Origin of the sequence: Acidovorax sp. GW101-3H11 (assembly GCF_001633105.1) — a bacterium.
Classification (GTDB): domain Bacteria; phylum Pseudomonadota; class Gammaproteobacteria; order Burkholderiales; family Burkholderiaceae_C; genus Acidovorax.
Map to the genome: position 1 here is coordinate 56,793 of NZ_LUKZ01000025.1, position 101,818 is coordinate 158,610.

Annotated in this window: 96 protein-coding genes and 1 pseudogene (1 of these 97 running past the window's edge); 44 read left to right on the forward strand and 53 right to left on the reverse strand. The window is 66.0% G+C overall.

The window, feature by feature from the left end; translation table 11 throughout:
* Positions 1-608: the 5' portion of a zf-TFIIB domain-containing protein gene (locus tag A1D30_RS18385; RefSeq protein WP_063462172.1), read on the reverse strand. It extends 136 nt beyond the left edge of the window; 608 of the gene's 744 nt are visible here — the first part of the coding sequence; it begins with the start codon at positions 606-608; the stop codon falls past the left edge of the window.
* A 151-nt stretch (positions 609-759) separates the two neighbouring features.
* On the opposite strand from A1D30_RS18385, the gene A1D30_RS18390 reads away from it, so the two are divergent.
* From A1D30_RS18390 to A1D30_RS18400, 3 genes are all read left to right on the forward strand, one after another.
* Positions 760-2,046, forward strand: coding sequence for a solute carrier family 23 protein (locus tag A1D30_RS18390; RefSeq protein WP_063462173.1), 1,287 nt, complete (start codon positions 760-762; stop codon positions 2,044-2,046).
* Between the two features lie 117 nt (positions 2,047-2,163).
* Positions 2,164-3,705, forward strand: a complete 1,542-nt coding sequence (locus tag A1D30_RS18395) for an acetyl-CoA hydrolase/transferase family protein (RefSeq protein ID WP_063462174.1) — start codon at positions 2,164-2,166, stop codon at positions 3,703-3,705.
* 152 nt (positions 3,706-3,857) lie between these two features.
* Positions 3,858-5,009: an ABC transporter substrate-binding protein gene (locus A1D30_RS18400; protein WP_063462175.1), complete on the forward strand. Its 1,152-nt coding sequence runs from the start codon at positions 3,858-3,860 to the stop codon at positions 5,007-5,009.
* Positions 5,010-5,051: 42 nt separating this feature from the next.
* Here the strand turns inward: A1D30_RS18400 and A1D30_RS18405 are convergent, their stop codons facing one another.
* Complete coding sequence (locus tag A1D30_RS18405) at positions 5,052-6,206, reverse strand: ABC transporter substrate-binding protein (protein WP_063462176.1); 1,155 nt, start codon at positions 6,204-6,206, stop codon at positions 5,052-5,054.
* A gap of 175 nt (positions 6,207-6,381) precedes the next feature.
* Between A1D30_RS18405 and A1D30_RS18410 the strand changes: the two genes are divergently transcribed.
* Positions 6,382-6,804, forward strand: a complete 423-nt coding sequence (locus A1D30_RS18410; RefSeq protein ID WP_063462177.1) for a hotdog fold thioesterase — start codon at positions 6,382-6,384, stop codon at positions 6,802-6,804.
* 197 nt (positions 6,805-7,001) lie between these two features.
* Here the strand turns inward: A1D30_RS18410 and A1D30_RS18415 are convergent, their stop codons facing one another.
* Positions 7,002-7,571, reverse strand: a complete 570-nt coding sequence (locus A1D30_RS18415; protein WP_063462178.1) for a cob(I)yrinic acid a,c-diamide adenosyltransferase — start codon at positions 7,569-7,571, stop codon at positions 7,002-7,004.
* Between the two features lie 242 nt (positions 7,572-7,813).
* Between A1D30_RS18415 and A1D30_RS18420 the strand changes: the two genes are divergently transcribed.
* Positions 7,814-8,143 (forward strand): EF-hand domain-containing protein, encoded by a 330-nt coding sequence (locus A1D30_RS18420; protein ID WP_063462179.1) that lies wholly within the window; start codon positions 7,814-7,816, stop codon positions 8,141-8,143.
* Positions 8,144-8,283: 140 nt separating this feature from the next.
* Here the strand turns inward: A1D30_RS18420 and A1D30_RS18425 are convergent, their stop codons facing one another.
* The 10 genes from A1D30_RS18425 to A1D30_RS18470 form a co-directional block, all read right to left on the reverse strand.
* A complete protein-coding gene (locus A1D30_RS18425) occupies positions 8,284-9,078 on the reverse strand; it encodes an amino acid ABC transporter ATP-binding protein (protein WP_063462180.1) in 795 nt (264 codons plus the stop codon).
* Positions 9,062-9,715 carry an amino acid ABC transporter permease gene (locus A1D30_RS18430; protein ID WP_063462181.1) on the reverse strand — a complete coding sequence of 218 codons (654 nt, stop codon included), beginning with the start codon at positions 9,713-9,715 and terminating at the stop codon, positions 9,062-9,064. The genes A1D30_RS18425 and A1D30_RS18430 overlap by 17 nt, the downstream gene beginning before the upstream one ends.
* Positions 9,716-9,721: 6 nt before the next feature.
* Positions 9,722-10,396 (reverse strand): amino acid ABC transporter permease, encoded by a 675-nt coding sequence (locus tag A1D30_RS18435; RefSeq protein WP_063462182.1) that lies wholly within the window; start codon positions 10,394-10,396, stop codon positions 9,722-9,724.
* A 160-nt stretch (positions 10,397-10,556) separates the two neighbouring features.
* Complete coding sequence (locus A1D30_RS18440; RefSeq protein WP_063462183.1) at positions 10,557-11,378, reverse strand: transporter substrate-binding domain-containing protein; 822 nt, start codon at positions 11,376-11,378, stop codon at positions 10,557-10,559.
* A complete protein-coding gene (locus A1D30_RS18445) occupies positions 11,375-12,169 on the reverse strand; it encodes a GntR family transcriptional regulator (protein WP_063462184.1) in 795 nt (264 codons plus the stop codon). Before A1D30_RS18445 ends, A1D30_RS18440 begins: the two co-directional genes overlap by 4 nt.
* A 216-nt stretch (positions 12,170-12,385) precedes the next feature.
* The gene (locus A1D30_RS18450; protein WP_242421937.1) at positions 12,386-12,799 is read right to left on the reverse strand and encodes a DUF2752 domain-containing protein; all 414 of its coding nucleotides are present in this window, start codon (positions 12,797-12,799) and stop codon (positions 12,386-12,388) included.
* Positions 12,800-12,821: 22 nt separating this feature from the next.
* A complete protein-coding gene (locus A1D30_RS18455; protein WP_063462186.1) occupies positions 12,822-13,394 on the reverse strand; it encodes a hypothetical protein in 573 nt (190 codons plus the stop codon).
* Between the two features lie 99 nt (positions 13,395-13,493).
* The gene (locus tag A1D30_RS18460; protein ID WP_063462187.1) at positions 13,494-15,023 is read right to left on the reverse strand and encodes a carboxylesterase family protein; all 1,530 of its coding nucleotides are present in this window, start codon (positions 15,021-15,023) and stop codon (positions 13,494-13,496) included.
* Complete coding sequence (locus A1D30_RS18465) at positions 15,020-16,018, reverse strand: tripartite tricarboxylate transporter substrate binding protein (protein WP_063462188.1); 999 nt, start codon at positions 16,016-16,018, stop codon at positions 15,020-15,022. Before A1D30_RS18465 ends, A1D30_RS18460 begins: the two co-directional genes overlap by 4 nt.
* 96 nt (positions 16,019-16,114) lie before the next feature.
* Positions 16,115-16,789 carry a TetR family transcriptional regulator gene (locus A1D30_RS18470; protein WP_063462189.1) on the reverse strand — a complete coding sequence of 225 codons (675 nt, stop codon included), beginning with the start codon at positions 16,787-16,789 and terminating at the stop codon, positions 16,115-16,117.
* A 170-nt stretch (positions 16,790-16,959) separates the two neighbouring features.
* Between A1D30_RS18470 and A1D30_RS18475 the strand changes: the two genes are divergently transcribed.
* The 5 genes from A1D30_RS18475 (at position 16,960) to A1D30_RS18495 (ending at position 21,533) form a co-directional block, all read left to right on the forward strand.
* The gene (locus A1D30_RS18475; RefSeq protein ID WP_063462190.1) at positions 16,960-18,384 is read left to right on the forward strand and encodes an FAD-linked oxidase C-terminal domain-containing protein; all 1,425 of its coding nucleotides are present in this window, start codon (positions 16,960-16,962) and stop codon (positions 18,382-18,384) included.
* Between the two features lie 148 nt (positions 18,385-18,532).
* Entirely contained in the window at positions 18,533-19,387 is an 855-nt protein-coding gene (locus tag A1D30_RS18480; protein WP_063462191.1) for a hypothetical protein, read from the forward strand.
* Positions 19,388-19,507: 120 nt separating this feature from the next.
* The gene (locus tag A1D30_RS18485; RefSeq protein WP_063462192.1) at positions 19,508-19,876 is read left to right on the forward strand and encodes a DUF1801 domain-containing protein; all 369 of its coding nucleotides are present in this window, start codon (positions 19,508-19,510) and stop codon (positions 19,874-19,876) included.
* Positions 19,877-20,017: 141 nt separating this feature from the next.
* Positions 20,018-20,767 carry a hypothetical protein gene (locus tag A1D30_RS18490; RefSeq protein WP_063462193.1) on the forward strand — a complete coding sequence of 250 codons (750 nt, stop codon included), beginning with the start codon at positions 20,018-20,020 and terminating at the stop codon, positions 20,765-20,767.
* A 25-nt stretch (positions 20,768-20,792) separates the two neighbouring features.
* The gene (locus tag A1D30_RS18495; protein WP_063462194.1) at positions 20,793-21,533 is read left to right on the forward strand and encodes a metallophosphoesterase family protein; all 741 of its coding nucleotides are present in this window, start codon (positions 20,793-20,795) and stop codon (positions 21,531-21,533) included.
* Between the two features lie 29 nt (positions 21,534-21,562).
* On the opposite strand, the gene A1D30_RS18500 is transcribed toward A1D30_RS18495, so the two are convergent.
* Both A1D30_RS18500 and A1D30_RS18505 read right to left on the reverse strand, forming a co-directional pair.
* On the reverse strand, positions 21,563-21,907 hold the full coding sequence (locus A1D30_RS18500) for an antibiotic biosynthesis monooxygenase (RefSeq protein ID WP_063462195.1): 345 nt from the start codon (positions 21,905-21,907) through the stop codon (positions 21,563-21,565).
* Entirely contained in the window at positions 21,904-22,248 is a 345-nt protein-coding gene (locus tag A1D30_RS18505) for an NIPSNAP family protein (RefSeq protein ID WP_063462196.1), read from the reverse strand. Before A1D30_RS18505 ends, A1D30_RS18500 begins: the two co-directional genes overlap by 4 nt.
* Positions 22,249-22,327: 79 nt before the next feature.
* Between A1D30_RS18505 and A1D30_RS18510 the strand changes: the two genes are divergently transcribed.
* Both A1D30_RS18510 and A1D30_RS18515 read left to right on the forward strand, forming a co-directional pair.
* Positions 22,328-23,074, forward strand: a complete 747-nt coding sequence (locus A1D30_RS18510) for a helix-turn-helix domain-containing protein (RefSeq protein ID WP_063462197.1) — start codon at positions 22,328-22,330, stop codon at positions 23,072-23,074.
* Entirely contained in the window at positions 23,071-23,394 is a 324-nt protein-coding gene (locus tag A1D30_RS18515) for a YnfA family protein (protein ID WP_063462198.1), read from the forward strand. Before A1D30_RS18510 ends, A1D30_RS18515 begins: the two co-directional genes overlap by 4 nt.
* 155 nt (positions 23,395-23,549) lie before the next feature.
* Here A1D30_RS18515 and A1D30_RS18520 read toward each other — a convergent pair whose 3' ends face one another.
* A complete protein-coding gene (locus A1D30_RS18520; RefSeq protein WP_063462199.1) occupies positions 23,550-25,136 on the reverse strand; it encodes an ABC transporter substrate-binding protein in 1,587 nt (528 codons plus the stop codon).
* 169 nt (positions 25,137-25,305) lie between these two features.
* Positions 25,306-25,836: a BON domain-containing protein gene (locus A1D30_RS18525; protein WP_063462200.1), complete on the reverse strand. Its 531-nt coding sequence runs from the start codon at positions 25,834-25,836 to the stop codon at positions 25,306-25,308.
* A gap of 175 nt (positions 25,837-26,011) precedes the next feature.
* Here A1D30_RS18525 and A1D30_RS18530 point away from each other — a divergent pair, with 175 nt between their 5' ends.
* The 5 genes from A1D30_RS18530 (at position 26,012) to A1D30_RS18550 (ending at position 34,863) form a co-directional block, all read left to right on the forward strand.
* Positions 26,012-27,076: a ligase-associated DNA damage response exonuclease gene (locus tag A1D30_RS18530; RefSeq protein WP_063462201.1), complete on the forward strand. Its 1,065-nt coding sequence runs from the start codon at positions 26,012-26,014 to the stop codon at positions 27,074-27,076.
* Complete coding sequence (locus A1D30_RS18535) at positions 27,073-28,884, forward strand: ATP-dependent DNA ligase (protein WP_063462202.1); 1,812 nt, start codon at positions 27,073-27,075, stop codon at positions 28,882-28,884. The genes A1D30_RS18530 and A1D30_RS18535 overlap by 4 nt, the downstream gene beginning before the upstream one ends.
* Positions 28,881-31,673, forward strand: coding sequence for a ligase-associated DNA damage response DEXH box helicase (locus A1D30_RS18540; protein WP_063462203.1), 2,793 nt, complete (start codon positions 28,881-28,883; stop codon positions 31,671-31,673). The genes A1D30_RS18535 and A1D30_RS18540 overlap by 4 nt, the downstream gene beginning before the upstream one ends.
* A 5-nt stretch (positions 31,674-31,678) precedes the next feature.
* The gene (pdeM, locus tag A1D30_RS18545; RefSeq protein WP_063462204.1) at positions 31,679-32,386 is read left to right on the forward strand and encodes a ligase-associated DNA damage response endonuclease PdeM; all 708 of its coding nucleotides are present in this window, start codon (positions 31,679-31,681) and stop codon (positions 32,384-32,386) included.
* 242 nt (positions 32,387-32,628) lie between these two features.
* Positions 32,629-34,863: an NADP-dependent isocitrate dehydrogenase gene (locus tag A1D30_RS18550; protein ID WP_063462205.1), complete on the forward strand. Its 2,235-nt coding sequence runs from the start codon at positions 32,629-32,631 to the stop codon at positions 34,861-34,863.
* 255 nt (positions 34,864-35,118) lie between these two features.
* Here the strand turns inward: A1D30_RS18550 and A1D30_RS18555 are convergent, their stop codons facing one another.
* Positions 35,119-36,438 (reverse strand): hypothetical protein, encoded by a 1,320-nt coding sequence (locus A1D30_RS18555; protein ID WP_242421945.1) that lies wholly within the window; start codon positions 36,436-36,438, stop codon positions 35,119-35,121.
* A 243-nt stretch (positions 36,439-36,681) separates the two neighbouring features.
* Here A1D30_RS18555 and A1D30_RS18560 point away from each other — a divergent pair, with 243 nt between their 5' ends.
* A complete protein-coding gene (locus A1D30_RS18560) occupies positions 36,682-37,641 on the forward strand; it encodes a LysR family transcriptional regulator (RefSeq protein ID WP_063462206.1) in 960 nt (319 codons plus the stop codon).
* Positions 37,642-37,724: 83 nt separating this feature from the next.
* On the opposite strand, the gene ggt is transcribed toward A1D30_RS18560, so the two are convergent.
* Positions 37,725-39,602 carry a gamma-glutamyltransferase gene (gene ggt / locus A1D30_RS18565; protein ID WP_063462207.1) on the reverse strand — a complete coding sequence of 626 codons (1,878 nt, stop codon included), beginning with the start codon at positions 39,600-39,602 and terminating at the stop codon, positions 37,725-37,727.
* A gap of 229 nt (positions 39,603-39,831) precedes the next feature.
* Here ggt and A1D30_RS18570 point away from each other — a divergent pair, with 229 nt between their 5' ends.
* Positions 39,832-40,293, forward strand: coding sequence for an Lrp/AsnC family transcriptional regulator (locus A1D30_RS18570; RefSeq protein ID WP_063462278.1), 462 nt, complete (start codon positions 39,832-39,834; stop codon positions 40,291-40,293).
* A 35-nt stretch (positions 40,294-40,328) separates the two neighbouring features.
* Here A1D30_RS18570 and A1D30_RS18575 read toward each other — a convergent pair whose 3' ends face one another.
* From A1D30_RS18575 to A1D30_RS18585, 3 genes are all read right to left on the reverse strand, one after another.
* A complete protein-coding gene (locus tag A1D30_RS18575) occupies positions 40,329-40,841 on the reverse strand; it encodes a DUF1993 domain-containing protein (RefSeq protein WP_063462208.1) in 513 nt (170 codons plus the stop codon).
* Positions 40,842-40,939: 98 nt separating this feature from the next.
* On the reverse strand, positions 40,940-41,179 hold the full coding sequence (locus tag A1D30_RS18580) for a hypothetical protein (RefSeq protein ID WP_063462209.1): 240 nt from the start codon (positions 41,177-41,179) through the stop codon (positions 40,940-40,942).
* 62 nt (positions 41,180-41,241) lie between these two features.
* The gene (locus tag A1D30_RS18585; RefSeq protein ID WP_063462210.1) at positions 41,242-42,513 is read right to left on the reverse strand and encodes an MFS transporter; all 1,272 of its coding nucleotides are present in this window, start codon (positions 42,511-42,513) and stop codon (positions 41,242-41,244) included.
* Between the two features lie 97 nt (positions 42,514-42,610).
* Here A1D30_RS18585 and A1D30_RS18590 point away from each other — a divergent pair, with 97 nt between their 5' ends.
* Positions 42,611-43,549, forward strand: coding sequence for a helix-turn-helix transcriptional regulator (locus A1D30_RS18590; RefSeq protein WP_242421938.1), 939 nt, complete (start codon positions 42,611-42,613; stop codon positions 43,547-43,549).
* A 471-nt stretch (positions 43,550-44,020) separates the two neighbouring features.
* On the opposite strand, the gene A1D30_RS18600 is transcribed toward A1D30_RS18590, so the two are convergent.
* A complete protein-coding gene (locus A1D30_RS18600) occupies positions 44,021-46,528 on the reverse strand; it encodes a DUF2779 domain-containing protein (RefSeq protein WP_063462212.1) in 2,508 nt (835 codons plus the stop codon).
* 73 nt (positions 46,529-46,601) lie between these two features.
* On the reverse strand, positions 46,602-47,558 hold the full coding sequence (locus A1D30_RS24915; protein WP_082836526.1) for a WYL domain-containing protein: 957 nt from the start codon (positions 47,556-47,558) through the stop codon (positions 46,602-46,604).
* A gap of 199 nt (positions 47,559-47,757) precedes the next feature.
* Between A1D30_RS24915 and A1D30_RS18615 the strand changes: the two genes are divergently transcribed.
* Both A1D30_RS18615 and A1D30_RS18620 read left to right on the forward strand, forming a co-directional pair.
* Complete coding sequence (locus A1D30_RS18615) at positions 47,758-49,320, forward strand: hypothetical protein (RefSeq protein WP_063462215.1); 1,563 nt, start codon at positions 47,758-47,760, stop codon at positions 49,318-49,320.
* A 158-nt stretch (positions 49,321-49,478) separates the two neighbouring features.
* Positions 49,479-50,114, forward strand: a complete 636-nt coding sequence (locus A1D30_RS18620) for a flavin reductase family protein (RefSeq protein WP_063462216.1) — start codon at positions 49,479-49,481, stop codon at positions 50,112-50,114.
* Here the strand turns inward: A1D30_RS18620 and A1D30_RS18625 are convergent.
* From A1D30_RS18625 to mnmG, 16 genes are all read right to left on the reverse strand, one after another.
* Entirely contained in the window at positions 50,092-51,171 is a 1,080-nt protein-coding gene (locus A1D30_RS18625) for an alpha/beta hydrolase (RefSeq protein ID WP_082836527.1), read from the reverse strand. The two genes, A1D30_RS18620 and A1D30_RS18625, sit on opposite strands and share 23 nt — an antisense overlap.
* Before the next feature lie 26 nt (positions 51,172-51,197).
* On the reverse strand, positions 51,198-52,160 hold the full coding sequence (locus A1D30_RS18630; RefSeq protein ID WP_063462217.1) for a hypothetical protein: 963 nt from the start codon (positions 52,158-52,160) through the stop codon (positions 51,198-51,200).
* A 266-nt stretch (positions 52,161-52,426) separates the two neighbouring features.
* Positions 52,427-53,044, reverse strand: coding sequence for a penicillin-binding protein activator LpoB (gene lpoB / locus A1D30_RS18635; RefSeq protein WP_063462218.1), 618 nt, complete (start codon positions 53,042-53,044; stop codon positions 52,427-52,429).
* 43 nt (positions 53,045-53,087) lie between these two features.
* Entirely contained in the window at positions 53,088-53,495 is a 408-nt protein-coding gene (locus tag A1D30_RS18640) for a YcfL family protein (RefSeq protein WP_063462219.1), read from the reverse strand.
* 35 nt (positions 53,496-53,530) lie between these two features.
* Positions 53,531-55,069, reverse strand: a complete 1,539-nt coding sequence (locus A1D30_RS18645; protein WP_063462220.1) for a hypothetical protein — start codon at positions 55,067-55,069, stop codon at positions 53,531-53,533.
* Between the two features lie 321 nt (positions 55,070-55,390).
* Positions 55,391-56,137: a hypothetical protein gene (locus A1D30_RS18650; RefSeq protein WP_063462221.1), complete on the reverse strand. Its 747-nt coding sequence runs from the start codon at positions 56,135-56,137 to the stop codon at positions 55,391-55,393.
* A gap of 20 nt (positions 56,138-56,157) precedes the next feature.
* Positions 56,158-57,513 (reverse strand): hypothetical protein, encoded by a 1,356-nt coding sequence (locus tag A1D30_RS18655; protein WP_063462222.1) that lies wholly within the window; start codon positions 57,511-57,513, stop codon positions 56,158-56,160.
* Between the two features lie 355 nt (positions 57,514-57,868).
* Positions 57,869-58,630, reverse strand: a complete 762-nt coding sequence (locus A1D30_RS18660) for a hypothetical protein (RefSeq protein ID WP_063462223.1) — start codon at positions 58,628-58,630, stop codon at positions 57,869-57,871.
* Positions 58,631-58,694: 64 nt separating this feature from the next.
* Complete coding sequence (locus A1D30_RS18665) at positions 58,695-59,612, reverse strand: ParB/RepB/Spo0J family partition protein (protein WP_063462224.1); 918 nt, start codon at positions 59,610-59,612, stop codon at positions 58,695-58,697.
* A 42-nt stretch (positions 59,613-59,654) separates the two neighbouring features.
* Entirely contained in the window at positions 59,655-59,951 is a 297-nt protein-coding gene (locus A1D30_RS18670) for a cupin domain-containing protein (RefSeq protein WP_063462281.1), read from the reverse strand.
* Between the two features lie 25 nt (positions 59,952-59,976).
* Entirely contained in the window at positions 59,977-60,246 is a 270-nt protein-coding gene (locus A1D30_RS18675; protein WP_063462225.1) for a hypothetical protein, read from the reverse strand.
* A complete protein-coding gene (locus tag A1D30_RS18680; protein WP_063462226.1) occupies positions 60,243-60,785 on the reverse strand; it encodes an alpha/beta hydrolase in 543 nt (180 codons plus the stop codon). Before A1D30_RS18680 ends, A1D30_RS18675 begins: the two co-directional genes overlap by 4 nt.
* Positions 60,786-60,819: 34 nt before the next feature.
* On the reverse strand, positions 60,820-61,632 hold the full coding sequence (locus A1D30_RS18685) for an AAA family ATPase (protein WP_063462227.1): 813 nt from the start codon (positions 61,630-61,632) through the stop codon (positions 60,820-60,822).
* A gap of 24 nt (positions 61,633-61,656) precedes the next feature.
* The gene (locus A1D30_RS18690; protein WP_063462228.1) at positions 61,657-62,271 is read right to left on the reverse strand and encodes a LysE family transporter; all 615 of its coding nucleotides are present in this window, start codon (positions 62,269-62,271) and stop codon (positions 61,657-61,659) included.
* Positions 62,272-62,389: 118 nt separating this feature from the next.
* On the reverse strand, positions 62,390-63,073 hold the full coding sequence (gene rsmG / locus A1D30_RS18695; protein ID WP_109790987.1) for a 16S rRNA (guanine(527)-N(7))-methyltransferase RsmG: 684 nt from the start codon (positions 63,071-63,073) through the stop codon (positions 62,390-62,392).
* On the reverse strand, positions 63,070-65,055 hold the full coding sequence (gene mnmG, locus A1D30_RS18700; protein WP_063462230.1) for a tRNA uridine-5-carboxymethylaminomethyl(34) synthesis enzyme MnmG: 1,986 nt from the start codon (positions 65,053-65,055) through the stop codon (positions 63,070-63,072). Before mnmG ends, rsmG begins: the two co-directional genes overlap by 4 nt.
* A 157-nt stretch (positions 65,056-65,212) precedes the next feature.
* On the opposite strand from mnmG, the gene A1D30_RS18705 reads away from it, so the two are divergent.
* Together A1D30_RS18705 and A1D30_RS18710 are read left to right on the forward strand one after the other, a co-directional pair.
* The gene (locus A1D30_RS18705; protein ID WP_242421939.1) at positions 65,213-65,806 is read left to right on the forward strand and encodes a Crp/Fnr family transcriptional regulator; all 594 of its coding nucleotides are present in this window, start codon (positions 65,213-65,215) and stop codon (positions 65,804-65,806) included.
* Positions 65,807-65,860: 54 nt separating this feature from the next.
* Positions 65,861-66,379, forward strand: coding sequence for a DUF1772 domain-containing protein (locus A1D30_RS18710; RefSeq protein ID WP_063462232.1), 519 nt, complete (start codon positions 65,861-65,863; stop codon positions 66,377-66,379).
* Positions 66,380-66,449: 70 nt separating this feature from the next.
* Here A1D30_RS18710 and A1D30_RS18715 read toward each other — a convergent pair whose 3' ends face one another.
* Entirely contained in the window at positions 66,450-67,739 is a 1,290-nt protein-coding gene (locus A1D30_RS18715) for an SGNH/GDSL hydrolase family protein (RefSeq protein WP_082836528.1), read from the reverse strand.
* A gap of 130 nt (positions 67,740-67,869) precedes the next feature.
* Here A1D30_RS18715 and A1D30_RS18720 point away from each other — a divergent pair, with 130 nt between their 5' ends.
* Both A1D30_RS18720 and A1D30_RS18725 read left to right on the forward strand, forming a co-directional pair.
* Entirely contained in the window at positions 67,870-68,487 is a 618-nt protein-coding gene (locus tag A1D30_RS18720; RefSeq protein ID WP_063462233.1) for an NAD(P)H-dependent oxidoreductase, read from the forward strand.
* Between the two features lie 80 nt (positions 68,488-68,567).
* Positions 68,568-68,846: a YkgJ family cysteine cluster protein gene (locus A1D30_RS18725; protein WP_063462234.1), complete on the forward strand. Its 279-nt coding sequence runs from the start codon at positions 68,568-68,570 to the stop codon at positions 68,844-68,846.
* Positions 68,847-68,996: 150 nt separating this feature from the next.
* Here the strand turns inward: A1D30_RS18725 and A1D30_RS18730 are convergent, their stop codons facing one another.
* Complete coding sequence (locus A1D30_RS18730; protein WP_242421940.1) at positions 68,997-69,470, reverse strand: VOC family protein; 474 nt, start codon at positions 69,468-69,470, stop codon at positions 68,997-68,999.
* 33 nt (positions 69,471-69,503) lie between these two features.
* Positions 69,504-69,929 (reverse strand): DUF4087 domain-containing protein, encoded by a 426-nt coding sequence (locus A1D30_RS18735; protein ID WP_109790989.1) that lies wholly within the window; start codon positions 69,927-69,929, stop codon positions 69,504-69,506.
* A 183-nt stretch (positions 69,930-70,112) separates the two neighbouring features.
* Between A1D30_RS18735 and A1D30_RS18740 the strand changes: the two genes are divergently transcribed.
* Complete coding sequence (locus A1D30_RS18740) at positions 70,113-71,024, forward strand: RNA polymerase sigma-70 factor (protein ID WP_063462235.1); 912 nt, start codon at positions 70,113-70,115, stop codon at positions 71,022-71,024.
* Between the two features lie 21 nt (positions 71,025-71,045).
* Here the strand turns inward: A1D30_RS18740 and A1D30_RS18745 are convergent, their stop codons facing one another.
* Together A1D30_RS18745 and A1D30_RS18750 are read right to left on the reverse strand one after the other, a co-directional pair.
* The gene (locus tag A1D30_RS18745) at positions 71,046-71,429 is read right to left on the reverse strand and encodes a PIN domain-containing protein (protein ID WP_063462236.1); all 384 of its coding nucleotides are present in this window, start codon (positions 71,427-71,429) and stop codon (positions 71,046-71,048) included.
* Positions 71,426-71,632, reverse strand: a complete 207-nt coding sequence (locus A1D30_RS18750) for a type II toxin-antitoxin system VapB family antitoxin (protein WP_063462237.1) — start codon at positions 71,630-71,632, stop codon at positions 71,426-71,428. The genes A1D30_RS18745 and A1D30_RS18750 overlap by 4 nt, the downstream gene beginning before the upstream one ends.
* A 191-nt stretch (positions 71,633-71,823) precedes the next feature.
* Here A1D30_RS18750 and A1D30_RS18755 point away from each other — a divergent pair, with 191 nt between their 5' ends.
* Together A1D30_RS18755 and A1D30_RS18760 are read left to right on the forward strand one after the other, a co-directional pair.
* On the forward strand, positions 71,824-72,285 hold the full coding sequence (locus A1D30_RS18755; RefSeq protein WP_063462238.1) for a carboxymuconolactone decarboxylase family protein: 462 nt from the start codon (positions 71,824-71,826) through the stop codon (positions 72,283-72,285).
* Between the two features lie 172 nt (positions 72,286-72,457).
* On the forward strand, positions 72,458-73,231 hold the full coding sequence (locus tag A1D30_RS18760) for a class II aldolase/adducin family protein (protein ID WP_063462239.1): 774 nt from the start codon (positions 72,458-72,460) through the stop codon (positions 73,229-73,231).
* 228 nt (positions 73,232-73,459) lie between these two features.
* Here A1D30_RS18760 and A1D30_RS25605 read toward each other — a convergent pair whose 3' ends face one another.
* Together A1D30_RS25605 and A1D30_RS26090 are read right to left on the reverse strand one after the other, a co-directional pair.
* Positions 73,460-73,867, reverse strand: coding sequence for a hypothetical protein (locus A1D30_RS25605; RefSeq protein ID WP_131798491.1), 408 nt, complete (start codon positions 73,865-73,867; stop codon positions 73,460-73,462).
* Positions 73,864-76,647 carry a hypothetical protein gene (locus A1D30_RS26090; protein WP_199866016.1) on the reverse strand — a complete coding sequence of 928 codons (2,784 nt, stop codon included), beginning with the start codon at positions 76,645-76,647 and terminating at the stop codon, positions 73,864-73,866. Before A1D30_RS26090 ends, A1D30_RS25605 begins: the two co-directional genes overlap by 4 nt.
* 360 nt (positions 76,648-77,007) lie before the next feature.
* On the opposite strand from A1D30_RS26090, the gene gstA reads away from it, so the two are divergent.
* On the forward strand, positions 77,008-77,616 hold the full coding sequence (gstA, locus tag A1D30_RS18770) for a glutathione transferase GstA (RefSeq protein ID WP_063462240.1): 609 nt from the start codon (positions 77,008-77,010) through the stop codon (positions 77,614-77,616).
* 163 nt (positions 77,617-77,779) lie between these two features.
* Here the strand turns inward: gstA and A1D30_RS18775 are convergent, their stop codons facing one another.
* Positions 77,780-79,018: a YbfB/YjiJ family MFS transporter gene (locus A1D30_RS18775; RefSeq protein WP_063462241.1), complete on the reverse strand. Its 1,239-nt coding sequence runs from the start codon at positions 79,016-79,018 to the stop codon at positions 77,780-77,782.
* 323 nt (positions 79,019-79,341) lie between these two features.
* Here A1D30_RS18775 and A1D30_RS18780 point away from each other — a divergent pair, with 323 nt between their 5' ends.
* Positions 79,342-80,445 carry an alkene reductase gene (locus A1D30_RS18780; RefSeq protein WP_063462242.1) on the forward strand — a complete coding sequence of 368 codons (1,104 nt, stop codon included), beginning with the start codon at positions 79,342-79,344 and terminating at the stop codon, positions 80,443-80,445.
* 292 nt (positions 80,446-80,737) lie between these two features.
* Here A1D30_RS18780 and A1D30_RS18785 read toward each other — a convergent pair whose 3' ends face one another.
* The 4 genes and pseudogenes from A1D30_RS18785 to A1D30_RS18795 form a co-directional block, all read right to left on the reverse strand.
* Positions 80,738-81,316, reverse strand: a complete 579-nt coding sequence (locus A1D30_RS18785) for a hemerythrin domain-containing protein (RefSeq protein WP_063462243.1) — start codon at positions 81,314-81,316, stop codon at positions 80,738-80,740.
* A 238-nt stretch (positions 81,317-81,554) separates the two neighbouring features.
* Positions 81,555-82,034, reverse strand: a complete 480-nt coding sequence (locus tag A1D30_RS26500) for a CZB domain-containing protein (protein ID WP_242421946.1) — start codon at positions 82,032-82,034, stop codon at positions 81,555-81,557.
* Positions 82,008-83,573, reverse strand: a pseudogene (locus A1D30_RS18790) (methyl-accepting chemotaxis protein); the annotation flags it as partial. The gene A1D30_RS26500 and the pseudogene A1D30_RS18790, both read right to left, overlap by 27 nt.
* Positions 83,574-83,691: 118 nt before the next feature.
* A complete protein-coding gene (locus A1D30_RS18795; RefSeq protein ID WP_063462244.1) occupies positions 83,692-85,956 on the reverse strand; it encodes a heavy metal translocating P-type ATPase in 2,265 nt (754 codons plus the stop codon).
* Positions 85,957-86,393: 437 nt separating this feature from the next.
* On the opposite strand from A1D30_RS18795, the gene A1D30_RS18800 reads away from it, so the two are divergent.
* The 3 genes from A1D30_RS18800 to A1D30_RS18810 all read left to right on the forward strand — a co-directional run bounded on the left by A1D30_RS18800 (position 86,394) and on the right by A1D30_RS18810 (position 88,969).
* Positions 86,394-86,600: a cation transporter gene (locus A1D30_RS18800; protein ID WP_063462245.1), complete on the forward strand. Its 207-nt coding sequence runs from the start codon at positions 86,394-86,396 to the stop codon at positions 86,598-86,600.
* A 62-nt stretch (positions 86,601-86,662) separates the two neighbouring features.
* Positions 86,663-87,178 (forward strand): Cu(I)-responsive transcriptional regulator, encoded by a 516-nt coding sequence (cueR, locus tag A1D30_RS18805; RefSeq protein WP_242421941.1) that lies wholly within the window; start codon positions 86,663-86,665, stop codon positions 87,176-87,178.
* Positions 87,179-87,313: 135 nt separating this feature from the next.
* Positions 87,314-88,969, forward strand: coding sequence for an ATP-binding protein (locus tag A1D30_RS18810; protein WP_063462246.1), 1,656 nt, complete (start codon positions 87,314-87,316; stop codon positions 88,967-88,969).
* 351 nt (positions 88,970-89,320) lie between these two features.
* Here the strand turns inward: A1D30_RS18810 and A1D30_RS18815 are convergent, their stop codons facing one another.
* The gene (locus A1D30_RS18815) at positions 89,321-90,178 is read right to left on the reverse strand and encodes a TetR/AcrR family transcriptional regulator (protein ID WP_109790990.1); all 858 of its coding nucleotides are present in this window, start codon (positions 90,176-90,178) and stop codon (positions 89,321-89,323) included.
* A 156-nt stretch (positions 90,179-90,334) separates the two neighbouring features.
* Between A1D30_RS18815 and A1D30_RS18820 the strand changes: the two genes are divergently transcribed.
* The 10 genes from A1D30_RS18820 (at position 90,335) to A1D30_RS18865 (ending at position 101,657) form a co-directional block, all read left to right on the forward strand.
* Positions 90,335-91,177, forward strand: coding sequence for an ABC transporter ATP-binding protein (locus tag A1D30_RS18820; RefSeq protein ID WP_063462247.1), 843 nt, complete (start codon positions 90,335-90,337; stop codon positions 91,175-91,177).
* Positions 91,174-92,064, forward strand: a complete 891-nt coding sequence (locus A1D30_RS18825) for a branched-chain amino acid ABC transporter permease (protein ID WP_063462248.1) — start codon at positions 91,174-91,176, stop codon at positions 92,062-92,064. The genes A1D30_RS18820 and A1D30_RS18825 overlap by 4 nt, the downstream gene beginning before the upstream one ends.
* Positions 92,065-92,074: 10 nt before the next feature.
* Complete coding sequence (locus A1D30_RS18830) at positions 92,075-93,112, forward strand: branched-chain amino acid ABC transporter permease (RefSeq protein ID WP_063462249.1); 1,038 nt, start codon at positions 92,075-92,077, stop codon at positions 93,110-93,112.
* Between the two features lie 17 nt (positions 93,113-93,129).
* Complete coding sequence (locus tag A1D30_RS18835) at positions 93,130-94,311, forward strand: ABC transporter substrate-binding protein (RefSeq protein WP_063462250.1); 1,182 nt, start codon at positions 93,130-93,132, stop codon at positions 94,309-94,311.
* Positions 94,312-94,324: 13 nt separating this feature from the next.
* The gene (locus A1D30_RS18840; protein ID WP_063462251.1) at positions 94,325-95,143 is read left to right on the forward strand and encodes an ABC transporter ATP-binding protein; all 819 of its coding nucleotides are present in this window, start codon (positions 94,325-94,327) and stop codon (positions 95,141-95,143) included.
* A complete protein-coding gene (locus A1D30_RS18845; RefSeq protein ID WP_063462252.1) occupies positions 95,140-96,942 on the forward strand; it encodes an AMP-dependent synthetase/ligase in 1,803 nt (600 codons plus the stop codon). The genes A1D30_RS18840 and A1D30_RS18845 overlap by 4 nt, the downstream gene beginning before the upstream one ends.
* A 101-nt stretch (positions 96,943-97,043) precedes the next feature.
* Positions 97,044-97,844: an enoyl-CoA hydratase-related protein gene (locus A1D30_RS18850; protein WP_063462253.1), complete on the forward strand. Its 801-nt coding sequence runs from the start codon at positions 97,044-97,046 to the stop codon at positions 97,842-97,844.
* A 218-nt stretch (positions 97,845-98,062) separates the two neighbouring features.
* Complete coding sequence (locus A1D30_RS18855; RefSeq protein ID WP_063462254.1) at positions 98,063-98,812, forward strand: pirin family protein; 750 nt, start codon at positions 98,063-98,065, stop codon at positions 98,810-98,812.
* A 16-nt stretch (positions 98,813-98,828) separates the two neighbouring features.
* Positions 98,829-99,572: a gamma-glutamylcyclotransferase gene (locus tag A1D30_RS18860; protein ID WP_063462288.1), complete on the forward strand. Its 744-nt coding sequence runs from the start codon at positions 98,829-98,831 to the stop codon at positions 99,570-99,572.
* A 222-nt stretch (positions 99,573-99,794) separates the two neighbouring features.
* Entirely contained in the window at positions 99,795-101,657 is a 1,863-nt protein-coding gene (locus tag A1D30_RS18865; RefSeq protein WP_063462289.1) for a beta-galactosidase, read from the forward strand.
* The last annotated feature ends 161 nt before the right edge of the window (positions 101,658-101,818 follow it).

Sequence of the window (101,818 nt, forward strand, 5' to 3'; positions counted from 1 at the left end):
TCCAGGGCCACCAGGGCGTCGCCGATGTCCACCGAGGGGGTGGCGTGGGTGGTGCGCTCACTGCTGGCCTTGGCGTAGCCCTCCATGGCGCGCACCACGGCGTCGGGGTCGATGAGGGAGAACGCGGCGCGGCAGTAGGGGCAGGCGTGGTCCTTGCGGATGTCCACGGGAGCGCCGCAGCTGGTGCAGTAGATAGCGCCCACGCGTTTGGCCAGGTCGTCGATCTCGGGGCGCGTCATGTGGCGCACAAAGCCTTTTTCGACCATGAAGGACGAGAAGGTGCTGAAGCGGCCATGCAGGCGCCCGCAGCGGTAGATCATGTAGCGGCCGCTGCGCACCACGTCGAAGCCCTTGGCCAGGCTGGTGTTGCAGCGTGGGCAGGCCATGCGCTCTGCCAGGGGCTGGTGCTGGTCGGTGCGGTGTTCGTGCAGCAGGCGGAACAGCTCGACCACCGATTGGGGCGCGAGCTTGAGGTTTTCGTGCCGGTCAAACCACAGGCCCTGGCAGGCAAAACAGATGTCCAGCTCCAGCGTGTGCCCCTGGTTGCTGGTGAACCGGTGGGCCTCCATGGGCTGGCGGCAGGAGGGGCAGGACGGCAGAGAGTGCATGGCGGCGGTGCCTGTAGGCGGCAGAGCGGGGATTGGCCCAAATGCTAACCCGGCGCAAGGCGGGCGGGCGCCGGGCGCATGACGCGCAGGTTCACGGCAACGCCCTGCCCATCCACTAGCATTCGCGCCTCAACAACAAGGAACCAACCAGATGGGATTCATGAACTGGCGCGCAAAAAGCGCCGATGTGCTGCAACAAGGCGGGGTGATTGCGCCCGACGAGCGGCTGCCCTGGCCGCAGACGGCGGTGATGGGGGTGCAGCACGTGATTGCGATGTTTGGGGCCACGGTGCTGGCGCCCATCCTGATGGGCTTTGACCCGAACGTGGCGATTTTGATGAGCGGCGTGGGCACGCTGATCTTCTTCCTGATCACCGGCGGCAAGGTGCCCAGTTACCTGGGGTCGAGCTTTGCGTTCATTGGCGTGGTGATTGCGGCCACAGGCTATGCGGGCCAGGGGCCCAATGCCAACATTGCCGTGGCGCTGGGCGGCATCATCGCGTGTGGTTTGCTCTACACGCTGATTGGCGCGCTGGTGCAGGCGGTGGGCACGGGCTGGATCGAGCGCTTCATGCCGCCCGTGGTCACGGGCTCGGTGGTGGCGGTGATCGGCCTGAACCTGGCGGGCATTCCCATCAAGAACATGGCGGCGAGCAACTTCGACAGCTGGATGCAGGTGGTGACCTTCGTGAGCGTGGGCCTGGTGGCCGTGCTCACGCGCGGCATGGTGCAGCGCCTGCTGATCCTGGTGGGGCTGATCGTGGCGAGCATCATCTACGCGGTGCTCACCAACGGCATGGGCCTGGGCAAGCCGATTGACTTCTCCATCCTGGCCAACGCCGCCTGGGTGGGCATGCCCAACTTCGCGGCGCCGGTGTTCGACGGCAACGCCATGCTGCTGATCGCCCCCGTGGCCATCATTCTCGTGGCCGAGAACCTGGGCCACATCAAGGCCGTGACGGCCATGACCGGCCGCGACCTGGACCGCTACATGGGCCGAGCGTTCATCGGCGACGGCGTGGCCACCATGGTCAGCGGCGGCGTGGGCGGCACGGGCGTGACCACCTATGCCGAGAACATCGGCGTGATGGCGGCGACCAAGATCTACTCCACCGCCGTGTTCTTCCTGGCGGGCGTGTTCGCGCTGGTGCTGGGCTTCAGCCCCAAGTTCGGCGCGCTGATCCAGACCATCCCGCTGCCGGTGATGGGCGGCGTCTCCATCGTGGTGTTCGGCCTGATCGCAGTGGCCGGCGCCAAGATCTGGGTGGACAACAAGGTGGACTTCTCGCAGAACAAGAACCTGATCGTGGCGGCCATCACCCTCATCCTGGGCACGGGCGACTTCACGCTCAAGTTCGGCCAGTTCGCGCTGGGCGGCATCGGCACGGCCACCTTCGGCGCCATCCTGCTGTATGCCTTGCTCAATCGCAAAGGCTGAGCAAACTTGTAAGGGTTAACCCTGAATCTGTAAGTTGCAACCGCTAGGATTTCGGTTTTGACCGGGGCCTGCGCCATGCGGCGAGGCCCCTTTTGTTTTTCTGCGGAGCCTGTTTCCATGTCCCTGGCCGACCGGGTGCTCTACCCCGACTTTCTTTCCCGCACGATGTCCGCCGACGAAGCGGCCGCCCTGATCCCCGCCGGTGCCCATGTGGGCATGAGCGGCTTCACCGGCGCAGGCTATCCCAAGGCCGTGCCCGGTGCGCTGGCGCGCCGCATCGAGAGCCTGAACGCGCAGGGCAAGGGGTTTCGCATCGGCCTGTGGACAGGTGCATCGACTGCACCGGAGCTCGACGGCGCGCTGGCCCAGGTCGACGGCATCGAGATGCGCCTGCCCTACCAGTCCGACCCCACGGTGCGCCGCCAGATCAATGCGGGCCATATGCAGTACGTGGACATCCACCTGTCCCACGTGGCGCAGTTCGTGTGGTTCGGCTTCCTGGGCAAGCTGGACGTGGCCGTGGTCGAGGTGGCGGGCGTGCTGCCGGACGGTCGGCTGATCCCCTCGTCCTCGGTGGGCAACAACAAGACCTGGCTGGACCAGGCCGACAAGGTCATCCTGGAGGTCAATGCCTGGCACAACCCGCAGCTCGAGGGCATGCACGACATCTACTACGGCACCGACCTGCCGCCACACCGCCGCCCCATCCCGATGACGCGGCCCGACGAGCGCATCGGCGAGCCCTACCTGCGCTGCGACCCCGCCAAGGTGATCGCCGTGGTGATGACCGACCAGCCCGACCGCAACAGCGTCTACGCCGCGCCCGACGACACGTCCAACCGCATCGCGGGCCACATCATCGAGTTCCTGCAGCACGAGGTGAAGAAGGGCCGGCTGCCCAAGGACCTGCTGCCGCTGCAGTCGGGCGTGGGCAACATCGCCAACGCGGTGCTCGCGGGGCTGAACAACGGCCCGTTCGAGAACCTCACGGCCTACACCGAGGTGCTGCAGGACGGCATGCTGGACATGCTGCGCTCGGGCACGCTGGCGAGCGCATCGGCCACGGCGCTGTCGCTGAGCCCGGCGGCCATGCAGGACTTCAACGAGCGCATCGACTACTACAAGCAGCGCATCGTGCTGCGCCCGCAGGAGATCAGCAACCACCCCGAGCTGATCCGCCGCATGGGCCTGATCGCGATGAACGGCATGATCGAGGCCGACATCTACGGCAACGTGAACAGCACGCACATCATGGGCTCGGCCATCATGAACGGCATTGGCGGTTCGGGCGACTTTGCGCGCAATGCCTACCTGTCGATCTTCATGACGCCCTCGCTGGCCAAGAACGGCAGCATCTCGTGCATCGTGCCCATGGCCTCGCATGTGGACCACACCGAGCACGATGTGCAGATCCTCGTCACCGAACAGGGGTTGGCCGACCTGCGTGGGCACTCGCCCTCGCAGCGGGCCGAAATCATCATCGACCGCTGCGCACACCCCGACTTCCGCCCGGCCCTGCATGACTATGTGGCACGCGCCAAGCGTGGCGCCGTGGGCCAGCACACGCCGCACCTGCTGAACGAGGCGCTGTCGTGGCACCAGCGGTATGTGGAGACGGGCAGCATGCGCGCCCCTGCCAACCCCGCCAACCCGGGGTAAAGGTCGCCCCACGGCCCGCAGGCCTTTGACAGCCAAATGGCAGCTTGGGCAGATAAAATCAGGGTTAACCCTAGGTTTCACAACCTCCCCTGTTCAACATCCACCAGCCCCTGCCCCGGGGCTGGTGGCCTTTTTGTCTGCCCATTTTCACCATGCAACGCCGTCAGTTCACCCAATCCCTCGTGGCCGCCAGCGCCGGCCTGCTGCTTGCCCCCTCGTCGCGCGCCGTGGGCGTGCAAGACCCCATGGACGCCAAGAGCGTGACCATTGGCTGCTCGCTGGGAACGACCGGCGCCCTGGCCAGCCTGGGCAAGGAACTCAAGCAGGGGCTGGACGCAGGCTTGGCCCAGGCCAACGCCAAGGGCATCCACGGCCGCGAGATCAAGCTGCTGGCCATGGACGACGGCTACGACGCCGCGCGCTCCGAAGACAACGTGCGCAAGCTGATTGCCGATGCCAATGTGGTGTCGCTGATCTCCTGCATGGGCACGGCCAACAACCAGCGCATCCTGCCGATGGTGGACGAGGCGCAGATCCCCTACGTGGCCCCGCAAAGCGGCGCCACCTCGCTGCGCAAGGCCGAGTACCGCTCGGTGTTCCACGTGCGCGCCAGCTACACCGACGAGGCCCAGCGCCTGGCGCAAAAGCTGGTGTCCATGGGCATCACCGAGCTGGCCGTCGTGTACCAGGACACGGCCTTTGGCCGTGAATTTCTGGCCGATGTGAGCAAGGCCCTGGCCGCAGCGAAGCAGCCTGCGCCCAAGGCCTTCAAGCTCGACGCCCAAGGCGCGCAGGTGGCCGATGTGGTGGGCAAGGCCGTGGCCGCCAAGCCCAATGCGGTGCTGCTGGGCACGGCGGGCGACATCACCGCCACCCTGGTCAACGAGTTCAAGAAGGTCTCGCCCAGCACGCCGCTGGCCGCCACCAGCGTGGCGCTGTCGGGTGACAACCTGCGCCAGCTGGGTGGCAAGGCATCGGGCATTGCGCTGTCGATGGTGCTGCCCGACGCGGCCCGCACGAGCTTTGCCGTGGTGCGCGACTACCAGAAGGCCATGCGCGCACTGGGCTACCAGGAGTTTTCGGCCCGCAGCTTTGAAGGCTACGTGAACGCCCGCGTGCTGGCCGAGGGCCTGGAGCGCGCCGGCCGCGAGCTGACGCGCGCCAAGCTGCGCAACGCCCTCGCAGGCATCCGCAGCAATGACCTGGGCGGCCTGTCCATCGACTACGCAGGCGGCGCACCCTATGTGGGCTCGCGTTTTCTGGACCTGGGCGTGATGGGCGCCAACGGCCGCTTTATCGGCTGACCCTGTGCCATGCCCGCCGCCAGGCGGGCCACGGCTGCAGCATCAGCCCAGGAAACGGCCCGCGCCGTTGAGCACCCCGAGATCGATGAAGCGCGAGCCCACATAGGGCGACTGGCCGCTGTAATCGACCACAAAACCGCCCATGTCCCAGTTGCGGATACCCGCCAGCGCCGTGCGCAGCTTGGCGCGGCTGGGGTCCGAGCCCGCGCGCTCCAGGCCCTCGGCCAGCACGCGCATGTTGACGTAGGCCTCCAGGCTGCCCAGCGTGAAGTCCTGCTGGCCCTTGGTGCGCATGGCGGCCTGGTAGTCGCGCACCAGTTGCGTCTTGGCGCGGTTGGGGTCGGGCATGACCATGGTCACGGCAATGCCACTGCCCGCATCGCCCAGCTGCTTGAGGCCGTCGCTGGTCAGCGTCACGCTCACACCGGCCATCAGCACGCCTGGCACGGTTTTCTTGATGCCACGCACCAGCTCCACCGAGGCCGCGCCCGCCGTGGCCAACAGCACGGCGGCGGGGCGGGCCTCGGCCACCTTGGCCAGCACGTCGGCCAGGTTCTTGCCGTCGGTGGCCAGCGCGGCCTGCACGGTGGGTTGGATGTTCTGCTCGGCCAGCGAGCGCGTGGCGTCTTCCAGCATCTCGCGGCCGTAGCCGTTGTCCAGGTACACCACGCCGATGCCCTTGAGCCCCATGCCCGCCAGGCGCTGCACCAGGCGGCGCACTTCGTCGGTGTAGCTGGCGCGCACATGGAACACGTTGCGCCCGCCCTTGCGCAGCGACGACGCGCCCGTGAGCGGCGCCACGTAAGGGATGCCCGCCTCTTCGATCAGCGGCAGGATGGCCGTGTTGTTGGGTGTGCCCACGCACGACAGCAGCGCAAAGGCGCTGCCCTGGCCGATCATCTGCTTGACGTTGTCGGTGGTGCGCTGGGGCACGTAGCCGTCGTCCACCATGTTGAACTGCAGGGTGCGGCCATGCACGCCGCCGCGGCCGTTGATGTGCGCAAGCGCCGCTTCGGCACCCTGCTTGATGTCCTGCCCAAAACCCGCCAGCGGGCCGCTGAGCGCGGCCGAGCAGCCGATGGTCAGCGTCTTGCCGGTGATGCCGCCCTCTTGCGCCCAGGCGTTGCGCATGAAGACAGGGGCAGCCAATGCGGCTGTGGTGTGGGAGGCAAGGGTGACAAACTGGCGACGCTGCATGATAGGAAACCGACTCCGGGAAAAAGCACAATGCACAACCCGGGCGTGCCGGTGAGACACTCACTGCACGCTGACCCGGCAAGCCGCCGACCCCCGGGGGAACCCGGCATTCTATGGAGCCGAAGCGCCGCGCAGTAGTGTGCCGCCTCTACCCCGCCCCCTTTTTGAGATCACCATGCCCATCTGGAAAAAGCCCATCGATCTGGCCCTGCTGAAGGCCGCCAACCGCAACACCGCCGTAGAGCACCTGGGCATCGAATTTGTCGAGGTGGGTGACGACTTTCTGCGCGCCCGGGTGCCGGTGGACCACCGCACCGTCCAGCCTTTTGGCCTGCTGCACGGCGGCGTCAGCGTGGTGCTGGCCGAGTCCATGGGCTCCACCGGCGCCTACTACACCCTGCCCGAGGGCTACCGCGCCGTGGGCCTGGACATCAACGCCAACCACCTGCGCTCTGCCACCAGCGGCTGGGTGACCGGCACAGCCAAGCCTGTGCACATCGGCCGCACCACGCATGTGTGGCACATCGATCTGCACAACGAAGCGGGCGAGCTGACCTGTGTGTCGCGGCTGACGATGGCGATCCTCGCACCCCGGTAGAGGACTTCCCCCTGAGCGGCTGCGCCGCTTCCCCCTTCTCTCTACGCGCTACGCGCTCCGGGAAGGGGGACACCGCCAGCGCGGCGGGGCGGCCCTTGCGCGGCGGTCCTGGCCTGGGGCGCGCCGGTTTCAAACGGCTGGTGGAAATTTGAGTGAAATTGGCCGCCACCGCGCTACCACCATGCCTTGATAGCTATCTATTCAGTAGCATTCTGCTGCGCCAGGCGCTCGCTTTTCCAGTACACATCGTCGCCGCCGTCCATGCGATTGAGCACGCGGGCGAGCACGAACATCAGGTCGGAGAGGCGGTTGAGGTACTGGCGCGGGGCGTCGTTCAGGGCCTCTTCGTTGCCCAGGGCGACCACGGCGCGTTCGGCGCGGCGGGCCACGGTGCGGCAGATGTGGGTCTGAGATGCGGCGCGGGTGCCTGCGGGCAGGATGAACTCCTGCAGGCGCGGCAGTGCGGCATTGTGGTGTGACAGGGCGTCGTCCAGTGCCAGCACCGCATCGGCCTTGAGCAGTTCAAAGCCCGGAATCGACAGCTCGCCGCCCAGGTTGAACAGCTGGTGCTGCACCTCGACCAGCAGCGTGCGGACGTCATCGGGCATGGGCTCGCACAGCAGCAGGCCGATGTGGGAATTGAGTTCATCCACATCCCCCATGGCGTGGATGCGCAAGCTGTTCTTGGAAACGCGCTGGTTGTTGCCCAGGCCGGTGGTGCCTGCGTCGCCCGTGCGCGTGGCGATCTGTGAAAGTCGGTTGCCCATGGCGGTGCCTTGCTGAAAACGTAGAAAAAGAAGGAGACGTGTGATTCTCCGCCAGCCGCCCCACATGGCTGCGGCGCAACGTCTTGGCACATCCCCGCCACACAACAACACAAAGCGGGCCCGCACCGTTACATGGCGCAGGCAAATGTTGGCCCAGGCAACAGCAGGCAAGAGTGCTGGCGTGCCGGGCACGGCTGCGGTGCAATGAAACCCTGTTCAACTTCGAAGGAGCTTCGCTTCCCATGAAAGCACTGCAACGACGCACTTATTCGTTCGACACCCGCAGCGTGATGCTTTTTGCGGCCCTCTCCCTGGGCGGCATGGGTGCATTGCATGCGCAGACTGCCGCGTCTTCCAGCCAAGCCGCGCCCTATTCCTATGGCCCCGGCACAGGCAACCCATCCAGGGCTGCAACCGACGCCTTCAACCACGCCGACACCGACAAGGACGGCAAGCTGAGCGAAAAAGAAGCGGCCCGACTGCCAGCCATCAGCCAGCGCTTCAAGGAACTCGACACCGACAAGAACGGAACGCTGTCCACGACCGAATTCGAGAAGGGCATGCACTCTTGATCGATCCATGTTCGCCGGGGCCATGACCGCCAAGCCTGCTTCCGGCGAATCTCCATCCACGTACTTCACAGGCCCTTCCCGGGATTCAACTCCCGCGAAGGGCTGGGCACATGCACGGTGCCCATCAAACCCGAAGTCACTCAATCGTGCAGCGACGACAAAAACTGCTGCAGCTCCGGCGTCTGCGGGTTGCCAAACAGCGCGGCCGGCGTGCCCTGCTCGTGCACCCGCCCCTGGTGCATGAAGATCACGCGGTCACCCACCTTGCGGGCAAATGCCATTTCGTGCGTGACCATCATCAGCGTCATGCCTTCTTGCGCCAGCGACTCGACCACACGCAGCACCTCGCCCACCAGCTCGGGGTCCAGCGCCGAGGTGATCTCGTCGCACAGCAACACCTGCGGCTCCATGGCCAGCGCGCGTGCAATAGCCACGCGCTGCTGCTGGCCGCCCGAGAGCTGGTCGGGCATGGCATCAAACTTTTCAGCCAGGCCAACGCGTTCGAGCAGTTTGCGCGCCTGCGTCTCCGCCGTCTTGGCATCACGCGCCTTCACCAGCGTGGGGGCGAGCATGATGTTGCGGCCCACGCTGAGGTGCGGAAACAGGTTGAAGCTCTGGAAGATCATGCCCACCTGCTGGCGCAGCTCGCGCATGGCCGTGGGGCTGTCGTGCAGCAGCTTCTTGCCGTTGACGCTGAGCGCGCCTTCCTGGAATTCCTCCAGGCCATTCACACAGCGCAGCAGCGTGCTCTTGCCCGAGCCGCTTTTGCCGATGATGGCAATCACCTCGCCGCGCTGCACCTTGAGGTCGATGCCCTTGAGCACTTCGTTGCTGCCATAGGACTTGCGCAGGGCGGTGATGTCCACGATGGGCGGCTCGCCCACCACGATGCCGTCGTGCGCGGGGGCCAGGGTGGTATCAGCGGCGGTTGCCATGGAGTTTCCTTTCAAGGGACTGCGCCACCAGGCTCACCGGGAAGCACAAAACAAAATACAGCAGCGCCACGCAGGCGTAGACGAGGAAGGGCTTGTAGGTGGCGTTGGAAATCATGCTGCCCGCCTTGGTCAGCTCGACAAAGCCAATCACCGAGGCCAGCGCCGTGCCCTTGATCACCTGCACCAGAAAACCCACCGTGGGCGGCACCGCAATGCGCAGTGCCTGCGGCAGCACCACGTGGCGCAGCTGCTCACCAAAGTTGAATGCCAGGCTCTGCGCGGCCTCCCACTGGCCCTTGGGGATGGAGGCCACACAGCCGCGCCAGATCTCGGTGAGGTAGGCGCTGGTGTAGAGCGTGAGCGCCACAGCGGCCGCCGTCCACGGCGATGTCTTGATGCCAAAGAGCGCAATGCCGAAATACGCCAGGAACAGCTGCATGAGCAGCGGCGTGCCCTGGAACACCTGTACATAGGCGCCCACCGCGCGGTCCACGCCACGCACTTTGGACAGGCGCAGCACCAGCAGCAGCAGGCCTACCAGACCGCCACCGATGAAGGCGATGAGAGACAGGGATACCGTCCAGCGCGCTGCCAGCAGCAGGTTGCGCAGGATGTCCCACAGAGAGAACTCGACCATGGCGGCTTACCTCCCGACCAGGAAACGTGCACCCACCCACATCAACAGGCGGCGGGTGAGCATGGACAGCACCAGGTACACCGCCGTGGCCAGGATGAAGGCCTCGAACGCGCGGAAGGTGTTGCTGGAGATCAGGTTGGCGGCATAGCTCAGCTCGGGCGTGGAGATCTGCCCACACACGGCCGAGCCCAGCATCACGATGATGATCTGGCTGACCATGGCGGGCCACACCTTCTGCAGCGCGGGGGGCAGCACCACACGCCGGAAGGTCTGGCCCGGCGTGAGCGCCAGGCTGTGCGCGGCTTCGATCTGGCCACGCGGCGTGGCCTCGATACCGGCGCGGATGATCTCGGCCGAGTACGCGCCCAGGTTGATCACCATGGCCAGCACCGACGCAAACTCGGGCGAGAGCTTGAGCCCCAGCGCGGGCAGGCCAAAGAACAGGAAGAACAGCTGCACGATGAAGGGCGTGTTGCGCACCAGCTCCACATAGCTGGCCACGGCCCAGCGCAGCGCGGTAGGCCGGTGGCCCAGGTTGCGCGCACGCGCCCAGGCGCAGGCCGTGCCCAGCAGCAGGCCCAGCCCAGTGCCCACGATGGTGAGGCCAATGGTCCAGACCACGCCGCGCACCAGCAGCGGCCAGGCAGACAGCACGGCGGAGAAATCAAGTTGGATCAGCATGGTGCTTCTCGTTGTGTGCAGCAGTGGTCAGCTGCCTTGGGTGGCCTTGCCGCAATCCCACCACCCGTTCGGGCTGAGCCCTGTCGAAGCCAGGGCGCGGTCGGGGTGGGGCTTCGACAAGCTCAGCCTGAACGGTGGGGTGTGTCGGCGCCGGGTCCGATCACAGCGGCAGGTCACCCGCAGGGCGGCCCAGCCACTTGCTGGACAGCTTGTCGATGTCGCCGGACTTGCGCGCCTCGGCAATGATCTCGTTCACGCGCAGGCGCAGCTTGTCTTCGCCCTTGGCCACGCCGATGAAGTTGGGGCTGTCCTTGAGCAGCAGCTTGTATTCGGTGGCCAGGTTGGGGTTCTTGACCATGATGGTGCCCGCCGTCGATGCGCTGGTCGCAATGGCCTGCGTCTGGCCCGACACGAAGGCTGCGATGCTGGCGGCGTGGTCTTCAAAGCGCTTCACGTCCACGCCGGGGGGCGCGACCTTGGCCAGCTCCTGGTCTTCCATCGCGCCGCGCGTGACGGCCACCGTCTTGCCCGCCAGGTCGGCAAAGCTCTTGATGTTCAGGCTCTTGCTCGCGAACACGGCCTGGAAGAACGGTGCGTAGGCGGCGGTGAAGTCGATCACCTTCTCGCGCTCGGGGTTCTTGCCCAGCGTGGAGATCACGAGGTCGGCCTTCTGCGTCTGCAGGTAGGGGATGCGGTTGGCGCTGGTCACGGGGATCAGCTCCACCTTCACGCCCAGCTTGGCGCCGATGTAGTTGGCCATCTCCACGTCCAGGCCCTGGGGCTTGAGGTCCGTGCCGACAAAGCCGTAGGGCGGGTAGTCGGTGGGGATGGCGATCTTGATTTCCTTGGCCTTGAGGATGTTGTCCAGCGCGTTCTGCGCGTGGGCGGCAGGCGCCATCAAGGCCGCTGCGAGGCCGGTGGCGGCGAGCACGCCCAGGGTCAGGCGGCGGGTGGACGAGGTGACGGTGCGGACGGTGGTCATAGCAGGGCTCCTAGGTAGGTGGATGCGTCGGCAGGTGCGTCTGGGTCAGACGCTGGGGGGGTGGAACTCTTGGCGGCTCGGGGCTTGCGCGGGCGGACCGGTGGGGTGGCCTGTGCAGGGCTCTTGCGCACCGGCGCGAGCGCATCGCGCAGCCCGGCCAGCGGGTCGCTGCTGGCCTGCAGGCGCAGGGCCGATTGCACGGTGCCGATGTGTTCGGACATGAGCGCTTCGGCGCGGGCAATGTCGCCCGCCTCCAGCGCCTCGACGATGCGCACATGGTCGGCGCAGCTCTGCGCCGCATCGTGCGACGACTGGTAGAGCATGGCGATGAGCGTGGTGCGCGCCGTGAAGTCGCGCAGCGTGTCGGCCAGCAGGCTGTTGCCCAGGCATTCGGCCAGGCACACATGGAAGTCGCCCAGCAGAAAGCTGCGCATGCCCACATCGGTGCCCGCCAGCGCGGCCTTTTCGCGTTGCAGATGGCTTTTGAGCTGGCGCAGCGCGGCCTTGTCCACCACCTTGAGCTGGTGCAGCAGGCCCAGTTCGATCACGCGGCGCGCTTCGAAGGCCTCGCGCGCTTCGTCTTGCGATGGCTCGATCACATACCAGCCGCGCCGGGCGCTGACGGTGACGATGCCCCGCGTGGCCAGCCGCGTGAGCGCCTCGCGCACGATGGTGCGGCTGCAGTCGAACAGCATGGCCAGCTGCTGCTCGCCCAGGCGGGAGCCGGGCGCGAGCTTTTGCGCCATCACGGCTTCGATGATGCGGTTGCTGATCTCGGTGGCGGTGGTCATTGCCTGCGGTGACGCAGGTTCCGTGCCAACTGGTATACAAGCTGAATGCACCAGTCTGGCGCACGGATGCTGTGCACCGGGCGGTTCACTGGCACCACGGACACGCCACTTTGCATGCAAGTGGTGCGCGCACATCACAAGCGGTGCACGCGCGTGCCCGAAAAGTTGGAAGGGAATAGAGAGAGAGAAGAACGAGAAAGAAGGCTGGGCACCCGGCTACGCCAGCCCCGCAAGGCGCAGCAGCCAGGGCAGCAGCAATCCGCCACCCACCGCCACCAGCACTGCCGGATGCCACCACGGCCAGCGCACCGTGCGGCGGTGGCCCAGCGTGCCTTCCACCACCGCCTGGCCCGCCAGCAGCACCAGCCACACCAGCAACAGCACCGCGCCCGGGTTGGCAGCCCAGGCGGCCGCCCAGTCGCCCTGGACCAGGGCCGCACACGCATGTGTGCCGCCACACAGCGGGCAGGGCATGCCCGTCAGCGCGCGAAACCCGCAGCCCAGGCCCAGCCCGCCCTGCCCCAGCCACCAGGGCGTGGCGGCCATGGCCAGCGGCCAGCCCAGGCCGAACGCCAGCCGCAGCCGCCGAGCGTTCCCGTCCAGCGGCTGCCAGGCGGGCGATCTGCTCACCGGCACCACTACAGGCCCGGGGTCAGAGGGGAGGGAGCGCCACCGGTTCATCGCCCACCAGCTGGCGCGCCATGTAGTAAGAGCCGATGGTGGACAGCGGCAGCGTCAGCAGCGCGCCCACGCCGCAGAGCAAAAAGCCCAGAGAACCCACGATGCCCAGCACCAGTGAACAGAAAAACGCCGAGCCCAGGTTCTTCGTCACGATGCTCCAGGCCTGGTTGAAGGCGGCCACACCATCGCGCTCGCCGCGCGCCACGAGGAACAGCGCCACCGGCGGCAGGGCCATGACCAGCAGACCGGGAATGAAACACAGCATGAAGCCCAGCGACACCACCAGTGAGCTGATGAGCCCGGCCACAAACGCGGGCACAAAATCGTCAAAACCCCGGAAGATGTCGCCGATCTGCACCGCCTCACCGCGCGTCTCGCGCTCGATCATGCGCATGTAGCCCACCACCATGGGCCCGGCCAGCAGCCCCGCGCTGATGCTGGCCACCACCATCACCAGCAAGGTGCACACCACATGGGTGATGGCGTTGTTCTTGAAGGTGCCCCAGGCACCCGACAGGCAATCCCCCACATTGGCTGAAGCCATGGCAACCCCCTCTGTTTGAAGTCTCAGCAAGACGCGAAACCAGTGTAGCGAGCCGCCGCGCAGGCATCTACCTCTGCAGCGACCTCGGCGGCTACTTTGTCAGAGAAGACCGTCCCACAGCGAGAACCGCGCAGGCTCCGGGTGGGGCGCACACGCAGGCGACGCCACGCCGAACCGCTGAACCAGCGGTTGCACGCCCGCGTACGGCGCCCATCCGGGGTCGCCCCATTGTGCAAACGCCACCCAGCCCTGGTGCATGGTCGCAGCCAGCGCGGTGGGTGGCCTGGGCCCTGTCAGTTCCTGCCCCGTGGCGGTGTGGAGGTTGCCGAAAACAAACGGCAGCTCTACCCCATGCGCCGCCCCCAGGCGCCCCCGCCACTGCGGCGAAGGCCAGGCGAATTCGTAGGCATGGGCACTGCGGGCCCAGCGGCTGGCCAGCGCTGCAATGCGCTGGGCGGGCACGCGGTAGTAAAAGTCGGACTGCAGGGCACACAGCAGCTCGCCGGGCGTTGGGGGGGTGGGCGGCAAGGTGGTGCGCAGGGCCTGCACCGCGTCCGCGCCCAAACCCACCTCCTGCGCAAAAGCCAGCACCTGCGCCTCGGTCACGCGGTCCATCGCGCCGCCCGGCACGTGGTACAGGCGCATCTCCTCAGCATTGCTGCCCACCAGCACCTGCAGGTCTGGCGGGTGCGCCGCCCACTGCTGCGCCAGCGCCTGCAGCGGCGGCGCAACAAGCACCTGCCCGTCCACCACGGGCCGCAGGGGAAAGAAGTTGCGGATGCCCAGGCCGTGTTGCTGCCGCAGGGCCGGGTCTGCCGCGAGGCGGTGCACCGCGTGCAGCACGGCTGGCCGGGCTGCTGCACCCAGCGCAGCCAGGGAAGGCGCCACCCCCACCAGTGCAGCCACAGCGCGGCGTGCAGCGGCGGCCTCTTGCAGGGTCTGGCAGGCCACGCTCGGGCTCTGCAAGATGGCGCGCAACAAGAGCCCACGCGATGCGGGCATGCCCAGCACACAGGCCAGTGCGCCCGCACCGGCCGACTGGCCGAACACCGTGACCTGCGCCGGGTCGCCGCCCCAGGCGGAGATGTGCTCGCGCACCCATTGCAGCGCGGCCAACAGGTCCAGCAGGCCGCGATTGGCGGGCGCTGCGCCGCCCCGCGAACCAGCCTCACCCTCGTCCTCGAAATGCAGAAATCCATCGATGCCCAAGCGGTACTGCAGCGACACAAACACCACGCCCTGGCGCGCAAACGACGCCCCGTCGTACAGCGGCTCGCTGGCCGCGCCGCGAAAGAAGCCGCCGCCATGCACCCACACCATCACGGGCAGGCAGGCGCCGGGCTCCGCAGGCGGGGCCCATACGTTGACGGCCAGGCAATCGTCGCCCCCCAGCATGGACGCATCCGCACGCGCGGTGCGGGGCAGCTGCGGTGCCATCGGCGCAAACTCGGTGGCATTACGCACGCCAAGCCACGGCGATGCAGGCACCGGCGCCGCAAAGCGCAAAGTGCCGCTCGGCGCCTGCGCATACCGCACACCCCGGAACACGCGCACGCCCTGCTCCCACAGGCCACGCAGCTGCCCGCCGTGGGGCAGCGTGACCTGCGGCGCTGCTGTGCCCACCGTCATTCCGTGGCCAGGCCCAGCTTGTCGATCAGCGGACGCCACACGGCCGCATCGCGGGCCGCCCAGGTGCGGGCATCGCCGGGTGCTGAGTGGGTCAGCGTGACGTTCATCGCTTCCAGGCGGGACTTGTACTGCGCATCACCACCCCGGCATTTTTCGGTGACGGTATTGAGCCGGTTCAACAGCTCGGGCGGCGTGCCTGCCTTGGCCACCACCGCGATCCACGCAGGCCGCGCCAGGTCGCTGGCGGCGGGCAGGGCTTCGGCGATGGTGGGCACATCGGGCAGCAGCGCCGAACGCTGCGCACCAAACAGCGCCAGCGGCACCAGCTTGCCCGCCTTGACCTGCGCTGCCGCCGTGCCAATCACCAGCGTCATCGCATGGATCTGCTGGCCCATGAGCGCAGTCAGGCCCGCGCCCTCGCCCACAAAGGGCACATGGGTGCCGGGCACGCCCAGTTTCTCGACGAGCGCAGAGGTCAGCAGGTGCGCTGGGCTGCCCTTGCCCGGCGACCCGAAGTTGATACCGCCCGGCGTGGAGCGCGCCAGCTTCTGCAGATCCGCCAAGCTCGCAATGCCCTGCCCTGCTGGCACGGCCAGCACCAGGGGCGATGTGCCTAGCACGGCCACACCGTCAAAGTCGTGTTGCGGGTCATACGGCGGCTGCTTGTAGACATAGGGCGTGATCGTCATCTGCGACATGCCGATGCTCAGCAGGCTGTAGCCGTCGGCAGGCTGGGACTTGAGGTAGTTGATGGCCAGGATGCCATTGGCCCCGGGCTTGTTCTGCACCACCACGGCCTGGCCCAGCTCGCGCGCGGCGCAGTCGGCCCACACGCGCGTCATCGCGTCCGAGCCGCTGCCGGGCGGTTGCTGGGCGATGAGCTGGATGGGCTTGGCGGGGTAGCCGCCCGGCTGCTGCGCCTGGGCGCCACCGGCCAGACAAGCGAGTGCGGCGAGCGCGACCGTGCGTGAAACGCGCGTAAATGCTGAGGTCATGGTGTGTCTCCTAGTGATTTTTTTCGATGGATGTACGCATTGCGTGGCGTGCAGGCGGGAGATGCCGCACACCACAACAAGCAGACAAATGGGGGATCAGCGGCGGCGTGTGCGCGCCTTTGAAGGCACAACTACGGCTTCGCACCGGGTGGCGATCCAGTCGGCCAGGCAACCCAGCTGCGCCTGCTGGGCGGCATCGGGCGCTGACGCCAGTGCGGGCGCAAACAACTGCAGCATCCCCAGCCCACGCAACGACGACAGCACCAGGCCCAGCAGGCCATCGCGGTCGGGTTCTGCCGCCAGCTCGGGGAAGGCCGTGAAGAAGCCTTCGTGCATGCGCGCCTGCACACTCTGGCGCAGCTCGGCAATGTGGCCCAGCACCTCGGGCTGGTTGCGGCAGCCCAGATAGATGTTCCACGCCACGATGAAGCGCGGCTGGGCATAGACCAGGCGCCACACCGCCTGCACAAACGTTGTTGCTCGCTCGCGCACTGGCAGCGCGGGGCTGGGCCAGAGTTCGCCCGAGCGCACGGTGGACTCGATCAGCTCGCTGAGCACGTTCATCATCAGCACCGCCTTCGACTCGAAGTGATGCTGCACCGCGCCCGAGGTCATGCCCGCCGACTTGGCCAGCTCGTGGATGGACATCTCCTCCAGGCTTCGGTGCTGGATCACGTCGATGGCCGTGGCGATGAGGTGCTGGCGCGTGGCGGCGCTGCGCTCGGCATGGGTGCGGCGCGCCCCGGCCTTGGGGGAAACACGGTGGTTCATGGCGCTTTCACAATATACATTTCGAACGTAATGTATTTATGCGAGCGCCGACCCACAAGCCCGTGAATACCCGCATCCCCGAGCAGGCCCAAGTTGGATCACCGAGAGCCCTTGCACGGGGCCGAACCTAGAATGCTTCTCACTGACCGCACCCACCGGAGACACACACCATGAACGCCCCCACCGCTGCCGCCCACCTGCTGCCCGAAATCAAACTGCGCGATGTGCCCCAGGCCCTCATTGATGCGCTGCAGGCACGCTTCGGCGCGCAGTGCTCGCTGGCCCAGGCCGTGCGCGAGCAGCACGGGCGCGACGAGGGCTCGCTGCAGGCCCCGCCGCCCAGCGCCGTGGTGTTTGCCGAAAGCACGCAGGATGTGGCCGACGCGGTGAAGCTGGCCAGCCAGTACGAAGTGCCCGTGATCCCCTACGGCGCAGGCTCGTCGCTCGAAGGCCATCTGCTGGCCGTGCAGGGCGGCATCAGCATCGACGTGAGCCGCATGAACCAGGTGCTCAGCATCAACGCCGAAGACCTCACGGTGACGGTGCAACCCGGCATCACGCGCAAGGCCTTGAACGAAGCCATCAAGGACACCGGCCTGTTCTTCCCCATCGACCCCGGCGCCGACGCGAGCATCGGCGGCATGTGCGCCACGCGCGCCAGCGGCACCAATGCCGTGCGCTACGGCACCATGCGCGAGAACGTGCTGGCGCTGGAGGTGGTGACCGCCAGCGGCGAAGTCATCCACACCGGCACGCGTGCCAAGAAGAGCAGCGCGGGCTACGACCTGACCCGCCTGATGGTGGGCAGCGAAGGCACGCTGGGCATCATGACCGAGATCACCGTGCGCCTGTACCCGCTGCCCGAAGCCGTGAGCGCCGCCATCTGCTCCTTCCCCAGCATCGAAGCGGCCGTGCGCACCACCATCCAGACCATCCAGATCGGTGTGCCGATTGCGCGCGTGGAACTCATCGACCACCACACCGTGCGCATGGTGAACGCGCACAGCAAGCTGACCCTGCGCGAGGAGCCCATGCTGCTCATGGAGTTCCACGGCTCACCCGCCAGCGTGAAGGAGCAGGCCGAGATGGTGCAGGACATCGCCAGCGAATTCGGCGGCCAGGCCTTTGAATGGGCCAGCACGCCCGAGGAACGCACCCGCCTGTGGACCGCGCGGCACAACGCCTACTTTGCCGCCGTGCAAAGCCGCCCCGGCTGCCGCGCCATCAGCACCGACACCTGCGTGCCCATCAGCCGCCTGGCCGACTGCCTGCTCGAATCGGTGGACGAGGTGGAAGCCAGCGGCATCCCCTACTTCCTCGTCGGCCACGTGGGCGACGGCAACTTCCACTTCGGCTACCTCATCGACCCGAACAGCGCCGAAGAGCGCACCAAGGCCGAAGCCATGAACCACACGCTGGTGGCCCGCGCCCTCAGCATGGGCGGCACCTGCACCGGCGAGCATGGCGTGGGCGTCCACAAGATGGGCTTTTTGCTGGACGAGACCGGTACCGGCGCGGTGGACATGATGCGCGCGATCAAGCGTGCGCTGGACCCGAAGAACATCCTGAACCCGGGGAAGATATTCGCCCTGTGATTGCTATTTAATTGATAGCCATAAACACAATACCATCAGGCGCAAGCGGCCATTTTTTCTTGTATCCCGGTAGCACACTGCCGGCAGCCGGGCGCGCAAGCCCACCTCGCCCGTCCCCGTGGGCCCTGCCCATGCAGGGACGCACACCATGACCACCCCCGAAGCCGTGATTGCTTCGTACCTGGACCACATCCAGGACGAAGCGTTTATCGAAGCAGCCCTGGCGCGCCACGGCGCGGCGGCGCTGGTGGATGCCGCCGTCCGCCTCGTGCGCAGCCCGGAGACGGAGCAGTTCGATGACGCGGTCCTGTTCGTCCGTGACGTCTCCATCGGTCTTTTTCGGCAAGAGATCACGCAGGCATTTCGCGCGCTGCTCCCAGGCTCAGGCCTGTTCGACGCACTCGACCGGTGCCTGCGCGCGCCCGCTTTTCATCTGCGCTCCCAGGCAGCCTACACGTTTGGAAAACTGAGCTACCCCGACAACGCAGACCGTCTTATCCGTGTTCTGGAGGAGCGGCGCGATGCAGACCCACTGCTGCCCCCCCAGCTCCTGTTCGAGATCCGCTGGCTGAAGTGGGACGACGAGGCCCATTGGCGGCGCATCCAGTGGCTCGCCGAAGCGCCCGAGGGTGTCTGCCGATGGGCGGCGCTGCAGGCGATTGAAGACACGACCCCCTGCCCGCCCGGAGGCCCCATCGACGCACTGCTGGCCACTCTGCAGCACGACCGTTTTGACTACCTCCGGGCCGAGGCTACCTGCCTGCGGAACACGTTGAAGCGACAAGCCCTCACACCCCAAGAGCCAATGGCCGCTGAGCACCTGCAAGCGCTGCTACACGGCAATGGACCGGCGGAGCAGGCCGCAGCCGACCACACGCCCATGGCGTTTCGCGACCTTTCCATCCGCTTCTGGCACCACCACTCCGCCGCCGACTACACCCCCGCCGACCTGCTGGCCTTTCTGGCACGGCAGGTGCCATCGCAGGGCGGGAGCACGGTCTGACCACCGAGAACTTGGAAAACAGCGCCCCGATCCAGGAACGGCTTGTATCCTCCTGCTGCCACCCCGTTGTCAGCAACATCGCCTACGCTGTGCCCTGTCCGCAGCCCTCAATCGCACCCCATGGCCACACGCTCTGTCCCCGCATTGCTTGAAGACATCCGCTTCCTCGGCGAAACGCAGTACGCCATCGTGCAGGCCGTGCGCGCCCTGGTGCTGCAGCCGCCGTTTGAAGCGCCCACGGAAGAGGTGAAGTACGGCGGCATTCTGTTTGCCGCGCAGGGGGTGTCGTTCTGCGGCGTGTTCGCCTACCAGGCGCATGTGTCGGTGGAGTTCGGGCAAGGCGCGCGCATCAGCGACCCCTTCGGCCACCTGGAGGGCGCGGGCAAGGGGCGCAGGCACCTGAAGCTGCGCTCCATCGACGACCTGGCGCACAAGCAGCTGGCGCAGTACCTGCCGCTGGCGCTGGCGGCGGCGCAGGAAAACGCTTAGAAGATCGCTGCCCGCCCCTGTTTCATTTTTCGATGCTGGATCGGCGGGCAAAAGTCACGAACTCCGGTGGCGCGGTGCGGACACTAGCCCCCGTGCTGGCATAAGGTGAGCGACCCGGCCCCATCGATTGCTCCGCCTGCCATGCACACTGTCATCCGCCCTCTGGTCTTGCTCATCGCCCTGGCGGGCGGCTTGTTTTTTGGCGCATTGCTCGTGGCGTCGCTGGCCCGGCCCGCATGGGTTGAGCAGACGGCCCGCACCATGATCCGGGTGCAGATCGAGAAAAAGACTGGCGCGCAGATCGCGGCGCTGGATGCGCGCTTTCTCGATGGCAAGGCCCGTGCACTGCTGCGCGAAGGTGAACGCGAGATCGCTGCCGCGCGCAGGGCGCTGACCGATGGCCTGCCCGCTCGCATCGCGGCCATCGCCGCAGAGATGGGCATCCCCGACTGTGAATGCCGCAAACGCCATGCCGAGCGCATGCAACTGCGGCTGGGCAGCCTGCAGCAGATGCAGGCGCAGCTCTCGGACCTCATCCGCACGCAGTACCTGGACACGGCCGACCAGTTGCTGCGCGAGCTGCGCATCTTCAGCGGCGCCAACGCGCTGGCCTTTGCCCTGCTGGGTGTGGCAGCATTGCGCCGCCCGGGCGCCCGCCTGCAACTGCTGCCCGCCACGGCCACGCTGCTGCTGGCCACCCTGGCCACGAGCGGGATGTATCTGTTCGGCCAAGACTGGTTGCACACCATCGTCTTCGGCGACTACATGGGCTGGGCGCTGCTGGGCTACATTGCGCTGGTCTACGCATGGCTGTGCGACCTGCTCTTCAACCGGGCGCAGCTGACAGCGCACCTGCTCAGCAGCGCGGGCGGTGCCGTATCACCGTGCTGACCCACCCACCCCCTCCTTTTTTCCCATGCGCATCGCCTTCGTCTCCGATATCCACGGCAACCTCGCGGCCCTTGAAGCGGTGGCGGCCGACATCAGCCGCCGGGGTGCCGACCTCGTGGTGAACCTGGGCGACAACCTCTCGGGCCCGCTGCTGCCGCGCGAGACGGCGCAATGGCTCATGGCGTCGGACTGGCTCTCGCTGGCGGGCAACCACGAGCGCCAGGTGCTGCAGCTGCGCCCAGGCCATGGCGGTGCATCAGACCAGTACGCGCATGCGCAACTGACTGAAGCGGAATTTGCCTGGATGCGCAGCCTGACCCACACCCTGCGTCTGGACGAAGATGTGCTGCTGTGCCACGGCTCGCCGCGCAGCGACCATGAGTACCTGCTCGAAACGCTGGACGGCGCCACGGTGCGGGCAGCCACCTCCACCGAGATCGACGAGCGCCTGTCAGGGCAATACGCCCCGCTGATTGCTTGTGGCCACACCCATGTGCCGCGCCAGGTGCGTCTGGGGGCAGGCGTCTTGCTGGTTAACCCCGGCAGCGTAGGCCTGCAGGCCTATGGCGACGACCAGCCTGTGGCGCACAAGGTCGAGAACGGCACGCCGGACGCGTGTTACGCCATCGCGGAGCGCACAGCGCAGGGCTGGCAGGTGGCGCACCACCGGGTGCCGTATGACCACGAGCCCATGGCACTGTTGGCGCAAAGGAATGGCAGGCCCGAGTGGGCCCACGCGCTGCGCACGGGCCTCATGCCGGTGTAAGCGCCTGTTCGAAAAAGAACTGCGCGCGGTCAGCCGTGCACCGCGCGGGAATCGGCGGGCGCCTGCGCCCGGTTGTTCAGGCCGTAGTCACGCACCACCGCCGCCACGCGCAGCCGGTAGTCGGCAAACACATGGTCGCGCCCAGCCGCCTGGGTGCTGCGGTGCGCCTCCTGCTGGCGCCAGCGGGCCACGGCCTCCTCGTCGCGCCAGAAGGACAGCGACAGCAGCTTGCCGGGTTCGCTCAAGCTCTCGAAGCGCTCGATGGAAACAAAGCCGTCGATCTGCGCCAGCAGCGGCTTGAGCGCTGCGGCAGCCTCCAGGTAGGCACCACGCTGGCCCGGCGCGGGCGTCACCTCGAAGATCACGGCCATCATGTGGCGGTCCCCTGCGGGTGGGCGGGCAGGCCCAGCGTGCCTTCCACGGCCTGGGTGAAGCTGCGCTCCTCGCGCAGGATGAAGCGTTTCTCCTGTGCCATCGCAAAGTTGGCGCGGCCTTCGGGGTCCGCGCGCAGGCGGGTGCGGTAGGCCTCGTAGGCGGCCAGCGAATCAAAGCCGATCAAACCCCAGGCCTCGTAGTTGCTGCCTTCGTGCGGCAAGAAGTAGCCCAGCAGGTGGCCGCCGCAGCGGGGAATGATCTGGCCCCAGCGGCGCGCGTATTCGGCAAACGCATCGCGTTGGAAGGGGTCGATGTCGTAGCGGATGAAGCAGGTGATCATGGTGTTCCAAAGTCTGGGGTTGGCAAGGGCTTCACGATAGGCCGTTGACGGGCACAGATGGTTCGCCCAAGATCGAACCATGAAAGACGGCCCCCACATCGCGCGCATTGCCGCGCTCATCGGCGACAGCGCGCGTGCCGAAGTCCTCACGGCCCTGATGGCCGACCGCGCGCTCACGGCCACCGAGCTGGCCGACGTGGCGGGCGTGACCAAGCAGACCATCAGCGCCCACCTGGCCAAGCTGCTCGACGCCGGTTTGCTGGCCGTGGAAAGCCAGGGCCGGCACCGCTACTTCCGGCTGGCCGACCGCGACGTGGCGCAGCTGCTGGAGTCGCTGATGAACGTGGCCTTCCGCGCCGGTGCCGTGCGCCTGCGCGCCAGCCCGCGCGAACCGGCCCTGCGGCGTGCCCGTGTGTGCTACGACCACCTGGCGGGCGAGGTGGGCGTGCAGCTGCACGAGGCGCTGCTGCGCCAGGGCTACCTGCACGCCGCCGATGGCGGCTTGGCCGTGACGCCAGCGGGCGCCGAGTGGTTTGCGCACCAGGGCATCGACACCACCGCAGCCGCACGCCAGCGGCGCATGCTGTGCCGCCCCTGCCTGGACTGGAGCGAGCGGCGCCACCACCTGGGCGGCGCCTTGGGCGCGGCACTGCTGCAGCGCCTGCTGGAGCGTGGCTGGGCCCGGCGCGACAAGGATTCGCGGGTGCTGCATTTCTCTGCCGAGGGCGAGCTGGCCCTGCGCGCCTGGCTCGCGCCCGCTGCGGGCGAGGCCGCCAGCAATGAACCACCCCGCCCCCTTGCGGCCCGGGGCCGGTCCGGCCGATGAAAACCTTGGCACTGTTTCTGGCCACCGCCCTGGCCGAGATCGTGGGCTGCTACCTGCCGTGGCTCTGGCTGCGCCAGGGCAAGCCGGTGTGGCTGCTGCTGCCCGCAGCCGCAAGCCTCGCGCTGTTTGCCTGGCTGCTCACGCTGCACGACACCACCGACGCAGGCCGCGTGTATGCGGCCTACGGCGGCGTCTACATCGGTGTGGCGCTGGCCTGGCTCTGGGCGGTGGATGGCATCCGGCCCACGCCGTGGGATGTGGCGGGCGTGCTGGTGGCGCTGGCGGGCATGGCGATCATCATGTTCCAACCCGTGGAGTGAACACCCCCTGAGTCGCCTTCGGCGCCTCCCCCTCGCCTGCGGGAGGGGGGCGCCCCAACGCAAGGGCTGGATACGCCGCCTTCGCGGCGGGGCGGCTCTTGCGCGGGGGCACTGGCCTGCGCCGCGCCAAGCTCGAAGGCTGCGGCGCCCGGGCCTCAATTCACCTTGATGAGGCGCCAGTCGATGCGGTTGTCCGGCCGCTGCACCAGTTCCACGTTTTTCTTCATGGCCCAGGCCAGCATCTGGTTGTGCAGGGGGATGTTGGCCACGGTGTCGTTCTGCAGCTGCAGGCCCTCGGTCAGCAGGCGGTTGCGCACGGGCTGGTCGGTCTCGGTTTTCACGCGGTCCACGATGTAGTCCATGCGTTCGTTGCTGTAGCGGCCCAGGTTGTAGTTGCCGTCACCGCCCGTGGTCTTGGTGCGGGTGAGCGACTGCAGGGTGTACAGCGCGTCGAACGTGGGCACGCCCCAGCTGAGCAGCGCGATGCTGGCCTCGTGCCGCTGGGCCATGGGGTAGTAGGTGACCGAGGGCAGCGTGCGCAGCTTGGCTTTCACGCCCACGCGCGACCACATCGAGGTGATGGCCTGGCACAGCTCCTCGTCCTGGATGATGGCGTTGTTGCTGCAGGCAAAGTCCACCTCAAAGCCGTCCTTGTAGCCCGCCTCAGCAAGCAGCGCCTTGGCGGCGTTGGGGTCGTAGGGCAGGCGTTTGTCTGCGGCGTCCGTCCAGCCGTTGACCAGCGGCGACACCATGGCCCCGGTGGGTTTGGACATGCCGCGCATGGTCACGCGCTGCAGCGTGGCGCTGTCGATGGCCTGGTAGAGCGCCTTGCGCACGCGCAGGTCCTTGAGCGGGTTCTTGCCCTTGACATTGCTGCCCACCAGCTCGTCGCGGAACTGGTCCATGGCGAGGTACACGGTGCGGTTCTCCACCATCTCCATGACCTTGAGGTTGGGGTTGGCCTTGATGCGGGCCAGGTCCTGGATGCTGGTGTCACGCACCATGTCCACCTCGCCCGACAGCAGCGCGGCAATGCGCGTGGCTTCGGACTTGATGGGGGTGAAGGTGATCTCGGTCACATTGCCTTCGGCCTTGCCTGCATTCCACCAGTGGGGGTTGGCCGTGAACACGATCTTCTGGTCGGGCACCCATTCCTTGAGTACAAACGGCCCGGTGCCCATGGCATTGCGGTGGGAGAAGGTTTCGTCCTTGGCCTTGATGTCCTTGGGCTCGACCGAGTTGTGTTTCTCGGCCCAGGCCTTGCTCATCACGCGCAGCTCGGTGAGCTGGTTCAGGATCACCGGGTTGGGGTTCTTCAGGAAGATATCGATGGTCTCGCCGTCCACCTTGGCGATGCGGTCCATGCCCTGGGTGTAGATGGAGTAGGTGGAGGTCCTGCTCATCGCGCGCTGCAGCGAATAGACCACGTCATCGGCCGTCATGGCCGAGCCGTCGCTGAACTTCACGCCCTGGCGCAGCTTCACGCGCAGCTGCGTGGGGCTGACCTGCTGCCACGAGGTGGCCAGCAGCGGCTCGACCTTGAGCGTGCGGCTGTTGAACATGACCAGCGACTCGTACACGGCCGCATGGATGCCGTTGCCCAGGGCGCTGTTCTGCGAATGGATATCCATGCTCTGGATATCGGTGGAGCCTGCCCACTTGAACGGTTTTGCCGACACAGCGGGAGCAACGGTTGCCAGGGCCAGGGTGGCGGCCGCAAGCAGGGAACGCTTGAATTGCATGGCGAAATTTCCTTGATGAAATAGGAGAACCGGCAATATGCAGCAGGAAACAGGCCAGCCCAAGCCCCCACGCGCCATGTGTGGCACGGGCGATGCAAGCCCCGTGTCGGGACCGATTGCGCGCCGGGTGCGGCTGGGATAAAAGGGCTGTGGCAGGCCGGTGCACCGGCTACGGCACTGACCGCACCGGATAGCGCACGCCATCGCGCGCCGTGCCCACCTGCAGCAGGTTGATCACCCCCATCACGTCATCCACCAGCCACACCGCTTTTTCCAGCGCGGCGGCCTGGGCCTGCGACTGCACGCAACCCATCAAGGTGACCAGCCGCCGCTCGCCCAGCACCCACACGCTGGTGTCGTCAAAGCGGCCATCCTGCTGGATGTAGCGCTGCACGCGCGGGATGATCTCGGCGTCGTACAGGTAGGAGTTGGGCAGGCGGCAGCGCCCTACGCGGTGGCAGCTGCCGCCGTGTTGTGATCGCACATGCGCCAGCTCGCGCACCTCGGCCTCGGTGTAGAGCGGGCCTTCGGGCACGGGGCAATGCGGGATGGCGCGGGTGACCTGGACGAAGGGGTCGTTGAAGGCGTTGGTGCGCGCCTGCACAGGAGCGCCCTGCTGGGCGCTGGCCGATGACACAGCAAAAGTGGCCAGCAAAGACAGGAGCGCACCCCGCCACCCGCCCGAATCGACACTGTGCATGCAGAGCCCTTCTCTCCTGGTGAACCGCAGCGCTGCAGCATTCAATTGCTATTAAATAGATAGCAAACATCTATGGGCGCGCGGAAACGGCCATTTTCTTCCATATTTTTCCGCTGCGCGACAGATATCCCAAGTCGCACCTCGGCTTTGGCCGGGCGCCTACGATCCCACCCACATGCACCGCAACGACCTGATCGTCCACCGACCCGAAGGCCTGTATTGCCCAGCGGGAGATTTCTACATCGACCCCTGGCGGCCGGTGGAGCGGGCCGTGATCACACACGCGCATTCGGACCATGCACGCATGGGTTCGGCCCACTACCTGGCACACGAGGGCAGCGCGGGCACGCTGCGCAATCGGCTGGGGGCGGGCATTGATCTGCAGACGCTGGGCTATGGCGAGGTCATCGATCACCATGGTGTGCGCGTGTCGCTGCACCCGGCCGGGCATGTGCTGGGCTCGGCCCAGGTGCGCATCGAGCACGGTGGCCAGGTGTGGGTGGCCTCGGGCGACTACAAGCTCGAAGACGACGGCACCTGCCCGCCGTTCGAGCCGGTGCGCTGCCACACCTTCATCACCGAATCGACCTTTGGCCTGCCCATCTACCGCTGGCCTGCGCAGCCCGCGCTGTTCGCCGACATCAATGCCTGGTGGGCTGCCAATGCAACGGCGGGCAAGTCCAGCGTGCTCTATGCCTACGCCTTCGGCAAAGCGCAGCGGCTGCTGCATGGCGTGGATGCCAGCATCGGGCCGATCGTGGTGCATGGCGCGGTGGAGCCGCTCAGCGCCGTGTACCGCGCGGCCGGTGTGAACCTGCCGCCCACGCTGCGTGTGACGGACCCAGGCCTGACCAAGGCGGACCTGAAACGCGCGCTGGTGCTGGCCCCGCCCTCGGCAGCGGGCACACCGTGGCTCAAGCGGTTTGGCGAACACTCCGACGCGTTTGCCAGCGGCTGGATGCTGGTGCGCGGCGCACGCCGACGCCGGGGCGTGGACCGGGGCTTTGTAATGAGCGACCACGCCGACTGGCCCAGCTTGCAAAAGGCCATTGGCGCCACGGGCGCGGAGCGCGTCATCGTCACCCACGGCAGCACGGCGGTGATGGTGCGCTGGCTGTGCGAGCAGGGGCTGGATGCCCAGGTGTTTGCCACCGAATACGGCGCCGATGACAACGAGGACGATGCAGGGGCTGTGCCCGAGCAGCCGGTCAGCGCCCCCGCCGCCGAGGCTGCGCCATGAAGCAGTTCGCCACCCTCTTCCAGGCGCTCGATGCCACCACCGCCCAGTCGGCCAAGCTGGCCGCCCTGGTGGCCTACCTGCGCGTGGCCGCCCCCGGCGATGCGGCCTGGGCCGTGTACTTTCTGGCGGGCGGCAAGCCGCGTCAGATGGTGCCCACCAAGCGCCTCAAAGCCCTGGCGCAACAGGCTGCAGGCCTGCCCGAATGGCTGTTTGACGAAAGCTACGAGGCCGTGGGCGACCTGGCCGAAACCATCGCCCTGCTGCTGCCCCCGCCGGTCGAGCCTACCGAACTGGCATTGGCCGAATGGATGGCCGAGCTGCTGCCACTGCGCACCCTGCCACCGGATGAGGCCGACGCCCGCCTGCGCACGCAATGGGCAAGGCTGGCGCCCGAGCAGCGCTTTGTGTACTTCAAGCTCATCACCGGCAACTTCCGCGTAGGCGTGTCACGGCTGCAGGTCACGCAGGCACTGGCCACCGTGAGCGGGCTGGAAGCCAAGCGCATCGCCCACCGGCTGATGGGCTACACGCAAATCGGCCGCCAACCACAGGCCGCCGACTACGCCGCGCTGGTGGCACCGGCCGAAGGAGATGCAGGCCAAGCCAGCGATGGCGCTGCCGGTCACCCTTACCCCTTCTTTCTGGCCCACCCGTTCAGCCAGCCGGTGGCCGACATGCCCGCACTGCTGGGCCCGGTGGAGGACTGGCAGGTGGAATGGAAATGGGACGGCATCCGCGCCCAAGTCGTGCGGCGCGCCGGGGCCGTGTGGGTGTGGTCGCGCGGTGAAGAGCTGGTGACCGACCGCTTCCCGGAACTGGCCAGCGCCGCGCTGTACGGCCTGCCCGATGGCACCGTGATGGATGGCGAGATCCTGGTGTGGCTGCCGGGAGAGCCCGCCCCGCGCCCCTTCGCCGACCTGCAAAAACGCCTGGGCCGCAAAACACTCACACCCAAACTGCTGCGCGAACTGCCCGTGGTGCTGGTGGCCTACGACCTGCTGGAACATGCGGGGCAGGATCTTCGGCCGCAGCCGCAGCAGGCCCGCCGCGCGCTGCTGGAGGCCACGCTGCAGCCACCGGATATGGCCACAGAAGTGCCTGCAAACACCGAACCGTTCTCGCTGAGCCTGTCGAAGCGCGGTGCAGGACTTCGACAAGCTCAGTCCGAACGGTGGGTGGGGTTTGACCGGAATCCCCCATCTTCAGCCGCGACCCCATCACAGCAAACCCTGCGCCTGAGCGCTTTGCTGCAGGGCACCGATTGGCACAACCTGGCACGCCAGCGCGAGGCTGCACGCAGCATGGGCACCGAGGGCTTCATGCTCAAACACCGCAGCGCGCAGTATGGCGTGGGCCGCACCAAGGATGTGGGCGTGTGGTGGAAGTGGAAGATCGACCCCATGAGCGTAGACGCGGTACTCATCTACGCCCAGCGCGGCCATGGCCGCCGCGCAAGCCTCTACACCGACTACACCTTTGCTGTGTGGACCGGGCCGCAGGACGACCCGGAGCGCCAGCTCGTGCCGTTTGCCAAGGCCTATTCGGGCCTGACGGATGCCGAGATTGCGCAGGTGGACGCCATCGTCCGCAAGACCACGCGCGAGAGCTTTGGGCCTGTGCGCAGTGTGGACGCGACACTGGTGTTTGAGCTGGGCTTCGAAGGCATTGCGCGCAGCCCGCGCCACAAGAGCGGCATTGCCGTGCGCTTTCCGCGCATGCTGCGCTGGCGGCAAGACAAACCCGTTGCCGAGGCCGATACCTTGCAAACGCTGATGGCACTGCTGCCGGGGCAGGACGCGGCCGCATGAGCACGACACGCCGCCCGCGCAAGCCCCTGCCCCCGGTGGCACCGAGTGCTGCAGCCGCCTGGATGGCGGCGCGCGGGTGGCAGCCCTTCGGCTTCCAGCACGACGTGTGGCGCGCGATGGGCGAGGGCCGCTCGGGCCTGCTGCACGCCACCACGGGCGCGGGCAAGACCTATGCGGTGTGGCTGGGTGCGCTGCAGCATTGGGCGCCCCTCCTAACCGCTCGGGCCGAGCCTGTCGAAGCCGGGGCACCCTCGGAAACAAGCCCTTCGACAGGCTCAGGGCGAACGGCTGAACGAGCGCTACGGGCCCCAGCGGCGACCTTCAGTGCCCGAACACGCCGCGCTGCAGCACCACCCCTCACCGTGCTATGGATCACGCCCATGCGCGCATTGGCGGCCGATTCGCTGCGCGCCCTGCAAGCACCGCTGCCCGACCTGGCTCCCACATGGACCAGCGGCCTGCGCACCGGAGACACCGCCAGCGGCGAGCGCGCTGCGCAAGACCGCCGCCTGCCCACGCTGCTGGTGACCACGCCCGAAAGCGTCTCGCTGCTGCTGGCCCGCGCCGATGCGCGTGAGCGCCTGGCCAGCGTGCGCCTGGTGGTGGTGGACGAGTGGCACGAGCTGGTGGGCAACAAGCGCGGCGTGCAGGTGCAGCTGGCGCTGGCGCGCTTGTCGGGCTGGAACCCGGCGCTGCAGGTGTGGGGCATGTCGGCCACGCTGGGCAACCTGGAGGAGGCCCTGCACACCTTGCTGCCCCAGCCCTTGCCCAGCGCGGCGGGCACGCCACAGCCACCGCCCGCCGTGCTGGTGCAGGGCCGTATCGACAAGCGGCTGGAGGTGCAGGTGATGCTGCCCGCGCGGGCCGACCGCTTTGCGTGGGCGGGCCACATGGGGCTGAGCTTGCTTCCGCAGGTGGTGCAGTCGATTGAAGCGGCGGCGTCCACCTTGGTGTTCACCAACACCCGGTCGCAAGCAGAGCGCTGGTACCAGGCGCTGCTGGAGGCACGGCCCGACTGGGCGGGCACCATCGCGCTGCACCACGGGTCGCTGGGGCATGAGGTGCGCGACTGGGTGGAGCAAGGCCTCAAGGCCGGGCAGCTCAAGGCCGTGGTGTGCACATCGAGCCTGGACCTGGGCGTGGACTTTTTGCCAGTGGAACAGGTGCTGCAGATCGGCTCGGCCAAAGGCGTGGCGAGGCTGGTGCAGCGCGCCGGTCGCTCGGGCCATGCGCCGGGGCGCAGCTCCAGCATCACGCTGGTGCCCACGCACAGCCTGGAGCTGGTGGAAGCCGCCGCCGCGCGCCACGCGCTGGCGCAAGGCCGCATTGAAGACCGGCACACGCCGCGTGCGCCGCTCGACGTGCTGGTGCAGCACCTGGTCACCGTGGCGCTGGGCGGCGGCTTTGTGCCCGATGCGCTGCTGGCCGAGGTGCGCCGCGCGCCCGCCTACGCTGCCTTGGCCGACAACGACTGGCAGTGGGCGCTGCAGTTTGTGCACCAGGGCGGCGCGTCGCTGGCCTCCTACCCGGACTTTCATCGCGTGGTGCCCGACGACGAGGGCGTGTGGCGCGTGCCCGATGCGCGCCTGGCGCGCCGCCACCGCAGCAACATCGGCACCATCGTGAGCGACGCCGCCATGCAGGTGCAGTTTGTGAGCGGCGGGCGTCTGGGGTCGGTGGAAGAGAGCTTCATCGCCCGGCTGCGCAAGGGTGATGTGTTCATGTTCGCAGGCCGCCTGCTGGAGCTGGTGCGCACCCAGCAGATGACGGCCTATGTGCGCATCGCCCCCAAGGGCAGCGCTGCACTGCCGCGCTGGAGCGGCGGGCGCATGCCGCTGTCGAACACGCTGGCCGATGCGATGCTGGAACAGCTGGCGCAGGCCGAGCGCGGCGATTTCACCACGCCCGAGATGCGCTGCGCCCAGCCGCTGCTGGCGCTGCAGCAGGCCTGGTCGGGGCTGCCCACACCCAGCCGCCTGGTGGCCGAGACCCTGCACACGCGCGAGGGCTGGCACCTGTACCTGTACCCACTGGCCGGGCGCCTGGTGCACCTGGGCCTGGCCGGGCTGCTGGGCTGGCGCGCGTCGCAGCAGGTGCCCAACACCTTCTCCATCGCGGTCAATGACTACGGGCTGGAGCTGCTGTCGGCCAAGCCGGTGGACTGGCCCGCGCTGCTGCCGCACCTGATTGGCGAGGGCACGCACACCACCATCGGTAGCGGGCTCGAAGACGAAGTGCTGGCCAGCCTGAACGCGACCGAGATGGCGCGCCGGCGCTTTCGCGAGATCGCGCGCATCGCGGGCCTGATCTTCCAGAGCCACCCCGGCGAGCAGCGCAGCAGCCGCCAGCTGCAGGCCTCGTCGTCGCTCTATTACGACGTGTTTGCGCAGTACGACCCGGGCAACCTGCTGTTGGCCCAGGCCCGTGCCGAACTGCTGGCGAACGACCTGGACATGGAGCGACTGGCGCGCACACTGCGCGGCATGCAGGCGCAGACCCTCTCTATCCACGCGCTGGAGCGCCCCACCCCGTTTGCCCTGCCGCTGATGGTGGAGCGCTTTCGCGAGCGGCTGAGCACCGAGACCCTGGCCGACCGGCTGGCGCGCATGGTGCAGGCGCTGGAGCAGGCAGCCGACGCCACCACGGGCACGCACCTTGCGCAGCACGCCGCGCCATCCACGGAGATGGCGTGGGACGTCCCTGAAGGCTCCCCCACCTCGGCACGGCACACGCGCCGAGACCCGGCCGGGGACAGCCCTCGCCGCGCCCGCAGACGCCACGGATTCTGAGCCCCATGACCTCGCTGGCCATCCCCACGCCCCCCATCGGTGCGCACGCCATCACCCTGCCCTGCGGCACCGCACTGCAACTGCTGCCCCAGCGCGCCCTGTGGTGGCCCGCCGCGCACATGGTGCTGGTGGCGGATGTGCATTTCGGCAAGGCAGCCACCTTCCGCCGCGCGGGCCAGCCGGTGCCCCATGGCACCACGGCCGACAACCTGGCGCGGCTCGACGCGGTGCTGGCTGCCACCGGCGCCGATCACCTGGTGTTTCTGGGCGACTTTCTGCACGCACGCAGCGGCGCGGCCGATGCGCTGTGGCAGCAGTTGCTGCCCTGGCGCCAGCGCCATGCCCGTGTGGCGATGACCCTGGTGCGCGGCAACCATGACCAACATGCGGGCGACCCGCCCGCCGCGCTGGCGATATCGCTGGTCAACGAGCCCTGGTTGCCCTGTGCCGATGTGCCGGTGCTGGCCTGCCACCACCCGCAGGCGGTGGCGGGCCACACGGTGCTTGCGGGGCACCTGCACCCCACGCTGCGGCTGCGCGGCCCAGGGCGGGATGCGCTGCGGGCGCCGTGCTTTGGGTGGGGCGACGGGCAGTTGGTGCTGCCTGCCTTCGGGGCCTTCACCGGCACGGCGCCCGATACGCTGCCTGCGCACTGGGCGCAGTTCGCCGTCCTGCCTGGCCGCGTGGTGGCCGTTCCAGGAAGTTTTTCATAGGGTCTGCCAGGGGGTGGCGCGCAGGCGCCCGGGCGGTCAAACTGCAGGGGGCCGCAGGGTGATTACCACTTATTTGGTGAAAAAAGATGCCCCGGGCTTATGATAATTTTGCATTGTGAGATTCGATTGCAAAAACAGGGGTCCCAGACAGCCCCGAGCAAGGAGAATCAGAGAGCATCCGCGTTTGGCCCCGCTGTGACCCAGCCGGGGGCATTTACATATTCTGTTTCGTGAGACAAGCCATGACGACCCAGCAACCCACCATCATCTACACCCTGACCGACGAGGCACCCCGTCTGGCCACGGCTTCCTTTCTGCCCCTGATCCGCACGTTCGCCGCGCCTGCGGGCATCAACGTGGTGGAGTCCGACATCTCGGTGGCCGCCCGTGTGCTGGGTGAGTTCCCCGAATTCCTGAAGGAAGAGCAGCGCGCCCCCAACACCCTGGCTGAGCTGGGCAAGAAGACGCTGCAGCCCGATGCCAACATCATCAAGCTGCCCAACATCAGCGCATCTGTCTCGCAGCTCAAGGCGGCCATCGCCGAGCTGCAGTCCAAGGGCTACGCCCTGCCCGACTACCCGGACCAGCCCAAGGACGACAAAGAGAAAGACATCAAGGCCCGCTACGGCAAGTGCATCGGCTCGGCTGTGAACCCCGTGCTGCGCGAAGGCAACTCCGACCGCCGCGCGCCCAAGGCCGTGAAGGAATACGCGCGCAAGAACCCGCACAGCATGGGTGAATGGAGCCAGGCATCGCGCAGCCACGTCTCGCACATGCACCACGGCGACTTCTACCACGGCGAAAAGTCCATGACGCTGGACCGCGCCCGTGACGTGAAGATGGAGCTGATCACCAAGAGCGGCAAGACCATCATCCTGAAGCCCAAGGTCAGCCTGCTCGATCGTGAAGTGATCGACAGCATGTTCATGAGCAAGAAGGCGCTGCTGGAGTTCTACGAGAAGGAAATCGAAGACGCGCGCAAGACCGGCGTGATGTTCTCGCTGCACGTGAAGGCCACGATGATGAAGGTGTCGCACCCCATCGTGTTCGGCCACTGCGTGCGCATCTTCTACAAGGACGCGTTCGCCAAACACGCCAAGACCTTTGACGAGCTGGGCGTGAACGTGAACAACGGCATGGTCGATCTGTACAGCAAGATCGAGACGCTGCCGCAAAGCCAGCGCGACGAGATCAAGCGCGACCTGCACGCCTGCCACGAGCACCGCCCCGAGCTGGCCATGGTGGATTCGGCCAAGGGCATCACCAACTTCCACTCGCCCAACGACATCATCGTGGACGCCTCCATGCCCGCGATGATCCGCAACAGCGGCAAGATGTGGGACGCCAACGGCCGCCTGAAGGACGTGAAGGCCGTGATGCCCGAATCGACCTTCGCCCGCATCTACCAGGAGATCATCAACTTCTGCAAATGGCACGGCGCGTTCGACCCCAAGACCATGGGCACGGTGCCCAACGTGGGCCTGATGGCCCAGCAGGCCGAGGAATACGGCAGCCACGACAAGACCTTCGAGATCGCCGAAGACGGCGTGGCCAACATCACCGACCTGGCCACCGGCGAAGTGCTGCTGAGCCAGAACGTGGAGCAAGGCGACATCTGGCGCATGTGCCAGGTCAAGGACGCCGCGATCCGCGACTGGGTGAAGCTGGCCGTGAACCGCGCCCGCAACTCGGGCATGCCCGTGGTGTTCTGGCTCGACTCGTACCGTCCGCACGAAAAGGAACTCATCACCAAAGTGAAGATGTACCTGCACGAGCACAACACCGTCGGCCTGGACATCCAGATCATGAGCCAGGTGCGTGCGATGCGCTACACGCTGGAGCGCGTGATCCGTGGCCTGGACACCATCAGCGCCACCGGCAACATCCTGCGCGACTACCTCACCGACCTGTTCCCCATCATGGAACTGGGCACCTCGGCCAAGATGCTGTCCATCGTGCCGCTGATGGCCGGTGGCGGCATGTACGAAACGGGCGCGGGCGGCTCGGCCCCCAAGCACGTGCAGCAGCTGGTGGAAGAAAACCACCTGCGCTGGGATTCGCTGGGTGAGTTCCTGGCGCTGGCCGTGTCGCTGGAAGACCTGGGCCAGAAGACGGGCAACGCCAAGGCCAAGATCCTGGCCCAGACGCTGGACGCCGCCACGGGCAAGCTGCTGGACAACAACAAGAACCCCTCGCCCAAGACCGGCCAGCTGGACAACCGGGGCAGCCAGTTCTACCTGGCCATGTACTGGGCCCAGGAACTGGCAGCGCAGACCAGCGATGCCGACCTGGCCGCCAAGTTTGCGCCCCTGGCCAAGCTGCTCACCGCGAACGAGCAGAAGATCGTGGACGAGCTGAACGCCGTGCAGGGCCAGCCCACCGACATCGGTGGCTACTACATGCCTGACGTCGCCAAGCTGGACGCCGTGATGCGCCCCAGCAAGACGCTGAACGACGCGCTCAACACGGTGAAGTAAGCGGCGGCGTGAGCCGCCGGGTTGCTGAGCGCCTGCGCTTGCGGGAGGCGCCCAGCACCTGCGCAGAGGGTGCGCTGGTGGTTTTCAGGCATCAGAAAGGCCTCCACCGCGCGACCACATTGTCTTTACAGCTATACATTTAATAGCAATCAAAAAAAGGGCCCTGCCGCAACGCGGGGCCCTTTTGTTTTGGGTGGCACCGGCGGGGTCGTTGGGGCCGTTGGGGCCACCGGTCGGCCCTTCCAGCCTGTGGCGTCACGGCCGGTCGCGGTCCACCACCCGGCTGGCCAGCGGTGCAGGCACATAGGCAGGCAAGAAGGCGCAGCCCTTGCCAAACTCGGCCTCGTAGGCCGGGCATTGCTGGGCGATGCCTGCGGGCGTGGGTTTGGCGCCCTCCCCTTCATTTACCCAGCGCAGCAGCGCCGCCATCAGCGTGGGATAGGTGGGATCACTCAGGTAGCTGTGGCCGCTGTGGCGCGTGAAGGTCTGCACCAGCCGCGCGCCGCTGCCCGCCTTGTCCATCGTGGCCTTGAACTGCGCGTCCAGCTCGACAAAGGCCGTGGGGTCGTCCACGCCCTTCACGGTGAGCACGGGCACGGGGATCTGGCCGGTCGGGTCCGTGTCTGCGGCAAAACGCGCCACGGCCTGCGGGTCGGCGCGGTAGCGCAGCACGCCCGCATTGAGCGCCACATCATCCGGCGAGCCCTTGTAGACCGCACCCACATTGCCAAACGGGCTCGCGCCCCCGGTGCGGTGCTGCACCACGTCGCGGTAGTGGAAGGTCGCCCAGTTCATGTGGCCCGGGATGGAGCTGGCCGGAATGCGCAGCACATCCACCAGCGTCTGCACCTTGCGCTGCTGCTCGGGCGTGCGCTCGGCTGCGGGCTTGTTCAGCGCCAGGCATTCGTTCAGGCGCGCCGCCAGGTCGGCCTGGGTCATCGCGGCATCGCGCGGCAGGCCGGTGTTGAGCGGGTACTGCGCCTCGGTAGGCCGGGGGTGGTTGTGGCAGAGGTACTGGTAGACCACGCGCAGGTCGGTGCGCACGTCGTACGAGCGGCTGCCGCCCGCGAGCACGCCGCTGGTGAGCAGCACGGCGTCGTACGGGCGCTTGCCATCGGCCGTGCGTTGGAACATCTCGGCCCCCTTGGCCGCCACGCTGGCGCCCCACGACTGGCCGTGCAGGATGGTGCGCTGGGGCTTGGCCACGTGCTGCACAAAGATCTGCCGCAGGCGCTCGGTGTCCTCGGCCGCTGCACGCACCTCCACGCCGCCCTGGCGGAAGGTGCTGCCCGCCCAGGCATACCCCGCGCGGACCATGATGGACCAGCGCTCCAGGTCTTCCACCGCGCGCTCGGCCTTGGGCGCACCCAGCGTGGGCCCGCCGTGCGCGTGCAGCACCAGGTGGCCGTTCCACTTCTGCGGGATGGCGGTGAGGTAGTAGGCCCCAGCCGAGTCCCGGCCCGCCAGGCAGCGGGCGATGGGCGCCACATCCTTGGGGCAGGCTGCCGCCACGGGTGCTGCCTCGGCCGTGGCGGCAGGCGGGGGGGTGGTGGCCATGGGTGCGCAGGCCGCCATCGCCAGGCAGGCCAGGCCCGCCAGGGCCCAGCGCGGCCCCCGGGGCAAAAGAGGCAAAAGGGGTGGCAGGGAATGGGGCTGCGGTGCAGTCATGGCGGGGTGTCTCCTGAAAAGTTCTTGGGGGCGCATGGCCGGATGCCGCTGCATCGTAGAAACCGGCTCTCAATACGTCAAATAGGCAAAATTGGCCCTGGCGATACGATTTACATATGACTACTTTCCCAGCCACCCGCAGGCACTGACATGGACATCCGCCAGTTGCGCTACTTTCTGGCCGTGGCCGAGGCCGGGCACATGACCCACGCGGCCGAGCTGCTGGGCATGGCCCAGCCGCCGCTCAGCCAGCAGATCAAGCTGCTTGAAAACACGGTGGGCATGGCTTTGTTCAAGCGCCATGCCAAGGGCGTGACACTGACCGAAGCGGGCCGCGCACTACAAGCTGACGCCACGCGCCTGGTGCACGACTTCGACGCGCTGCAAAGCCGCATGCAGCTGCTGGCCGAAGGCAAGACCGGTCGGCTTGTGATCGCCTTCACCAGCTCAGCCGCCGCCCATGAATTCACCCCGTTTGCGCTGCGGGAGTGCCGCGCGCGCCACCCCGGCCTGGTGCTGGAGATTGGCGAGAACAACGCGGCCGAGATCACCGAGGCCGTGGCCGATGGCCGCCTGCACTGTGGCCTGCTGCGCGTGCCCGTGGCACGGCCTGCGGGCCTGGTGTTCGAGACCCTGCAGCACGAGCCTGCCATGGTGGCCCTGCCCATCGACCACCCGCTGGCGCAGCGCCAGCGGCGCGGCAAACCGCTGCCCATCCAGATCACCGACCTGGAGGGCGAGCCCATGATCCTGGTGCGCCGCCCGGGCGCGCCGGGCCTGTATGCCAACCTGCTGGCGCTGTGTGTCGAGCAGGGCGTGCGCCCCCGCGTGGTGGCCGAGGTGGCGCGCATGCTGACCAACCTGAACCTGGTGGCGGCAGGCACGGGCATTTCGGTGGTGCCGTCGTCCATGCTGGGCGTGCACCGGCATGCGATTGCCTACCGGCCGCTGGTGGATGGCGGGCGGCTGGATGTGCCGCTCACCCTGGTCTACCGTGCGGACGACAACGTGGGCCCCACGGCCACGTTCACCACCCTGCTGCGCACGCTGGCGGACGAACCCCACCCGGCGATGGCCACGGAGCCCCCACAAAAAAAGGCTGCCCGGTAGTCCACCCGGCAGCCTCTTTATGTATCGGCGCCGCACCGGTTCGGGTGCAGCAGCCGATCACCACAACATCACCACAGCGCGGGTCAGTTGTTGCCCTGCGCAATCCCCTCACGGCGGGGATCGGCGCCACCGGCATAGGTGCCCGCGCCCGGGTTGCGCGCCAGCAGGCCCACATTGCCGTTGGACCGCACGCCGTTGAACACCGCGCCATGCAGGCCGCTGGTGAAGGTGTCGGTCTGCGCCACGGTGTGGCCGCGCGCCTTCAGGCCATCGCGGATGGCGGCGGTGTCGATCACCGAGCCCTTTTCGATGGAGGTGGTGGCATTGGTCTGCGCGCCGAAGTTAGGCAGGTTGATGGCCTGCTGCACGTTCAAGCCCCAGTCGGTCATGCCCAGGATGGTCTTGGTGGTGTACTGGATGATGGCGCTGCCGCCGGGCGAGCCGACCACACCTTCCAGGTCACCCGTGGCGGCGTTGAAGACGATGGTGGGCGCCATGGAGCTGCGCGGGCGCTTGCCAGGCTGCACGCTGTTGGCAATGGGGTTGCCCGCCGCATCGGTGGCCGTGAACGAGAAGTCGGTGAGCTGGTTGTTCAGCAGGAAGCCGCGCACCATCTGCAGGCTGCCAAAGCCGTTCTCGATCGTGGTCGTCATGGACACCGCATTGCCTGCGCTGTCGATGATGGACAGGTGGGTGGTCGATGGCAGGGCCAGCGAGTTGTCCCGCCCCTTGGCGCCACTCACACCCGGTGGTGTGCCCGCCACGGGCGTGCCGATGCTCTTGCTCAGGCTGATGAGCTTGGCGCGCTCCTTGAGGTAGTCGGCGTTGATGAGGCCGGCCTGGGGCACGCTCACGAAGTCGGGGTCGGCCACATACAGCGCGCGGTCGGCATAGGCCAGGCGGTAGGCCTCGGACACCAGGTGCACCGAATCCAGCGTGTTGGGCTTCATGGCCGCCAGGTCAAAGCCCTGCAGCAACCCCAGTGTCTGCAGCACCGCAATGCCGCCCGAGCTGGGCGCGGGCATGCCACACACGCGGTACAACACGCGGTAGACGCCACACACGGGCTCGCGCACCTTGGGGGTGTAGCCGCTCAGGTCATCGAGCGCGAGCTTGCCGGGGTTGGTGGGATGGCTGCTGACCTTGGCCACGATGTCCTTGGCAATGTCGCCCTTGTAGAACGCGTCGGCACCGCCCGCTGCAATGGCCCGGAGGGTGGCCGCAAGTTCGGGGTTCTTGAGCAAGGTGCCCGCCGCCTTGGCCGTGCCGTCGGCGTTGAGGAAGTAGCTCGCGCCGGGCTCGCCCTGGGCCTTGATGCGCGCGGCCGATCCGGCAATCGACACGCTCATGCGCGGCGAGATCGCAAAGCCGTTTTCACTGAGCTGGATGGCGGGCTCGAACAGGTCCTTCCACGGCAGCTTACCGTGGGCCTTGTGTGCGGCTTCGAGCATGCGCAGCACGCCCGGCGTGCCCACCGACAGGCCGCCATCCACCGCCGCCAGAAACGCCAGCGGCTTGCCATCGGCGCCAATGAACAGGTTGGGCGTGGCGGCCTTGGGCGCGGTCTCGCGGCCGTCGTAGGCCAGCAGCTTGTTGGCGCCCTTGTCAAAGTGCAGCATGAAGGCACCGCCGCCAATGCCCGACGACTGCGGCTCCACCAGGTTCAGCACCATCTGCACGGCAATCGCAGCATCGGTGGCCGTGCCGCCCTTGGCCAGGATGTCCACGCCCGCCTTCACCGCCAGCGGGTTGGCAGCCGCCACCATGTCCTTGTTGGCGTAGCTGATGGTCTTGGGCGTGTAGCCCGAGGGAGGCTCGGGCGGCACGTACTGCTCGACGGGTTCGGGGGTGGCCACCGGCGTGGTGGGACCATCGCTGCCGCCACAGGCCGCCAGCACCGCCAGTGCGGCGATGCTCAGGCCCAGGGCATAGGGTTTGCGTCGGAAAACAGAAGCCGTCATGGATAAAGTCCTTGGAAGAAAAGGAAGGGAAGGGGAACACGGGCCATCGGGCAAAAAACACGCTGCACCACGGTGGATGCAGGCCCCGGAGCTGCAGGCACAGACCGCAGATTCCGTGCCAGAAACGCCCGTCCAGTATGTGACACGGGCATGAAAATCATTTTGCTTTTATGCCCCGTATATCGCCAAATACGAGAAACGATTTTTCTTATTTGCCGTGAAACAGAATCTGGATTCCATTGACCGCCAGCTGCTGGCGATGCTGCAGCAAAACGCCGAGACGCCGCTGGCCGAACTGGCCGATGCCGTGCACCTTTCCAACACGCCCTGCTGGCGGCGCATCCAGTGGCTGCGAGAAAAAGGCTACATCACCCGCCACGTGGCCCTGGTGGACCCGCGCAAGGTGAATGTGGGCGTGACGGTGTTTGTGGCCGTGAAAACCAGCCAGCACCACCAGCAGTGGTTCGACACCCTGCGCGACGTGGTGATGGGCATCCCCGAGATCGTCGAGTTCTACCGCATGAGCGGCGATGTGGACTACCTGCTGCGCGTGGTGGTGCCCGACATCCGCGCCTACGACGCGGTCTACAAGCGGCTCACGCAGGCGGTGGCGCTGTCGGATGTGAGTTCGAGTTTTGCGATGGAAGAGATCAAGTTCACTACCGCACTGCCGCTGAACTACGCGCAGTAGCCGCCCCGGGGTGGCCACCTGCGCGATGGCTCAGATCAATACTGGCCCATGTAGTCGCGCTTGCCCAGCTCCACGCCGTTGTGCCGCGCAATGGCGTAGGTCGCGTTCACGTGGAAGAAGAACTGCGGCAGGCCGTAGTGCAGCAGGTAGTGTTCGCCCACAAACTGCTTTTCGCGCGGCGTGCCGGGCTGGATGGTGATGGGGCGCGTGGCGGCATCGGCAAACGCGGCCTGCGGCAGGCCTTCGATGAAAGCCAGCACGGTGGTGATGCGTTCGTTCAGATCGGCAAAACCGGGGCGCTCAGCGTCGGGGAAGGACGGCACCTCCACCCCGGCCAGGCGCGCGGCCACGCCCTTGGCGAAGTCGCAGGCAATCAGCACCTGGCGCGCCAGAGGGAACATGTCGGGGAACAGCCGCGCCTGCAGCAAGGCGTCGGGCTCGATCTTGCGCGCCGTGGCATGGGCCTCGGTCTTGGCGAGCACGTCTTTCAGGGAGCCCAGCATCTGGCGGAAGACGGGGATGCTGGCGTTGTAGATGGGCGAGGTCATGGGGGGGTCCTGGAAGTGGTGTGAGGCAGCAGCGAGGGGGCCTTGGCCCCCGTCGGGCCGCATTGCAACACACCCAACCCAGGCTTGCAGCAGAAAGGTCAAGCAGGCCGCGACTGGGCCAGTGCAATGGCCGCCTGAATGGCGGCACGGGCCTGGGGACTGTTCTTCCAGCAGGTGGAGCCCACCATGGCCGAGGCCGTGGACACAATGTCCAGGGCATTGGCCTTGGCCAGATGCGCCAGCGATTCAAAGCCCATCTGTTCCAGCCGGGCGACGACGGTCGGTCCCACGCCCTTCACATTGAGCAGGGCGCGGCGTTCTTCTATAGGAAATGGCATGGTCCGAGTATGCGGGAGCCAGGCCACCCCGGCGGGCGTACCCGCCGAGCGCCCAGCGCCCCTCAGGCAGCCGCCGCCAGCGGCCGCGCGGCCCGTGCCGCCACGCCCACGCCCACCAGCGCTGCCGACACCACGCTCAGCACCAGCGTGAAGGCCGAGCCGTAGAAGATGCCCGAGGTCATGCCATGGTCCAGCATGGCGCCAAACGCGGGGGCCGCGAGGCAAAAGCCCAGGTCCAGGCCCGAATACACCGTGCCATACACCCGGCCCGTGGCGCCGGGCGGCGCGGCGCGCTTGATGAGCATGTCGCGCGAGGGGCCGGCCAGGCCCGTGCCCAACCCGGCCACCGAGGCCACGGCCACCGCCGCCATGCCGGGCAAGAAGCCCAGGCCCACCAGCACCAGCAGCGCCGCCGAGCCCAGCAGGCACACCGAGATGATCTTCTCCAGCCGCTGCACGCGCCCCACCAGGAACCCGCCCACCAGCATGCCGGCCGCGCCACACAGCATGTAGCCCGTGACCACCATGGCCGTGATGCTCAGCGGCAGGCCGTACATGGACTGCAGCGCCGGGCTGGCAAAGCTCTGGATGGCGCTCAGTGCGCAGGTGCTCCAGAAGAAGAACGAGAAACACAGCCACACCGAAGGCAGCTTCAGGAAGGCCATGGGGTGCTCGGGCTTCGCAGCCCCGGCCCCGCCCTTGGCCTGGTGCGCCCAGGCGCCCTGGCGGTCGTCCAGCGCGTCGCGGTTCCAGACCATGATGGCCAGCACCACCAAGGCGAACAGGCCCCCGCACAGGCAGGCCGTGCGCCACGAGCCCGTGGCCGTGGCAATGCCCGCCATGAACACCGGCGCCGTGGCCCAGCCCAGGTTGCCGCTGATGCCGTGCACCGAAAAGCCATGCCCCAGGCGCTGCGGCGACACGCGTTTGTTCAGGATCGTGAAGTCCACCGGGTGAAACGGCGCATTGCCCAGCCCGGCCAGCGCGGCCGCCAGCAGTAGCCCCCCGTAGCCCTGCGCCGTGCCCGCCGCCAGGCCCGCCGCTGCAAAACTCGACAGCGCAAAAAACATCACCGGCCGCGCGCCCACACGGTCCACCAGGAAGCCCGACAGCGCCTGGCCCACGCCCGAGATCACAAAAAACACCGACACCAGCAGCCCCAGCTCGGAATAGCTGAAGCCGAACTCGCCGATCAGCCACGGAAACAGCGGCGGCAGCAGCATGTGGAAAAAGTGCGAGCTGCCATGGGCCAGGCCGACAAGGCCGATGGTGCGGGCGTCCTGCCGCAGCGGGACAGGGTTGGCGAGGGAGCCAGAGGAAGAGGTAGCAGTCATGGGCTGATCTTAGGCAGGGCGGCCCCGGCAGGTTTACGATAGGCGGCCAACTTTTGTCGCAAACATGCCAAACCCGCGCACACAGCCCGCCATGCCCATGACGCCCACCGAACCGGTGGTGGAACACTTTGCCGCCCAGGTCGTGCCGCGCTCCCCGGCCGGCAAGCCGCGCGGGCTGTCGTATGTGGACTCGCTCACGCCCGAGCTGTTTGTGCCCACCCCCGCCCGCCCGGTGCGCGCCAAGCTGCGCTGGCTGGCCGCCGACACGCAGGTGATGCCCCACAGCCACCCCTGGGCGCAGGTGGCGATCTCCACCACGGGCGTGATCCGGCTCACAGTGAACCACGGCACCTACATCGTGCCGCCCTCGCGCGCGCTGTGGATTCCGCCCGGCGTGGAACATGCCGTGACCATGGTGGAAGACGCCGACCTGCGCACGCTGTACTTTCACCAGCCCCGGGGGCGCTGCGGCCCCGGCGTGCCGCGCGACCAGGAAGACGCCTGGCGCCAGTGCCGTGTGCTGGAGGTGTCCGACCTGCTGCGCGCCCTGGTGCGCGAGATGCCCACCGCACCCGATGGCGGCCCTGCCACCACCCCCGCCGAACTGCGGCGCGAGCAGCACCTGAGCGCGCTGGTCAAGGGCGAGCTGGCCCGCGCCGCCGCCGTGAAGCTGGGCGTGGACCTGCCGCAGGACAAGCGCCTGCGCCACCTCTGCGAAGCCGTGCTGGCCGACCCCACGCGCCACGACACCCTGGCCGACTGGGCGCAGGACACGGGCGCCAGCCCCCGCACCGTGGCGCGCCTGTTCCGCTCCGAACTGGGCAGCACCTTCACCCAGTGGCGCCAGCAGGTGATTCTGGCCAAGGCCGTATCGCTGGCCGCCGGGCGCATGCCCATGGGCCAGATCGCCGCCGAGCTGGGCTACAGCGCGAGCGCCTTCAGCGCCATGGTGCGCAAGTCTGTGGGGCAGCCGCCGGGGCGGTTTTTGGGGCAGCAGGATTTCAATGAATCTGCGGGTGGCAAGCCTGTTGCGTGACGGTGCCAAGCGACCTGTACGGTCTTGCAGATTACCCCGTGGGGGACTCAGGCACCGCCTGTCGGCAACTCCCTCGTGCTCTAGGGACCGTTCTCCGGCGAGCCGTCAAACGACATCTCCAAAGCGTATCCCCCTTGACCCTGCGGCACGCTGACGGTGCCCATATCCACCATCTTGAACGGCTGGAAACAGCCCCCATCAGCTTGGAAATAGGGCTCCCTTTTCACGCCCCAGCTTTTCACCCAATCACGAGGGCCTGGGCCCACCTTCTGACCAACTTCCGCGAGGACAAGAAAATCCTCACCGTTCCACATTCCGATGTTTGCGTTGCGCCCTCGCCCTGCGTACCAACGGCCAACAATCAACGCGTCCTTGGAAATTTGCGTGCATGTCACCAATTGAGACGGCCTCCAAATCAACTTCGCACCAAACAGAGACCCACGCGGACTTTGCGCCAAAAGCTCTGAGTTATCAGCGGTTGAGCAATTTCTCGACGTGCGCCAGGAACTGGCTACCCGCAATCCAGTTGCTTCCAAGCTTCTTGCCCACACCACCTTCTGCAAGGTCACACTTGTAGGCCTTCGCTCGGAGTTGCTCAAGGGTCATTGTCGGCAGCGCTGAACGCCAGTTCTTCAGACCCACGACCCAAGAGGCCCCCTCCATGCGACACCGTTCCAGAAGCGTATCGAAATCGAGCACCTCCCGATAGTTCCTGACTCCCGAGGCAGAAGGGACCTCACCGTTACGCAACCGGCGCGTGAGCAAGTCCAGCGACAGCAGGCTGCTTCGCACGGCGGGCCACTGGTCGGCATAGTCATGCGCCTCGAGCGACTCTGGCAGGTCAGCGAACGACATCCAGGTCCAACCATCCTCACCGGTCGGCCAATCCACCGGCTTGCTCACCTGAGGTGCCAGATAGATGACCTTGGCGCGTGAGCAGTGGCCCAAGGCTTCGCGCAGTCCATTGGCATCAGAGGCACCAAACCCTTGCGCCAGCAGGTTGCGCACGTTCTGGTACTTGCCCCGCTCCTGGGAGGCGGCTCCAATCGCGTCCAGGTCATCAAGAAGGAACGCCGCAGACCCCTCTCGGACAATCTTGCTCTGAAGTTCCCGATAGATAGCGGCCTGTTCTGGACGAAAGGTGGTGTCCGTGGTCTTCAGTTCCACCAACAGCAGTTCTCGCGTGGCGAGATTGAGCATCAGCCAGTCGATGTTGGTGGACTGGTTGTTGCCAGCCTTCTGGATCGGAAATTCCGGGCACAGCATCACGATGTCATCGTCCGGCCTAGACGCCAGTGCGTCGGCCAGAAAGAAGCCGATGATCGGTCCGATGGAGCGCTCGACCTGCACCTTGGGAATCATGGTGCCCTGCATCAGGTGCTGCATCAGGGCTGCGAAAAACGGGACTTCTTTTGCGGATTCGGAATGCGCGTGGGATTGAGTCAGCATGGCTTTTTCTCCTTGGGTACTGTCTATGGGTTGAGGTATTGAGTAGCTTTGCGAGAATTTTTTCCAGACCTCCACCATCGCCAGCGTGTCCAGCGCGCAATACGCCAAGAGTTCATCGCGAATCAGCGCCTTGCGCTGTGGTGATGTGGCCGGTGCGATGGCTTCAAGGTACGCAGCCATTGCCATGCCTCCATCCTGCACACCCGTGAGCGCGTCATACCCCAGGCGGGGCGCGATGGTGGGCAACACTTTCTTGATGCTCCAGCTCCCATGCTGGCGCGGGTCGTAATACCGAGCCTGTGCAATTGGCAGCAGATCCACCAGCCTGCCGCGAATCGCCTCCAGTTCTGGGGCCAAGGCGGGAAAGCGCTGGGCGAGTTCCTTCAGGCGGCTGCCTTCAAATCCTGCGTGGTAGACGAAAACGGGAAGCGGCTGTGCACAAGTGCGGACCAATTGCGCTGCAAACGCTTCCGAGGGTTCGTTGCCGGAGATATCAAGAAAGGACTCATGGCTCAGTTGCCCCTGCGCATCCATCCGGTGCAGGCTGAACTGAAAAGGCAGCATCTGGAATGGCCGCGTACCCGCCCACCGAGGCACTCCAAACTGAATGGTTTCGAAATCCAGGAAGTACGCAGGCAACGGGTACGGCAGCAGATCCTGCCTGGCGCCTTCAGCATCAAAGTACGCCCGTCCGGCAACGGTGGCATCACGCACACGGCGTTGCAGAGGGGTGAGCAGCGCTTCGGGCACATCCCGCATGTCTTGTGCGTCGGTGTGAGCCAGAAAATCCTTGAGCGCTTTGGATGAAGTGCGCGGCAGCCAGGCAACAGGGAACTCCACCGAAGGCAGGTTCTTTCGACAATGCTCCTGAAACCCGCAGGGAAAAGGGGTTTCGCACTGCGTCCCCATCTGCACATCTGGAGGCACGGCCTGCGCGGCCACCCGCTGCGCGTTGTCAATCCACGCCGCCACCTCCCCGCTGCGTGCAAGGGCGCCATCGGTGACATCTTTCTCGACGAGCAAACCCTGGTAGTTGCCCTCGCCCGGGTAAATCCACGCCGCGTCGATGTGCGCAATACAAACGTTGCGCACTTCAATGCCCGCCGCCCGGGCGATGTGGCTTTGAATGGCAGCATCGTCTTCCTGGTAGGCTTTGACAGAAGTCGATGACTTGACCTCCACCATCTTCCAGGCAGGCGTAGCGCCATCCATGACTGGCAGCATCGCATCGGCAAATGCGAGTCCCCCCGCCGCAGACATACCAGCTTCAAACAGTGGCTTGCGCGCCAGCAGAAGCTCACGGGTCTTTTCCACCGCCGCAGCCACGCCCTCGGCCTGCAAGTCGATGGTTACGCCATCACCCGCCGAGTCATAGATTTGCTGCGCCACGGCCCCCACTTCATGGCCCGTCTGGAAAACGGCTTGCGTAGCTGCGGAGTCTTGCCGCGCCCCGGGTTGGTGGACTTCCAGCCAGAAACGCTTGGGGCACTGCCTGAAAGCTATCAGCTTGGATTTCGACAGGGCACGCACGGGGTGTTCTTCCGTAGAAAAGTGGTTTGGCATCGCGGGGGAAAGAATGCTGTTGACGAGGTACCGCCGCAGACTACGCATCAACGGGAGACACGGCCCGCGCGCATTGCGAACCCGCCCCCCATTTCGCCAGCGCTTGCTCCAGGCCGTGGACCAGCGCTTGGTGCCAGGCCAACGGCTGCACGATGCGCACATGTGGCAGCCAATAACGCACCACGGGCAACAACTGGTTCAGGTGGCTGACATGGGCTGTGACAAGCAACGACCCATCCGCGTCCTGCCTGTGCTGCTGCCTGGGCAGGATGGCGCGTCGCACGAAGTAATACGCTACCTCGGAATCAACGCGCAAAAGCACCTCCTTGGTGTCGGTGGCGAACCACATGTCCTCTTTGCGGTTGATGTAGTCATGGTGTCGCCGGTCCGGGGTGAAATGACTGGCTTCATCCGATTGCAGAGACTGAATCCGTGCCACGCTGAAGCTCTTGAGTTGCCGCCCTTCGGCAGCGGCCAGGTACCACACGCCATTGTTGTGAATCAAACGATATGGCTGGACATGACGAGGCTTGGCCTTGTAGGTGAATCGACATTCGTGGTGCTTCTCAATGGCCCTCTGCAGCAGGGCGAACTGCGGGCCCAGCCCTTGCAGGTCCTCGCTAGGCATGGGCTGAACCCGTACTGCATGCCCAACAGACTTTCGCGTGTCCAAAAGCCCCAGGAGATAACCCAGGCCGTTGTCCGGAAACAGATGCTCGGTACCTGCCAACCGGGCGTAGACGCCGAGATGGCTTGCGGGGATCAAGGCGCGGGCCGCGTGGGCCAGTTGCCAACGGCCTTCAGGAGTGCGTTCAGCAATGCCGTACAGGCGTTCGCCCAGATCACGTTCAATTGTTCGCACATCCACCTCGAAGTCCCGCGCCAGCCGATGCTTGTCAACAACGTCTCCCTGATGCAGTTGCGCCAGGATCTGGGCTAGGCGTTGCGCCAGCTTTTCTCCTTTGGCGCTTGTGCGGCGGGCGGCAGGGGTGTTCATGCGAAGTGGGACATGGGTTATGACGAAACGCAGTGTAGGCAAAGGCTGCGACAGGTTGTGTCGGAACAACTGGCAATTTGTTTATGAGTAAAAAGGAATTTCCAAACGCATTCCGCCGTTCCGGCGCCTATCCAAAGCGCCTGATGTACCCGCAGCAAGTCCTCCACGCCGCACCCAATCCCGATACCATGCAAGCAGCATGAAACCCCTGCGCCCCCTGCTGCTAGCCCTGCTTTGCGCGGCGCCCTTCCTGGCCCACGCAGCGCCGCTGGACGTCACACCCGACACGCTGATCGAACGCGCCAACCTGCTGCGCGACGCCCGCGAGCGCCCGTGGGACCCGACCACGGGCCGGCTGGGCAACTTGCGGCATGTGCACATCATCGCCAACGACTGCACGGTGCGTGTGGTGTCGGGTGCGGAGAACCGGCTGTTTCTCGGGCGGGGGACGTTCCAGGTGGACGACACCACCTATGGCGCGGACCGCCTGGGCGGCAGCCGCCCCAGGCTGTACGACGTGACGATCAGCGCCGTGCAGGGCGCGTCGGCCATCCCGCGCGTGGGCGCTGACAACGCTGCCGTGTGCTTTACGCTGCAGCTGGCCACAGCCCACGAACTGCTGCTGCGTGGCGATAACCTGAAGGTGCTGTTCGATCGCGTGGACCTGCCGGCGTTGCGAATCAGCCTGAACCCCAGCCACGGCATGAGGCTGTGGTTCCATGGGGTGCGCCTGGGCCTGCTGAGCGTGCACTCAAACGCATCGGTCGTGGCGGGTGGAACGGGCCAGGCCCAGTGGCTGCAACTGGCCAGCGCGCAAAGAAGCACAGCGCTGCTGTTCCACGACATGGATGCGCGCCACGCGGGCGTGTCAGCCACCACCACCCGGACACGGTTTTCCATCCGCATTGGCGCAGACACCGAAGCAGGCTACTACCAGCCGGCCAGCGCGCCGGGCAAGATCGCACTGGAGTACCCGATCTGGATCGATGGCCCCGTCAGCGCGCTGAAAGTGCCTGCGGGCCGCGTGAACCCCATGCCCTTGACCAGCGCCCTGCGCGATGAAACCCGCGCGCTACAGCAGGACGTGATGGGCCTTGCGGGCCCCCGGCCGGTGCTGCCAGCGCCCGACCCGGGCGCTCCACCGCCCCCGGGCGCGCAGGCTGCCAGCGGTGAGCCCGTCTCGCCGCGCCAGCGGGTCAGCAATGTGCTGCAGCCGCTGCTGCCCAGCGGCATGACCCTGGGCAAGATCGACCTGTGGAAGGACGGCGCAGCACTGGAAGGCCGAGCGCCCGACGACGCGGCCGTGCGCCAGTGGGTGCAGGTGCTGGAGCGCTCGGGCGAGGTGCGTAACCCGCAGGTGGCATGGGTCCGGCGCGAGGGTGACCAGGTGGCCTACCGCGTGCTCGTCAACTTTCTGTGCGCGGCTCCGGGCGAGCGCAGCGTGTGCCTGCCAGCAACGGGCAGCGCCTACACCCAACAGCAGGTGGAAGACGCGCTGCGCCCGGTGCTGGGCAACGGGGTGACCCTGACCAAGCTGGTGCTGCGCGATGGCAAGCGCGGCCAGCTTGTCGAGCTGGAGGGAGGCGGCAGCGAGGCCGAGGTCCGCGCGGCGCTGGAGCGCGTGCGCCAGCAGATACCCTGGTTGACGGCGTCGAGCTCCGGCATTGGCCAGGGCTCGTTCTCTGCCCTGCTGCGCATGGTGTGTGCGGTACCGCCGCCCGCCACCCCCGGCATTTGCGCAGCGCCCGAACAGCGCCGCTGAGCCATGGAGTGGTGGCCCAGTGCTCCCACAACCCCTGTGCGCGCGATCCATATGCCCGGATAGCTATGAAAAAGTGAGCATCAAGATATCCTGGAGGCTGCAGCGCGCCGCGTCTGCCGCTAAGGTGTGGGCCTGTTTGCCCCACCCTGCCGCGCCCCATGACCACCCCACAGCCCCCGCGCACCTTCCACAGCTATGAACCCCGCCTGGGCCATGGCCTGCCGCACGACCCGTTCAACGCCATCGTGGGGCCGCGCCCCATTGGCTGGATCTCCACGCAAAGCGCCACGGGCGCGACCAACCTGGCGCCCTACAGCTTTTTCAACGCCTTCAACTATGTGCCCCCCATCGTGGGCTTTGCCAGCATTGGCACCAAGGACACGGTGCGCAACGTGCAAGCCACGGGCGAGTTTGTGTGGAACCTGGCCACGCGCGACCTGGCCGAGCTGATGAACCAGAGCTGCGCCGCTGTGCCCCCCGAAGTGAGCGAGTTCGACCTGACCGGCCTCACCCCCCTGCCCTCCACGCGCGTGCGCCCGCCGCGTGTCGCCGAAAGCCCGGTCACCTTTGAATGCCGCAGCACACAGATCCTGCAGCTGCAGGGGGTGGACGGAGCGGCAGTGGAGACGTGGCTGGTGCTGGGCGAGGTGGTGGCCGTGCACATCGACACCGGCCTGCTGAAAAACGGCGTGTACGACACCGCCAACGCAGGCCACATCCTGCGCGGCGGCGGCCCGGCGGACTATTTCACGGTGGGGCCGGAGCAGTTGTTCAGGATGTTCCGTCCGCGCTAGGGGCCTGCTGCTCTCGCAACAGTCGCAAAGGCCCACACAGCCCGGCAGCCGGGTTGCGTGCCCATTGCTCGGTCCAGACCCACACCTGCTGCACGCCGTCCACGCCCGCTGCATGACGCTGCAGGCCGTGGTCGGCACCGTCGATGCGCCGCGCGCAGTAGGGCGCGGTGCGCAAGGCGGCCAGCGCTTCAAACCGCGTGTAGGCCACGGCGGGCACCAGTGCGTCGTCGCCCCCCCACACCTGCAGCAGCGGCCAGGGGCTGCGCAGCAGGGGCAGGGTCAGGGGCCAGTGCCACAGGTCGCGCCAGTAGCCCAGGCTGCGCCCCTGCACCACCACGCCGTCGGGCGGAGCGCCCGCCACGATCTGCGCCAGCGCGGCCCAGTCGCCCTCCGCGCCCAGACGGCGGGCCTGCAGGGCCCCGGCCTCTTGCGGGTCCAGCCCGCTGGAGCCGATGAGCACCAGGCCGGCGAGCTGTGGCACCTCGGGCGCCAACGCGGGCAGCAGTTCGGCCCCTTCCGAGATGCCCACCAGCAGCTGCACCAGCGCGGGCTGCCCCTGGCGTTGCTGGGCATCGGCACGCAGGGCCGCACGGGCGTGTGCGAGCCAGGTGGAATGCCGGTCGCGCGACACAAAGCCGTGCGGGCAGTCGGCGGGGGCGGTGCGGGCGTCGGGATCTACCCCCGGCTTGTGCAGCACCAGCACCTGCGCGTGCAGCAGCCCGGCAAAGTAGCGGTCGGCAAACGATTCCAGGCCCGCACAGCCGGAGCCGGGCACCACGATCACCCGGTAGCGCAGGGGCGGCACCCGTTCGCTGCGCTGCAGGGCCTGCAGCACCACGCCGCGTTCGCCGGGCAAAACCAGGGGCTCAAAGCGGCCCGAGGGGGCTGCAGGCGCAGCAAGCCCAGGAGGCTGGGGTGAGGCCGTGGGCTGGGCCGCGACCGCCCCGAAGGCTGCGGCCAGCACCGCCGCGGTGGCCCACCGCCGTGCGCCCAACAAAAAGGCCAGCACGCGGCTGGCCTGGCGCGATGGGGGTACAGCGACGAAGCAGTGCGCCACGGCGTATCACCCCCAATGAGCTGCGTTTACTTGAGGATCAGCACCTGCTCGGGCTGCTGGGGCTGCGGCACGGGCATGGGCTGGCCGCCTTGCTGGTACACCGGCGGCGGGCGCACGCCGCGCGCCAGGTTGGCGTCGGTGTAGCCCAGTTGCCCAGCGAGCTGCTGGTACACGTCCTGCGCGAGCGACAGCGAGGTTTCACGCATCACCTTGGCCCGGTTGGGCGGCGCGATGTCGCCACGGACCGACAAAATCTTGGTGTCGTTGCCTTCGCCCTGGGCGGAGAACGCGGCCTTGATTTCGTAGGTCTTGGTGTTGATCAGCGAGAAGTCGGCCAGCAGCTGCAGGCCGTACTGGCGCGTGGCGCTGGTGGTGCCTTGCAGGGGTGACAGGGCATCGGTGAAGTCGATGCTCGACACCACGCCGAACAGCACGTAGTCGGCGCCGTTGAACTCGCCCTTCTTGATGCGGGTGATCACGTCGTTGACCTGGGGCTGCACCTGCGGCGTGGCCATCTTGCCGCCCTGCACCTGGTTCAAGACCTGCTCGGCCTTGCTGGGCTGGGGCTTGCCTGCGTCAAAGCCCTTGCCCTGGATCAGGCGGAAGTAGGTGCCTTGCAGGATGGCGCCCTTGATGTCGTTGGTGTAGCCGCCCAGCTCGCGCTGCTCGATGTAGCTGTAGCGCCCGGCCACATAGGTGCCGCTGGCCTGCTCGGAGGCCTGCATCGAGTGGCTGCCCGAGTGCGAGCCGCCACCGCCATAGGGGCCGTGGCTGTAGCCGCCGCTGTGGCTGCCACCCGCGCTCATCTGGCTGCTGCGCTGGTAAGTGCCCGCCAGGAAGTATTCGGACACGCGCTGGGCGTAGGCCAGGTCGGTCACGGCGATCTTGGGGGCCGCGCCCGGCTGCTGCGCCTGGGCGCCCGTGCCCCAGGCCAGCGTGGTGGCCGCGATCACGGCCAGGGCCGTGTGCAATGTGGTTCTGCGTTGCATGTGATGCTCCTTGTGAGCTAACGGGAATTCATGGATTTATCGAGGGATGCGAGCAATAGCACCGACATCCTTCGAAACTGGCGCGGCCCAGGCCAGCGGCCGCCGCGCAAGGGCCGCCCCGCCGCGCTGGCGGCGTCCCCCTTCCCGCGCGCAGCGCGAGAGAAAGGGGCTGAGGGCCGCGGCTCCAAGCCTGCCAGTGCAGGCTTGGACGGCCCGCAAGAGCAGCCGCCTCTGGCGGCTGCACCGAGCGGTCGCACCTCAGGGGGTTACCTCTTACTCGTCTTGCGGATCTCTTTTTCGTCCTGCCATTCGATCGTGCCTTCCTGCACATCAAACAGCTTCAGCGTGAACTTGTAGTACACGTCCTTGGTGTTGTTGTTCTGCTTGACGATGCTGGTCAGCTCGCCTTCCATGCTGTACTTGGCGGCGGTCATCTGGCCGACCTTGGCGGTGGTGCCCTGCTTGTACAGGCCGCTCTGGTTCTGGCGCTGCAGCTCGTCCACACCGGCCTGCATTTCGTTGATGGAGCGCACAAAGCGCACCTTGCCCGACTTGACCAGCGAGGTCTGGATCGAGTTCATCACGTTGGTGGTGTCGATGTACTCGCTGGTCTTGTTCTTCACGGTGGAGATCGTCACCGTGGGGCGGCCCTGGAAGATGCCGGTTTCGAGCAGGCCGCCGGTCATCTTCTCGGCAATCATCTGCAGGTCGGTGGAACCGAACTCGTTGGTCACCAGCTCGACGGCCTTCGCATCGCCGTAGTTGACCTGGCGGTCAAAACGCACGGTGGGGGACGACAGGTTCTGGCAGGCCGAGAGGGCCAGGGTGCTGGCCGCAAAGGCCAGGATCAGCGCGCTGCGCTGGATGGGGTTCTTGGTGGTCATGGTTTCTTACTCCTCACTCAATCTTGGGGTCGGGCACCGGCGCTCAGCGCGGCTCCACATTCATCTCAAGGCGCAGATCGACAGCCGCAGACGTGGGCGCCACGCTCTTGACGGTCTGCTGGCCCAGGCCCAGCACACTCATCTGCTTCCACGATTCGCCATCGCCCACCTGGTTGCCCACGTTGTCCAGCCACTTGAAGCGGTAGAACACGGTGCGGTCGGTGCGGCCCATGTTGGCCATGTCGGCCTGCACGACGAGGATGTCGTTCTTGCGCACGATGCGCATCTCGCGCACGGCGATGCTGTTGGCTTCGCCACGCAGGGCGACCTTGGAGGCCACGGCCAGCGGGGTGGCCGGGTCGTGCAGCTGGGCGCTGGCGTTGGTGGCCAGGGCGATCAGGCCCGCGCACAGCACGGTGGGGATCGCGGCGGGGACAAAACGGTTTCTCATGCCGAAGGCTCCTTGAATGGGGTCGGTAACAGGGGTCAGTTCTTGGCGGCCGCTGCGGGCTGGGCTGCCGTGGGCTTGACGGTGGACGCGGGCACGGGGCGGGTGCGGTTGTTGTTGGTGGTGCGCACTGGGGCAGCGGGCGCCGCCGCTGCGGCGGGGGCAGGCTGGGGCGCCGCAGCCACGGTGGGCAGCTGGCCCAGCATGGCCACGTCGCCGGTCAGCACGCTGTTGTCGTACATGCGCAGGGGCACCAGGGCATACTGGCCGTCGATCTTGATGGGCTGGGGCAGCTGGCGGCCATTCACGCTCACCAGGTGTTCGCCGGGTGGCAGGTAGCCACGGGCCACATACACGCGGCCGGGCAGCATGCGCCACATGCGGTCGTCGGCCTGCTCGGTGGCCACCGAGGCGGCCGCGCCGATGATGCCGCCGATCAGGCCACCACGCTTTTGCAGCTCGTTCTGCAGCACGCCCTTGGCCACGGCGCGGGTGAAGCCACGCAGCACCATGCCGGGCATTTCATCCTTGAGCGCGCGGCGGGCCATCACGTTCACGTCCACCACTTTTTCGAGCTTGAGGTCGGTGCCCGCAGCAGAAATGGTGGTCAGCAACGCGTCCTTGGACGGCTCGATCACAGGGTAGGAGATGCTGGCGGTGACCAGGCCCCGGCCCGTGGGCACGGGGATGGTGAAGGCCTTGGGCTTGCGTGCGGGGGCGTCACCAGCTTCGACGATGAAGAGCACATCGGTCATGCGCTGGCGGCGCTTCCAGGTGAAACCGGTGCGGTTGTCCAGGCCACGCAGGCCTTCTTCCAGCACGGCCGTTTCGGGCTTGAGTTCGATGGCCTTGCGGTAGCCGGGCGCGGCCAGGCCGGGCTCGTTGAGCATTTCGTAGAGGAAGCCCGCCAGGTAGTGGCTCAGGGCATTGGAGTAGCCGTTCTTGAGCGCCAGCACCTCGGGGTCGTTGAGCGTCTCGACGGGGTAGCCGTTCAGCTCCTTGCCGCCGGACGATGCGCCCTTGGACTTGGCTTCCTCCTCGGCCGCCAGGGTTTCCTTGGCGCGGAACTCGGCAATGATGGCTTCGCGTTCGTGCGTGCGCTTGATGTCCACGCGGGCATTTTCAAAGTCGCCCACGGCCATGCGGTTGAGCGCCAGGCGCGTGGTCACCCACACCTTTTCGTAGTCCTGGCCTTCATAGACTTTGAGGCGTTCGCTGATCAGCGCAGCGCCCACGGTGCCCATGAGCTTGCTGGGGTTGGTCTTGGCGGTTTCTTCCCATTCCTTGACCTTGTTGTCGGCCAGCAGGAAGGCGTTGGTGCTGTCGGGGTAGCGGCGGTCCATGCGCAGCAGCTCGCCGCGTTCCATGTTGTAGAGCAGCGCGGTTTTTTCTTCTTCGGTCTTGGCCGTGCTTTCCAGCTGGGCGATGGCAGCAGGAATGCCGCCGCTGCGCCCGGCCGTCTGCATGTCGGTGGCCAGCTTGTCGTGGCTCTGCATGGTGGCGCAGCCGGTCAGGGCAGCGCTCAGCGTCAGCACCCACAGCAGGCGGGGGCGGAAACGGGATGGGTGGGCGGTCATGGATGCTCCTTGCAGATCGGTCGGTTGTTCACCAGAAACACCCCGCGCTTCCCACGCGCAACCGCGCGACAGCCCCGCCAAAGGGAGGGTGCTGTGCATACGGCGTGCGTGGTGGAAGTCTGGTCAAGGCGGGTGCTAGCAGCCCGTGCGCCCCCTCCCGGCGCGGTTACGTGCTGTGTGCGCCCCCTCTGGCTGTGAGTTTCTTGGTTGTTGTGTATGGGGTTGTAGCCAGCCGCGCAATGTAGCAAAAGCTTGTATCTTTTCTGTAACCGTTCGGGGCCTGCGGTACAGGCTGACACACAAAGCAGGGCGCGCTGCATGTCATGCCTCCACGCGGTTCAGCGGCATGCGGTACAGCCACACCACGCGCCCGCCCGGCGCGCGCAGCTGGGCGCTGGGCAGCACACCGGGCACGGCAAACTCCAGGCTCACCAGCCAGGCGCCTGGGGCCAGCTCGGCCTGGGCCTTGGCGGCGGCGCGGGCCATGCTCTCGGGCCGCTGGAACAGATAGACCATGCGGTAGGGGCTCCAGTCGGCCTTCCACATGTCGGCGCGCCGCACCTGGGCCCAGGGGCACAGCGCAGCGCACGCCAGGCGCAAGGGCCAGCTCCACTCTAGCCCTTCGAGCTGGGCCGCAGGGTAGGCATGGCGCAGGGCCTTGAGGCCGTCGCCCAGGCCACAGCCCGCATCGAGCACGCGCGCGCCCAGCGGCAGCGGTGCCTGCACGGCCAGTGCCTGCAGCGCATGGCGCGGGGTGGGGAACAGCGGCGCATCGCGCCAGGCATTGAGCGGGTACACCAGCAGCAGCAGCGCCAGCGGCACCAGCCACGCCCAGGTGGGCAGGCTGGCCGCGCCCAGCAGCGCCAGCGACAGCGGGAATCCCGTCGCAATCAACCCCCGCCGCCACCAGCTGCCGCCCAGCACACTGGCGGCCGTGCCCAGCAGGCAGGCGGCCAGCAAGGCGCCCACGGGCGGCACGGCAGCGCGCTGCAGCGCCACAAAAACCAGCCACGCACCCGCCCACGCCATCAGCGCGGGCAAGGGCCAGGGCATGCGCAGGGCCAGCATGGGGTGTCTTCTCTCTCGGCTCAGCGACCGAACAGGCCACGCAGCAGGTTGACGGGGTTCACCACCTCGCCGGGGGTGCCCGCATCCGACGGTGCGCCGCCCGAGGGCTGGCCACTGCTGCCCATGCCACTCGAATAGGCCCCACCACCGGCACCAGCGCCTGCCGGAGCGGCGGGGCCCATGCCCCCGCGCTGCCCCAGAATCTCCTCGCCCAGCATGGCCATGGTGTGCGACTTCACACGCACGCGCACCGACCATTCGGGCTCCCACGCGGCCTTGGGGTCGGCCGGGCGCGGGGGGTGCACGATGTGGCTTTCGCCGCCGTAGGCCATCATGCGCAGCATGGGCGTGGCATCGCGCCCACCGCCCGCAAAGATGCCCTGGGGAATGGCGCACTGCGTGGTCTCGGGCTGCAGCAGCACGCGCTCCTTGAGCCAGCGGTCGATGGTGGCGGGCGAGAGGTAGTCGAACAGGCCCATGCCCGTGTCCGGCGTTTCGGCGCTGGACCACATGATCAGGTCGTCCCCGCTCTGCGACATGGCATGCAGGTAGTAGGCGCGCGCATTGCGCACCGGCTGCCAGCTGGTGCCCATGCTGTCCTGCGGCTTGCCGGTGGTGCGCAGGTCGATGGCGGGCATCAAATCTTGCGCGGCACCCAGCGTGAACTTCATGGACGCAGGCACGCCGTCGCCACGCACCTGGTGCTCGCCCACCACCGAGCTGTCCCGCGACAGGCTCACCTGGTTGCGTTCGTTGGGGTACAGCGCATAGGCCGGGCCCACGCGCGGGCCCCGGTCGGGCACGGCGCGGCCTGCAAAGGCCTGGGCGTAGTCGGAGGGCTTGGCCCGCGCCAGATCGATCACGCGGGGCTGGCCCGCACGCACCGCGCTGCCGCAGCCCCAGTACAGCAGGATGCGGCCCTTGGGCTGGTGCTGCTGGTATTCCTGCGGCACCTCGCCCGGCTCGGTCTGGGTGGGCTGCGCGCGGGGTGGGATCAGCGGCAGGGATTCGCCCATGCGCATGCCGGGCGGGATGGCCTGGCTGGCCTCCACGCCGGGGCGCAGGCTGTTGTGCAGAGCGAGGTCGATGACACGCGGCGGCATGACGGACATGGCGCGGGCATGGCCATAGGCGGTGTTGCCGCTGCCCGCCCTGCCCTGCGCACCGCCGCCCATACCGCCCATGAGGCCACCGAGCATGCCGCCGCCGCCGGGCAGGCTGTCCATCTCGGGCATGCCCGCCATGGTGCCGGTGGACAGGTCCATCCACAGCTGGACCTTGGGGGGTTTGGTGTTCTGGGCCTGGGCGCCCAGGCTGGCGATGCACAGGCCGGCGGCCAGGCAGGCGGGGGGCAGGACAAAGCGCAAAGAGGTCATGGTGGTCTGTTCCGGGAGATACAGGAATCACCCGGCAAACCATCGTGGGCCGCAGCGCAGCGTCAGATCGCTGCCTGCCAAGGCCTTGCGGTCAACCCGGGTGTGTTGAACGCAGCGCAGTGTAGGCCCCGCACAGACGCATTTTGCCTGCGCAAGTTACGGCTGGAAACCGCTTGTGTGCGCTATTTCACGCATCTGGCGGCGGGCAAGGGGTACAGGCGATGCCCCCCTCTACGTATTGCACGTACCGTGAGCCCGGCACGGCTCCAGCTCGGACGCCAAACAAGGACCGCCACGCCGCGAGGGGATATCACCCCTGGGGAAAGCACTGCGGAAGATTGATGACGGCTCTTGGTTAGCCGTCGTTGCGCTTGGCGGATGCCTCGGTGGAAGACGCCAGCCGCACGTCCAGCTGGCTCCAAGGGATGTCACAGAGCTTCTCTGGCTGTGGCCACTTCTCTGGCCCGACCGCGAGATCGACGGGTGCGCCGACTTCGAGCGGTGCACCGGAACCTTGGCTACTGAGAACGACGCCGCTGTTCGGAGCCCTGATAACAACAAGCTGCGTTTGCGGCCGATAGGCACTTTGCAGAGGGTCCTGGTCATCGATGCCCAGAGTCTGGCTCTCGTAGTCGTAGACCGTGAAAACTTCGTCCTCGTTCGTGCGCAAGAAGTACATGAGGCCGCCATGCTCCGGCTCTTGGAAGCGCCTGGCTTCTGTGAAGACGTATCGTTCTTCGCTGACCAGCGCATCCGCGAGATCTTGTCGCAGCAGTGGCCGATAGTCAGGCAAGGTACGCACCCATTTGACGCTCGACCTGACCGCTAGGACAGCGCAGGCGGGTGTGGCCAGGGCCATGACCCATAACGTTGCGGTACTGCGCAACCCGAGGTGGACATCCCATACCTTGCTTGCGAGCCAACCAAGCAAGAGCCAAACGACAACAAGCGTCAGCAGGCTGGTTGCCCACAGAACAAACGCGTTTTCAGTTCCTTGCTTCAGTCGGGCTGCTGCGGTGGGTGCACTCGAAAACAGCTTGCCGATGGCCGCTTGCTCCTCGGGTGTGGCGGGACGTTGATGCCCATGCGGCGCGTCCGAAGCACTAACTTCCTTCACGATGCACCCCAGTGTGTTCCCGGAAAGGTTTTGAACAGGTTCAGAGCGCTACCCGACGGAATAGTCAGCCGCGCAGGCGGTCGATCAACCCGTTCAGCGCCTCCAGCGACCCAAACTGGATCGCCAGCTCGCCCATATCCTCCACCCGGCCATGGCGCTTGACGCGCTTTTTGACGCGCACCTCGACCTCGGCCATGAGCAGGTCCGAGAGTTCTTCTTCCACGCGCTTCAGGTCGCGCGACTTTTCCTTTTTGGGCTTTTGCGGCACCAGGCTGAACTCGGCGCTGAGCTTTTTCACCAGCGCCTCGGCCTCGCGCACCGACAGCGTCTTGGCCGCGATCTGGTTGCCCGCCGTGATCTGCGCGGCGCGGTCCAGCGCCAGCAGCGCGCGCGCATGGCCCATGTCGATGTCGCCCGCCATCAGCATGGTCTGCACGGGCTCGGCCAGGTTCAACAGGCGCAGCAGGTTGCTGGCGGCGCTGCGCGAGCGGCCCACGGCCTGCGCGGCCAGCTCGTGCGTGAGGCCAAATTCGCGCACCAGGCGCTGCAGGCCCTGGGCTTCTTCCAGCGGGTTCAGGTCTTCGCGCTGGATGTTCTCGATGAGCGCCATCGCCGCCGCCGACTCGTTGGGCACGTCGCGCACCAGCACTGGCACCTCGGCCAGGCCCGCCAGGCGCGAGGCCCGAAAGCGCCGCTCGCCCGCGATGATTTCGTACTTGCCTGCGTGCTCGCCATCGACCAGGCGCCGCACCAGGATGGGCTGCATGATGCCCTGGGCCTTGATGGACTCGGCCAGCTCGTACAGCGCGCCTTCGTCCATGCGCGTGCGCGGCTGGTAGACACCGGGCACCAGTTCGCTCAGCGGCAGGCTGCTGGGCAGGCCTGCCTCGGCGGCCTGGGCCTGCTCCACTTTGTCTTCGACCTTGGGGCCCAGCAGGGCTTCCAGGCCTCGGCCGAGGCCCTTGGGTTTTTTGGTGACCATGCGGTGTCTTCTTCTCGAAAAGGAATAGGGAGAGGGAAATCTTCAGCGGTCGATGATGACCAGCGTGCCGTGGCTGCCAGGCGCCACGGCGTGGGGCACGCCTGCGGGCACGATGAACACCTCGCCCGCGTGCACCTCGGTGACCTGGCCTTGCAGGTCCAGGCGCATGCAGCCGTCCAGCACCAGCAGGGCTTCGTCAAAGTCGTGCGATTCGTCGGGGTAGGCCGCGTCGTCCATGCGCAGCACCTTGAGATTGGCGCCTGCCGCCCGGCCCACCACCGTGGAGTTCCAGGCGCGGGGCAGTTGGTCGGCGATGGCGGTGAGAGCGATTTTGGACATGGATGCGAAACGGTACAGGGGGTTTTCAACGCGGCGCACGGCCCATGGCACGGCGCTTTTTTCGGCTGCGCCACAGGCGCAGCCACACACCGAACGCCACTGTGAGCAGCACCAGGGCCAGCATGAACTGCCCCAGCGCGCCCACCACCACCGCGCTGCTGGGCAGCAGCCAGGCCAGCACCACCTGCAAGGCGTCGCCAAGCCAGTAGAAGTCAGCCGTGACCCGCCGAGGTGGAGGGACAGCATCGCCCGCCGTCACTGGCGGACGCTTGCGCCAGAAGGCCCAGCGGCTCATGCCGGGGTGGCGAGCTGCATCAGCCAGCCCCGCCCCTCTTCCCAGTCGCCCAGCCCGGATTCGGCATTGATGTGGCCACGATCGCCATAGTCCACAAACCGCGCACCCCAGGCCTGCGCCAACCCTTCGGCGCGCTCGAAGCTGCAGTACGGGTCGTTGCGGCTGCCCACCAGCACGGCCGGGAACGGCAGGGGCTGACGCGCAATGGGCGCCCAGCCGTGGATCTGCGCGGCCAGGTCGGGCCGCTCCACATCGCCCGGCGCCACCAGCAGCGCGCCGCGCACCTTGGCCGCGTGGCGGGTGTGTGCCGCCCACCAGGCGGTAAGGATGCAGCCCAGGCTGTGCGCCGCCAGCACCACGGGGCCCTCGGCATCGGCCACGGTTTCTTCCAGGCGCGCAGACCAGTCGCCGCGCAGCGGGCGCATCCAGTCGTGCTGCTCCACGCGCTGGTCGCCGTGCGCGGTCTCCCAGCGGCTTTGCCAGTGCTCGGGGCCGGAGTTCTGCCAGCCGGGCAGCAGCAGGATGTTGGCGGGCTTCATTACTATCAATTCAATAGCTACTCGCGCTTATCCATCAGGCGGAAGCAGGCATTTTGGCCATGGAAGAGGCCGCAGCGGGCATGTTCTTCACGCGCGCGACCATCTCCTCGGCAAACTCGACGAAAGCCTGGCTGCCCTTGGCGGCTGGGTCGAACACCACGCCCGGCAGCCCGTAGCTGGGCGCCTCGGCCAGGCGCACGTTGCGCGGGATCACGCTGTTGAACACCTTGTCGCCAAAGTGGCCCTTGAGCTGGTCGCTCACCTGCTGCTGCAGCGTGATGCGCGGGTCGAACATCACGCGCAGCAGGCCGATGATCTGCAGATCGGCATTCAGGTTGGCATGCACCTGCTTGATGGTGTTCACCAGATCGGTCAGCCCCTCGAGCGCGAAGTATTCGCACTGCATGGGCACGATCACGCCGTGGGCGCTGCACAGGCCGTTGAGGGTGAGCATGCTCAAGGACGGCGGGCAGTCGATGAGCACAAAGTCGAAGTCAGCATCCGCCTCGGCCAGCGCGGCTTTCAGGCGTTTTTCGCGGTGCTCCAGCGTCACCAGCTCCACCTCGGCGCCCGCCAGTTCGCGGTTGGCGCCCAGCACCCAGTAGCCACATTTGTCGGCCAGCACGGCCGCCTCTTTCACCGAGGCGGATTCGAGCAGCACGTCGTACACCGTGAGGTCCAAGCTGCGCTTGTCCACGCCCGAGCCCATGGTGGCGTTGCCCTGTGGGTCCAGGTCCACCATCAGCACGCGCTGGCCGATCTTGGCCAGGCCGGCAGCGAGGTTGACGGTGGTGGTGGTCTTGCCCACCCCACCCTTTTGATTGGCAACGCAAAAGATCTTGGCCATGTGGGTGCTGCAGTTCGTGTGGTGTTATTTGGAGATGGCCAGCTTGATGCCAAAGCCGATCAGGAAGACGCCCGCGACCTTTTCCAGCACGCGGCCGATGCGCGGGTTGGCGCGCATGCGCTCGGCCAGGTGGTGCGTGAGCAGCACGGCGATCAGGCCATAGAGAAACGTCAATGCCGCCACCGTGGCAGCCATCACGCCAAAGGTCAGCATGCCCTGGTGGCGCGCAGGATCGACGAACAGCGGGAAGAACGCCATGTAGAACACGATGGCCTTGGGGTTGAGCAAGGTGATGAGTCCGGCCTGCTTGAAGTAGTGGCGCGGCTCGATGTTCAGGATGGGCTGGGCGCCCGGCTTGGCCGTGACCATCTTGAAGCCCAGCCACGCGAGGTAGGCCGCGCCCAGCCACTGCACCGCGTGGAAGGCTGTGGGGTAGGTGGCGAGCAGCGCCGCCACACCGGCCACCGCCGCCCACATCAACACCTGGTCGCCCGCAATCACGCCCATGGTGGCGGCCATGCCGCCGCGCACACCGCCCTTGCTGGTGGAGGTGATGAGTGCCAGATTGCCCGGGCCTGGAATGAGCAGGAACAACACGATGGCGGCGACGAAGGCGCCGTAGTCTGCGATGCCGAACATGGTTTCTCCCGGTAGGCTGGGGGTGGGGGCAGGAAAGGCCGCCCCGAAGTGAGGAACCGAGTTTACGCGACCACCCTGCCCCAGTCGCCGAAAAGTCGGCGCCAGGTGGTCAGCTCGGTCAGGCGGGCTTCATCCAGACGATGCAGCGCTCGGCATCCAGACCGGGCACGGTGAGCTGTTCCACGTGAAACACCGCCACATCCGCAGGCAGTGCGGCGATTTCGTCCTCGGGGTGTTTGCCTTTCATAGCCAGCCACACACCGTGGGGCGCGGCCAGTGCGCTGCGCGACCAGGTGACAAAGTCCGGCAACGAGGCAAACGCGCGGCAGCTGATGAGGTCAAACGGTGTGCTCAGCGTCTCGACCCGCGCATGCACGCCATGCAGGTTGCGCAGCTTGAGCGCCACCGCCGCCTGCTGGATGAACGCGGCCTTCTTACCCACGGTGTCCACACAGCTCACATCCACATCCGGGCAGCAAATGGCAAACACCACGCCCGGCAAGCCGCCGCCCGATCCCACATCCAGCAGCTTCACCGCCGCCACCCCGCCCTGCTGCAGGCCCGCCACATGCCGCCGCAGCGGCGCCACGGCGGCCAGGCTGTCCAGCAGGTGGTGCGTCATCATCTCCTGCGGGTCACGCACGGCGGTCAGGTTGTAGACCTTGTTCCACTTCTGCAGCAGCGCCAGGAAGTCCATCAACAGCCCGACCTGCGCATCGCTCAGGCCCAGCGCCAGGGCCTCCGCCCCGGCTTGCAATTGCTGGCGCAGGCTGTCGTTGTTGCTGTTCACCGCCATCGTCATGCCGCCACTTCGCCTTCTGCCTTGGCAGGCGTAGCCGGGACCACGGCGAACTCCTTGAACCCGCCCTTCTTCAAATGCACCATCAGCAGCGAGATCGACGCGGGCGTGATGCCCGTGATGCGCGAGGCATGGCCCAGGGTCTCGGGCCGGTGGCGGCTGAGCACCTGGCGCGCCTCGATGCTCAGGGCCGTGACCTGCATGTAGTCCAGGTCGGGCGGCAGACGCAGCTTCTCGAAGTGTGCGGCACGTTCTACCTCGCCCTTCTGGCGGTCGATGTAACCCGCGTACTTGACGGCAATCTCCACCTGCTCCACCACCGGCTCGCTCAGGTCGCCGAGGGTTTCACGTGAAACATCGGCGGATGCGTACTTGCCGCCGTCCATCGACATCAGGTTGGCGTAGCCCACATCCGGGCGGCGCAGCAGCTCGAACAGGTTGTATTCGTGCTCGATGCTCTTGCCTAGCACGCGCTCGGATTCGGCCGCAGGCAGGTTGCGCGGGTTCACCCAGGTGGCCTTGAGGCGCTCTGTTTCACGTGAAACCGCATCGCGTTTGCGGCTGAAAGCATCCCAGCGCGCATCGTCCACCAGACCCATCTGGCGCCCCACTTCGGTCAGGCGCATGTCCGCGTTGTCCTCCCGCAGCTGCAGGCGGAACTCGGCCCGGCTGGTGAACATGCGGTAGGGCTCGGTCACGCCCTTGGTGATCAGATCGTCCACCAGCACACCCAGGTAAGCCTCGTCGCGGCCGGGCAGCCAGGGTGCGTCGCCCCTGCACTGCAGCGCGGCGTTGATGCCAGCGAACAGGCCCTGGGCCGCCGCCTCTTCATAGCCCGTGGTGCCATTGATCTGCCCGGCGAAGAACAGGCCCTGGATCTGGCGCGTCTCGAAGCTGCTCTTGAGCGAGCGGGGGTCGAAGTAGTCGTACTCGATGGCGTAGCCGGGGCGCAGGATGTGCGCGTTCTCCAGCCCCGGCATGCTGCGCACCAGGTCGTACTGGATGTCGAACGGCAGGCTGGTGCTGATGCCGTTGGGGTAGAACTCGTGCGTGGTCAGCCCTTCGGGCTCCAGAAAGATCTGGTGGCTGTCCTTGTCCGCAAAGCGGTTGATCTTGTCTTCCACACTCGGGCAGTAGCGTGGGCCCACGCCCTCGATCTTGCCGGTGAACATGGGGCTGCGGTCAAAGCCGCTGCGGATGATCTCGTGCGTGCGCTCGTTGGTGTGGGTGATCCAGCAGGGCACCTGCTGCGGGTGCATCTGCGCATTGCCCATGAAGCTGAACACGGGCACCGTGCCCTCGTTCACGCCGCCGGGCATGCCGTCGCCGGGCTGCTCGGTGCACTTGCTGAAGTCAATGCTGCGCCCATCGATGCGCGGGGGCGTGCCGGTCTTCAGGCGTCCTTGCGGCAGCTTCAGCTCCTTGAGGCGTGCCGACAGCGACACCGCCGGCGGGTCCCCTGCCCGGCCAGCCGCGTAGTTGTTCAGACCCACATGGATCTTGCCGTCCAGGAAGGTGCCCGCCGTCAGCACCACGGTGCGCGAGCGGAAGCGGATGCCCACCTGCGTCACCGCGCCCACCACCCGGTCGCCCTCCACCATCAGGTCGTCCACCGCCTGCTGGAACAACCAGAGGTTGGGCTGGTTCTCCAGCATGCGGCGGATGGCGGCCTTGTACAAAATGCGGTCGGCCTGCGCCCGCGTGGCCCGCACCGCAGGGCCCTTGGAGCTGTTCAGGATACGGAACTGGATGCCGCCCTCGTCCGTGGCCAGCGCCATCGCACCGCCCAGCGCATCCACCTCTTTCACCAAGTGGCCCTTGCCGATGCCGCCGATGCTGGGGTTGCAGCTCATCTGCCCCAGCGTCTCGATGTTGTGGGTCAGCAGCAGCGTTTTACTGCCCATGCGCGCAGCGGCCAGCGCGGCCTCGGTGCCTGCATGGCCACCGCCGACAACGATCACATCAAATTCCTGGGGATACAACATGGGGAACACTCCGGGGCCTGGCGGGCCCGATAATCAAAACACCCGGTGCACGCGGGCACCCTGTCAAAGGCGCCGCATACCGGCCCTGCTGGTGGTGGGCGCACTTGGCGCCCCAGCAGGCAACCCGCGATTTTCCCACTTTGCGAAGGCTGTGTCTGTGCCCCCTTCTCTCCCCCTGTTTCTGACGCAGTTGCTGGGACCCCCACCCGAGGCCATCGGCGCCTGGTGGGCCAGCGCCGAACGGCGCGTGTTCGAACGCGGCCAGCCCCTGCTGCGCGCGGGCGACCATTGGCGGCACCTGTGGTGGGTGGAGCGCGGCGCGCTGCGGCTGTACTACCTGGACCGCGACGGGGCCGAGTCCAACAAGAACTTCTTTCTGGACGGCGCCCTGTGCTGGCCCATTACCCCCACCTTGCGCCAGCAGCCGGTGATGTTTCACGTGGAACCACTGGAAGACAGCGTGGTGTGGGCCCTGCCCTTCCCCGCCGATCCCGGTGCGCCGCTGCCCAGCGCAGGCTGGGCACCCTGGGCCGCGCTGGAGCACCGGGTGCTCGGCGCCCTGCTCGACGGCAAGATGCAGCGCGAGCAGGAGTTCCTGCAGCTCAGCGCCCGCCAGCGCTACACCCGCTTGCTGGCGCAGCACCCGGACTGGGGCGAGCGCATCGCACTCAAACACCTGGCGTCGTACCTGGGCGTGACCGATGTGTCTCTGTCGCGCCTGCGCAGCGAGATGGGGCTTATCAAAGGATAAGGCGAGAAGCGCAGGCGATTGGCAGACTGCGGGCATCTCCCCACAGGCCTGACCATGACCACCGCCCAGCTCTCCCTTATCCCCCACGCCCTCGCCGTGCTGTGGCTCGGTCTCATGGCCGGGTTCTTCGGCACCTACAGCGCCAACGTCAACCTGGCTCTGTTGCAGATGGACGGCGCCACCTACGCCACCGTACAGTCCGCCTTCAACCGCAACGTGCGGCACGCCCTGTTCTTTGCGCTGTTCTTTGGTCCACCGCTGTGGTGTGCGCTGGCCATGGGCACGGCCTGGCGTGAACACCGCAGGCTGTGGTGGCGCCTGCTGGCCCTGGTCGGTGTGGCCTACCTGCTGGGTATCGTGTTCTTTACCCAGCAGGTCAACCTGCCCCTGAACCACACAACAGAAGCCTGGAACCCCCAGGTCCTGCCCGCCGACTGGGCCCGGGTGCGCGACCAATGGAATGCCGCCAACCTGTGGCGGGCCTGGCTCAGCCTGGGGTTGTTCGTCACGGCGCTGGTGAGTTTGGTGATTCGCAAGGCGCCTCCAGGAACCCTGACGACATCATCTACCTGACCCCGCTGCAGCCGCATTGCGTGCACGCTCTTCAAGCTGGTCGCCATAGACCCGAGAGCCCGTAAGTGGCTCAGCGGAATTTGTCGAGTGGAATGATCCCCGCCATCTGCGCGTAGCCCAGATCGTTCACATGCAGACTGTCGGTGTCCCGGTACGCAGCCAATATGCGTGCAGGCTCGGCCGGATCGCGCACAGCAGCGTCAAAATCAAATACACCTGCGACATCGGTATTGGCTCGAATCCAGGCATTTACCGTCTGGCGCATTTCCTCTCCCGCGTCAGAAAAATATACGTGGCCCTTGAAAGGCGTCAAAGTAGCCAGGGACACCTGAATCCCGGCAGCCTTCGCAGTCGCCACCACCCCCGCAAGGCTGGCGATCACCTCCGCCGCCGTGGCCTTTTCACCCGGTGTCCAGGCCTGCTGAAAACCGATGTCGTTGATGCCCATCTGCACGATGGCATGCGTCACGCCCGACACCCCGAGCACGTCGCGCCGAAAGCGCTCCACACCCCTCAAGCCAAAACGGTCGTGCAACCAGCGGTTGCCCCCCAGCCCGGCATTGACCACCGACACCGGGGTGCCTGCGCCAGCCTTGAGCAAGCGCGCAGACAACAGGTCGGGATAGCGCTGGTTCGACCCCAAAGTGGAGCCATTCCCATCGGTCAGCGAATCACCGAAGGCCACCACCACGCGGGCAGGGCCCTTCTTGTACACATCGATCGCGCTCATCCAGTGCCACGAAGTGAGCAGGTTCTCAGGGGCCGACGGCATGGCCACCGTGCTGCTCAAATCGCCGGAAGCCAGGTGCTGGACCGCATTCGCGTACCGGTGCGCCGATGTGGAATCGGCCGCCTCGCGCACATACACGCTCACCGCCAGGTTGCCACCATCGGGCACGCGGATCGATACCTTGTCGCTCCAGACCTCGCCACCGGCAGGGATCGACACAGACTCCCGCCCCTGGAAGGTCACGGCCACATCCGTCGCCACATCCACCGCCCCGGCCCCCGCGCTCAAGGCAACGCGAACCCGCTCCAGCGGAACGGGCGCCTTGCCATACAAGTTGCCAAATTTGATGCGCACCTGGTCGCCACCCAGAGACAGGTGTGCGGTCTGCCGCAACGTCTGGTTCTGGAAAACCGTGCTGGCGGGCGGCGGTATGTCGAGAAAACGCACGTCTTCCTTCAGATCGCTCAAAACACCCTGCCAGGTTCCCACGGGCTTCGCCTCCTCGGGTACAGCCGCATCACCGCCCGAGCCCCCGCCACCACAACCGGCGAGCCCGCCCGCAGCGAAGGCACCGAGTGCCGACAAAACAAATCGCCGATTGGTACGCATCCAGGTTTTCACAGACTGCATTGCAAGGGGTCCTCTTCTTCATCACCAAAAATTGGTGTGTCCGAGTCTAGGGCGTGTTGCCTGCCATTTCTACCGCCCCGCGCATCGCGCAGGATTCCTGCCGCCCGCCTGTGATTCAATCGCAGGCACCATGCCCCAGACCACCACCCCCTCCTCCCTCCTCGTCTTTGCCGGCAGCACGCGCCAGCAATCCTTCAACCGCAAACTGGCCCACGCCACCGCCGCCATCGCACGCGACGCGGGTGCCAGCGTCACGCTGCTGGAGCTGTCCGACTTCGACATCCCGCTGTACAACGCCGACCTGGAAGCCCAGGGCACACCCGCCGATGTGATCCGTCTGAAAGAGGTCCTGTGGCAGCACCCGGCCTGGGTGATCTGCTCGCCCGAGTACAACGGCAGCTACACCGCCCTGCTCAAGAACACCATCGACTGGGCCTCCAGCCCCGTCAAAGGCAACCCCGACTGGCAGGACGGCGGCAAGAGCTTTCGCGGCAAGGTCGTGGGCATGCTGAGTGCCTCGCCCGGCGCGCTGGGCGGCCTGCGCTCGCAAAGCCACCTGGCGCCCCTGCTGATCAACGCCGAATGCTGGCTCGCACCCAAGGCGTTTGCGCTGGGTTCGGCGGGCAGCGCGTTTGACGACAGCGGCGCCCTCATCCAGCAAACCCACCGCGACCGCGTGCGCGCCGTGGTGGACCAGGTGCTGTGGGCGTCCGCCCGGCTGAATGCTGAGGCCGCCACGGGCCAGTGAGCACAAAAACAAGGGCCAAAATAGGCCCTTGCGCGCGCCCCGTAAGCCCTGATAGCTATACAAACAAGAGCAACACACCCATGGACTGCCGCCCCGGCTGCGGCGCCTGCTGCACCGCCCCCTCCATCAGCTCGCCCATCCCGGGCATGCCCCAGGGCAAACCGGCGGGGGTGCGCTGCATCCAGCTGGGGGACGACGCACGCTGCCTTATTTTTGGGCAGCCCGAGCGCCCGGCAGTGTGCGGCGGGTTGATGCCGTCCACTGAAATGTGCGGCGCCAACAACGAGCAAGCGCTGGTGTATCTGATGCGGCTGGAGCAGCTGACGCAGCCGGGCAGTGTGGGCGAACCGGTGGCGTAGCCGGTCCTCCCCCTCTTACCGCCTGACCAGGTGTCTGCTACTTCATCGAGTGCAGACCTACCTTGTTGCCCTCGGTGTCCACAAAATGGGCAAAGAACCCGAAGTCACTACCAATCTCCGTCTTGGGCACCACCACCCATCACACCTTGGTCATCGCCAGGCGGCGCGCTGGATGACAACTCGGTAGCCGTCCGCATCCTCAAACGTGCAGCCCTGCTGGCTCCAGTACGGATTGAACGGTTCGACCTCCTTGAAGCCTGCGCGGCGCATTGCCTCACAACGTTCCGTCCACGCTGAATCATCGGGCACATAGAAGACAAACAGGTCTTCAGGCGTCGGTCGAGGCACCACAGGGTGTGTGCGGCAGACGGTGAACTCCAAGTGGAAATCCGCCCCGCGAAACCCAAGCATGGCACCGTCAAAACCAGCATGGTCCGCAAAGCTTGCCAGCTCTTCCAGACCAAGGCCCTGCTTGTACTGCGCGACGGCGTGACGCAGGTCGCGCACAGGACGTGCGATTCTCAGATGAATGCTCATTGTGCTTTGGGGGAGGGTGTAGCGGGTCGCGGCCTCACTATAGCCACCGCCGCACACAGGCCCTGCCGAAATCAACTGGGCGGTCATGCCTATCCGTCGATCTGCTCCGCCTGCTGCTTTTCAGGGCCTCGGCAACGCCCGATCCTCCCGGCACGCCTTCAGCGGCTTGGCCGTGGCCGACGCAATCCGCAGCACCCGCTGCTCGCTGCGGTCCACCACCACCTTCATGCAGGCGCAGCCGTGGCCGTAGTGGCCGTTGGTCTTTTTCCATTGCGCGTCGGTGAACACGGGCCAGTCGCCCTCGGCCTCGGGCCCCGCCTGGGTGCTGATCACCCACTCGCCGTCGCGGTCGGTCAGGGTGGCGTTGCCGGGGGTGGGGTTGTGGAACCAGCCGCAGCGGTTTTCGAGCGGGGCGGCGCGGCTGGTCGAGGGCATCGGGGGCTGCGCCGGGCGTTGGGCCATGGCGGCCACGGCGCAGGCCAGCAGCGTGGCGCCCAGCGCCAGGTGGCGGGCGTGGCGCCGCAGTGGGGTGGGGGCGGGTGGCATGGGTGGTCCTCTCTGGATTGGAAGAAAAATGGGCTCTTCGGCGCGTCCATCATGCCCTGACAGCTATCAAAACCGAAGCGCCCGATATCCTGGTGTCACACAGCGGCAGCCCCGCGCGTCTAAGCCCAGGCCACGCCCCATTTGGTGCTTTGGGCGCACACTCTACCTCCCCGCTCCGCCGCCATGACGCTTTCTGCCCCCGCCCCCGCCGACCCCTTCACCACCCTGCGCCCGCGCCTGTTTGGCATTGCCTACCGCATGCTGGGCGTGCGCGCCGATGCCGAGGATGTGCTGCAGGACGCCTGGCTGCGCTGGAGCCGCCAGGACCCCACCGCGCTGCAGTCGGCCGAGGCCTGGCTGGTGACGGTGGTCACGCGCCTGTCCATCGACCGCTTGCGGGCACTGAAGGCCGAGCGCGAGGCCTATGTGGGCTGGTGGCTGCCCGAGCCGCTGGTGCAGCTGCACGACCCCAGCACCGGCGACGCGCAGCACCACCACACGCCCGAGGCAGCCGCCGAGCTGGCGGGCGAGCTGTCGGTGGCGTTTATGTATGTGCTGGAACGCCTGGGGCCCGAAGAACGCGCGGCCTTTTTGCTGCGCCAGGTGTTCGACTACGACTACCCCGAAATCGCCGCGCAGCTGGGCAAGACCGAGGCCGCCTGCCGCCAGATGGTGCACCGCGCCAGCGAGCGTGTGCAGCAGGCGCGCACCCGCTTTGAGGTGCCACGCGCGGTGCACCACCAGCTGCTGCAGCGCTTCATGCAAGCCGCCCACAGCGGCGACCGCAGCGCCATCGAGGCGCTGCTGAGCGAGGACGCGCAGCTGATTGGCGACGGCGGCGGCAAGGTGCCGTCCTTCCCCAAGCCGCTGGTGGGGCCGTTTCGCATCGCCAACCTGTACTGGGCCCTGTTCCGCCGCCTGGGCGCGCAGGTGGTCTACCGCATGGCGCTCATCAATGGCGAGCCCGGGCTGCTGCGCTATGTGGACGGCCGCATCGAGTCGGCCCAGGCGTTGGTGACGGACGGCGAGCGGATCGTGGCGATCTATGCGGTGCGCAACCCGGACAAGCTGGCGGGGGTGCCTGCCACCCTGTGACGGCGCAGGGGCGTGGCGCCCTCAGTGCAGCGCCACGCGGTGCGCCACGCCAAACCGCTCTGCCAAAGCAGCCAAACGGCGATCCAGCGTCCACAGCGTGGCGCCGGGGGTCATCAGGGCCGAGGCCAGCAGGCTCACATCGACCAGGCCGCAGCCCAGGCCAAACAGCCGCTCACGCTCCACCAGCGCCATGACCTCACGCACGGTGGCCTGCTGCGCCGATTGCAGGCGCTGCAGGTCAGCGAGGGTCTGCGTGCGCGAGGGCGGCGTGCCACACGCCAGCTCGCCCAGCACCAGGGGGTGGATCAGCACGGCATCCTGCAACAGCAAGGCCACCAGCGGCGCGTTGCGCTGGCGGAAGTGATCGATCCAGACGGAGGTATCGACCAGCACGCGGCCCGTCATGCGGGCCCGCCGCCATCGCGGCGGCGGGGCACCTCGGGCATGCCGGGCGCCGCAGCCCCCAGCGCTGCCAGCCGCTTGGCCGACTGCACGCGCACAAAAGTCTTGATGGCCTCGCGGAACAGGTCGGCCTTGTCCAGACCCGGGTCGGCAACCTCCAGGGCTTCTTCGTAGAGGGCGTCATCGATCGTGACGGTGGTTCGCATGGCAAGTCTCACTGCATCAAATTTGATGCGATTGTGAATCCATAAAAGCATCTGCGCAAGAAATGCGCAAGACCGGTCACAACACGGGCCATGCCAGCGTCTTGAAGGGTATGCAGGCAGCGACCTCCCCACCCCCGTACAGGTTCGCAGCCATTCGCCTGCTTTTTCTTCACCTCAACCAGGAGTTTTCCATGTCCCAGCACACCGCCCGCCTCCCCTACCACCAGCTGTCGTCCAAGGCCTTCATGGGCCTGGTGGCGGTGTCCGAAACCATCAAGAAGGGCCCGCTGGGCCTGCGCCTGACCGAGCTGGTGTTTCTGCGCGTCTCGCAGATCAACGGCTGCGCCTACTGCATGGACATGCACTGGCATGTGCTGGTGAAGGACGGCATGGCGCCGCGCCACCTGAACGCGGTGGCGGGCTGGCGCGAGGCACCGTTTTTTAGCGACCGCGAGCGCGCCGCGCTGCGCTGGGCCGAGGTCATCACCGCCACACCCCACAGCGATGCAAGCGACGCAGAGTTCGCCCAGCTGCAGGCCGTGTTCAGCGATGCGGAAATCTCCGACCTCGGATTTGCGATTGCCGTGATCAACGGCTGGAACCTTATCAATGCAGGCATGCGCGCGCCGATTCCGGAGACACCAGCGGTGTAACTTCAAGCAAATATGGCTGTTGCCGCGCGACTGTATTGCCCCAACAGCTGCAATATTTATAGCAAACCTATCCCAGGCCACGCCCCGCCTGTGTAGCCTGGCTGACAGTCACCCGCGCGCAGGCGGCCTACAGTGGTGCCTCCCACATCCACTACAGCGGAGACACCACCCCATGCTCACCATCCCCTCGCTGCAAGACAGCGTCAGCCCCGAAGAATGGCAGCTGCGCTGCGACCTGGCCGCGTGCTACCGGCTCGTCGCGCTGTACGGCTGGAGCGACCTGGTCTTCACCCACATCAGCGCCAAGCTGCCCGAATCGGTATCGGGCCCGGGCGAGCACCATTTCCTCATCAACCCCTATGGCCTGATGTTCGACGAGATCACGGCATCGAGCCTGATCAAGGTGGACATGGCGTGCAACAAGCTGCACGACTCGCCCTTCCCGGTGAACCCGGCGGGCTTCGTGATCCACAGCGCGGTGCACGAGGCCCGGCCCGAGGCGGGCTGCGTGCTGCACACCCACACGCGCGCGGGCGTGGCCGTGAGCGCGCAGCAATGCGGCGTGCTGCCCATCAGCCAGCAAAGCACCTTCGTGCTGGGCTCGCTGGCATACCACGAGTACGAAGGCGTGGCCTTCCGCGACGAAGAAAAGCCGCGCCTGCAGGCCGACCTGGGCGAGGCCAACTTCCTCATGCTGCGCAACCACGGGCTGCTGACGGTGGGCAAGACGATTGCCGACGCGTTTTTGTCGATGTACACCTTCGAGAACACCTGCCGCATCCAGATCGACGCGCAGGCGGGCGGCGCGCTGACGCAAGTGAACCCAAAAATCGTGAGTGGCGTGGCCCAGGCCATGCGCGTGCAGACGGGCGGCCTGGGCGGCGCGTTTGCCTGGCCTGCACTGCTGCGCAAAGTGCAGCGCGAGATGCCAGGCTGGAATACCTAAGACGTCCTACAGCCCCCGACAGCGGGTGCGCCAAAAGCCCTTGATGGCTTCAACGCTGGCGCGGAGGGCAGCCCAAACGTTGATCTTGTTGTGGGAAGCGGGCGGGCGTGGGCATCTTGAAAGATTGGGCAGCTCTTGCCAAATCGGCCACTGTATGTAAGCGCCCATATGATCGTCCGGGATGCGACAGCTAAATTCTCCAACTTTCAATTTCTCTCGTCACTGAAACTATTTATTATTAAATTTCTTAAACGAAAAATAATCTTGCTCGTCGCTTTCAATCGATTGAGCCTGTTTTGGGGTATTGTCATCGCCCACATAGATCCAGCCATTCGCCGATTCATTGGGGATATAGCAGTGAATTTTACTGTGTAGAGCCATCTCAATCGACTTTCTTAATACATCTGAGTCGTCTAATTTGTACCTATACAATTGGAGTAGTTGAGCAGCATCACCCCGAACAGGGAAGATGACACAGATGCAATCAAATAATAATTCATCCAATTCTTCATTCAAGGCATTAAATATATCGGCATCAAAAATCTTGACTCTTTCAACAGGACATTCGAAAATCGCAGATAGAAATTTCTGAATTTGCAAAACAGAGTGCTGCTGCACCAACAAGACATCCATCATTTTTTTATCGCCTCAAATACTACAAGTGCCGCAGCTTTTGTCTCGGGAGAGACGCCCATGTTTCTCAGGATAATTTCCGTTTGAGGAGTATTTCCAAATTTATTCAGAACCCCCAGCGCTTTGTAGCCTCCACGATCCAAGGTGTAAAGCCCTGCTCCTGACATTGGGTAGAGTGTTCCGTCGTGCATTCCGTAAGTTCGCCCATTCACGACAAAGGTGTCGCCAATCTGTTTGCCCTGACCCGATCTGATCGCGGTCACATCTGCTGATACGTCAACTACTGATCGATCAATCACTGTATTGACTTCTTTTGCAACTGAAGTTTGGGTTACTTTGTCCGCGTAGTGCCGCGTTGCTGGTGAATTCAAAGAGGCCAGCGATTCATCGACGGGAGCCGCTGCACTGTGCGCCCCATTGGTCGAAACACCACCCACACCCGACCCAACCGCAGGCACAGCCCCATCTGGCTTCGTGCTCACAGCCCCCACCACATTGTCAACGCCGCCACCCAGCCTGTTGCCAATGCCTCGGCCCAGCGCACCACCTATCGCCACCCCTGTCTGTGCATGCAGCCCTTCTTCCGTTGCAAAGCCGGTGATGTCATTGATCACCTCTTGCCCCCATCCTCCGCCTGCAGCAGCGTCCAACGCTGCGGCTCGGGTCCACAGGCCGTTGTAGATGCTGTCCCGCCGGAAGTCCCCTCCCATGCTCGCTCGGTACTGTGCGGCGGCGTCCCGGTACTCCTGGGCACTGTAGCTGCCGACGGGGCTGTGAGACATCTCCACCAGTTCCGTGAAGCTGCGCTGAGGTGCTCGAACCTCTGTGCTGTTGCGATACTCGATCTCTTGTCTGCGAAAGTCCTCTGGCAGCATGGGCTGCGCGGTCTCCCGCACCTCGGTCTCCGCCAGCATGGGCTCTCCGTCGCTGCTGTGTGCCAGCGTGCTGGTGGTGCCGTCAGGCCAGATCAGTTGAGGGGGCTCTATGTAAGCGCCACTGTCATCAAAGTAACCCACATCACCCACTGTTCCGATGGGGGCTGATGCGACCTGGATGCCTTGCGACGGTGGCAATATGGCCGGGTTGGCAAATGCCTCTACCCACTGCGCCGCCTGCGCATCCACTTCGCTGGGGCCCAGGTTCCTCACCCAGTCGCTGGAGGGCCTGTCTCCCGGCTGTGCAGCTTGCCCCGGTTGTCCTTCATTCCCCACCTGGCCCTGTTCCTTTCCTTGCGCCCCCTGGAGCCCATCGCCCAGCACTCCGCTCAGAAACTCCCCCGCAAACCCCGCCGCCGGGTCATCTGTGCCCGCAATCCGCAATGCGCTGCTGGCGGCTTTGCTCATGAGCTTGAGCACGCTGGCCTGCTCGGGGCTGATGTCCTTTAGCTCTCCAATCTGCTGATCCAGCTGGGCTCCCACCTCTGCCGCGATGCTGGCCAGGGCGCTGTTCATGAGGCCGTCTTTGAATTTGCCGCCCGTGGCTTCTTGCAATAACCCCGTGAGGCCCGCCTTGCCCAGGTGTGCCAGGCCGCGCGTGCCCAGATCGGCGCTTTTGAGCATCTCCCCCATCCCCGAGATCTGCATGACGCTGCCTGCAATGCCCCCCGTCAGGGCCGAGCGCAGCAGGTTGCCGAAGTCGAGTTCGCCGGTCATCACCACCTGGGAGATCGCGCTGCCCATGGCCCCCATGGCCGCGCCTTGAGCGAAGGTGCCTGCCCCCGCCTGCGCCAGCAGGTTGCCCGCGGGTGGCAAGGCCACCATGCACATCAGTGCACTGAATACGACCGGCAGGGCTTTGTCCAGAAAGCCCGTCGGGGCCTGGATGTTGTCTGCGCTGGTGCTCCAGCCGTTGACGGGGTCAAACCACAGGTATTCCTTGTTGATCAGGTCTGCGCTGTGTTCTGGGCTGAGCTGGGTGTAGTCCCGCAGCAGGCAGGCGTCGGGCAGGCTCTTGTCGCTGCCGTAGGGTTGGCCCTGGGCGAGCCTGAAGGGGCCTAGTGTGTGGTAGCTGGGTTCGGTGTGGGCTTCGCTGACATCCCTTCCCGCATGGAACACCAGGGGGTCTTGGCCGTGCATGTCGGCAAATGCCCGTTGGGCCAGGCTGTCGCCTTGGGCGTAGTGGCGCGAGAACGCTGCGGGGTCCAGTGTCCAGTGCCCAGGCTCGGCGGTCTCACCTTGCCCGGTGCCAGGGACCCATTGACTGCCTGGGGTATCCGGGCCGGGGTTCTGAGTGGCTTGGTCGAGCGCGTGCAGGTATTCGTTGCGCACACCATCCTGGGCTTCTTGCAGCTGGGTCAGCCGTGCGCCCAGGTCGGGGCCAAAGCGCGCAAGGATGCCTTGGCCAACGTTGGTGTCGGTGTTCAGGGGCCCCAGGGGTGGGCCGTACTGGGCAATGATGTCCTGGTTGGCGGGCTCGGCCAGCAGCAACTCCAGGGCGGCGATCTCGGTGGGGCTGGCGGTGGGGGTTGTGGCGCTGGCCGGGGCGGTGTTGTCCGCTGGTGGCGGCGGGTTCAGGCCCTGTGCGTTCTCGGGAGTGACCAGCAGGGGCTTGGTCTGTGCCTGCACCATCAGGGCCAGTGTGTCGCCGGGGGTGCTGTCGATGGGGGCAGCGTGGGGGTACTGGGAATCGGGCTGGGAGTAGCCGCCGGAGCCATTGTCCGCAAAGGCGCCTGCGTTGTCCTGGGGCTGGTCTGTGTAGCTGTTGAATGCACTGCCAGGAGCGGGCAGGCTGGCTACATCGCCAGGGGCTGGAGCGTAGGTGGAGACGGAGGGGGCAACTTGCATGGCGCGCGACTGTGCCTACAGGCATCAGCGCGCGAAACTGGGAAGGCTCCTAGCTAGGGACGTTCCTAGCTAGGAATGACCCTTACGTGGGGTGGGCCGGTGTGGTCGGCGGAGGATACAAGGAGTACGGCTGCAGGGGCCGTGGGGAATGCGCAAGAAGCTATTAAATCAGGAGCACCCTGCACTCGGGGAGCGAAGGGGATGAGGCGGAGAGGGTTACAGACTTTTACGCAGGAGGGTGAGGACTGCAGAGGAATGAACGAGGCCACCACGCACTGTCGGCCGACAAAAAAACAGCGAAGCGCATAGCATCGACGGCTTCATCGTTTGTCACTCTTTCACGAATTCAAGGACCGATCCATGAAGCTGTACTACTCCCCCGGCGCCTGCTCGCTCTCTCCCCACATCGCCCTGCACGAGGCCGGCCTGGCCTACACCCCCGTGCTGGCCAGCACCAAGAGCCACAAGCTGCAGGACGGCACCGACTACTACACCATCAACCCGCTGGGCTATGTGCCCCTGCTGGAGCTGGACAGCGGCGAGCGCCTGCGCGAAGGCCCGGCCATCGTGCAGTACATCGCCGACCAGGTGCCCGACAAGCAACTGGCCCCCGCCAACGGCACACTGGCGCGCTACCGCCTGCAAGAGTGGCTGACCTTCATCGGCACCGAGCTGCACAAGGGCTTCAGCCCCTTGTTCAACCCCGCCACGCCCGACGACTACAAGCCCCTGGTGCGCGAGCGGCTGCTGCAGCGCCTGCAGTGGGTGGACGGCCAGCTCGCGGGCAAGCAGTACCTGATGGGCGACCAGTTCACCGTGGCCGACGGTTATCTGTTCACCGTGACCAACTGGACCCAACCCACCAACCTCGATATCTCTGGCCTAGCCAATCTGGCAGCTTATCGTGAGCGCGTAGGCGCTCGCCCTGCCGTGCAGGCGGCGATGAAGGCAGAAGGCTTGCTGAAATAGGGACACCCCCTGAGGCGCTGCGCGCCTTCCCCCCGCTCTCGCTACGCGGGCAGGGGGACAACGCCCTCGCTGCGGGGCGGCCCTTGCTCGGCGTTCCTGGCCTGGGCCGCGCCAATATCGATTGGGAGCGCGTAACTCCACGGCGGCCAAAACTCCAGATGCGCTACAGCGGCTTCTGCCGCCACGCCACCAGCGCCCCCACCCACAACGCGCAGGCTGAAAACACCAGCCCGCGCGCCAGACCGCCGGGCCCGTCGGCGATCCAGCCCACCACCGTGGGCCCCACGATCTGCCCGGCTGCAAACACGATGGTGAACGCGCTGATGCCGCTGGCCCACAGCGCCTGCGGCAGGTTGTGCCGCACCAGCGCCGTGGTCGATGCCACCACCGACAAAAATACCCCGCCAAACAGCAGCCCCGAGGCCAGCACCACCGGCCAGGCGCCCGTGAGCGCGGGCAGCACCGTGGCCAGGCCCAGCAGCGCATTAAGCCGCGCCAGCGCCTCGCCGCCCCGACTGCGGTCCAGCAGCCCGGCCCAGATGCGCGACGACAGCACCACGGCGAGCCCCAGCAGCGCGTAAAAGGCAGTGATCGCCCCCCCGCTGGCGCCCTGCTCGCGCAGCAGCGCCACCACAAAGGTCATGTAGCCGATGTAGCCCACGCCAAACAGCCCATAGCCCAGCAGCGCCGGGGCCAGGGCCCGCCAACGCACTGTGGCAGGCGGCGGCGTGATGTTGAACGCCGTAGGGCTGGCCGATGGCGGCGCCAGCACCTGCAGCGCCTGCGCGGGCCACCACAACACCGCCGTGGCCGCCACGCAGGCCAGCGCCAGCGCCCACCAGGCCCATGCCCAGGGGTGCGGCACGGGCCCCGCAGCCGCCAGCACTCCGGGCACCAGCAGCGCCGACAGGCTGATGCCCCAGCCCGTGCCCCCGTAGTACAGCCCCAGCAGCAGGCCGCTGCGCCCCGGCGCGTGCGCGCCCAGCCGCGCGGCCAGCAGCCCCCCGGCAATGAACACCAGCGCACTGGCCACCCCGGCCAGCAGGCGCTGCAGCAGCAGCCAGGGTGCAGCGGTAAAAAACCCGCTGAGCCCCATGAACACCGAGGCCAGCACCGCCCCCACCAGCAACACCCGGCCCGGCGCCACCCGCCGCAGCAGCAGCGGCGTGGCCAGCGCGCCCAGCAGGTAGCCCAGCGCATTGGCCGTGTTCATGCCCCCGGCCAGGGTGTACGACCAGCCCAGGTCCTCACGCATCGGCGGCAGCAGCAGCGCATAGGAAAACCGCGTGATGCCCAGCGAGATCGCCGCGCCCATGGACAGCGCCACGGCCAGCCACAGGGTGGGGATGGGCGCTGCGGAGGAGGCAGCGGAAACGTCAACAGGGGCGGGGCGTGTGGGCATGGCGTTTTGATTCTGCCGCAGCCCGGCAGAGCGTGCGCGGGCCTGCGCCCGGTGATGCTCACAGGGACGCTCGTGCGAGCCCGAAGAGAGAAAAGAACCGTTCGGGCTGAGCCTGTCGAAGCCCTGCGCAGCGCTTCGACAGGCTCAGCGTGAACGGATGGCATGGATATTTTTGAATGCGCACCGGTACCAAGACGCCCGCGCGGTTATCACAAAAGCAGAAGCCTTGTTGACGCATGTGCGCTGCAGGTTTTGCGCTGCAGCATTACGCTTGCGCCCATTCCATCGCTGGTCTGCAACCCTTTTTCCGAAAGCCTCGACCCATGCCTTTTCTCTCTGACCCCGTTCAAGCCGGTGACCTGCAACTGGCCAACCGCATCGCCATGGCGCCGCTCACGCGCAACCGTTCGCCCAATGCCGTGCCCACCGACCTCGTGGCCACTTACTACACCCAGCGTGCCAGTGCGGGCCTGATCATTTCGGAGGCCACCGCCATCAGCCACCAGGGCCAGGGCTATGCCGACGTGCCCGGCCTGTATGCGCCCGAGCAGGTCGCAGCCTGGAAGAAGGTCACGTCTTCCGTGCACGCTGCGGGCGGCAAGATCGTAGTACAGCTGTGGCACGTGGGCCGCGTCTCGCACACCGACCTGCAGCCCGGCAACGCCGCGCCCGTGGCGCCCTCGGCCATCCAGGCCAACACCAAGACCGTGCTCATCCAGAACGGCGTGCCCACCTTCACGCCCACCTCCATGCCCCGCGCACTGGAGCTGGCCGAGATCCCCGGCATCGTGGCCGACTACCGCCGCGCCGCGCGCGCCGCCATCGAGGCAGGTTTTGACGGCGTCGAGATCCACGCCGCCAACGGCTACCTCATCGACCAGTTCCTCAAGACCGGCGCCAACCAGCGCACCGACGCCTACGGCGGCAGCATCGAGAACCGTGCCCGCCTGTTGCTGGAAGTGACCCGCGCCATCACCTCCGACATCGGCGGCGGCCGCACCGGCATCCGCCTCTCGCCCGTCACGCCCGCCAACGACATCGTCGATGCCGACCCGCAACCGCTGTTCGACTACGTGGTGCGCCAGCTCGGGCCCCTGGGCCTGTCGTATCTCCACCTCATCGAAGGCGCCACCGGCGGCCCACGCGAAGTGGAAGGCCGCCCCTTTGACTACACCGCCCTCAAGGCCGCCTACCGCGCAGCGGGCGGCCAGGGTGCGTGGATGGTCAACAACGCCTACACCCGCGAACTGGCCGACACCGCCCTGGCCCACGGCGCCGACATCGTGGCCTTTGGCCGCCCCTTCATCGCCAACCCCGACCTGGTGGCGCGCCTGCACGCCAACGCGCCGCTCAACGAGGTGAACCGGGCCACGCTGTATGGTGGTGGGGCCGAGGGGTATACGGACTATCCCGCGCTGAGCGCCTGAAGTGAAACACCCCCTGAGTCGCTTCGCGCCTTCCCCCTCTCTCTCGCATTGCTGCGCAAAGCGGGGAGGGGGACGCCCCCGGTGCACGCAAGCGAGGCGCCGCATCCACGGCTTGGCGGCCCTTGCACGGGGGCGCTGGCCTTGGCCGCGCCAGTTTCATCCGCTGCGGGTGGCGCGCAGCGCTATGGATAACTGAGATTACCGTTCGGGCTGAGCTTGTCGAAGCCTTGCGCAGCGCTTTGACAAGCTCAGCCCGAACGGTTTTGTTGTGGAGATGGTGTGGGCAGAGAACTCATCCTAAGCCGATGGGGCTGGGTGCCCGCATCACGATGCGCGTGAACAGCCGGTCATACGCCGCATCGCGCGGCTTGCCCGGGGCCAGCGGGTTGGTGTTGCTGGCAAAGGCCGCGTCGATGGCCGTCCAGTCGCCCGGCTGCAGGCATTCCTGGGCCGCTGGCAACACCACGGATTCTTCCAGCCGCATGTGGTCCAGGTAGAAGCGGATGTACTTCTGCAGCGCCTGGGCAAACACCTCGCGCCGCGCATCGCCCATCAGCTCCCAGCCCAGCAGCAGGTGCTGCAGTTCGCGCACGGCCGCCTCGCCACCCGCGTGTTCGCGCTCCAGCTGCGCAATGGCCTCGGCGGCCTGGGGCGAGCGCTCGGCCACCCGGGGGAACAGCCACTGCGACTCCTTGGGGTGGTGCTGCCGCTCGGGAAACTCGTCGATGTAGAACAGCATCGCCCGCATCACGTCAAAAAACGCAGCGGGCTCGTCGCCCGGGCCCTGGTCCAGCATCAGGCGCAGGGAGTGGAGCACGGCCGACAGCGACGCATGCTCTTCGCGAATGGTTCGCAGGCTGATCGATGGCATGGCGCGCGCTCCAGAATAAACAACGGGAAGCCAAGGGTGCCACGGCAGGGTGGCTGCGCCCATGACGCAGGTCAACAAACCGGGTGCAGGGGCGCTGCGATGCACGGCCGCACAGCAGCAGCGCCCGCCAAAAAACAAAGGCCCCGCAAGCCAAGCCTGCGGGGCCTTGGGCGCGGTGCGCCGAATCGTTGGACTCAGAGCGTCCGACGGGCCAAGATCAGGCCCACCGAGACAGTGATCAGAGCTGGTTGCGCAGCTGAACAATCGCTGCGCCCACCGCACTGGAGGCTTGCGAGAACCGCGTGTTGCCCGCCAGCGCTTCCTCCGCTTCCGCGTAAGCGCCACGGTTGATGGTCCTGGCGATTCCACCCGCCACCTCATGGAATTCACGGTGCCGATCCACCAGCGACTGGAAGGCCGGCAGCGCGCCGTAGGAGCCCTGTCCCTTGCCATGCAGCCAGCGGCCCAGCTCGCAGCAATCATCGCGGCCGATGGTGCCTGCGTCCAGGTGTTCGCGCTGCTGGGCGGCATTGCGCAGCTTGGCACGCCACTGCGCGTGTGCCTTGATGGCGGACTCCAGATTTATGCCACTGCCAGACGGGGCCGCAAGAGCCCTGGAAGTGTGCGCCGGGGCTGGCGCCAGCGCCGGGGCATACCCGCCGACAGAATGCGCTGCTGCGGCTGCGTGCCCGCTGTCGGCAAGGCGGAACTGCTGCACCACCTGCGACAGGCGCGCGGCCTGCTCGCGCAGCGACTCGGCGGCAGCGGCAGACTCTTCCACCAGTGCGGCGTTCTGCTGCGTCATGCGGTCGATCTCGCCCACAGAGCTGTTCACTTGGCCAATGCCGGCCGACTGCTCAGACGCCGCCGCCGTGATCTCGCCAATGATGTCGCCCACGCGCTGCACGCTGCCCACGATGTCCTTCATGGCCGTGCCCGCTTCTTCCACATGGCGCACGCCGCCGTCCACGGCCGTCACGCTGCTCTGGATCAGACCCTTGATGTCGCTGGCCGCCGCTGCGCTGCGCTGCGCCAGGCTGCGCACCTCGCTGGCCACCACCGCAAAGCCCCGGCCCTGCTCGCCTGCGCGGGCAGCTTCCACAGCCGCGTTCAGCGCCAGGATGTTGGTCTGGAAAGCGATGGAGTCAATCAGCCCGATGATGTCGCCAATCTTGCGGCTCGATGCCGAGATCTCGTGCATGCTGGCCACGGCCTGCTGCACCACACCACCACCGTGCGTGGCCATCTGCGATGCCGAGGCCGCCAGCTGGTTCGCCATCTGCGAGGACGATGCCGTCTGTTGCACGGTGGACGTGAGCTGCGTCAGCGAAGACACGGCCTCTTGTGCATTGCTGGCCGTCTGCTCGGTGCGCTGCGACAGGTCCTGGTTGCCCGTGGCGATCTCCTGGCTGGCCGTGGCGATGTTGCCGCTGGCATCGCGCACCTGCGCCACCAGCGCGCCCAGGCCCTGCTGCATCTCGCGCAGTGCGCGCTGCAGGTCGGCCACTTCGTCCTTGCCCTCGGCCGCAATATGCTGCGACAGGTCGCCCCCCGCAATCGCCTGCGCCATCTTGCGGGCCTCTTCCAGCGGGTTGCAGATGGAGTTCATGTTCATCAGCGTGGTGGGCACCACCACCACCACCGTGATCAGCACGGCCAGCACAAACAGCCACTTGGTCTGGTTGGACACCTCACCCTGCTGCGCCACCGATTGCGTGACCTCGTTGCGCAACACCGTGTCCAGCTCTGTCATCAGCTTGTCGGCCAGGTCGAACTCGGCCACGGCCTTGCCGCTCATGCGGTTGGCGATGGTGGCGGTGTCGTAGCCACTGGCTTCCAGCTGGCGCGCCACATGGGCAAACAGGTCCTTGTAGCTGTCGAGCTTGGTGATGATGTTGCGCACCACCACGTTGTCGGCATCCTCGCCCCCTTCCAGGAACTTGCCCGCAATCTTCTTGGCCTTGTCGTGGCTGGCCAGCCACTTGGTGTGGGCGGCCTTCACGGCCTCGGGCTTTTCGTAGCCGATGATCATGTCCTTCTCGTGCTGGCGGATGGCACCCATCTCGCCGCGCAGCTCGGCCATGTTGCTCACCTTGGCGAACGAGTTGTCCATGAAGTTCTGGCTCATGTCATGGATGCGGAACATGCCCAGCATGCCCGCGCCACCCAGCAGCCCCAGCAGCCCCAGAACCACGCCAATGGCGCCCAGCATGCGCAAGCGTATGGTGAACTGCCGCATGAGCGAGAAGAGATTCATGATCTGTCGTCCTTGATATAGCTATGCCGATGCGTTCGCCGCACCTCCCCCGAGGCCACGGTTTTGCAACAAAGCGTTGCAGTTTGCCAGACATCGGTGACTGCGCTGTACGTGTTTATCACATGCGCCAGCGCTTGAGTAAGAGGGCATTCGCCATGACGCTGACCGAGCTGAGCGCCATCGCCGCCCCTGCCACCACCGGGTTCAGATACCCCAGCGCCGCCAGCGGAATGCCCGCCACGTTGTATGCAAACGCCCAGAACAGGTTCTGGCGGATCTTCATCACCGTGCGGTGCGAAATATCCAGCGCCGCCGCCACCAGCATCGGGTCGCCACGCATCAGCGTGATGCCCGCTGCATGCATGGCCACGTCGGTTCCGTTGCCCATGGCCATCCCCACATCGGCCGCTGCGAGCGCGGGGGCATCGTTAACGCCGTCGCCCACCATCGCAACATGATGGCGCTTGCCGTCAGCGCCCTGTTGCAACGCAGCCACCTTGGCCGCCTTGTCGCCCGGCAGCACCTCGGCCACCACCTCGGCCACCACCTCGCCCGCAGCCGGGTCCAGCCCCAGGCGCCGAGCCATGGCCTCGGCCGCGCCCCGGTTGTCGCCCGACACCATCACCGTGCGGATGCCGCGTGCCTTCAGCGCCGCCAAAGCTTCGCGCGCACCCGGCTTGGGTTCGTCGCCAAAGGCCATCAATGCTCTAAGGGCTAGCCCTTCCGTGACCCGCTGCGCCACCGCCGACACCGTGGCACCTTCGCGTTGCAAAGCCTCCGCGCGGTCTGACAACGGGCCCAGGCCCACCCCCAGCTCCTGCATCCAGCGCAGGCTGCCCACCAGGGTGCTCTGGCCGTCCACCTCGCCCTCGGTGCCGCGCCCCGGCACGGCGCGCACATCCTGCGCGGTGGCCACGTTAATCTGCCGCTCGCCCGCAGCCGCCACCACCGCGCGCGCCAGCGGGTGCTCGCTGCCGCTTTGCACTGCGGCCACGGTCGCCATCACCGCCGCATCGTCCAGACCCGGCACCACGTCAAACGCCGTAAGACGGGGCTGGCCCACAGTCAGCGTGCCCGTCTTGTCAAAGGCCACCACATCCACCTTGTGCGCCAGCTCCAGCGCCTGCGCGTCCTTGATCAGGATGCCGTGCTTGGCCGCCACGCCCGTGCCCGCCATGATGGCCGCAGGCGTGGCCAGCCCCAGCGCACAGGGGCAGGCGATCACCATCACGGCCACGGCGTGGATCAGCGCCGCCTCCAGCCCCGCGCCCATGGCCAGCCAGCCCGCCAGGGTCACCAGCGCCACCACCAGCACCACCGGCACAAAAATGGCCGACACCTGGTCCACCAGCCGCTGGATGGGCGCCTTGGCCGCCTGGGCGTCTTCCACCAGCCGGATGATCTGGGCCAGCACCGTCTCGGCGCCCACGGCCGTCACCGCCATCACGATGCGGCCATCGCCGTTGATCGATCCACCCGTCAGCGCCGCGCCCACATCGCGCGCCACCGGCAGGGGCTCGCCGGTCAGCATCGATTCATCCACCTGCGTGTGGCCCTCGTGCACCGTGCCGTCCACCGGGATGCGCTCGCCAGGACGCACCACCAGCTGGTCGCCCACCAGCACTTCCGACACCGGCACATCCACCTCGCCCTGCTTGGTCAGCAAATGCACCACATCCGGCCGCAGCGCATGCAGCGCACGGATGGCCGCCGTGGTCTGGCGCTTGGCGCGCGCCTCCAGCCATTTGCCGAGCAGCACCAGCGTGACCACCACGGCTGACGCCTCGAAGTACAGATGCGGCACATGCCCCGGGTGGTCCGTGGGCGCCGTGAGCCACAGCCACATCGACAGGCCCCAGCCCGCGCTGGTGCCCAGCGCCACCAGCAAATCCATGTTGCCGCTCAGCGCCTTGGCCGCATGCCAGCCCGCCTTGTAAAACCGCGCCCCCAGAATGAACTGCACCGGCGTGGCCAGCACAAACTGCACCCAGGCGGGCAGCATCCAGTGCTGACCAAACAGGTCACCGATCATCGGCAGCACCAGCGGCGCCGACAGCAGCAGGCCAATGCCCACGGGCAGAAACCCCGCCCAGGGTGACAGGTCTTCCACCGCTTCGTCCTGCCCCGCCGCACGCGGCTCGTAGCCCGCGTTGCGCACCGCGCGGCGCAGCACCGCCTCCATGCCGGCGGCGTCGGCGCCCACCTGCGTGACAAAGGCAATGCGCGCAGACTCGGTCGCCAGGTTGACCGAAGCCTCCTGCACGCCCGGCACCTTGCGCAGCGCGCGCTCCACGCGGCCCACGCAGCTTGCGCAGGTCATGCCGGAGATACCGAGGTCCAGCGAGTGGACTGCCTCTGAGGAATGGAGAGTTGGAGTGTTCATGGTCGGGATGCTGATCCTTGACGTGATGGCAAGGTCAAGCATTGATTTTGATCAACCCTCACACCATGAGTGCCTTGGACCATATTTGACTCTGCCACGATGTCAAGCTTCAACATTCGCTTCGGTCGCATCCACGGCCGTTTTGCAAAGCCTGTTTACGATCTCCCAGGGGTCGCGCAGTGGTCTTTGCGGGATGGACTGCAAGGCGCGGGGCGCAGTGGATAGCTCTGCTATCCACAAGCGCCGCAACGCTGCAGACCGCCCGCAAAGGCCACTGCCCGAAGGGTTGGAGCGAAATCGGGCGATTGGACGCCTCGGCTGCTTGCATGGGCACGAGCCCATGCAGCGCATCCGAAGCATCCACTCATCCCGATTGCGCTCCAACGCGATCCCCTGCGAGATCGTAAACAGGCTCTTAACCCCAACAAGGACACCCCATGGCAACCACCACCACCACTTTCCAAGTGCAGGGCATGACCTGCGGCCACTGCGAACGCGCCGTCACCCAGGCCGTGTTGCAGGTAGACCCCGACGCCCAGGTCCGCATCGACCGCGCCAGCGGCAAGGTGGACGTGGACAGCACCGCCCCCCGCGAGGCCCTGGCCGCCGCCATTGCCGAAGAAGGCTACAGCGTCGCGGCTTGAGAGGCTGAGAGTCTTTTGCCTCTGAGCGCCGCGCCACCACACACCCCAGCGAGGGCCACAGCATGACCACGCCCCAGTCAGTCAATACCGCGCCGACCGCGCGCACCAAGGCCGCAACGCCCCGCGCCACCCCCTGGCCCGTGCCGATCGGCGTCGCCGCCCGGCGCGCAGGCATCTCGGCGCGCATGGTGCGGCACTACGAATCGCTGGGCCTCATCAGCGGCGTGGCGCGCACCGACAGCGGCTACCGCCAGTACACCGAGGCCGACGTGCACGCCCTGCACTTCATCCGCCGCAGCCGCGACCTGGGCTTCTCGATGGAAGAAATCGCCGAGCTGCTGGGCCTGTGGCACGACCGCAGCCGCGCCAGCAGCCAGGTCAAGCGCATTGCGCAGCAGCACATCGACGACCTGAGCGAACGCATCGCGCAAATGCAGGCCATGCAGCGCAGCCTGCAGACCCTGGTGTCCTGCTGCAAAGGCAACGACCGGCCGGACTGCCCCATCCTGGACGACCTGGCGGCGGGGCAGAGCGAGCCCCGCAGCACAGCGCCGCGCAAATCGCTATCAAATAAATAGCTTCAAAGGCATATCCATCGCGCGGTGGAGGCCGAAAAACATCAAAACTTCTGCCCACCACACAGCCCACACTGCTGCGGCAAGCCCCCCATGGCAGACTCTCAGGCTTTCTCACCGCCTGCTTCCGACTGCCCCATGCCCACCTCCGTCGCCCAGCTTCAACAATGGCTGCTTGAACCCGAAGGCCAGCGCCTGGAATTCAAAGAAGCTAGGCAGCGCTACGACTTTGAAAAGCTGCTCAAGTACTGCGTGGCCCTGGCCAACGAGGGCGGCGGCACCATCGTGCTGGGCGTGACGGACAAGCGGCCCCGGCGCATTGTGGGCACGCAAGCGTTTGGAGACCCAGGACGCACCGAGGCAGGCCTGCACACGCGGCTAGGCCACCGCATCCCGGTGGAAGAAATGCGCCTGCCCGAGGGGCGTGTACTGATAGTGCATGTGCCCCCGCGCTTGCTAGGCACGGCGTGGAATGTGGACGGCAGCTACTTCAAGCGCGCGGGCGATGATCTGGCCCCGCTGGCCGACCATGAGCTGCGCGCCATGTTTGCCGAAGGTGGGCCCGACTTTTCAGCCCAGCCCTGTCCCGGCGCCACGCTGGCGGACCTGGAGCCCGAGTCCATCGCCCTCTTCCGCGAACGCTGGGCGCGCAAGAGTGGCGACCTTCGCAAGCGCGACTTGAACGACCCGCAAACCCTGCGCGACGCCGAACTGCTGGTGGATGGAGACCAGGTGAGCTATGCGGCGCTCATCCTGTTTGGCACGCGCGCAGGCCTCACGCGGTGGCTGGCGCAGGCTGAGCTGGTGTTTGAGTACCGCTCGTCTGAAGCCGCCGGCCCGGCGGCCGACCGTGAGGAATACCGTGCCGGTTTTTTTGCCTGGCAAGACGCGCTGTGGAAAAAGATCAACCTGCGCAACGACCGGCAGAGCTACCAGGACGACTTCTTCCGCATGGACCTGCCCACCTTTGACGAGGTGCCCGTGCGCGAAGCCATCCTGAACGCGGTGGCCCACCGCGACTACCGTTTGGGCGGCTCGATCTTTGTGCGGCAGTTTGCCAAGCGGCTAGAGGTAGTGAGCCCCGGTGGCCTGCCACTCGGGATCACGCCCGAGAACATCATCGACCAACAAAACCCGCGCAACCGCCGCCTGGCCGAGGCCCTGGGACGCTGCGGGCTGATTGAGCGATCCGGCCAAGGCCTGAACCTGATGATGGAAAGCGCCGTGCGCCAGGGCAAGCCCCTGCCCAGCTTTGCGGGCACAGCAGCGCACGAAGTGAGGCTGACGCTGGAGGGTGGCGTGCGCAACCCGGCATTTGTGCGGTTCATGGAGCGGCTGGGAGAAGAGACGCTGCGCAGCTTATCGACGCTGGACTATTTGGCACTGGAATGCCTGCAACAGGGTCGGCCCATGGCTCCCGAGTTGCAGGAACGCTTACCTGCCCTTGCGGAAGTGGGTGCCGTGGAAACCATTGGTAGGGGCAAGACCGCCAAATACATGCTGGCGGCCGCCTTGTATGCGTCGCTGGGCTGCAAAGGCACCTACACCCGAAAGCGAGGCTTGGACCACGGAACCAACAAGGCTTTGTTGCTGCAGCATCTCAAAGACCAAGGCGAAGCCGGTGCGCCGCTGAGCGAGTTCAGGCAAGTGCTCCCGTCCCTTCCCATGAAGGCAGTGCAAAAGCTGCTGGACGAGTTGCGCAGTGAAGGGACGATCAATGTTCTCGGTCAGCGGCGCTGGGCCCGTTGGTATCTGTCGGATGCAGCCGTCTTTAAGCCAATGGGCGATACCTAGAGGTAAAGCAATGCTTTATGCCGCAGAATATTTCATATAAATCAACAACTTATAAAACCCAAACCCGCACAAAAAGCCCGATAGCGGGTTAAACAACCTGTTTAAGCAAGCCCAGCACAGAAAGCCGCTTACACACCATGCAGCAAAGGCACTGCGTTGACGACAACCGGTTACGCTGAGCTTGCCAAAGCGCAGCGTGAGGTTTTGACAAGTCCCAGCCCAAAGGGGTGAGTCAAGCACCAGGGATGCAAATTCAACCCCTCGCAAACGCTATCAAATAAATAGCTACCAAGAAACACCCATCGCGCGGCAGGGGCCAAAAAACCTTGAAACCCTGGCCCCGGGAAGGCATCAGGCCTTGCCAGAGCGCGCCGGAGCCTTGACCTTGGAGCCCCCCACCTTGCGCTGAGCGGCAGGGACAGGCACCACCTCCGGCGCAGCAGCCTGGGCAGGCCGCCGCAGCACCCCATCACACAGCGTTGCAATGCACTGCTGCGCCACCTGCTCGGCCGTGTACTCGCCACCGGGCTGGTACCAGCGGCCAATCCAGCTCAAGGCGCCCGCAATCACAAAGGCCGTGATCTTGGGGTCGCAGGGCTGGATCGAGCCCTCGGCCACACCCTCGGCCACCAGGCGGCGGAACTCCTGGTCGATGGCGGACTTGAGGCGGCGCAGCTCCTTGCGGCTTTCGGGGGGCACCTGCTCGTCGCCCACACGGATCAGGCACATGCCGAAGTCCATGGTGACGATGCGCGCATACACCTGCATGCAGGTCATGAGCTGGTCGATGGCCTTGCCACCGGCGGCACGCGATGCCTCGATGCCCTCCAGCATCATGTCCAGGCCCTGGCGCACGCACTGCAGCAGGATCTCGTCCTTGTTCTTCACGTAGTAGTACAGCGTGGGCTTGGTCACGTTCAGGCGCGCGGCAATGTCATCGAGCGAGGTGGCGTGAAAGCCGCGCTCGTTGAACAGCTGGGCCGCCGCCTGCAGCACGGCGTTGCGCTTGGCTTCGCGCTGTCGTTCGCGGTGCGACACAGGGGCCCAGGGCGAGGAAGCGGCGTCGGGCGCGTCTTCGGGCCCGGGGGCCGGGGCTGCGGCCTGCGGGGCTGCGGATGAGGGCTTGGGGGCCGCGCGTTGGGGGCTGCTGCCGCTGCTCGTGCTGCTTTTGCTGCTGCGTCGGGTCGATGCCGCTTTGGCCTGGGGCATGGGGGGCGATTCCTCGGGAAAGTACGGATGCTGAACGGGGTGGCGGCTTCCAGAATCTACTCACGAGTAAACAGTTTACGCACAAGTAGGAAATTTCTGCAGGGTCTGCAAGAAATTTCTGTTCAGAAGCTGCGAACAACCCGTATTAGAAAGCCAATGGAGACAACCCCTTCCGGCCCCGCTGTTGCCACGCCCCTGCTGCAGGTGCAGGGCGTGACCCTGGCGTTCGGCGGCGTCAAAGCACTGACCGGCGTAGGCTTTGACGTGTTGCCCGGCTCCATCACCGCCGTCATCGGCCCCAACGGTGCGGGCAAGACCTCGCTGTTCAACACCATCTCGGGCTTCTACCGGCCCAGCCAGGGCTCCATCCGCTTTCAGGGGCAGGACATCACCCGCGTGCCCGCACCGCAGCGCGCCAGGCTGGGCCTGGGCCGCAGCTTTCAGAACATTGCGCTGTTTCGCGGCATGACGGTGCTCGACAACATCAAGCTCGGCCGCCACGCGCACCTCAAGACCAACGTGCTCGACGCGCTGCTGTACTTCGGCCGCGCCCGACGCGAAGAGGCCGAACTGCGCCGCGACATCGAGGAGCGCATCATCGACTTCCTCGAAATCGACCACATCCGCCACGCACCCGTCTCGGCCCTGCCCTACGGCCTGCAAAAGCGCGTGGAGATGGCGCGCGCATTGGCCATGCAGCCGCAGATCCTGATGCTGGACGAACCCGTGGCCGGCATGAACCGCGAAGAGACCGAAGACATGGCGCGCTTCATCCTCGACGTGCGCGAAGAGTGGGGCGTGACGGTGCTCATGGTGGAACACGACATGGGCATGGTGATGGACCTGTCGGACCACGTGGTGGTGCTCAACTTCGGCCAGGTCATCGCACAGGGCACACCCGCCGCCGTGCAGGCCAACCCCGAGGTCATCCGCGCCTACCTGGGCGCGGGCGACGTGGGCGACCTGCGTGCCAAGCTGCAGGGAGTGACCACCGCATGACCGGCAACTTCGACTGGGCCTACCTGTTTGAGATCAGCCTCACCGGCATCGCCGGTGGCGGGCTCTACGCACTGGCCGCACTGGCTTTCGTCATGGTCTACAAGGCCACGCGCGTGGTCAACATTGCCATTGGCGAGCTGCTGATGGTGGGCGCCTACCTGTTCTTCACCTTTGCATCGATGTTCGCGCTGCCGCTGTGGCTGGCCATCCCCGCCGCCGTGCTGGGCACGGGCCTGCTGGGCGCATTGATCGAGCGCACCATGATCCGCCCGCTACTGGGCGAGCCGCCGATTTCCGTGTTCATGGTCACCGTGGGCCTGGCCTCGGTGCTCGTGGGCTTGGTGGAAATGATCTGGACGGCCGACCAGCGCCGCCTGCCCGACTTCATGCCCACGCAGCCCATCATGGTGGGGGATGCATTCCTCGCACCCAAGGTGTTCTGGGGCGCCGTGATCGCCATCGTGTTCATCGCGGCAGTGCTGGTGGTGTTCCGCTTCTGGCGCGGCGGCGTGGCCCTGCGTGCCACGGCCAGCGACCAGGCCGCCGCGTATTCGGTGGGCATCAACGTGCCGCGTGTGTTCTCGCTGGCCTGGGTGGCCTCGGCCATGCTGGCGGCCATCTCCGGGATCATCGTTGGCTCGATTGGCGGCATCTCTTCCAGCATGGGCGTGTTCGGGCTGTCGGTGCTGGTGGTCGTCATCGTGGGCGGGCTCGACAGCGTGCTGGGTGCGCTCATCGGCGGCATCCTCATCGGCCTGATCGAAGCACTGGCCGGGGCCTACCTGGGCGGCGAATACAAGCTGCTGGCCACCTTCATCGTGCTGGTGGCGGTGCTGCTGGTGCGGCCGTACGGCCTGTTCGGAACGCACGAAATCGAGAGACTCTAAGGCCGACCCCATGCGCATCGGAACCCTCAAGGAAACCTACATCGCCGACGCGGCGCTGTTCGACTCGCGCACGCAAAAAGTGTGGCTGGCCGTGGGCGCCGCGCTGCTGGTGCTGTTCCCCTTCATGGCCAGCGACTACTGGCTCTACCTGGCCTGCCTGGTCAGCATCAATGTGGCCAGCGCCACAGGGCTCAACATCCTCACGGGCTACACGGGCCTCGTCAGCCTGGGGCAGGCCGCCTTCATGGGCCTGGGCGCCTACACCGTGGCCGTGCTGGAAACCAAGGTGGGCACGCCCTTTGTGCTCAACCTGCTGGCCGGTGGCTTCGTCGCCATGCTGGGCGGCATCGTGGTGGGCATCCCCTCGCTGCGCGTGAAGGGCCTGTACCTGGCAATTGCCACCATTGCCGCATCGTTCATCGCGCACTTCATCTTTGCCAACTGGAAGTTCACTGGCGGCACCGGCGGCCTGAGCGTGCCGCCCGCCAAGCTGTTCGGCATGGCGCTCGACACCTCGTTCCGGCTGTACTGGCTCATCGTGCCCGTGACGATCCTCATGCTGCTGGGTGCGGCCAACCTGTTCCGCACGCGCGTGGGGCGTGCGTTCATCGCGATTCGCGACCGCGACATTTCGGCCGAGGTGCTGGGTATACCGCTGCTGCGCTACAAGCTGCTGTCGTTTGGCCTGTCGTCGTTCTATGCGGGCGTGGCAGGCGGGCTGTGGGCGTACTTCTTTCGCGTGGTCACGCCCGAGAGTTTTCCTCTGCTCATGTCCATCTTCTTTCTCGCGGCCATCATCGTCGGCGGCATGGGCTCCATCCTGGGCGGCATCCTGGGCGCGGTGTTCATGACCATGGTGCCCGAGCTGCTCAAGCTCGTGGTGGACCTGATGCCCGGCGGCAGCGAACTCACCGTGCTCCTCTCGCCCGTGCGCACGGTCATATTTGGCCTGCTCATCATCGGTTTCCTCGTCTTCGAGCCCCATGGCCTGGCCGAAGTGTGGCGGCGCGTCCGTCGTTTTTTCCATCTCTGGCCTTTCCGCAACTAAATCCACAGGAGACAACCATGGACACACAACGCACTTCCTTCCAGCGCCGCCAACTCTTGCTCGGAGCCGCTGGCGCCGCCGCCCTCACCAGCCCGCTGTCGGTGCTGGCGCAAGGCGCTGAAGAGATCGTGATCGGCGGCTCCATCCCGCTCACCGGCGTGTTCGCGTTTGCGGGCGTGGGCATCAACGCGGGCATGGGCGACTACGTGAAGATGCTCAACGACGCGGGTGGCATCAAGGGCCGCAAGGTCAAGTACGTGCCCGAGGACACGGGCTACAAAGTCGATGTGTCGGTGGCTGCGTTCAAGAAGATCACCAGCCAGAACAAGGTCAACCTGTACTACGGCGACTCCACGGGCTTCTCCAAAACCATCAACCCCGAGCTGGACCGCAACGGCAACATCCTGATGGCGGGCGCGTCGTTTGCCACCGAACTCAACGACCCCAAGAAGTACCCGAGCCAGTTCCTCGTGGGCCCCGACTACACCGAGATGTTCGGCATCCTGCTCAAGCACATCGCCAAGGAAAAGCCCGGTGCCAAGGTTGCCTTCGTGTACTCGGACTCCGAGTTCGGCCGCGACCCCATCGAGTCCAGCGAAGCCATGGCCAAGCAGCTGGGCCTGTCGGTGCCCATCAAGATCATGACGCCCGCCGGCAGCGTGGATGTGTCCACCGAAGTCATCAAGCTGCGCCGCGCGGCGCCCGACTACACCATCTTCCATGGCTACATCCTCGCGCCCATCCCCGAGTTCATCACCCAGGGCAAGCAACAGGGCATGACCAGCAAGTGGATGGGCACCTTCTGGACCATGGACAGCTCCACCGTGATGAAGATGGGCGAGGCCGCCGACGGCTTCATGGGCGTGATGCCCTATCGCTATTACTACGACACCGAGAAGGCGCCCATGCTGGAGAAGATCCGCGCGCTGCGACCCGAGTACCAGAGCACGGCCTACATCCAGGGCTTCCTGGCCGCGATGCTGTTCACCGAGGCCGCCAAGCGCACGCTGGACGCTGGCAAACCCCTCACCGGCCCCAACCTGAAGGCCGCGCTCAACTCCATCAAGGACTTCGACACCGGCGGGCTGATCGGCGTGCCGATCACCATCAGCGGCAACTCGATCCCCGTGGGCCGTGTGTACCGCGCCGACATGAAGGCGCAAAAAATGGTCGCGGCATCGGACTGGATCAAGCTCTGACACTGCCTGCGCCATGACCCAGCCAACCCCGGCCCACGTCCTCGAAGTCAACAACATCGAGGTCATCTACAACAAGGTGGTGCAGGCCCTGCGCGGCCTGTCGCTGGCCGTGCCGCGCGGGCAGATCGTGGCGCTGCTGGGCAGCAACGGGGCGGGCAAAAGCACCACGCTCAAGGCCATCTCGGGCCTGCTGGCGCTGGAGGATGGTGTGGTCGAAAGCGGCAGCATCCACTTCAACGGCCAGCCCACGGCCGCCGTGGCCCCACAGCAGCTGGTGCGCAACGGCCTGAGCCATGTGATGGAAGGCCGCCGCGTGTTTGAGGACCTCACGGTCGAAGAGAACCTGGTGGCCGCCACCTATGCACTCACGGGGCGCAGCGGTACAACGCCGGATTTCGATCTGGTCTACAGCTACTTCCCGCGCCTGCACGAGCGGCGCAAGGGCCTGGCGGGCTACCTGTCGGGTGGCGAGCAGCAGATGCTGGCCATTGGCCGCGCGCTCATCGCGCAGCCGCAGCTCATCCTGCTGGATGAACCCTCGCTGGGCTTGTCTCCGAAGCTGGTCGAAGACATATTCACCATCATCGCGCGCATCAATGCCGAGCGGGGCACCAGCATGCTGCTGGTGGAGCAGAACGCCACCGTGGCGCTGGCCGTGGCGCACCGGGGTTACATCATGGAGAACGGCAAGATCGTGATCGACGGCACGGCCGAGCGCCTGGCCAATGACCCGGATGTGCGCGAGTTCTACCTCGGCATGGGCGGTGGCGGCGAGGCGAAAAGCTTCAAGGACATCAAGCATTACAAGCGTCGCAAACGCTGGCTGTCATGAGCACACTTCCCGACCTCACCCTGCCCCAGATGCTGCGCGAGCGTGCGCGCACCGATGCGCAGCGCATCGCCATCCGGCAAAAGGACTTCGGCATCTGGAAGCCCTTCACCTGGGCGCAGTACCACCAGCGCGCCAGCCACTTCGGCCTGGGCCTCAAGGCACTGGGCCTGCCTGCGGGCGGGCATGTGGGCGTGATCTCCGAGAACCGCATCGAATGGGTGCTGGCCCAGATGGGCGCAGGCCTGGTGGGCGCGGTGACGGTGGGTGTGTACCCCACCAGCCCCACCAACGAGGTGGCTTATGTGGTGGGCCATGCCGACATCGAGATCATGGTCTGCGAAGACCAGGAGCAGACCGACAAGCTGCTCGCTGCCCTGCCCGATCTGCCGCGCCTGAAAAAGATCGTGGTGATGGAAACCAAGGGCCTGCGCAGCTTTGCGCCCGAGGTGCGGCAGTTCATCGCCACCTTTGACGAGGTCGAACAGCTCGGCGCAGCGTCGGGCCAACAAGCCATCATCGACGACGCCCTCGCACGCCAGCGGCTGGATGACGTGGGCCTGATGATCTACACCTCGGGTTCCACCGGCAAGCCCAAGGGCGCGATGATTTCGTACCGCAACATCCGGGGCGTGGTGCCCGGCATCGTGGACCGGCTGGAGCTGTCGCGGGACACCACCCACCTGTCGTACCTGCCGCTGTGCCATGTGGCCGAGCAGATGCTCACCAGCTTTGTGCCCGTCTACCTCGGCTCGCAGGTGAACTTTGGCGAATCCATTCGCACCGTGCAGGAAGACCTGCGCGAAGTCGCGCCCACCATGTTCCTGGGCGTGCCGCGCATCTGGGAAAAGCTGCACGCCGCCATCCACATCAAGCTGCAGGAAACCGGTGGCCTGCGCCGCACACTGTTCCACAAGGCCTACAACGCCTGCAAGCCGCTGGCCGAGAAGCCGCACAGCAACTGGAGCGCTGGCGACAAGCTCACTTATGCCGCCAGCTACTGGCTGGTGTTCCGCGCGCTGCAGAACTTCATCGGCCTGCGCAATGCCCATGTGGCGCTCACCGGCGCCGCGCCCATTCCGCCCGACGTGGTGCGCTTTTTCCGCGTGCTCGGCGTGCCGCTCATCGAGGTGTATGGCCTGACCGAATCCACCGGCATGGTCACGGGCCACCGTCTGGACCATGTGGTGGTGGGCACCGTGGGCGTGCCCACGCAGGGCGTGGAGCACCGCATTGCGGACAACGGAGAGCTTCAGATCAAAGGCGAGATGGTGTTTGCGGGCTACTACAAGAACCCCGAGGCCACAGCCAGCAGCATCGTGGATGGCTGGCTGCACACGGGCGACGTGGTGCGCGAGGAACACGACCAAATCAAGATCGTGGACCGCCTCAAGGACATCATGATCACGGCCGGGGGCAAGAACCTCACGCCCTCCGAGATCGAGAACACGATGAAGGGCAGCCCCTTCATCAAGGAATGCATCATCGTGGCCGAGGCGCGCAAGTTTGTCGGCGCGCTGGTGATGATCGACTACGAGACCGTGGGCAAATGGGCCGAGGCGCGGCGCATCCCGTTCACGCACTACCGCTCGCTGGTGGAGCACCCGGAGGTGCGCGGCCTCATCGACGCCGAAATCAACCAGGGCAACCAGCGCCTCGCGCAGGTCTCGCAGATCCGCAAGTTCCATCTGCTCACCAAGGAGCTGGACCACGACGACGGCGAGGTGACCGCGACGATGAAGGTGCGCCGCACGAGCATCTACAAAACCTATGCGGCCGAGATCGAGGCGCTGTACGGCTGAACGCGGGTTGGTGGACAGACCTGCAACACCTGCCTAGCCCGTTCACTATCAAAACAGGAGCTATAAGCGCTTTACTGGCGCGCGCAGAAGGCCTATTTGACATGAAAAACACCGCCACCACCCCCGCCACACCGCCCCTGCTGCTGGAGCGCGAAGGCGCCATTGCCACGCTGCGCTTCAACCGACCCGAGGCACTCAATGCCATCGACGTGCCCATGGCCAACGCCTTCCTCGCCGCCGTGCAGACCGTTGCCGCCGACCCTGCCGTGCGCGCCGTGGTGTTGTGTGGCAACGGCCGGGGTTTCATGGCCGGTGGCGACCTGGCCACGCTGCGCGCCGACCCGGTGCAGAGTGCCATCGACATTCTCACGCCGCTCAACGCAGCACTGCTCCTGCTGGCGCAGATGAACGCGCCCGTCGTTGCGCAAGTGCACGGTGTGGCAGCCGGCGCGGGCCTGAGCCTGCTGCTCATGGCCGACTACGTGATCGCCGCCGAAGGCACACGCCTGAACCTGGCCTACATCAACCTGGGCACCAGCTGCGACGTGGGCGCCTCGTGGGCGCTGCCGCGCATCGTGGGCGTGCGCCAGGCGCTGGAGATTGCGCTGCTGGGCGACGCCTTCACCGCTGACGACGCGCTGCGCCTGGGCCTCGTCAACCGCGTGGTGCCCGCCGCCGAACTGGACAGTGCCACTGCCGCCCTCGCCCAGCGCCTGGCCAGCGGCCCCACGCTGGCCTACGGCGCCATGAAGCGCCTGATGCGTGCGTCGATGGACCACACGCTGCCCGAGCAACTGGCCGCAGAAAAGGACGCCTTTGTGCACTGTGCAGGCACCGAAGACTTTCGCGCAGGGGTAGAGGCGTTCCACCTGCGCCAGAGCGCGTCGTTTGCGGGTCGGTAGCGCCTGGTGTCCTGCGTTGAAAACGCGTTTCACAAAGAACTTCCAACGCAGGACACGCGCCAGCTCGCGCACCACTCTCACAGGCCCCTATTGGCCGCGTTTCCAGAACACTCCGTTTGTGCGCACCCCGTTTATCGGGGCGGCCCCGCCCTCTACAGTTGGTACATGCCATCGCCCGATGTGCACAACCCTTTCGCCAACCGCAGGACACCTTCACCGTGATCACCGTCCGCGCAGCCGCAGACCGGGGCCGCTCCTCCACCGGCTGGCTGCACAGTGCCCACAGTTTTTCGTTTGGCAGCTACTTTGACCTGCGCCACCAGGGCCATGGCAACCTGCTGGTGCTCAACGACGACACCATGGCCCCCGGCCAGGGCTTTGGCAGCCACGGCCACCGCAACATGGAGATCGTGAGCTATGTGCTCAGCGGCGCATTGGCCCACCAGGACAACCTGCCGCAGCGCAGCCCTGCGGACGGCTCTGCCCCTGCGCCAACGCCCCCCACCGGCATCCTGCGCCCCGGCGATGTGCAGCGCATGAGCGCAGGCTGGGGCGTGCAGCACAGCGAATTCAACGCGCTGCAGGACCAGGACACCCACTTCCTGCAGATCTGGTTCAAACCCCTGTTCACCGGCATCCGTCCCAGCTACGAGCAAAAGCACTTTCCGGCCGCAGACCGCCGGGGCCGCCTGGTTCGCCTTGCATCGCGCAAAGGGGTCGATGGTTCGCTCAGCATGAATGCCGATGCCACCTTCTGGGCAGGCCTGTTCGACGGAGATGCCGAAACCGCCACGCAGGCGCTCGACCCCCTGCGCCTGGCGTATGTGCATGTGGCACAGGGCAGCGTGCAGGTCAACGGCGTGCCACTGGCTGCGGGCGACGGCGCGTTGCTGGAGGATGAAAACCAGCTGACCCTGCAGCATGGCACTGGCGCCAATGTGCTGGTGTTCGACCTGGCCCGCCGGTAAGCTGCAGCCCGCCACCATGCCCCACCCCAACGCTTTCCTCCACCTGCCCGAGCTGCAAGGCCGGCTCACCCCGGCCCACGCTTCGGGCCTGCGCCTGACCGATGAGGCCTTGGCCGAATGGGACGCCCAGGCCCGCAGCCAGGGCCTGCCCGCCCACTGGCGCCTGCCCGACAGCGAGGTGGAACGCTCGCGCGGCGAGGTGCTCGCCACCATCACCACACAATCGCTTGACCTGTGGGTGTTTGCCTATGGTTCGCTGATGTGGAACCCGGGTTTTCATTTCGACGAAGTGCGCCGGGCCTGCCTGCCCGGGTACGGACGCCGTTTTGCCCTGGGCACCACCATCGGCCGGGGCACGCCCGATTGCCCCGGGCTGGTGCTGACGCTGGAGCCGGACGCCAGCCAGGTCTGCGAAGGCCTGGCGTTCCGGATACCCGCCCCGCAGGTCGATGCCGAATCCCGCCTGCTCTGGCGCCGCGAGATGATCACCGGCGCCTACTGCCCGCAACTGCTTGCGCTGCCCACACCCCAAGGTGCGGTGCAGGCGCTGGTTCTGGTGGCCAACACCACCCACACCCATTACCGGGGCAACCTGTCGATGCAGGCCACCGCCGCGACCATTGCAAAGGCCTGCGGGCGCATCGGCAGCAACCGGGACTATCTGGAGCAGCTGGTGCGGCAGTGTGAGGTGCTGGGGATTGGGGATGGGTATGTGGAAGCGCTATACACATTGGTGGCACAGATCACGCAGGCTGCCTGATATCCGCAGCACACCGCGTCTCCAGGAACACCTGTAAAGCCGGGGGGCACAGCTCCCCAAAAAGCGCCTCAACGGTCCATGAAACAATGGTGCGAAAAACACCTGCGCCTGTTGTTCTTCAACCTGTACGCCCTCTCCATCCCCAGCAGGAGGGCAACGCTCAAATACCTTGTGATCCAGGATGTTGAGACAGCGCATCGAATTTATTCCACAGCCTCTCCCATGAAAAAAATCATCTGTATTGCGGCATTTCTCTTTTCGTCTATCGCCTTTGCTAACAGCACTTCGTCCAAGGCCCCTGTTTCAAGCATTATTTTGATGCCTTGGGATATCAAACAGGATATTAATTTACTGAGTAGCATTAAAAACCATGGCTTCAGCCATGTAACCTTTTATCTCAATTGGTCCGACATAGAAGATCAAAAAAACCAATATCAATTTTCCCACTACCACAAATACCTTGATGCTATTGTCGGCAGCGGGCTCTCCCTGATACTGGTCCTCGATATGGGTGGACGGTCCTACCTCGATGAGAATGGAAAAAATATACCGGACACGTCCACGGCCCCTGCATGGATCTACAAAGATCATCCAGATTTAGTAATGAAAAACTTTTCTGGAGACTATCAATGGCAGCTTGATTTTACAGATGATTTCATTCAAAAAAAATCAACGGAATTCATAGAAAAAACTGTTCACCATTTTTCCAATCGCTACCCAGGAAAAATACTTGGCTTTGCAGTGGGTCTCCAGGAAGAGCATGAGATCAAGTATGGCCAAACTGGCTATCAATGGCGCGATTACAAAGAATCTACCCAGCGTGATTTTTCAAAAAAATATGGCATACCCCAGCCTACCATCAATTACAACAACAACATCCAACTTGGCCCTCAAAAAATAGAACCCTTTCTTCACACTCACAAGGAATATCGAGAAAACCGGCTCCGAGATGCCACATGTTTATATGCCAAGTCAATTCAGAAAAGTGGAGCTCTGGCCATGGGTTACTTCGCCGAGACCTTTACTTCGCATGACGCCATCTATGCAACCGGTGTCGTGGAAAAACTGACTGACTGTATCGATATTGCCGTGATAGATTTCAATTTCTATGACGGGTACAAGCTGGTTCCGGACACGGACGTTCTTCCCACACTTGCCAACTACATGGGTTCATTGGGCTACAAGCAAATCATGGTAGGTGCCTATGCCGAGGTATGGGAGAGACAAAAGAAAACCCACGAGCTGATTCCTGTTATCAACAGCACCATTGCCCAAGCGCTTTCCCAGGTCAACGTTATCGGTTTCGAGGTGGGTGGATTACAACGCCAGGCAACGGCAGGCCAGTCGGCAACCATCGATAAAGAAAAGCTCAGCGCTATCTCGATCCAGCCGGCCAGGGATAACCCCACACCTGCAAGGAAAAAATCCAAGATCGGCATCCTGGGCTCCACCACAAATTTCTATGTCTGGCATGGGGAACGAAGTGCCGGACGAAACACCCATCGGGATGCACTGTTTGCAGCATACAAAATCCTGAGCAACCAGCCGGAGTTGGATGTTCATATCATTGGAGAAAAAAATCTGCTCCAGGATGATTCCATCATTCACAGTCTTGACGCCATCCTGGTTCCTCACCAGGCAGCACTACCGCAAAGCATCAAATCCAAACTAACCACCTACTGGAAAAATGGTGGAGCACTCATTCAAGATATGCGCCTTGGAGAATTTGATGAAAATGGAAAACCGACCACTGACTGGATGAACGATGTTTTTGGTATTTCCAGACTCAAATGGAAAAACAAAGGAGGGGTATTTCTGATCAACGGCGAGGTTTTCCGTATCAAGCCATCCCGAAGCCTCTATACCAGTTACGCCTCCATCACCCCCCGAGAAGGCTACAAACTACTGGCTACAGACATCTTGCAACCCGACAGCGGAATCATGGTGCGGGGCGAACGCACCTTGGCCTTCGGCTTCATGCCGCAGTTGATTGAAGACTCGACCAAAGATGCGTGGAGAAAACTTTTTGTCCGCGAAATTATGAGTGTCATACCCAAAAAGACAGCCGCCGTTCAAACGAAATAGCGCATGCCTGAATAGGTGTCACATCCCGGACGATCATAGGGTCGCTTGTGAAAAAGATGCGGGTGCGTCTGATACCACTGTTTCATGGCCTGCATCGGCGTACTGCTCTTGAGCGCTGACTGCGGCAACTGGTGGTTGTACAAGGCCACATAGCGCAGCAA

Bases quoted from the DNA above. Each gene is read 5' to 3' on its own strand.
- A1D30_RS18390 (WP_063462173.1), top strand. From the start codon at position 760: ATGGGATTCATGAACTGGCGCGCAAAAAGCGCCGATGTGCTGCAACAA.
- A1D30_RS18395 (WP_063462174.1), top strand. From the start codon at position 2,164: ATGTCCCTGGCCGACCGGGTGCTCTACCCCGACTTTCTTTCCCGCACG.
- A1D30_RS18400 (WP_063462175.1), top strand. From the start codon at position 3,858: ATGCAACGCCGTCAGTTCACCCAATCCCTCGTGGCCGCCAGCGCCGGC.
- A1D30_RS18405 (WP_063462176.1), bottom strand. From the start codon at position 6,206: ATGCAGCGTCGCCAGTTTGTCACCCTTGCCTCCCACACCACAGCCGCA.
- A1D30_RS18410 (WP_063462177.1), top strand. From the start codon at position 6,382: ATGCCCATCTGGAAAAAGCCCATCGATCTGGCCCTGCTGAAGGCCGCC.
- A1D30_RS18415 (WP_063462178.1), bottom strand. From the start codon at position 7,571: ATGGGCAACCGACTTTCACAGATCGCCACGCGCACGGGCGACGCAGGC.
- A1D30_RS18420 (WP_063462179.1), top strand. From the start codon at position 7,814: ATGAAAGCACTGCAACGACGCACTTATTCGTTCGACACCCGCAGCGTG.
- A1D30_RS18425 (WP_063462180.1), bottom strand. From the start codon at position 9,078: ATGGCAACCGCCGCTGATACCACCCTGGCCCCCGCGCACGACGGCATC.
- A1D30_RS18430 (WP_063462181.1), bottom strand. From the start codon at position 9,715: ATGGTCGAGTTCTCTCTGTGGGACATCCTGCGCAACCTGCTGCTGGCA.
- A1D30_RS18435 (WP_063462182.1), bottom strand. From the start codon at position 10,396: ATGCTGATCCAACTTGATTTCTCCGCCGTGCTGTCTGCCTGGCCGCTG.
- A1D30_RS18440 (WP_063462183.1), bottom strand. From the start codon at position 11,378: ATGACCACCGTCCGCACCGTCACCTCGTCCACCCGCCGCCTGACCCTG.
- A1D30_RS18445 (WP_063462184.1), bottom strand. From the start codon at position 12,169: ATGACCACCGCCACCGAGATCAGCAACCGCATCATCGAAGCCGTGATG.
- A1D30_RS18455 (WP_063462186.1), bottom strand. From the start codon at position 13,394: ATGGCTTCAGCCAATGTGGGGGATTGCCTGTCGGGTGCCTGGGGCACC.
- A1D30_RS18460 (WP_063462187.1), bottom strand. From the start codon at position 15,023: ATGACGGTGGGCACAGCAGCGCCGCAGGTCACGCTGCCCCACGGCGGG.
- A1D30_RS18465 (WP_063462188.1), bottom strand. From the start codon at position 16,018: ATGACCTCAGCATTTACGCGCGTTTCACGCACGGTCGCGCTCGCCGCA.
- A1D30_RS18470 (WP_063462189.1), bottom strand. From the start codon at position 16,789: ATGAACCACCGTGTTTCCCCCAAGGCCGGGGCGCGCCGCACCCATGCC.
- A1D30_RS18475 (WP_063462190.1), top strand. From the start codon at position 16,960: ATGAACGCCCCCACCGCTGCCGCCCACCTGCTGCCCGAAATCAAACTG.
- A1D30_RS18480 (WP_063462191.1), top strand. From the start codon at position 18,533: ATGACCACCCCCGAAGCCGTGATTGCTTCGTACCTGGACCACATCCAG.
- A1D30_RS18485 (WP_063462192.1), top strand. From the start codon at position 19,508: ATGGCCACACGCTCTGTCCCCGCATTGCTTGAAGACATCCGCTTCCTC.
- A1D30_RS18490 (WP_063462193.1), top strand. From the start codon at position 20,018: ATGCACACTGTCATCCGCCCTCTGGTCTTGCTCATCGCCCTGGCGGGC.
- A1D30_RS18495 (WP_063462194.1), top strand. From the start codon at position 20,793: ATGCGCATCGCCTTCGTCTCCGATATCCACGGCAACCTCGCGGCCCTT.
- A1D30_RS18500 (WP_063462195.1), bottom strand. From the start codon at position 21,907: ATGATGGCCGTGATCTTCGAGGTGACGCCCGCGCCGGGCCAGCGTGGT.
- A1D30_RS18505 (WP_063462196.1), bottom strand. From the start codon at position 22,248: ATGATCACCTGCTTCATCCGCTACGACATCGACCCCTTCCAACGCGAT.
- A1D30_RS18510 (WP_063462197.1), top strand. From the start codon at position 22,328: ATGAAAGACGGCCCCCACATCGCGCGCATTGCCGCGCTCATCGGCGAC.
- A1D30_RS18515 (WP_063462198.1), top strand. From the start codon at position 23,071: ATGAAAACCTTGGCACTGTTTCTGGCCACCGCCCTGGCCGAGATCGTG.
- A1D30_RS18520 (WP_063462199.1), bottom strand. From the start codon at position 25,136: ATGCAATTCAAGCGTTCCCTGCTTGCGGCCGCCACCCTGGCCCTGGCA.
- A1D30_RS18525 (WP_063462200.1), bottom strand. From the start codon at position 25,836: ATGCACAGTGTCGATTCGGGCGGGTGGCGGGGTGCGCTCCTGTCTTTG.
- A1D30_RS18530 (WP_063462201.1), top strand. From the start codon at position 26,012: ATGCACCGCAACGACCTGATCGTCCACCGACCCGAAGGCCTGTATTGC.
- A1D30_RS18535 (WP_063462202.1), top strand. From the start codon at position 27,073: ATGAAGCAGTTCGCCACCCTCTTCCAGGCGCTCGATGCCACCACCGCC.
- A1D30_RS18540 (WP_063462203.1), top strand. From the start codon at position 28,881: ATGAGCACGACACGCCGCCCGCGCAAGCCCCTGCCCCCGGTGGCACCG.
- pdeM (WP_063462204.1), top strand. From the start codon at position 31,679: ATGACCTCGCTGGCCATCCCCACGCCCCCCATCGGTGCGCACGCCATC.
- A1D30_RS18550 (WP_063462205.1), top strand. From the start codon at position 32,629: ATGACGACCCAGCAACCCACCATCATCTACACCCTGACCGACGAGGCA.
- A1D30_RS18555 (WP_242421945.1), bottom strand. From the start codon at position 36,438: ATGGCGGCCTGCGCACCCATGGCCACCACCCCCCCGCCTGCCGCCACG.
- A1D30_RS18560 (WP_063462206.1), top strand. From the start codon at position 36,682: ATGGACATCCGCCAGTTGCGCTACTTTCTGGCCGTGGCCGAGGCCGGG.
- ggt (WP_063462207.1), bottom strand. From the start codon at position 39,602: ATGACGGCTTCTGTTTTCCGACGCAAACCCTATGCCCTGGGCCTGAGC.
- A1D30_RS18575 (WP_063462208.1), bottom strand. From the start codon at position 40,841: ATGACCTCGCCCATCTACAACGCCAGCATCCCCGTCTTCCGCCAGATG.
- A1D30_RS18580 (WP_063462209.1), bottom strand. From the start codon at position 41,179: ATGCCATTTCCTATAGAAGAACGCCGCGCCCTGCTCAATGTGAAGGGC.
- A1D30_RS18585 (WP_063462210.1), bottom strand. From the start codon at position 42,513: ATGACTGCTACCTCTTCCTCTGGCTCCCTCGCCAACCCTGTCCCGCTG.
- A1D30_RS18590 (WP_242421938.1), top strand. From the start codon at position 42,611: ATGACGCCCACCGAACCGGTGGTGGAACACTTTGCCGCCCAGGTCGTG.
- A1D30_RS24915 (WP_082836526.1), bottom strand. From the start codon at position 47,558: ATGAACACCCCTGCCGCCCGCCGCACAAGCGCCAAAGGAGAAAAGCTG.
- A1D30_RS18615 (WP_063462215.1), top strand. From the start codon at position 47,758: ATGAAACCCCTGCGCCCCCTGCTGCTAGCCCTGCTTTGCGCGGCGCCC.
- A1D30_RS18620 (WP_063462216.1), top strand. From the start codon at position 49,479: ATGACCACCCCACAGCCCCCGCGCACCTTCCACAGCTATGAACCCCGC.
- A1D30_RS18630 (WP_063462217.1), bottom strand. From the start codon at position 52,160: ATGCAACGCAGAACCACATTGCACACGGCCCTGGCCGTGATCGCGGCC.
- lpoB (WP_063462218.1), bottom strand. From the start codon at position 53,044: ATGACCACCAAGAACCCCATCCAGCGCAGCGCGCTGATCCTGGCCTTT.
- A1D30_RS18640 (WP_063462219.1), bottom strand. From the start codon at position 53,495: ATGAGAAACCGTTTTGTCCCCGCCGCGATCCCCACCGTGCTGTGCGCG.
- A1D30_RS18645 (WP_063462220.1), bottom strand. From the start codon at position 55,069: ATGACCGCCCACCCATCCCGTTTCCGCCCCCGCCTGCTGTGGGTGCTG.
- A1D30_RS18650 (WP_063462221.1), bottom strand. From the start codon at position 56,137: ATGCTGGCCCTGCGCATGCCCTGGCCCTTGCCCGCGCTGATGGCGTGG.
- A1D30_RS18655 (WP_063462222.1), bottom strand. From the start codon at position 57,513: ATGACCTCTTTGCGCTTTGTCCTGCCCCCCGCCTGCCTGGCCGCCGGC.
- A1D30_RS18665 (WP_063462224.1), bottom strand. From the start codon at position 59,612: ATGGTCACCAAAAAACCCAAGGGCCTCGGCCGAGGCCTGGAAGCCCTG.
- A1D30_RS18670 (WP_063462281.1), bottom strand. From the start codon at position 59,951: ATGTCCAAAATCGCTCTCACCGCCATCGCCGACCAACTGCCCCGCGCC.
- A1D30_RS18675 (WP_063462225.1), bottom strand. From the start codon at position 60,246: ATGAGCCGCTGGGCCTTCTGGCGCAAGCGTCCGCCAGTGACGGCGGGC.
- A1D30_RS18680 (WP_063462226.1), bottom strand. From the start codon at position 60,785: ATGAAGCCCGCCAACATCCTGCTGCTGCCCGGCTGGCAGAACTCCGGC.
- A1D30_RS18685 (WP_063462227.1), bottom strand. From the start codon at position 61,632: ATGGCCAAGATCTTTTGCGTTGCCAATCAAAAGGGTGGGGTGGGCAAG.
- A1D30_RS18690 (WP_063462228.1), bottom strand. From the start codon at position 62,271: ATGTTCGGCATCGCAGACTACGGCGCCTTCGTCGCCGCCATCGTGTTG.
- rsmG (WP_109790987.1), bottom strand. From the start codon at position 63,073: ATGACGATGGCGGTGAACAGCAACAACGACAGCCTGCGCCAGCAATTG.
- mnmG (WP_063462230.1), bottom strand. From the start codon at position 65,055: ATGTTGTATCCCCAGGAATTTGATGTGATCGTTGTCGGCGGTGGCCAT.
- A1D30_RS18710 (WP_063462232.1), top strand. From the start codon at position 65,861: ATGACCACCGCCCAGCTCTCCCTTATCCCCCACGCCCTCGCCGTGCTG.
- A1D30_RS18715 (WP_082836528.1), bottom strand. From the start codon at position 67,739: ATGCAGTCTGTGAAAACCTGGATGCGTACCAATCGGCGATTTGTTTTG.
- A1D30_RS18720 (WP_063462233.1), top strand. From the start codon at position 67,870: ATGCCCCAGACCACCACCCCCTCCTCCCTCCTCGTCTTTGCCGGCAGC.
- A1D30_RS18725 (WP_063462234.1), top strand. From the start codon at position 68,568: ATGGACTGCCGCCCCGGCTGCGGCGCCTGCTGCACCGCCCCCTCCATC.
- A1D30_RS18730 (WP_242421940.1), bottom strand. From the start codon at position 69,470: ATGACCGCCCAGTTGATTTCGGCAGGGCCTGTGTGCGGCGGTGGCTAT.
- A1D30_RS18735 (WP_109790989.1), bottom strand. From the start codon at position 69,929: ATGCCACCCGCCCCCACCCCACTGCGGCGCCACGCCCGCCACCTGGCG.
- A1D30_RS18740 (WP_063462235.1), top strand. From the start codon at position 70,113: ATGACGCTTTCTGCCCCCGCCCCCGCCGACCCCTTCACCACCCTGCGC.
- A1D30_RS18745 (WP_063462236.1), bottom strand. From the start codon at position 71,429: ATGACGGGCCGCGTGCTGGTCGATACCTCCGTCTGGATCGATCACTTC.
- A1D30_RS18750 (WP_063462237.1), bottom strand. From the start codon at position 71,632: ATGCGAACCACCGTCACGATCGATGACGCCCTCTACGAAGAAGCCCTG.
- A1D30_RS18755 (WP_063462238.1), top strand. From the start codon at position 71,824: ATGTCCCAGCACACCGCCCGCCTCCCCTACCACCAGCTGTCGTCCAAG.
- A1D30_RS18760 (WP_063462239.1), top strand. From the start codon at position 72,458: ATGCTCACCATCCCCTCGCTGCAAGACAGCGTCAGCCCCGAAGAATGG.
- A1D30_RS25605 (WP_131798491.1), bottom strand. From the start codon at position 73,867: ATGATGGATGTCTTGTTGGTGCAGCAGCACTCTGTTTTGCAAATTCAG.
- A1D30_RS26090 (WP_199866016.1), bottom strand. From the start codon at position 76,647: ATGCAAGTTGCCCCCTCCGTCTCCACCTACGCTCCAGCCCCTGGCGAT.
- gstA (WP_063462240.1), top strand. From the start codon at position 77,008: ATGAAGCTGTACTACTCCCCCGGCGCCTGCTCGCTCTCTCCCCACATC.
- A1D30_RS18775 (WP_063462241.1), bottom strand. From the start codon at position 79,018: ATGCCCACACGCCCCGCCCCTGTTGACGTTTCCGCTGCCTCCTCCGCA.
- A1D30_RS18780 (WP_063462242.1), top strand. From the start codon at position 79,342: ATGCCTTTTCTCTCTGACCCCGTTCAAGCCGGTGACCTGCAACTGGCC.
- A1D30_RS18785 (WP_063462243.1), bottom strand. From the start codon at position 81,316: ATGCCATCGATCAGCCTGCGAACCATTCGCGAAGAGCATGCGTCGCTG.
- A1D30_RS18795 (WP_063462244.1), bottom strand. From the start codon at position 85,956: ATGAACACTCCAACTCTCCATTCCTCAGAGGCAGTCCACTCGCTGGAC.
- A1D30_RS18800 (WP_063462245.1), top strand. From the start codon at position 86,394: ATGGCAACCACCACCACCACTTTCCAAGTGCAGGGCATGACCTGCGGC.
- cueR (WP_242421941.1), top strand. From the start codon at position 86,663: ATGACCACGCCCCAGTCAGTCAATACCGCGCCGACCGCGCGCACCAAG.
- A1D30_RS18810 (WP_063462246.1), top strand. From the start codon at position 87,314: ATGCCCACCTCCGTCGCCCAGCTTCAACAATGGCTGCTTGAACCCGAA.
- A1D30_RS18815 (WP_109790990.1), bottom strand. From the start codon at position 90,178: ATGCCCCAGGCCAAAGCGGCATCGACCCGACGCAGCAGCAAAAGCAGC.
- A1D30_RS18820 (WP_063462247.1), top strand. From the start codon at position 90,335: ATGGAGACAACCCCTTCCGGCCCCGCTGTTGCCACGCCCCTGCTGCAG.
- A1D30_RS18825 (WP_063462248.1), top strand. From the start codon at position 91,174: ATGACCGGCAACTTCGACTGGGCCTACCTGTTTGAGATCAGCCTCACC.
- A1D30_RS18830 (WP_063462249.1), top strand. From the start codon at position 92,075: ATGCGCATCGGAACCCTCAAGGAAACCTACATCGCCGACGCGGCGCTG.
- A1D30_RS18835 (WP_063462250.1), top strand. From the start codon at position 93,130: ATGGACACACAACGCACTTCCTTCCAGCGCCGCCAACTCTTGCTCGGA.
- A1D30_RS18840 (WP_063462251.1), top strand. From the start codon at position 94,325: ATGACCCAGCCAACCCCGGCCCACGTCCTCGAAGTCAACAACATCGAG.
- A1D30_RS18845 (WP_063462252.1), top strand. From the start codon at position 95,140: ATGAGCACACTTCCCGACCTCACCCTGCCCCAGATGCTGCGCGAGCGT.
- A1D30_RS18850 (WP_063462253.1), top strand. From the start codon at position 97,044: ATGAAAAACACCGCCACCACCCCCGCCACACCGCCCCTGCTGCTGGAG.
- A1D30_RS18860 (WP_063462288.1), top strand. From the start codon at position 98,829: ATGCCCCACCCCAACGCTTTCCTCCACCTGCCCGAGCTGCAAGGCCGG.
- A1D30_RS18865 (WP_063462289.1), top strand. From the start codon at position 99,795: ATGAAAAAAATCATCTGTATTGCGGCATTTCTCTTTTCGTCTATCGCC.